This is a genomic window from Microbacterium sp., from assembly GCF_017305435.1.
Classification (GTDB): domain Bacteria; phylum Actinomycetota; class Actinomycetes; order Actinomycetales; family Microbacteriaceae; genus Microbacterium.
Genome location: NZ_JAFKIP010000008.1, coordinates 1 through 115,343 on the forward strand (window position 1 = coordinate 1; position 115,343 = coordinate 115,343).

The 115,343-nt window shown below is 71.6% G+C and carries 76 protein-coding genes, 1 tRNA gene and 1 pseudogene (1 of these 78 running past the window's edge); 55 read left to right on the forward strand and 23 right to left on the reverse strand.

Annotated elements, in window-relative coordinates:
• The first annotated feature begins 230 nt into the window (after positions 1-230).
• The 21 genes from J0I43_RS14410 to J0I43_RS14510 all read left to right on the forward strand — a co-directional run bounded on the left by J0I43_RS14410 (position 231) and on the right by J0I43_RS14510 (position 19,894).
• Entirely contained in the window at positions 231-1,214 is a 984-nt protein-coding gene (locus J0I43_RS14410) for a bile acid:sodium symporter (protein WP_204947467.1), read from the forward strand.
• A 7-nt stretch (positions 1,215-1,221) separates the two neighbouring features.
• Positions 1,222-1,557 carry a helix-turn-helix transcriptional regulator gene (locus J0I43_RS14415; RefSeq protein WP_067165134.1) on the forward strand — a complete coding sequence of 112 codons (336 nt, stop codon included), beginning with the start codon at positions 1,222-1,224 and terminating at the stop codon, positions 1,555-1,557.
• The gene (locus tag J0I43_RS14420) at positions 1,554-1,898 is read left to right on the forward strand and encodes a hypothetical protein (protein ID WP_048809235.1); all 345 of its coding nucleotides are present in this window, start codon (positions 1,554-1,556) and stop codon (positions 1,896-1,898) included. The genes J0I43_RS14415 and J0I43_RS14420 overlap by 4 nt, the downstream gene beginning before the upstream one ends.
• A 254-nt stretch (positions 1,899-2,152) precedes the next feature.
• Entirely contained in the window at positions 2,153-4,000 is a 1,848-nt protein-coding gene (locus tag J0I43_RS14425) for a cation-translocating P-type ATPase (protein ID WP_231902775.1), read from the forward strand.
• Between the two features lie 215 nt (positions 4,001-4,215).
• Positions 4,216-4,668, forward strand: coding sequence for a hypothetical protein (locus tag J0I43_RS14430; RefSeq protein ID WP_045246905.1), 453 nt, complete (start codon positions 4,216-4,218; stop codon positions 4,666-4,668).
• Positions 4,669-4,759: 91 nt separating this feature from the next.
• On the forward strand, positions 4,760-5,428 hold the full coding sequence (locus J0I43_RS14435; RefSeq protein ID WP_045246904.1) for a thioredoxin domain-containing protein: 669 nt from the start codon (positions 4,760-4,762) through the stop codon (positions 5,426-5,428).
• Positions 5,428-6,447 (forward strand): NAD(P)-binding domain-containing protein, encoded by a 1,020-nt coding sequence (locus J0I43_RS14440; RefSeq protein WP_045246903.1) that lies wholly within the window; start codon positions 5,428-5,430, stop codon positions 6,445-6,447. The genes J0I43_RS14435 and J0I43_RS14440 overlap by 1 nt, the downstream gene beginning before the upstream one ends.
• Positions 6,448-6,460: 13 nt before the next feature.
• A complete protein-coding gene (locus J0I43_RS14445) occupies positions 6,461-7,177 on the forward strand; it encodes a copper resistance CopC family protein (RefSeq protein ID WP_048809232.1) in 717 nt (238 codons plus the stop codon).
• Positions 7,174-7,449, forward strand: coding sequence for a zf-TFIIB domain-containing protein (locus tag J0I43_RS14450; protein ID WP_045246902.1), 276 nt, complete (start codon positions 7,174-7,176; stop codon positions 7,447-7,449). The genes J0I43_RS14445 and J0I43_RS14450 overlap by 4 nt, the downstream gene beginning before the upstream one ends.
• Before the next feature lie 77 nt (positions 7,450-7,526).
• On the forward strand, positions 7,527-8,060 hold the full coding sequence (locus tag J0I43_RS14455; protein ID WP_045246901.1) for a signal peptidase II: 534 nt from the start codon (positions 7,527-7,529) through the stop codon (positions 8,058-8,060).
• Positions 8,057-8,392: a DUF6804 family protein gene (locus J0I43_RS14460; RefSeq protein WP_045246900.1), complete on the forward strand. Its 336-nt coding sequence runs from the start codon at positions 8,057-8,059 to the stop codon at positions 8,390-8,392. Before J0I43_RS14455 ends, J0I43_RS14460 begins: the two co-directional genes overlap by 4 nt.
• Positions 8,389-8,988, forward strand: a complete 600-nt coding sequence (locus tag J0I43_RS14465) for a TlpA disulfide reductase family protein (protein ID WP_045246899.1) — start codon at positions 8,389-8,391, stop codon at positions 8,986-8,988. Before J0I43_RS14460 ends, J0I43_RS14465 begins: the two co-directional genes overlap by 4 nt.
• Positions 8,985-9,752 carry a cytochrome c biogenesis CcdA family protein gene (locus J0I43_RS14470; RefSeq protein ID WP_045246898.1) on the forward strand — a complete coding sequence of 256 codons (768 nt, stop codon included), beginning with the start codon at positions 8,985-8,987 and terminating at the stop codon, positions 9,750-9,752. The genes J0I43_RS14465 and J0I43_RS14470 overlap by 4 nt, the downstream gene beginning before the upstream one ends.
• Entirely contained in the window at positions 9,733-11,421 is a 1,689-nt protein-coding gene (locus J0I43_RS14475; protein ID WP_045246897.1) for a cytochrome c biogenesis protein ResB, read from the forward strand. The genes J0I43_RS14470 and J0I43_RS14475 overlap by 20 nt, the downstream gene beginning before the upstream one ends.
• The gene (locus J0I43_RS14480; RefSeq protein WP_045246896.1) at positions 11,418-12,359 is read left to right on the forward strand and encodes a cytochrome c oxidase assembly protein; all 942 of its coding nucleotides are present in this window, start codon (positions 11,418-11,420) and stop codon (positions 12,357-12,359) included. The genes J0I43_RS14475 and J0I43_RS14480 overlap by 4 nt, the downstream gene beginning before the upstream one ends.
• Positions 12,360-12,362: 3 nt before the next feature.
• A complete protein-coding gene (gene lnt / locus J0I43_RS14485) occupies positions 12,363-13,982 on the forward strand; it encodes an apolipoprotein N-acyltransferase (protein ID WP_048809231.1) in 1,620 nt (539 codons plus the stop codon).
• On the forward strand, positions 13,979-15,385 hold the full coding sequence (locus tag J0I43_RS14490) for a M23 family metallopeptidase (RefSeq protein WP_292865368.1): 1,407 nt from the start codon (positions 13,979-13,981) through the stop codon (positions 15,383-15,385). The genes lnt and J0I43_RS14490 overlap by 4 nt, the downstream gene beginning before the upstream one ends.
• A gap of 21 nt (positions 15,386-15,406) precedes the next feature.
• Positions 15,407-16,285: a M23 family metallopeptidase gene (locus tag J0I43_RS14495; RefSeq protein ID WP_236966997.1), complete on the forward strand. Its 879-nt coding sequence runs from the start codon at positions 15,407-15,409 to the stop codon at positions 16,283-16,285.
• Between the two features lie 77 nt (positions 16,286-16,362).
• Positions 16,363-17,379 carry a c-type cytochrome biogenesis protein CcsB gene (ccsB, locus tag J0I43_RS14500; protein ID WP_045246027.1) on the forward strand — a complete coding sequence of 339 codons (1,017 nt, stop codon included), beginning with the start codon at positions 16,363-16,365 and terminating at the stop codon, positions 17,377-17,379.
• A 129-nt stretch (positions 17,380-17,508) separates the two neighbouring features.
• On the forward strand, positions 17,509-19,488 hold the full coding sequence (locus J0I43_RS14505) for a cytochrome c oxidase assembly protein (protein ID WP_236966998.1): 1,980 nt from the start codon (positions 17,509-17,511) through the stop codon (positions 19,486-19,488).
• Positions 19,489-19,498: 10 nt separating this feature from the next.
• Positions 19,499-19,894, forward strand: a complete 396-nt coding sequence (locus J0I43_RS14510; protein ID WP_045246023.1) for a DUF4307 domain-containing protein — start codon at positions 19,499-19,501, stop codon at positions 19,892-19,894.
• Between the two features lie 39 nt (positions 19,895-19,933).
• Here the strand turns inward: J0I43_RS14510 and J0I43_RS14515 are convergent, their stop codons facing one another.
• Positions 19,934-21,970 carry a heavy metal translocating P-type ATPase gene (locus J0I43_RS14515; protein ID WP_048809453.1) on the reverse strand — a complete coding sequence of 679 codons (2,037 nt, stop codon included), beginning with the start codon at positions 21,968-21,970 and terminating at the stop codon, positions 19,934-19,936.
• A 69-nt stretch (positions 21,971-22,039) separates the two neighbouring features.
• Here J0I43_RS14515 and J0I43_RS14520 point away from each other — a divergent pair, with 69 nt between their 5' ends.
• A complete protein-coding gene (locus tag J0I43_RS14520) occupies positions 22,040-22,381 on the forward strand; it encodes a helix-turn-helix transcriptional regulator (RefSeq protein ID WP_048809452.1) in 342 nt (113 codons plus the stop codon).
• Between the two features lie 356 nt (positions 22,382-22,737).
• Here J0I43_RS14520 and J0I43_RS14525 read toward each other — a convergent pair whose 3' ends face one another.
• The 4 genes from J0I43_RS14525 to J0I43_RS14540 all read right to left on the reverse strand — a co-directional run bounded on the left by J0I43_RS14525 (position 22,738) and on the right by J0I43_RS14540 (position 26,810).
• A complete protein-coding gene (locus tag J0I43_RS14525) occupies positions 22,738-23,475 on the reverse strand; it encodes an ABC transporter ATP-binding protein (protein ID WP_292865376.1) in 738 nt (245 codons plus the stop codon).
• On the reverse strand, positions 23,472-24,347 hold the full coding sequence (locus J0I43_RS14530) for an ABC transporter ATP-binding protein (RefSeq protein ID WP_292865945.1): 876 nt from the start codon (positions 24,345-24,347) through the stop codon (positions 23,472-23,474). The genes J0I43_RS14525 and J0I43_RS14530 overlap by 4 nt, the downstream gene beginning before the upstream one ends.
• A 115-nt stretch (positions 24,348-24,462) precedes the next feature.
• Positions 24,463-25,452 (reverse strand): branched-chain amino acid ABC transporter permease, encoded by a 990-nt coding sequence (locus tag J0I43_RS14535; protein ID WP_292865948.1) that lies wholly within the window; start codon positions 25,450-25,452, stop codon positions 24,463-24,465.
• 5 nt (positions 25,453-25,457) lie between these two features.
• The gene (locus J0I43_RS14540; RefSeq protein WP_292865379.1) at positions 25,458-26,810 is read right to left on the reverse strand and encodes a branched-chain amino acid ABC transporter permease; all 1,353 of its coding nucleotides are present in this window, start codon (positions 26,808-26,810) and stop codon (positions 25,458-25,460) included.
• Positions 26,811-27,063: 253 nt separating this feature from the next.
• Between J0I43_RS14540 and guaB the strand changes: the two genes are divergently transcribed.
• Positions 27,064-28,566, forward strand: a complete 1,503-nt coding sequence (guaB, locus tag J0I43_RS14545; protein ID WP_292865381.1) for an IMP dehydrogenase — start codon at positions 27,064-27,066, stop codon at positions 28,564-28,566.
• A gap of 221 nt (positions 28,567-28,787) precedes the next feature.
• On the forward strand, positions 28,788-29,651 hold the full coding sequence (locus tag J0I43_RS14550) for an endonuclease domain-containing protein (RefSeq protein WP_292865384.1): 864 nt from the start codon (positions 28,788-28,790) through the stop codon (positions 29,649-29,651).
• A gap of 149 nt (positions 29,652-29,800) precedes the next feature.
• Here the strand turns inward: J0I43_RS14550 and J0I43_RS14555 are convergent, their stop codons facing one another.
• Positions 29,801-30,967 (reverse strand): FAD-dependent oxidoreductase, encoded by a 1,167-nt coding sequence (locus tag J0I43_RS14555; RefSeq protein WP_292865387.1) that lies wholly within the window; start codon positions 30,965-30,967, stop codon positions 29,801-29,803.
• Positions 30,968-31,013: 46 nt separating this feature from the next.
• On the opposite strand from J0I43_RS14555, the gene J0I43_RS14560 reads away from it, so the two are divergent.
• The 5 genes from J0I43_RS14560 to guaA all read left to right on the forward strand — a co-directional run bounded on the left by J0I43_RS14560 (position 31,014) and on the right by guaA (position 35,823).
• Positions 31,014-31,721: a TMEM175 family protein gene (locus J0I43_RS14560; protein WP_292865391.1), complete on the forward strand. Its 708-nt coding sequence runs from the start codon at positions 31,014-31,016 to the stop codon at positions 31,719-31,721.
• A 2-nt stretch (positions 31,722-31,723) separates the two neighbouring features.
• The gene (locus J0I43_RS14565) at positions 31,724-32,842 is read left to right on the forward strand and encodes a GuaB3 family IMP dehydrogenase-related protein (RefSeq protein WP_292865950.1); all 1,119 of its coding nucleotides are present in this window, start codon (positions 31,724-31,726) and stop codon (positions 32,840-32,842) included.
• Between the two features lie 74 nt (positions 32,843-32,916).
• On the forward strand, positions 32,917-33,738 hold the full coding sequence (locus tag J0I43_RS14570; protein WP_292865953.1) for an SURF1 family protein: 822 nt from the start codon (positions 32,917-32,919) through the stop codon (positions 33,736-33,738).
• 10 nt (positions 33,739-33,748) lie between these two features.
• Complete coding sequence (locus tag J0I43_RS14575) at positions 33,749-34,243, forward strand: DUF3817 domain-containing protein (RefSeq protein ID WP_292865394.1); 495 nt, start codon at positions 33,749-33,751, stop codon at positions 34,241-34,243.
• Complete coding sequence (gene guaA / locus J0I43_RS14580) at positions 34,240-35,823, forward strand: glutamine-hydrolyzing GMP synthase (protein ID WP_292865397.1); 1,584 nt, start codon at positions 34,240-34,242, stop codon at positions 35,821-35,823. Before J0I43_RS14575 ends, guaA begins: the two co-directional genes overlap by 4 nt.
• Positions 35,824-36,034: 211 nt before the next feature.
• Here the strand turns inward: guaA and J0I43_RS14585 are convergent, their stop codons facing one another.
• Positions 36,035-36,943: a Bax inhibitor-1/YccA family protein gene (locus J0I43_RS14585; RefSeq protein ID WP_292865400.1), complete on the reverse strand. Its 909-nt coding sequence runs from the start codon at positions 36,941-36,943 to the stop codon at positions 36,035-36,037.
• 156 nt (positions 36,944-37,099) lie between these two features.
• On the opposite strand from J0I43_RS14585, the gene J0I43_RS14590 reads away from it, so the two are divergent.
• From J0I43_RS14590 to J0I43_RS14605, 4 genes and pseudogenes are all read left to right on the forward strand, one after another.
• A complete protein-coding gene (locus J0I43_RS14590; protein ID WP_292865403.1) occupies positions 37,100-38,107 on the forward strand; it encodes a glycerophosphodiester phosphodiesterase family protein in 1,008 nt (335 codons plus the stop codon).
• 195 nt (positions 38,108-38,302) lie between these two features.
• Positions 38,303-39,228, forward strand: a pseudogene (locus J0I43_RS14595) (ABC transporter ATP-binding protein).
• Complete coding sequence (locus J0I43_RS14600; RefSeq protein WP_292865406.1) at positions 39,225-40,316, forward strand: ABC transporter permease; 1,092 nt, start codon at positions 39,225-39,227, stop codon at positions 40,314-40,316. Before J0I43_RS14595 ends, J0I43_RS14600 begins: the two are co-directional and overlap by 4 nt.
• Before the next feature lie 152 nt (positions 40,317-40,468).
• A complete protein-coding gene (locus tag J0I43_RS14605; protein ID WP_292865409.1) occupies positions 40,469-43,591 on the forward strand; it encodes a S8 family serine peptidase in 3,123 nt (1,040 codons plus the stop codon).
• 64 nt (positions 43,592-43,655) lie between these two features.
• Here J0I43_RS14605 and J0I43_RS14610 read toward each other — a convergent pair whose 3' ends face one another.
• A complete protein-coding gene (locus tag J0I43_RS14610; RefSeq protein WP_292865412.1) occupies positions 43,656-44,120 on the reverse strand; it encodes a hypothetical protein in 465 nt (154 codons plus the stop codon).
• Positions 44,121-44,217: 97 nt separating this feature from the next.
• Here J0I43_RS14610 and J0I43_RS14615 point away from each other — a divergent pair, with 97 nt between their 5' ends.
• Entirely contained in the window at positions 44,218-44,943 is a 726-nt protein-coding gene (locus J0I43_RS14615; protein WP_292865415.1) for a DUF1361 domain-containing protein, read from the forward strand.
• Positions 44,944-44,967: 24 nt separating this feature from the next.
• Here J0I43_RS14615 and J0I43_RS14620 read toward each other — a convergent pair whose 3' ends face one another.
• On the reverse strand, positions 44,968-45,531 hold the full coding sequence (locus J0I43_RS14620; protein ID WP_292865417.1) for an alpha/beta fold hydrolase: 564 nt from the start codon (positions 45,529-45,531) through the stop codon (positions 44,968-44,970).
• A 58-nt stretch (positions 45,532-45,589) separates the two neighbouring features.
• The gene (locus J0I43_RS14625) at positions 45,590-46,273 is read right to left on the reverse strand and encodes a DUF1345 domain-containing protein (RefSeq protein WP_292865419.1); all 684 of its coding nucleotides are present in this window, start codon (positions 46,271-46,273) and stop codon (positions 45,590-45,592) included.
• A 264-nt stretch (positions 46,274-46,537) separates the two neighbouring features.
• Here J0I43_RS14625 and J0I43_RS14630 point away from each other — a divergent pair, with 264 nt between their 5' ends.
• Positions 46,538-47,137: a hypothetical protein gene (locus tag J0I43_RS14630; RefSeq protein WP_292865422.1), complete on the forward strand. Its 600-nt coding sequence runs from the start codon at positions 46,538-46,540 to the stop codon at positions 47,135-47,137.
• Positions 47,134-47,610, forward strand: coding sequence for a hypothetical protein (locus J0I43_RS14635; protein WP_292865425.1), 477 nt, complete (start codon positions 47,134-47,136; stop codon positions 47,608-47,610). Before J0I43_RS14630 ends, J0I43_RS14635 begins: the two co-directional genes overlap by 4 nt.
• A 49-nt stretch (positions 47,611-47,659) precedes the next feature.
• On the opposite strand, the gene J0I43_RS14640 is transcribed toward J0I43_RS14635, so the two are convergent.
• The 4 genes from J0I43_RS14640 to J0I43_RS14655 form a co-directional block, all read right to left on the reverse strand.
• Positions 47,660-47,735: transfer RNA gene (locus tag J0I43_RS14640), tRNA-Met, on the reverse strand.
• Between the two features lie 129 nt (positions 47,736-47,864).
• Positions 47,865-48,263: a YccF domain-containing protein gene (locus tag J0I43_RS14645; RefSeq protein WP_292865428.1), complete on the reverse strand. Its 399-nt coding sequence runs from the start codon at positions 48,261-48,263 to the stop codon at positions 47,865-47,867.
• A gap of 35 nt (positions 48,264-48,298) precedes the next feature.
• Positions 48,299-48,640, reverse strand: a complete 342-nt coding sequence (locus J0I43_RS14650) for a hypothetical protein (protein ID WP_292865431.1) — start codon at positions 48,638-48,640, stop codon at positions 48,299-48,301.
• A complete protein-coding gene (locus J0I43_RS14655; protein WP_292865434.1) occupies positions 48,637-50,235 on the reverse strand; it encodes a PspC domain-containing protein in 1,599 nt (532 codons plus the stop codon). Before J0I43_RS14655 ends, J0I43_RS14650 begins: the two co-directional genes overlap by 4 nt.
• Positions 50,236-50,351: 116 nt before the next feature.
• On the opposite strand from J0I43_RS14655, the gene J0I43_RS14660 reads away from it, so the two are divergent.
• From J0I43_RS14660 to J0I43_RS14685, 6 genes are all read left to right on the forward strand, one after another.
• Positions 50,352-51,617 (forward strand): ATP-binding protein, encoded by a 1,266-nt coding sequence (locus tag J0I43_RS14660; RefSeq protein ID WP_292865437.1) that lies wholly within the window; start codon positions 50,352-50,354, stop codon positions 51,615-51,617.
• Positions 51,610-52,269, forward strand: coding sequence for a response regulator transcription factor (locus J0I43_RS14665; protein ID WP_292865440.1), 660 nt, complete (start codon positions 51,610-51,612; stop codon positions 52,267-52,269). The genes J0I43_RS14660 and J0I43_RS14665 overlap by 8 nt, the downstream gene beginning before the upstream one ends.
• Positions 52,270-52,490: 221 nt before the next feature.
• Entirely contained in the window at positions 52,491-54,923 is a 2,433-nt protein-coding gene (locus J0I43_RS14670) for an ATP-dependent helicase (RefSeq protein WP_292865443.1), read from the forward strand.
• Between the two features lie 38 nt (positions 54,924-54,961).
• Complete coding sequence (locus J0I43_RS14675) at positions 54,962-56,002, forward strand: SseB family protein (protein WP_292865446.1); 1,041 nt, start codon at positions 54,962-54,964, stop codon at positions 56,000-56,002.
• A gap of 153 nt (positions 56,003-56,155) precedes the next feature.
• Positions 56,156-57,181: a non-homologous end-joining DNA ligase gene (ligD, locus tag J0I43_RS14680; RefSeq protein WP_292865448.1), complete on the forward strand. Its 1,026-nt coding sequence runs from the start codon at positions 56,156-56,158 to the stop codon at positions 57,179-57,181.
• 97 nt (positions 57,182-57,278) lie between these two features.
• On the forward strand, positions 57,279-57,647 hold the full coding sequence (locus J0I43_RS14685; RefSeq protein WP_292865451.1) for a hypothetical protein: 369 nt from the start codon (positions 57,279-57,281) through the stop codon (positions 57,645-57,647).
• Positions 57,648-57,687: 40 nt separating this feature from the next.
• On the opposite strand, the gene J0I43_RS14690 is transcribed toward J0I43_RS14685, so the two are convergent.
• The 3 genes from J0I43_RS14690 to J0I43_RS14700 all read right to left on the reverse strand — a co-directional run bounded on the left by J0I43_RS14690 (position 57,688) and on the right by J0I43_RS14700 (position 62,323).
• On the reverse strand, positions 57,688-58,845 hold the full coding sequence (locus J0I43_RS14690; RefSeq protein WP_292865454.1) for a DUF916 domain-containing protein: 1,158 nt from the start codon (positions 58,843-58,845) through the stop codon (positions 57,688-57,690).
• Between the two features lie 108 nt (positions 58,846-58,953).
• A complete protein-coding gene (locus J0I43_RS14695; RefSeq protein ID WP_292865457.1) occupies positions 58,954-60,954 on the reverse strand; it encodes a metallophosphoesterase family protein in 2,001 nt (666 codons plus the stop codon).
• A 148-nt stretch (positions 60,955-61,102) separates the two neighbouring features.
• On the reverse strand, positions 61,103-62,323 hold the full coding sequence (locus J0I43_RS14700; RefSeq protein WP_292865460.1) for a HupE/UreJ family protein: 1,221 nt from the start codon (positions 62,321-62,323) through the stop codon (positions 61,103-61,105).
• A gap of 3 nt (positions 62,324-62,326) precedes the next feature.
• Between J0I43_RS14700 and J0I43_RS14705 the strand changes: the two genes are divergently transcribed.
• A complete protein-coding gene (locus tag J0I43_RS14705; RefSeq protein ID WP_292865463.1) occupies positions 62,327-63,091 on the forward strand; it encodes a hypothetical protein in 765 nt (254 codons plus the stop codon).
• Here the strand turns inward: J0I43_RS14705 and J0I43_RS14710 are convergent, their stop codons facing one another.
• The 3 genes from J0I43_RS14710 to J0I43_RS14720 form a co-directional block, all read right to left on the reverse strand.
• Positions 63,092-64,300, reverse strand: a complete 1,209-nt coding sequence (locus J0I43_RS14710; protein ID WP_292865466.1) for an AI-2E family transporter — start codon at positions 64,298-64,300, stop codon at positions 63,092-63,094.
• Positions 64,301-64,362: 62 nt separating this feature from the next.
• A complete protein-coding gene (locus J0I43_RS14715) occupies positions 64,363-65,649 on the reverse strand; it encodes a threonine/serine exporter ThrE family protein (RefSeq protein WP_292865469.1) in 1,287 nt (428 codons plus the stop codon).
• Positions 65,650-65,879: 230 nt separating this feature from the next.
• The gene (locus tag J0I43_RS14720) at positions 65,880-66,929 is read right to left on the reverse strand and encodes an ATP-dependent DNA ligase (protein WP_292865471.1); all 1,050 of its coding nucleotides are present in this window, start codon (positions 66,927-66,929) and stop codon (positions 65,880-65,882) included.
• 205 nt (positions 66,930-67,134) lie between these two features.
• Here J0I43_RS14720 and J0I43_RS14725 point away from each other — a divergent pair, with 205 nt between their 5' ends.
• Positions 67,135-68,889, forward strand: a complete 1,755-nt coding sequence (locus tag J0I43_RS14725; RefSeq protein WP_292865474.1) for an acyl-CoA dehydrogenase — start codon at positions 67,135-67,137, stop codon at positions 68,887-68,889.
• Between the two features lie 35 nt (positions 68,890-68,924).
• On the opposite strand, the gene J0I43_RS14730 is transcribed toward J0I43_RS14725, so the two are convergent.
• Positions 68,925-69,602: a TetR/AcrR family transcriptional regulator gene (locus tag J0I43_RS14730; RefSeq protein ID WP_292865476.1), complete on the reverse strand. Its 678-nt coding sequence runs from the start codon at positions 69,600-69,602 to the stop codon at positions 68,925-68,927.
• 181 nt (positions 69,603-69,783) lie between these two features.
• Between J0I43_RS14730 and sucC the strand changes: the two genes are divergently transcribed.
• The 4 genes from sucC to J0I43_RS14750 all read left to right on the forward strand — a co-directional run bounded on the left by sucC (position 69,784) and on the right by J0I43_RS14750 (position 103,372).
• On the forward strand, positions 69,784-70,950 hold the full coding sequence (gene sucC / locus J0I43_RS14735; RefSeq protein ID WP_292865477.1) for an ADP-forming succinate--CoA ligase subunit beta: 1,167 nt from the start codon (positions 69,784-69,786) through the stop codon (positions 70,948-70,950).
• Between the two features lie 64 nt (positions 70,951-71,014).
• Complete coding sequence (gene sucD / locus J0I43_RS14740) at positions 71,015-71,917, forward strand: succinate--CoA ligase subunit alpha (protein WP_292865479.1); 903 nt, start codon at positions 71,015-71,017, stop codon at positions 71,915-71,917.
• A 302-nt stretch (positions 71,918-72,219) separates the two neighbouring features.
• Positions 72,220-81,852 carry a hypothetical protein gene (locus tag J0I43_RS14745; protein WP_292865482.1) on the forward strand — a complete coding sequence of 3,211 codons (9,633 nt, stop codon included), beginning with the start codon at positions 72,220-72,222 and terminating at the stop codon, positions 81,850-81,852.
• 2,068 nt (positions 81,853-83,920) lie between these two features.
• A complete protein-coding gene (locus tag J0I43_RS14750) occupies positions 83,921-103,372 on the forward strand; it encodes a hypothetical protein (protein ID WP_292865485.1) in 19,452 nt (6,483 codons plus the stop codon).
• A gap of 30 nt (positions 103,373-103,402) precedes the next feature.
• On the opposite strand, the gene J0I43_RS14755 is transcribed toward J0I43_RS14750, so the two are convergent.
• Entirely contained in the window at positions 103,403-104,830 is a 1,428-nt protein-coding gene (locus tag J0I43_RS14755) for an NCS2 family permease (RefSeq protein WP_292865488.1), read from the reverse strand.
• 79 nt (positions 104,831-104,909) lie between these two features.
• Between J0I43_RS14755 and J0I43_RS14760 the strand changes: the two genes are divergently transcribed.
• From J0I43_RS14760 to J0I43_RS14790, 7 genes are all read left to right on the forward strand, one after another.
• Positions 104,910-106,349, forward strand: coding sequence for a DUF6350 family protein (locus tag J0I43_RS14760; RefSeq protein WP_292865491.1), 1,440 nt, complete (start codon positions 104,910-104,912; stop codon positions 106,347-106,349).
• A gap of 31 nt (positions 106,350-106,380) precedes the next feature.
• Positions 106,381-106,986 carry a phosphoribosylglycinamide formyltransferase gene (gene purN / locus J0I43_RS14765; RefSeq protein ID WP_292865494.1) on the forward strand — a complete coding sequence of 202 codons (606 nt, stop codon included), beginning with the start codon at positions 106,381-106,383 and terminating at the stop codon, positions 106,984-106,986.
• 62 nt (positions 106,987-107,048) lie between these two features.
• Positions 107,049-108,656 (forward strand): bifunctional phosphoribosylaminoimidazolecarboxamide formyltransferase/IMP cyclohydrolase, encoded by a 1,608-nt coding sequence (purH, locus tag J0I43_RS14770; RefSeq protein WP_292865497.1) that lies wholly within the window; start codon positions 107,049-107,051, stop codon positions 108,654-108,656.
• Positions 108,657-108,874: 218 nt separating this feature from the next.
• Entirely contained in the window at positions 108,875-110,497 is a 1,623-nt protein-coding gene (locus tag J0I43_RS14775) for an Ada metal-binding domain-containing protein (RefSeq protein ID WP_292865500.1), read from the forward strand.
• Complete coding sequence (locus J0I43_RS14780) at positions 110,494-110,991, forward strand: methylated-DNA--[protein]-cysteine S-methyltransferase (RefSeq protein ID WP_292865503.1); 498 nt, start codon at positions 110,494-110,496, stop codon at positions 110,989-110,991. Before J0I43_RS14775 ends, J0I43_RS14780 begins: the two co-directional genes overlap by 4 nt.
• A gap of 443 nt (positions 110,992-111,434) precedes the next feature.
• Positions 111,435-113,279 carry an ABC transporter ATP-binding protein gene (locus J0I43_RS14785; RefSeq protein WP_292865506.1) on the forward strand — a complete coding sequence of 615 codons (1,845 nt, stop codon included), beginning with the start codon at positions 111,435-111,437 and terminating at the stop codon, positions 113,277-113,279.
• The gene (locus tag J0I43_RS14790; RefSeq protein WP_292865509.1) at positions 113,276-115,093 is read left to right on the forward strand and encodes an ABC transporter ATP-binding protein; all 1,818 of its coding nucleotides are present in this window, start codon (positions 113,276-113,278) and stop codon (positions 115,091-115,093) included. Before J0I43_RS14785 ends, J0I43_RS14790 begins: the two co-directional genes overlap by 4 nt.
• Before the next feature lie 154 nt (positions 115,094-115,247).
• Here the strand turns inward: J0I43_RS14790 and J0I43_RS14795 are convergent, their stop codons facing one another.
• On the reverse strand, positions 115,248-115,343 hold the 3' end of the coding sequence (locus J0I43_RS14795; RefSeq protein WP_292865511.1) for a GNAT family N-acetyltransferase. 357 nt of this gene lie beyond the right edge of the window; only the last 96 of its 453 coding nucleotides appear in the window; its start codon lies off the right edge, out of view — the gene reads right to left on this strand; the stop codon is at positions 115,248-115,250.

The following is a 115,343-nucleotide window of genomic DNA, read 5'->3' on the forward strand; positions in this document are numbered from 1 at the left end:
TGTAGGTTCTCGGCGAAGATGGCGGATTCTTAGATGAAGTGGCGGACAAGTGGCGGATCCGAAAGATTGGTGAGAACGATGCGTGTAAGTGCCGTGTCGGTTCCTATCCGAAATGACAGATTCCGCGGGTAGTTGGCATGCACCTAGCAGTCCTGCCATTGGCTGGGGGTGAAGGGTTACTCGCTCACTCGATTAGGGGCGAACCGGCTACATTCGACAGGCTTGTGCTCGTGTGCACAGCTGTGGAGTGGTGGGAGCGGCATCAGGTAGTGCTCTACCTCGCAGCGATCGCCGTGGGTGCGGTGGTCGGTCTACTCGTGCCGGCGGTGGCGGATCCGCTCGAGTCGGCGATCAATCCCGTGCTCGGGTTGTTGCTGTACGCGACGTTCCTGGGGGTGCCGTTCACGGCGATCGGCCGGGCCTTCACGGATTGGCGGTTCCTGGGCGTCGTGCTCGTCCTGAACTTCGTCGTCGTGCCGGTGGTCGTGTTCGGGTTGAGTCGCGCCGTGGCGGCTGATCAGGCGGTGCTCGTTGGGGTGTTGTTCGTGCTGCTGACGCCGTGTGTGGATTACGTGATTGTGTTCACTGGCCTGGCTGGCGGTGCACGTGCGCGGCTGCTTGCTGCCACGCCCCTGCTGATGCTTCTGCAGATCGTGTTGCTGCCGGTGTACCTGTGGCTGATGGCCGGCGCCGAGGTGGTGGGTGCGTTCGACCCGCATCCGTTCGTGGAGGCATTTCTGTTGTTGATCGTGCTGCCGCTCGTTCTCGCCGCCGCCACGCAGCTGCTGGCGAAACGGTTCCGTGCCGGCCGCGCGATCGAGGGCGTGGTGCTGGCGGCAATGGTGCCGCTGATGATGCTGACTCTCGCCGTGGTGATCGGCTCGCAGGTCTTCGGCGTGAGCAGCGCTCTCGGCCAGCTGCTAATCGCGGTTCCCGTGTTCGTCGTGTTCGTCCTAATCGTGGCACCACTCGGTGCGCTCCTCGGGAGCGCGGCACGCTTGGATGTTCCCAGCCGCCGGGCGGCCACGTTCAGCGGGGTCACCCGCAACTCGCTGGTCGTGCTCCCGCTCGCTCTCGCGCTGCCGGCATCTTTCGCTCTGACGCCGTTGGTTGTAGTGACTCAGACCTTGGTGGAGCTCGTCGCAATGGTGGTCATGGTCGCCGGGGTACCGCGACTCATCCGCCCTCGCATTAGTACAGCGGAGAATGTATAGTCAGCCTGTGCTGACTCTTACTTCTCGCCTCGATGTGATGAACCGGCTGGGTCGGGCGATGGCCGACCCGACCCGTTCCCGGATCCTCCTCACACTGCTGGACGCTCCCGGCTACCCGGCTGAGCTGGCACGAGATCTCGAGCTGACCCGCACGAACGTCTCGAATCATCTGACGTGCCTGCGGGGCTGCGGGTTGATCGTCGCCACACCGGAAGGTCGGCGCACCCGGTATGAGATCGCCGACCCGCATCTGACCCAGGGGTTGCGACAGCTGCTCGAGGCGGTCGTCGCCGTCGACGAGGGCGCCCCGTGCATGGACGATCAGTGCGAGTGCTGCGCATGAGCCTCATCGACCGTGACCTGCTGCCGGTGGCCTGCACGCTGACGCCCGGCGCTGGTGCTGCACAGCTAGCCGCGTGGCAGGAATTCAACGACGACTACCTCCTCGACATCGACAGGACGGCCGCCCAGATCACCGTCCACTACCCAAAGATCGACGACGCGACCGCCCGGCTGACGGAGCTGGTCCGCACCGAGCAGTCCTGCTGCGCGTTCGCGACTTGGGCGATCGACACGACCCACCCCGACCTGCGCCTTTCCGTTACCGGCACCGATGACGCACTGGCCGCGCTCACGTTCCTAGAGCAGACGCCCGCCCCCGCAACGAAGGAGAGCGTGCAGTGAGCGAAGAGTGTTGCGGCCCCAACGAGCCGCGCAAGCCCGGTACGGTCCGGCGCATCGAACTGTCCCGGCCGCTCTCGACCGGTGACGCCTGCTGCGCCGCGGAACCCTCCTCCAAGACCGCGGCGCCAAGCGCGGTGCACGATGCGGGCGATGCCTGCTGCGGCCCCGACCTCGCCACCACCCCCACCGAGGCGGACGAGGAGCCGGAGGTCCGCCCGCCCTGGTGGCGCGACTTCGCGTTGCTTCCCTCCGCGCTGTCCGGGCTGTTCCTCCTCGCCGGATACACGTTCGAGTGGACTGGTCTGCACATCCCGGCGCTGGTGCTGCAGTGGGCGGCGCTGCTCGCCGGCGCCTACACCTTCGTCCCCGGCGCGATCCGCCGCCTCATCCGCGGTCGCCTCGGGGTCGGGCTGCTGATGACCATCGCCGCGATCGGCGCGGTCCTGCTCGGCCACGTTGGCGAGGCCGCGACCCTGGCGTTCCTGTTCTCCCTGGCCGAGGCGCTTGAAGACCGGGCGATGGACCGCGCCAAGGAAGGCTTGCGCGCCCTTCTGTCCCTCATCCCCGACACTGTCCGCGTCTCCCGCCTAACCAGCGACGTCACGATCCCCGCCGCGGACGTGCGTGAGCTGGACATCCTCGTCATCGGTGCCGGCGATCGCATCGCCACAGACGGCGTGGTCGTGGAGGGTAGGTCGAGCCTGGACACGTCGGCGATCACGGGCGAGTCGATCCCGGTCGAGGTCGGCCCCGGCGATCCGGTCGCCGCCGGTTCGGTCAACGGGGCGGCGACGTTGCGGATCGAGGCAACTGCGGACGGCCGCGACAACTCCCTCACCCAGATCGTCGCCCTCGTGGAGCAGGCCCACGCCCGCAAGGGCAACCGGGCACGCCTCGCCGACCGGATCGCGAAGCCGCTCGTTCCCGTCGTCCTGATCGCCGCTGCCGTGGTCGCCCTGTTCGGGCTGCTGGTCGGCGACCCGTGGACCTGGATCGAACGCGCCCTCGTCGTCCTGGTTGCGGCATCCCCGTGCGCGCTGGCCATCGCGGTGCCCGTGACGGTGATCAGCGCGATCGGAGCGGCGTCAAAGTTCGGCGTCGTCATCAAGTCAGGTGAAGCGTTCGAGCAGCTCGGCACGATCCGCGCCGTCGCCCTCGACAAGACCGGCACCCTCACCCGCAACGAGCCCACCGTCGTCGACGTCCAGCCCGCACCCGGTATCACCCGCGACGACCTGCTCGCCTGGGCCGCCGCCGTGGAGGCCACCAGCACCCACCCCCTCGCCGCGGCCATCATCGCGGCCGCACCCGTCGCCAGCCCCGCAACGGAGGTGGTCGAGGAGGCCGGGCATGGCATCACCGGGACCGTCGACGGCCGGGCGATCCGGGTCGGCAATGTCCGCTGGCTCCATCCCGCCGGCCAGCAGTTGAACGCGGAGGCGATTGCCGCGCAGGGCATGACCGTCGTCGTGGTCGAGGCGGACGGGCAGATCGCCGGCCTGATCGGCGTGCGGGACGAGCTGCGCCCGGAGTCGGCCGAGACGGTCCGGATGCTGCAGTCGCAGGGCATTGAGACCATCATGCTCACCGGCGACAACACCCGCACCGCCCACGCCATCGCCGCCGAGGCGGGCGTAACCGACGTTCGCGCCGAGCAGCTGCCCGCCGACAAGGCCGCCGCGATTGAGGCGCTCGTCACGCAGCAACCGACCGCGATGGTCGGCGACGGCATCAACGACGCCCCGGCACTGGCGACGGCGACGGTCGGGATCGCGATGGGTGTGAAAGGCTCCGCGGCGGCGATCGAGTCCGCCGACGTCGCCTTCATCGGCCACGACCTCCGCCTCATCCCCGGCGCCCTCGCCCACGCCCGCCGCGGCCGACGCATCATGACCGCCAACATCGGTCTGGCTCTGGCGATCATCGTCGCGCTGTTCCCGCTCGCCCTGTTCGGCATCCTCGGGCTCGCCGGCGTCGTGCTGGTGCATGAGATCGCCGAGGTCGTCGTCATCCTCAATGGCGTCCGCGCCGCCCGTCGCCCCGCTGCGCTACGGCAACTCGCCACGGTGCCCGCTCGCCAGCCCGAACCCGCCCACGCCTGACCACCGACCCCTCGCCCCGCGGTGGCAGAACACCGCCCGACTTGGAACCGGCCCTTGTGAAGACCCCCATCAAAGCCACCTTCGCCACCGTTGCCGTCGTCATCGTCCTGGTTGACCGGCTAGCCGCGCCGGACCCGGCCGGCGCTGCCGGCGCTCCCGTGCTCGGGTGAACCGGGCTCCGAATGGGTTTAGGTGCGCACGGTAGGCTGTGGGCGATGGTCTCTTCGGCCCGGACTCCGCGCTCCACGACGCTGAATGAGCAATTGTTGATAATGAGGCTCATTACCAGCGTCGGTTTGGCGCTGCTGCTGATGTTGGGTCTGGCAGCGACGGGTCACACAGAGGCGGACGGTTCGACTCCTGTTCCGCTGGTGATTTCTGGGTTCATGGACCCCCACGTCGAGCCCGTGGCAGACGCCCCAGTCGAGCATGAGGCGGTCGCCGGTGGCGTCGTTTCTGGGCCGAACGCGTTGGTGGGCGCTGCGCTGTGCATGTTGGGCGTGTTGTGCGGGCTGACGTTCATGGTGGTGCTGCGGGGGTTGTGGCGTCGGCGGATGCCTCCGGTTCTCGGTGACGGGCCACGGATGCCTTCGCTGCTTCCGGCGCCGGCTGCCCGTGCTCACCCGATTGTCTTTTCGTTGACGCAGTTGGGTCTTTCCCGAACCTGACATTTGGCACGCCACCCTTTCCGGGTGGCGCTTCGTCCCGGGCTGCGTGCCCGGGTTCTGTCCTGTGCCGTGTCTTGGTTTGGAGTACCCGATGAAAACCCCTGTGAAGGCGACGCTCGTCACCATTGCCGTTGTGGTGGTGATGGTGATCGCCGCGTTGATCTATGTCCTTGTCAATCAGAGCCAGTCCGCTCCACCTTCATCTGGGGGCGGTGACGCATCCCCGCAGGTGGTGCGGGAGAGCTCGCATGTCCTCGACGACGGCGGGGAGGGCGCTGTCACCCTGGTGGAGTTCCTCGACTTCGAGTGCGAGGCGTGTGGCGCGTTCTTCCCGATCGTGGAGGATATGCGGGAGCAGTTCGCTGGGGAGATCACGTATGTGGTCCGCTACTTCCCGCTGCCCGGTCACTTCAATTCGAAGAACGCGGCGGTCGCGGCGGAAGCGGCCGCGCAGCAGGACCGGTTCGAGGACATGTATGTCCGGTTGTTCGAGACGCAGGCGGAGTGGGGTGAGGCGCAGGAGTCTCGCGCCGACCTGTTCCGTGGCTTCGCGGAGGAGATCGGTCTGGACATGGCCGCCTATGACGCCGCCGTGGCGGACCCGGCTACGGCGGAGCGGGTGGAGCTGGATTTCGAGGAGGGCCAGGCGCTCGGGGTGAGCAGCACGCCGACGTTCTTCCTCGACGGTGAGCTGCTCGAGCTGCAGGAGTGGGACGACCTCGAGAACGCCATCCAGGCTGCGGTGAACGGTGGCCGGTGATGCGGGCGGGTTTGACGCATCGGCGGGCGATCATCGTCGGCGCCGGGCAGTCTGGGCTCGCGGTTGCCGCGGCTCTGGCCGCGGAAGGGCTGCGGCCGCAGCACGAGTTTGTGGTGATCGACGCCGCCAGCACGGGGCAGCGTTCCTGGTCCTCACGGTGGCATTCGATGGAGCTTCTCAGCGACGCCCGGCATAGCGCGCTGTCTCCGCGGCGGCTGCTGGGTGACCAGCGCCGGCATCCGCGAGTGGACGAGATGGCGGACTACCTCACCTTCGTGGAAGCCGGGCTGGGCGTGGAGACGGTCTGGGGCATCCAGGCGACCGGGGTGGAGCATCGCGGGAACGGCTCGACTCTGCTGCTGTCGACGACGGCAGGGGAGGTGCAGACCCGCAACGTGATCTGCGCGACGGGCGCGGCCGCGCACCCGCGGATTCCGGAGTGGGCGTCTCTGCTGACGATGCCCGGGGTGGTGCTGCACAGCAGCGAGTACCTGTACCCGAAGCAGATCCCCGTCGGCGACGTGCTCATCGTGGGCGGCGGGAACAGCGGTGTGCAGCTGGCCCGCGAACTGTCCGCGTCGCACACCGTGACGCTGTCCGTGCGAACCCGGCGGCAGCATCGCCCCGCGATGAGCTATCCCGCCGCGGCGGGGGAGAGGGTGCCGCTGTTCTCGCGGGAGCGTCGCCCCGAGCCGATCTTCGGCGACAGCTATGAGCAGCTGCGCCGCGTCGGGGTCACGATCGCAGCTGCGGTGCAGGACGCGGCCGGCGCCGGGGTGACCTTCGCCGATGGCACGCAGGCATCCCCCCGCTCGGTGATCCTCGCCACCGGCTACACCCCTGGCGACGACTGGCTCCCGGAACCGGCCCGCGTCGACCGGCCGCGGCGCACCCTGACCGGCCTGCCCGGGCTGTTCGTGGCGGGGATGCCGCAGTACGGCGGCCGCGGCTCCGACACCCTCGCCGGGGTCTGGAAAGACGCGACGACGATCGCCCAGCACATCATCAACCGGCCCTGAAAGGACCACCGCCTTGACCACCGTCACCGACCACGAACACCCGCACCGATCCGGCTCACGGAGACGCATCCTCCTCCTGTCCACTCTGACGACGCTGCTGCTGGCCGCCGGGCTCCTGTTCGCCACCGCGGCGCCCGCAGCCGCGCACGATGAGATCGTCTCCTCCTCCCCGGAAGCCGGATCCACGGTCAGCGTGGTCCCGGAGGAGATTTCGCTGACGTTCAGCGGCGAGATCCTCACCGATTTCAGCGCCGTGATCATTGAGGTGGTCGCCCCGGACGGGCAGAACATCGCATCGGGGGATCCGGTCATCGACGGGACCACGGTCACCCAGGCGGTGACGCCTGGTCAGGCGGGCGTGTACACGGTGCGGTGGCGGGTCGTGTCCAGCGACGGGCACCCGATCAGCAACGAGTACCAGTACACCGTCGAAGCGGTCACCGTCCCCACCAGCGCCCCTACCCCCGAAGCGACCGAGGAGCAGACACCCGACCCGTCTCCCACATCTGCCGCCAATACGTCCGGAGAGGTTCACAACGGGCCATCCGGAGGTGGGGAACTCCTCCCCGTCCTTGCGGTCCTGAGTGGCGTAATCGTGCTGGGCGGCGCGCTGGTGGTCGTGCTCATGGTGGCCAGAGAGCGTCGTCGCCGCGACCGAGCAGCCGCGGCCGCGGCCGCCGCGGATGGTGGAACCGCCGACGACCAGCAACAGAAGGAGAACCCCTCATGAAATGTCCGGTCGACGGGACCGCCCTGCTGATCACGGAACGCTCCGGGGTCGAGATCGACTACTGCCCGCAGTGCCGGGGCGTCTGGCTGGACCGTGGCGAGCTCGACAAGATCATCGACCGCGCCGCCGACCTTGCCGGCGGCGGCCGGCAAACCAGCACCGCCCCCTATCCGCGCGAGGGCGACCACCGTTCTGACCGCGACAGGGATCATCACGGTCGCTCCGGGCGTCGGCGGAAGGAAGGGTTCCTCGGTGACCTCTTCGACTTCTGACACCAAAAACCTCTTCCTGATAGCCGGTCTGATGACCGGGTTATCAGCGGCCCTCGCGAACGCAGGAGGAGCCGCTGATGGTTCGTGAGCAGACCCGGCGGTTCGCGGTCGCGTGCCTGGCCGCCGCTGTGGTGGTCCTGGTCGACCAGGCGACGAAGGCGGCCGCACTGGGAGGGTTGAGTCAGGAGGAGCGGATCCCGCTGCTGGGGGATCTGCTTGGGCTGCAGCTCGCGTTCAACCCCGGCGCGATCCTCTCCCTCGGAGCCGGGGTCACCGGGCTGCTCACTCTCCTCGGGGTCGGTGCCGTGGTGCTGCTGGTCGTCGCCGCCGCGCGGGCGCGGACCGGATGGTGGGCGATGGGGATCGGCCTGATCCTCGGGGGCGCGATCGGGAACCTGATCGACCGGCTGTTCTCCCCCCCTGGGTTCGGGGTCGGGCACGTCACCGACTTCCTCGCCTACGGGAACCTGTTCATCGGCAACCTCGCCGACGTCGCCCTCGGTGCCGGCGTCATCGTCCTCGGCCTGAGCCTGTGGACCCGACACCGCCGCTCCCGCGTCAGCGCGGACAGCGCGGCGCCTGCGACGGGCTCCGTGGTGAGCGGGTCATGATGGCGAAGCAGCGGACCTCGTCCGTATACCAGCGCAACGCGTTCGCGCCGGGGCTGCTCGCGGCGGCGGTGTTGTTCCTCGCGCCGGTACTGATGGGCGGGGACTGGTTCACCGTTGTGCTGTTCGTCGCCGCGATCTTCGCGGTCATCGTGGGGTGGTTCGCGATCCAGGCGCGGCAGTGGTGGTGGTTGCCTGTGTTCGTCGTGATCGCCGTGATTTGGAACCCGGTGTTCCCGTTCCCGTTCACCGGCCCGGTGTGGACTGCGGCGCAGCCGGTCGCCGCGGTCGTGTTCCTGGTCGCCGGCGCCCTGATCAAGGTCAAGCGCGCATGATCCGCCGCCGCGTCCTTGCCGCCATGACGCTGGTCGCGGCGCTGCTGCTGGCCGGGTGCACGTCCAGCGACTCGCTCGCGCAGCAGTACCGGGACGGAAGCGAGAAGGGCTACATCGCCGGTGACTTCCAGATCGTCGAGATCCCGGATGCCGACCGCGGGGAGCCGGTGGTGTTCGAGGGCGTCACCGAGACCGGGGAGACGGTGTCCAGTGACGACTACCGCGGCGGGGTGCTGGTGGTGAACTTCTGGTACGCCGCGTGCGGGCCGTGCATCGTCGAAGCCCCGATGCTCGAGGAGGTCTGGCAGGAGTATCAGGACCAGGGCGTCGCGTTCCTCGGGGTGAACACCTACGACCAGCCAGCCACCGCACTGTCGTTCGCCCGTGACAACAACGTCACCTACCCGAGCGTGATCGACGTGAACGACGGACGGGTCAAGCTCGCGTTCGCGCAGGTCACTCCGATCCAGGCCACCCCCACCACCTTGGTCATCGACCAGGAGGGGCGGGTCGCGGCGCGGATCATCGGGCAGTTGGCCAGCGCGTCGATCCTGTCCACCCTGGTCGCCGACACCCTCGCCGAGGACACCTCATGAATCCGGGAGCGGTGATCGTCGACGGCGCCCTGTGGGTCGCGATCCCGGTCGCGATCCTCGCCGGGCTGGTGTCGTTCGTGTCCCCGTGCGTGCTGCCGCTGGTGCCTGGCTACCTCGGCTACCTCGGCAGCACCACCACGACGACCGCGGCCCCCACGCTGGACGGGGGGCGCACGGTGACGGCGGAGCGCGCGCGGCTGCTGCTGGGCGTGACATTGTTCATCGCCGGGTTCACCGTGGTGTTCGTCGCCGTCACGATCCTCGGCGGCACCTTCGGGTACCTGCTGCTGCAATACGCCAATGTGCTCACTCGCGTCTTCGGGGTCGTCATCATCGCCCTCGGCCTGGTGTTCCTCGGCTTCTTCGGCATTGCCCAGCGCACCCTCCGCCCTCGCGCCCAGGGTAGGACCGGGCTGATCGGGGCGCCGCTTCTCGGGTTCGCGCTCGGCGTCGGCTGGACCCCCTGTATCGGCCCGACGCTCGCAGCGATCATCTCTATGTCGTGGAACCTCGGTGACCCCGCCCGCGCGGGCCTGCTCGGGCTCGCGTACTCGCTGGGCCTGGGCATCCCGTTCCTGATCCTCGCGGCCGGATGGGGGTGGGCGTCCCGATCGGTGACGTTCCTGCGCCGCCACATCCGCGCCCTGAACATCATCGGCGGGGCCATGCTCATCGCCCTCGGCCTGCTGATGGTGACCGGGCTGTGGACGGCACTGATGTCGCAGCTGCAACAGGTGGTGATCAATGTCCCCCTCCCGCTCTGACACCGGCATCGACGTCACCGCCGACCCGCTACGCCCCGGCGACCACGCCGACAGCGAATCCGCGACGGAGATCACCCAGCCGGCGCTGGGCATCACCGGGTGGTTGCGGTGGGCATGGCGGCAGCTGACCAGCATGCGCACCGCATTGGTCCTGCTGCTGTTCCTCGCGATCGCCGCCGTCCCCGGGTCCCTGTTCCCGCAGCGCAGCGCCGACCCCAACGGTGTCATCCAGTGGGAGCGGGACAACCCTGACGTGTTCCCCCTCGCCGATGCGGTCGGCCTGTTCGACGTGTACCTGTCGCCGTGGTTCTCCGCGATCTATCTGCTGCTGTTCACCTCCCTGATCGGCTGCGTGATCCCGCGCGCCAAGCACCACTACAAGGCGCTCCGCTCCCGCCCCCCTCGCACCCCGGCCCGGCTGTCGCGGCTCTCGGAGTACCGGGAACTGACCTTGCCGAGAGAGGAAGGGAGGACCGACCCGGCCGCGCACGCGATCGACGTCGCGGCAGAGCAGCTGCGCAAGGCCGGATACCGGGTGGAGCGATACGACGCCCGCGGAGCCGCGTCGGTGTCGGCCGAGCGCGGCTACCTGCGCGAGACCGGCAACCTGATCTTCCACGTCGCCCTCGTCGGCGTGCTGGTCTCGGTCGCGATCGGCGGGTCGTTCGCGTATACCGGGCAGCGGGTGGTGGTGGAGGGCACCACGTTCGTGAACGCGCTCAGCGACTACTCCTCGTTCAACCCCGGCCGTTTCGTCGACGGCACGGGCCTTGCCCCCTACTCGCTCACCCTCGACGACTTCCAGGTCTCCTACCGGCTGCCCGGCACCCCCGGCGCAGGCCAGGCCGGAGACTTCTCCGCCGACATCACCATCCGCCAACCCGGGCAGGACGATCGGGCGCAGAGCGTGATCGTGAACTACCCGATCACCGTCGACGGCGATCGCATCTACCTGCTCGGCAACGGCTACGCCCCCACCCTCACGATCCGCGACGCCGCCGGCGAGGTGGTGTACAGCGAGTCGCAGCCGTTCCTGCCGCAGGACTCCAACATGACCTCGCTGGGCATCATCAAGATCCCGGACGGGCTGCCCGAACAGGTCGGGCTGGTCGGGTTCTTCTACCCCACCCAGGGGGTGTTGCCCTCCGGCGCGTTCACCTCCGTCTACCCGGACGTGGTCAATCCGGTGCTGACTCTCAACGTGTTCAGCGGGGATCTCGGCATCGACGACGGCACTCCGAGGTCGGTGTACACGCTCGAGGTCGACGGGCTCACCCAGCACACCGGCGGCGACACCGCCGCCGACTCCCTTGAGCTCACCCCCGGCGCCACCGTCGACCTGCCGAACGGGTGGGGCACGATCACCTGGGAGGAGGTCACGGCGGAGGAGCCGGTGAAGCGGTTCGCGTCGCTGCAGATCCAACGCGACCCCAGCAGCGGCTGGGTGCTCGCGTTCTCCGTGCTCGCCACCCTCGGCCTGTTCGCCGGCCTGTTCGTGCCCCGCCGCCGGCTCTGGGTGAAAGCCCGCACCACCCCGGATGGTGTGCACGTCGAGTACGCGGGACTGGCCCGCGGCGAAGACCCCGCTTTGGCGCGCGCCGTCGACGAGTTCGCGACCCGCCACGCGCACGCCCTCGGCGTAGACCAGCCTGCGAAGGACACACCGTGACGACCGTGTGGATCCCGGACGCCCCGCCGACCCTCGGCGGGTTCCTCACCCCGGCCCCGCTTCCGGCTCCGGTGCTACCGCTCCTCGCGGGACTCCTCGCGGTCGCCTACCTGGCCGGTGCGATCCGGATGTGGGTCCGCGGCCGCGGCTGGCCGGTGTGGCGGACGGTCAGCTTCCTGCTCGGCTGCGTCGCCCTCGCCGCGGTCACCGGCCTGGCGGTGGAGAACTTCGGGTACGCCCTGTTCTCGGTGTTCATGTTCCAGCAGCTCACCCTGATGATGGCGATCCCGCCGCTGCTGGTCCTCGGCTCTCCCGGCACCCTGCTGCTGCGCGCCACCCCGCACCACGGCCCAGGTCTCCTGGTGCTCCGCGCCGCGCACGCCGGGCTACGCAGTCGCACCGCACGGTGGCTGCTCAGCCCGTGGCTGGCGGTGCCGCTATACCTGGCCGCGTTTTACGGTCTGTACCTGGCGAACTTCGCCGATCCGATCCTGTCCACCGTCACCGGCCATACCCTCCTCGAGGTCGGGTTCCTGGTCGCCGGGATGCTGTTCACCATCCCGATCCTGTCGTCGGACCCGCTGCCGGTGCGGATGAGCCACGGCGGCCGCGCCCTGGACGTGTTCGCCGAGGCCGCCCTGCACGCCTTCTTCGGCGTCTTCCTGATGATGGCCACCACTACCCTCATCGACGGGTTCGCCGGCCCGACGAGCGCGCTGGGCATCGACCCGATCGAAGACCAGCGCCTCGCCGGCGGGCTGGCCTGGTCCTACGGCGAGGCCCCCACCTTGCTGATGCTCATCTACGTCATGCACCGCTGGTTCCGCGACGACACCGCCCAAGCGGTCGCCGCCGACCGTCGCGCCGACGCACACGGCGACCCTGAGCTCGACGCGTACAACGACTACCTCACCCGACTCCACCAGAAAGACACCTGACCGATGCGCACGCCTTTGCCGACACCCGCCCCGGCCGCCGCGCCGGAGCAGGAGACGCCGCGCCGCACCGTGGCGGCATGGTCGCTGCCGGTGTGGGCGGCGGTGCTGGCATCCGCGGCCGCCGGCCTGCTGCTGGATCTCGCCTCCGCACCGGTGGGGTGGTGGCCGTTGACGTTCGTGAGTGTCACGGTCGCCCTGGTGGCCCTGATCGGCCGCAGCATCGGCGGGGCGCTGCTGGTCGGCACTGTGTTCGGCGCCGTGTTCTACACGACCCATCTGGTGTGGGTGGGGGAGTTCCTCGGCCCGGTGCCGTGGCTTGCCCTCGCCGGGCTGGAAGCGGTCCTGTTCGGCGCGGGCGCGGTGCCGATCGCGCTCGCCTACCGGTGGACCGCCCGCTATCCGGCCCGCGGCCTCGTGCAGCTGCTCGCGGTACCGCCGCTGATCGGGGTTCTGTGGACGGCCCGTGAGGTGGTGATGGGTGCGTGGCCGTACTCCGGGTTCCCGTGGGCGCGCCTCGGGATGACCCAGGTGGGCGGCCCGCTCGCGGAGGCCGTGTCGTGGACGAGCGTGACCGGCCTGTCCCTGCTGATCGTCATTCTGTGCGCCTCTGTGGTGCAGTGGATCCGCGCCGGCGGCATCCGCTTCATGCTCGGGTTGCACCCTGCTGTGAGCGTCGCCGCTCTCCTGGTGATAGCGCCGCAGTTCCCCACCGCGCCGGCCGGGGAGTTCCGCGTGGGATGGGTGCAGGGCAACGGCCCCACCGGGTACTTCGACGACAAGGTGCCCGGCGACGTCCTGGCCGCGCAGACCGCCGCCACGGTGCCGCTGTACGGGCAGCCGATGGATCTGCTGGCCTGGCCGGAGGGCGGCGTCGACGCCGACCCGCTCAGTGATCCCGCCGCCGCCGAGGCGTTGGACCGGGTCGTGCGCTCGGCCGGGGCGCCGTTGCTGATGAACGCCGCCACCACCCGCGGCGACGATGTCTTCAACACGTCCCTGCTGTGGACCGCGGATCCCACGGGCCGGCAGTGGCACGACAAGGTCAACCCGGTCCCGTTCGGCGAGTACGTGCCGGACCGGTGGTTCTACGAGCTGATCGTCCCCGACCTGGTGGGCTTGATCCAACGCGAATACACCCCCGGCAGCAGCCCGCCGCTCGTGCAGGTCGGCGACGTCGGGGTGGGGTTGGCGATCTGCTTCGACGTGATCTACGACGCCGTGATCTGGGACGGTGCCCGCGCCGGCGCAGAGGTGTTCGTGTTCCAGACCAACAACGCCGACTTCCGCGGCACCGACGAGAACCTGCAGCAGCTCGCGTTCGCCCGGATGCGCGCCATCGAAACCGGCCGCGCGGTCGTCAACGTCTCCACGGTGGGCACCAGCCAGGTCATCACCCCGGACGGCACCACCGTCGACAGCATCGGCGTCGACACCGTTGACGCGTCGATCACCACCGTCCCGCTGCGCACCGGACTCACCCCGGCGGTGATCCTCGGTCCCTGGCTCACCGCTCTCATCGTCCTCGCTGCCGCCGGCGCTCTCACCGCGGCGGGGTTCTCCCACCGTGCCCGCACGCGTGCGGCCGCCGCAGATCGTTCGACTGATCCGGGGAGGCACCCATGAACACGCCACGGATGAGGCCTGCCGGAGGTCGACTGGCCTGGTCGCTGCGAACGCTGGCGACGGGCAGCGATCTCACCCTTCCTGGTGACCTGACGGCGGAGGAGTGTGGGTGCGCGCCCACGCCCGCGGAGAGCCGCGCATTCCGGGCCGGGGTGAGCCGGCGCACTCTGCTGACGGCGGGAACATTGAGCGCGGCAGCCGTCCTGGTCGCCGGCCCGCTGTTGCCGGCAGCGTTCGCGGCGACCTATCCGTCCTGGGAGGACGTGCAGGCCGCGAAAGCGAACGAGGCCACCAAAGCTGCCGAGGTGCAGCGGATCCAGGGCCTCATCCAAAGCCTGACCGGCGAGGTGGCGCGCACCCGCACCGCCGCCGAGCAGGCCGCCGGCGCGTTCTACACCGCCCAGCAGGAGTACTTCGACGCATCCATCCGCGCCGACACGTTGCAGTCCCAAGCCGACCTGGAAGCGCAGAACGCGACCGACGCGGCGAACAAGGCCGGCCGCATCGCCGCGCAGCTGTACCGCGACGGGGGCGACACCACCTCCCTCGAGCTGTTCCTCTCCGGGTCGGCCGCGACCGCGGACGATCTCCTGTCCCGGCTGGGCGTGATGGACAAGCTGCTGGAACGCAACCAGGCCGTCTACGCTGCGGCGCTCACCGCCCGCGATGCCGCGCAGAGCCTGACCGATCAGGCGGTGGTGGCCCGGGATGAGCGCGACCGGCTGCAGCAGGTCGCCGAGCAGAAGATGCTCGAGTCGCAGCAGGCCGCCGATGCTGCGCAGGCCGCGCTGGACGCGCAGACCCTCCACCTCGGCGAGCTGCAGGCCCAGCTCGCCGCCCTCGAGGACACCACCGCGAAGACCATCGCCGACTATCAGGCCGGGGTGGAGGCTGCCCGCATCGCCGAGGAGCAGCGGCGAGCGGCGGAGCGCGCCGAAGCGGAACGGCTCGCCGCCTCGGGAGGTGCTGGTGGGGGTGTGGTCAGCTCCGGGTGGGCACGGCCGACCTCCGGGCACCGCACCTCGGGGTTCGGGCCGCGCAGCTCCCAGTGTGGCAACGGGTACTGCTCGACCAGCTACCACTACGGCGTCGACCTCAGCGGCGGATGCGGCGCGGGGATCTACGCCGCCGCGGCCGGCACCATCGTCTACGCCGGGTACAACGGCGGCTACGGCAACTACATCAAGATCGACCACGGCGGCGGGATCGGCACCGGATACGCCCACATCCGCCCCGGCGGCTTCTACGTCGGATACGGCCAACGCGTGAACGCCGGCGACCTGATCGGCAGCGAAGGCAACACCGGCAACGCGTTCGGCTGCAACCTGCACTTCGAGGCCTACGTGAACGGCTCCCCGGTCAACCCCATCCCCTTCCTCGCCGACCGCGGCGTGTCCATCTGATCCGAAACGAACCAGGACATCATGACTGACCAGACCACCCCACCCGGCGGCGGCGACCAGCCCCAGACGCCCCCCACGCGCCGCAGCCTCCGCCGCGCCGCAACCCCGCCAGTCACCAGCATCACCACCCGCCCCCCACGGCGCCCGCCCGCAGAAACGTCCGCCCGTGGTCGGGTAATCGCGCTGCGCCCAGTGCGCTCCCTGGCGGTCCTGACGGTGGTCACCGGCCTGATCGCCACCTTCGCCCTCCCCGCGTATGCCGCCTGGCAGCCGGCGGACCTCGAGATCCCGACACTGCAGCAAGTCGCGTCCGAGGACGCGCAATCCTTGATCGTCGCCTCCGACGCGACTGGGACGCAGCTCACACGGGAGAGCTACTCGGCCACCACCCAGGCGGAGATCGACCAGAAGAAGGCGGCAGAAGCAGCCGCAGAACGTGCCCGCGCCTCCGCACAAGTCGCCTCGGTGCCCTTCGACTACAGCATCGTGCCCCAAGGCAGTGGAGCCGTGCGGTGGCCGGTGGGCGGTCCGTTCACCGTGACCGACCGCTTCGGTGCTCGAGGCGGCGCGCATATGGGCACCGACATGGTCGCTGCCGGCGGAACCCCCGTCTACGCGTCCGTCGACGGCGTCGTGCGGATCTCGCAGGACAGCTACGGCGGATACGGGGTGACCGTGGTGGTGGAGTCCGTGCTGAACGGGCAACAGGTGAGCACGGTGTACCCGCACATGCAGACCGGAAGCCGGCAGGTCGCCGCCGGGCAGACCGTCACGGCCGGGCAGCTGGTCGGACTCGTCGGCAGCACGGGACGCTCCACCGCGAACCATCTGCACTTCGAGGTCTACCTCGACGGAACCGCCGTGGACTCGCTGGCCTGGCTGGAAGCGAACGCGGGCTGACCGATGTGCACGGATCTACCGCGCCACCCCGCTCGCGGGCACCCCCTGACCGCAACGACGAAGAGGACGACCCTGCCATGACCGGAACCGACGCGCTCTCCCTCGACGGCATCTCACTGCTGCTGGTGTGGACGGCGATCGCCACCTACCTGCTCGCGTTCATCGCGTACACCATCGACCTGGCCGGGCGCTCCGTCCCCGCCAGCGTCCCGCAGCGGGAGCCGGTCCTGGCCGGCGCTACCGCACGGGCGGGCCAGCAGACGGACAACGCCCAGAGTGGGTCGGTGGACAGTGTTCGCACGCCGCCCGCGCAGCGTCAACGGCTGCTGTGGGCGCGGATCGGGACGTCGCTGACGGTCCTCGCGTTCCTGTTCCACCTGGCCGGCACCATCCTGCGCGGCATCGCCGCGGAGCGGGTGCCGTGGGCGAACATGTACGAGTTCGCGCTGACCGGCACGGTCTTGATCGTGGCCGTCTACCTGCTGGTGCTGCGCCGCTACGACCTCCGCTTCCTCGGTGCGTTCCTGATCGGCATGGTGGTGCTGCTGCTGGGTGGCGCGACGGTCTCGTTCTACGTCGAGGTCGTTCCGCTGATGGATCCGCTCAAGAGCGTGTGGCTGGTCATCCACGTCTTCGTCGCGTCCCTGGCCACCGCCCTGTTCGCGATCGCCTGCGGCATCTCCATCACCCAGCTCCTGCAGGCCCGCCGGGAGCGCCGCACCCGAGCATCCTCGGACACTGCCCGCGCCGACGGTCTTGGGTTTCTGCGCACTCTGCCCGCCGCCGACGTGCTCGAGTCCCTCGCGTACCGGTTCGCGATCGTGGGGTTCGTGTTCTGGACGTTCACCCTGATCGCCGGCGCGATCTGGGCCAACGACTCCTGGGGTCGCTACTGGGGCTTCGATGTCAAGGAGGTGTGGACGTTCGTGATCTGGGTGCTCTACGCCGGCTACATCCACGCCCGCGCGACCCGCGGCTGGCGCGGCACCCGCTCCGCCTGGCTGTCCATCATCGGGTTCGTCGCGGTGCTGTTCAACTTCACGATCGTGAACATGTTCTTCCAGGGCCTCCACTCCTACTCCGGGCTCACATGACCCCGCACCCCTGCCCCGCCCTCTTGCCCGAGCCGAAAGCACGCACATGACCCCGATACTCTCGATTCCCGCCACCACGGGTGCGGATGCCACTGAACGCGGACAGCGGTCACTCCGACCGCGACAGGAATGACTCCTCGCGTCTTGCGGGTCGCAGGGCCTGCGATCCTCGGCGGGGTCGCACTCATCGCCTTGGTCGGGGCGTTGTGGTTCGGTGGGGGTGCTGCGCAGATCCCACTCGGCGACGCCGGCCCTGTTGTGCGCTGGGGGCTTCCGGTCACGAAACTGGTCGTGAATCTCGCCGCCGCGGGCATGGCCGGTGTGCTCGTGACCGCCTTGTTCACGCTGCGGGCCGGTGAGCGCGAGTTCGACGTCGCCCTCGATACCGCGTCGATCTCTGCAGCCCTGTTCACCGTGGCCGCGGGCGCGACCGGGTTCCTCACGCTTCTCAGCGTGTTCAACCCGGCCATCGACGCAGGCCCCCAGTTCGGTGCCCAGCTCGGCCGGTTCCTCGTCGAGCTCGAGGTCGGCAGGACATGGCTGATCACGACGGTCGCCGGCGCCGCCCTCACCGTCCTGACATTCGCCGTGCGGTCCTGGGTCGGGACGCTTCTGGTCGCCCTGGTGGCGGTGGCCTCGCTCGTGCCGATGGGCACGCAGGGGCACTCCGGCGATGACGCCTTCCACCACGAGGCGATGATGGCGCTCATCCTGCACATCATCGGCGCCGCGGTGTGGCTCGGCGGGCTCCTGCTGCTCATCGCCGTCCGTCCAGCCCTCGACCGTCGCCGCATCCCCGATCTCGTCGCCCGCTACTCGAGCATCGCTCTGGCCGCGTTCGTGCTCGTCGCCGTGTCCGGCACGGTGCGCGCCGCCATCGGCCTGCAGGAGTGGTCCGATCTGCTCTCGCCCTATGGCGCGATCTTGGGCATCAAGGTCGTCGCGCTCGTCGGCCTCGGCCTCTTCGGGGCGTGGTACCGCACCCGCCTGATCGGCAGGATGCGCAGCTCCGACGCGGCATCCCGCCCTTTCTGGATGCTCATCGCGTTCGAGCTGGCACTGATGGGTGTGGCCAGCGGCGCCGCCGCAGCGCTGGCCCGCACTCCGCCACCGAACCCGGCCCCGCTTCCCGAGATCCCCTCGCCGGCAGAACGCCTCACCGGTGCCCCGCTGCCCCCGGAGCTCACGATCGAACGGTGGGTCACCGCGTGGAACGTGGACATGTTGTGGGCGGTGCTCGCCGGGTTCGCGATCTTCTTCTATCTCGCCGGGGTGTGGCGGCTGCGCCGGCGCGGCGACGCGTGGCCTGTGTATCGCACGATCATGTGGGTCGCCGGCATGGTGCTGCTGGTCTGGGTCACCGGCGGCGTCGTCAACGTCTACCAGGACTACCTGTTCAGCATGCACATGGTGGGGCACATGCTGCTCACGATGGCGATCCCGGTGCTGCTGGTCGCCGGCGCCCCGGTGACCCTCGCCGCCCGGGCGATCCGCAAACGCGACGACGGCACCCGCGGCGGGCGGGAGTGGATCCTGTGGGCGGTGCATTCGCCCGTCGCCCGCATCCTGACGAACCCGTTCGTCGCGGCCGCCCTGTTCATCGGCTCACTGTGGGTGTTCTATTACACCGACCTGTTCCGCTGGTCGCTGTACGACCACCTCGGCCACCAGTGGATGATCGCGCACTTCCTCATCACCGGCTACCTGTTCGCGCTCTCCCTGATCGGCATCGACCCGGTGCCGTGGCGGCTTCCCTACGCCGGCAGGCTGCTGCTGCTCATCGGTGTGATGGCGATGCACGCGTTCTTCGGCATCGCCATCATGATGCAGTCGGGGCTGATGGTCGCCGACTGGTTCGGGTCGATGGGTCGCACCTGGGGTGTCACACCGCTCGAGGATCAGTACACCGGCGGCGGTATCGCGTGGTCGATCGGTGAGATCCCCACCCTGATCCTCGCGATCACGGTCGCGATTCAGTGGAGTCGCAGCGACGACCGCGAGACCAAGCGGCGAGACCGGCACGCCGACCGCACCGGCGAAGCCGAGCTCGAGGCCTACAACGCACGCCTCACCGAGCTCGCCGACCGCGATGCTCGCAGCCGCAGATAGGGCGCACTACGTGACGACGAAAGAGGAGCTCGCCGACCGCTACGGTCGGGGACCGCGGCCCATCCGCCGCCGCGTGTTCTGGGTCACCGTCGCGACGGCGGCAATCCTGTCTGTCGCCGGGCTTTCGTGGCTGACTGTCTCGAACTCGCTCGACGACGTCGGATTCGACGAGACCGGATACGAGCTGGTCGATGCGCGCACCGTGACCGTATCCTTCCAAGCCACGCCACCCGCTGGGACGTCGTTCGCATGCGCGGTGCAGGCATTGGATGAGGACTTCGGCATCGTCGGTTGGCGGGTCATCGAGTACCCCGCGTCCGAGGAGATCACACGAGCACTCGTGGAGACCATCCCGACCGTCGCGCAGGCAACGACCGGCACCGTGCAATCCTGCTGGGCCACATAGCCGCGCAAGGGAGGCCGTCGCCTGCGCCGGCTGAGTCTCTCAAGCGGTGGGCCTGTCTTCGTGGTCGATGCCGTGGTGCTCTTTGCCGCGCTCGAAGTTGAGCAGGCGGAGTGCGTTGCCGACGACGATCAGGGTGGAGCCTTCGTGGATGAGTACGACCGCGCCGATGTTCAGGCCGAGGAAGGTGGCGAGGATGAGGAACGCGACGATCGCGAGGCTGGCGATGAGGTTCTGCCGGATGATGCGGCTGGTGGCGCGGCTGAGCCGCACGGCGAACGGGACGCGGCCGAGGTCGTCGCTCATCAGCGCGATGTCGCAGGTTTCCAACGCGACGGTGGAGCCGGCGGCGCCCATCGCGATGCCGACGTCGGCGCGGGCCATCGCGGGGGCGTCGTTGACGCCGTCGCCGACCATCGCGATCGGTCGGTGGGTTTCGGCGAGGCGGGTGATCTGAGCGACTTTGTCCTCGGGGAGCAGTTCGCCGATCGCGGTGTCGACGCCGACTTCCCGGCCGACCGCGTCGGCGACGCGCTGGTTGTCGCCGGAGATCATCACGAGCTGCCCCACGTTCGCGCCCCGGAGCGCGCTGAGCACCTGGGCGGACTCCGCGCGGGACGCATCCATCACGCCGACGATGCCGAGGAACCGGTCGCCACGGCGGATGATCATCAGCGTCTGCCCGGAGTCCCGCGCCTGCGTGTACGCGTCGGCGAGCGTGCCGGTCAGCGCGAGTTGCTGCTCGTCGAACATGCGCAGGTTGCCGACGTCGACCCGCTCGCCGTCGATCGTCGCCGTGACGCCACGCCCGACGACCGCGTTCAGGTCTGTCGCGGTGAGGCGCTCGGCCTGGGGGACGCGGGGCTCGAGGTCGCGGACGATCGCCTCGGCCAGCGGGTGATCGCTGAGCGCTTCGACAGCGACCAGAGTGCGGATCAGCTCGGACTCGGGCACGTCGGCGGCGGGGGTGACGGACGTCACCCGGGGGGCACCCCAGGTCAGGGTGCCGGTCTTGTCGAACGCCATCGCCTTGACCCGCCCGAGCGTCTCGAGCGGGGCGCCGCCCTTGACGAGCACCCCGGCACGCGCAGCACGGGCGACCCCTGCCAGCACCGCGGCCGGGGTTGCGATCGCGAGCGCGCAGGGGCTGGCGGCGACGAGCACGGTCATGGCGAGGTAGAACGCGTCGGGGAACGGTTGCGCGAACGCGAGCCAGGAGATCAGGAGGGTGACGGCGACCCCGAGGATCACGGCGGGCACGTACCAACGCTGGAACCGGTCGATGAACTGCTGTGTGGGGGAGGCGGCCTGGTCGGCGGAGCGGACGAGCTCGACGACCTTGCTGAGCGTCGAGTCCGCGGAGGTCGCGGTGACCTCGACCTCGAGCACGCCGGACCCGTTCACGGTGCCGGCGAACACACGGTTGGCGGCGGGCAGGGTGTCGACGGTGCGCATCGCCCGCTCCGGGTCGGCCACCGGCTCCTTCTCCACCGGAATCGACTCCCCGGTGACCGCGGACTGATCCACCGCGGACACCCCGGAGATCACGAACCCGTCTGAGGGAATGCGGGAGTTCGGGCGGATGACGACGATGTCCCCGACGACGATCTCCTCCACCGGCACCTCCACCGGCTCGTCCCCGCCGCGGCGCACCAGGGCGCTGCGGGGAGCGAGCTCGGCCAGGGACTCGATGGACTTGCTGGCACGGCTGAGGGCGTATTCCTCGAGCGCGTGGCCGAGGCTGAACAGGAACAGCAGCACCGCCCCTTCCGCCCACCGGCCGATGAGGGCGGCGCCGATCGCGGCCACCAGCATGAGGAAGTCGACCTCGAACTTCCCTCGCATCGTCGAGGCGATCGCGGTGCGGAACGTGAAGAACCCACCGAAGAAGTAGGTGGCGAGGAAGAACACCAACGGCCACCCGACCATCGGCAGCCCCAACGCGAACTCGGCGATCATCCCGCCGGCGTAGGTCACGCCCGCGGCGATCGCGAACCACAGCTCCCACCGGGCCGAACCGTGGGAATGGTCGTGCGTCTCCGCAGCGGGCGCGGTAGTCGTCGGGGAAGAAGCAGTCATGCGACCAGGATACATCACAAGATCATGATATATTGTAGTTGTGAATGATTATCGTGATCGGAGGGCACAATGGTGAGCATGGCCGGTACTGAGACGCGTCGGGAAGCAGGCACCCTGTCCGTAGCGGATGCTGAGCGTCTCGCCGAGATCATGCAGGCACTGGCGTCACCTGTGCGGCTGCGCATTCTGAGCGCGCTGAGTGTTCAGCCGAGCACCGTGACCGACCTCAGCGAACAGCTGCACATCGGACAGACGACCACATCGAACCATTTGCGGCTGCTGCGGCATCTGAGCCTGGTCCTTGGCACGCGCGACGGCCGGCACATCCACTACTCGCTCTTCGACGACCACGTCTCCGAACTGCTCGAGGAGGCCATCGGGCACCTCGAGCATCTGCCCGGCGGAGGATGACGCCTGCCGGAGCTCCCCGATTGACGAGAGTATTCCCGTTCACGTCGGGGGGCGCTGCTGCGGCCGGGGAGAGCGCGTCGCTGCCGGTTCGGACACGCTGCATGGTGTGTAGCCGATCGCCGCGACGGCCATGAGCTCTTGTAAGAATCCGCCACTACTCGCGGAATCCTGAACCCGAAACCCCAGCCAACTACCGTGGAATCGCGGCATTCCTCGCCATCTCGAGCGGGAACCTACACACCCCGCCCTCGTCCCCGTCCGCGGACGGGGGACGGCGGGCGGGGGCGGCGGGCGGGACGTGAGAGAGGGGGTGGATGCCGTGGCATCCACCCCCTCGTGCGTGACGCGCGTGCGGGTCAGGCGGCGTCGTCGACGCCGAGCGTGCCCAGGTACAGGCCGATGACCTGCGGGTCGTTCAGGAGCTCCCGGCCGGTGCCCTCGTGGGCGTCACGGCCCTGGTCGAGGACGTAGCCGCGGTCGCAGATCTGCAGGCACCGGCGGGCGTTCTGCTCGACCATGATCGTCGTGACGCCGGCCTTGTTGATGTCGGAGACGCGGATGAAGGCGTCGTCCTGACGGACGGGGGAGAGCCCGGCGGACGGCTCGTCGAGCAGCAGCACCGACGGGTCCATCATGAGGGCGCGGCTCATCGCGACCATCTGACGCTCACCGCCCGAGAGCGATCCGGCGCGCTGCTTGAGGCGCTTGCCCAGCTCCGCGAAGATCCCGGTGACGAACTCGAGCCGCTCGGCGTAGATCTTGGGGTTCTGGAAGAGCCCCATCTGCAGGTTCTCCTCGATCGAGAGCGACGGGAAGACGTTGTTCGTCTGCGGGACGAACGCGACCCCGCGCTGGACGAGCTTGTCGGCCTTCAGGCCCACGATCGACTCGCCGTTCACCGTGATGTCGCCGCCCCGCACCTTCACGAGACCGAAGATCGACTTCAGCAGCGTCGACTTGCCGGCGCCGTTGGGCCCGATGATGCCGATCAGCTCGCCTTTGCGTGCAACGAGGTTGGCGGAGTTGATGATGTTGATCCCGGGAAGGTAGCCCGCGGTGAGGTCCTTGACCTCGACGACGATCTCGTCGCTCACTTGTTCTCCTCCTCGGCCTCGGCGACGGCGGCCGCCTCGTCTTCCTTGATCTCCTCGAGCAGCGCGATCGCGGAGGTGTCGAGCTCGCCCGCGACCCGGCCCGTCACGACGCCGAGGTCGACGTCCTGGTGGCTGCCGAGGTAGGCGTCGATGACGGCCTTGTCCTCCATGACGGTGTCCGGCGGGCCCTCCGCGACGACCTTGCCCTCGGCCATGACCACGACCCAGTCGGCGATGTGGCGCACCATGTGCATGTCGTGCTCGACGAACAGCACCGTCACGCCGAGATCCTTGAGGTCGAGGATGTGGTCGAGGAGCGACTGCGTGAGGGCCGGGTTGACACCGGCCATGGGCTCGTCGAGCATGACGAGGTTCGGGTCGCTCATGAGGGCGCGCGCCATCTCGAGGAGCTTGCGCTGACCGCCCGAGAGCGACGCGGCGAAGTCCTTCTCCTTGGCATCCAGCTTGAAGCGCGCGAGCAGGCCACGGGCCTTCTCCTCGTTCGCCTCCTCCTGACCTCGCCACATGGAGGGGATGAAGGACGCCCAGAACTTCTCGCCCTTCTGCCGGGGAGCGCCGAGCTTCATGTTCTCGAGGACCGTCAGGAGGGAGAGGGCCTTCGTGAGCTGGAACGTGCGCACCTGCCCCATCCGCGCGACCTTGAAGGCGGGGATGCCGGCGAGGCTCTTGCCGTCGTAGGACCACGTGCCCGAGTTGGGCTTGTCGAAGCCGCACAGCAGGTTGAACAGGGTCGTCTTGCCGGCGCCGTTCGGGCCGATGAGGGCCGTGATGGCGTTCCGCGGGATCTCGAGGTGCTCGACATCCACCGCGGTGAGGCCCCCGAAACGGCGCGTGACGCCGTCGATCACCATGATCGGGTCGTTCTTGGCGACGCCGGGCGTGGGATCGCCCTTCGCGAGGCCCTGCGCCTTGGGACGGCGGATCGAGCCCGTCGCGGTGGTCACCGGGACGGCATCCGGGTTCTGGTCACTTGACAAAGGTCATCTCCCTCTTGTCGCCGAGGATGCCCTGCGGCCTGAAGATCACGAGGAGCATGAGCGAGACGCCCACGAGGATGTAGCGGAGCGTTCCCGCCTGGATGTCGGTCATCGGCAGCCACCCGGCCTTGGCCATCTCGGGCAGGAGGTTGCCGAGGAGCGCCATGACCATCCAGAAGAGCACGGCGCCGAGCGACGGCCCGAAGATCGTCGAGGCGCCGCCCAGGAGCAGGATCGTCCACAGGAAGAAGGTCAGTGCCGTCGTGTAGCTCGACGGGATGACCGCCGACGGCAGCACGTAGACGATGCCGCCGAGCGCGCCGATGACACCACCGACGACGAGCGCCTGCATCTTGTACGCGAAGACGTTCTTGCCGAGCGAGCGCACGGCGTCCTCGTCCTCGCGGATGCCCTTCAGCACGCGGCCCCAGGGGCTGCGCATGAGGGACCACACGACGACGACCGACAGCGCCAGCATGATGAGGCCGAAGACGACCACCCACAGCTGCTGCTGGGTGAACTGCCACGGGCCGAAGCCGTACCGCTCACCCGTCGGAAGCGCGGGGAACGGGTTCGACGACTGGAAGCTGCCGTTGTAGTTGCCGAGGCCGTCGGCCGAGTTGGTCCACTCGTCGAACACCTGCGTCGTGAACAGCAGGCGCACGATCTCGGCGGCCGCGATCGTCACGATGGCGAGATAGTCGGCGCGCAGACGCAGGGTCGGGATGCCGAGGATCACGGCGAACACGGCCGCGAGCAGGAGGCCCACCAGCATCGCGAGGTACCACGGCAGCCCGAACGTGAGGATCGAGATGGCGTAGCCGTAGGCGCCCAGGGCCATGAAGCCCGCCATGCCGAAGTTCAGGAGGCCCGCGTAGCCGAAGTGCACGGCGAGGCCGGTCGCCGCGAGCGCGTAGGCGATCGTGACGGGGCTCAGCAGGTAGCTGAGCGTGTTGGAGAGGATGGAACCCCAATCCATGGCGGTCACCCGAGCCTTTCTTTACGACCCAGCAGGCCCTGTGGTCTCACCAGCAGGATGATGATCAGGACGACGAGCGCGCCCGCGTACTTGAGGTCGGACGGGATCCACATCGTCGAGGTCTCCACCACGATGCCGACGATGAGCGAGCCCAGGAGAGCGCCGAACGCCGTGCCGAGGCCGCCGAGGGTGATCGCCGCGAAGATCAGCAGCAGCATCTGCGTGCCCATGTCCCACCGCACGCCGGGGCGGAAGTACGCCCACAGCACGCCGGAGATCGCCGCCAGCACGCCCGCGATGATCCACACGATCCGGATGACGCGGTCGACGTTGATGCCGGATGCCGAGGCGAGCTGCGGGTTGTCGCTGATCGCACGGGTGGCCTTGCCGATCCGGGTGCGCAGGAGGAAGTACGCGACGCCGAGGATGACGACGATGCTCACGCCCATCGAGATGAGGTCGATGTAGGAGAGCGAGATCGGGCCGAACTCGATCGGCGTCGGGCTCGAGCCGGGCAGTTGCGATGTCGCGCCGCCGGCGAAGAACTGGAACGTGTAGCGCAGGGCAAGGGAGAGGCCGATGCTCACGATCATGAGCTGCACGACCCCGAGGCCGCGTCTGCGCAGCGGGCGCCAGAGTGCGGCATCCAAGGCGAGGCCCAGCGCCGCGCCGCCCAGGACGGCGGCCAGGATGCCGGCCCACAGCGGCAGCTGCCACACCGTGGAGAAGAGGAGGGTGAGCAGTGCCCCCCACGTCACCATCTCGCCGTGCGCGAAGTTCGACAGGCCCGTCGTGCCGTAGATGAGCGCCGCACCCATCGCCGCGAGGGCGAGAAGGAGGCCGAAGTTCAGCCCGTTGACGAGTCGCACGAGCAGCTGATCGCCGAACGACTGCGTCACGCGTTCCCCGGCACCGAGGAAGAGGTTCACGATCTTCGTCTTCGTGAGGCCGAACTCGACCTCGAACGAGCCCGTCGTGCCCTGCACCGGCTGCAGGCCCTCGGGCAGCTGCGACGGGTCGACGATGACGCCGTCGGGGAGGGTGTCCTCATCGATCGTGAGGGTGTAGGTGTCCTTGTCGGGCACGTACAGACGCCACTTGCCTTCGGCATCCGTCACCGTCTCGGCGTCGAAGCCGCCGCCCTTCACCGACACCGTGACGTCGGGTACCGGCTTCTCTTCGAAGGTGATCACGCCGCCGAAGTAGTAGTCGGTCGCTTCCTGGTCGCCGCCGGGGGTGTCCGGGGCGGAGGCGGCGAACGCGGCGGTGCCGCTGGTGAGCAGCAGAGCGGCCGCGGCGGTGAAGGCCACGAGGGCCAGCACGATCCACCGCAGTGGGTTTCGCGCGGTGAGGGTCATGGGTCTCAAGAGATCCTCCAGTCCAGCGCACCAATCGGGTGATGCGGTCGCATCGACGTTGATGAGACGGTACGAGCGTAATGTGTCGGTCTTGTTTCCGCCTCTCCCTTGCGTGTTTCGGGAAGTCCCCGTAGGGAGGCGGGCGCGGCGGGGAGACGGGCGGGTGCTGGGCGGGCGCTGGGCGGGAATGAACCTCCGCGCGCGCGACTTAGACTTGTGCATACGCACACCGCCCGGCCCGCAGGGAGAACACGTGGAGCACAACGACCCGTTCGGTTTCGTCGGACTGACCTATGACGACGTCCTGCTCCTGCCGGGGCACACCGACGTCATCCCGTCCGAGGCCGACACGTCCTCGCGCGTCACGCGCCGCATCACGGTCGCGACGCCGCTGCTGTCGGCCGCGATGGACACGGTCAGCGAGACCCGGATGGCGATCGCGATGGCGCGAGAGGGGGGGCTCGGCATTCTGCACCGAAACCTCTCCATCGCCGACCAGGCCGCCATGGTCGACCAGGTCAAGCGCAGCGAGTCGGGCATGATCACCGACCCGATCACCACGACGCCGGACGCGACGATCGAAGAGGTCGACGCGCTGTGCGCGCAGTATCGCATCTCGGGTCTGCCGGTCGTGGACGAGGACGGGCGTCTCGTCGGCATCATCACCAACCGCGACATGCGCTTCGTCTCGGGCTTCGAGCGCCAGACGACGAAGGTGCGCGACGTCATGACCCGCGAAGGGCTCGTCACCGGCCGCGTCGGCATCGCCGCGGGCGAGGTCATCGCGCTGTTCGCGCAGCACCGCGTCGAGAAGCTCCCGCTCATCGACGACGACGGCAGGCTCGCGGGACTCATCACGATCAAGGACTTCGACAAGAGCGAGAAGTACCCGCTCGCCACGAAGGACGAGCAGGGGCGACTGCGTGTCGGCGCCGCGATCGGCTTCTTCGGCGACGCGTGGGAGCGCGCCGAGGCGCTGCGGGATGCCGGTGTCGACGTCATCGTCGTCGACACCGCCAACGGGCAGTCGCAGGGCGTCATCGACATGGTCCGCCGCCTGAAGGCCGATCCGTCGTTCGCGCACATCGACGTGATCGGCGGCAACGTGGCGACGCGCGAGGGCGCGCAGGCCCTCGTCGACGCGGGCGTCGACGCCGTGAAGGTCGGTGTCGGGCCGGGCTCGATCTGCACGACGCGCATCGTCGCGGGCGTGGGTGTGCCGCAGGTCACCGCGATCTGGGAGGCCTTCCAGGCGGCCCGCGACGCCGGCATCCCGGTCATCGCCGACGGCGGCCTGCAGTACTCCGGCGACATCGCGAAGGCGCTCGTCGCGGGAGCGGACACGGTCATGCTCGGGTCGCTCCTCGCCGGCACCGACGAGTCGCCGGGCGAGATCGTCTTCCAGGGCGGCAAGCAGTTCAAGCTCTACCGCGGCATGGGTTCGCTCGGAGCGATGCAGACGCGCGGCAAGAAGACCTCCTATTCGAAGGACCGCTACTTCCAGGCCGACATCCCCTCCGACGACAAGCTGATCCCCGAGGGCATCGAGGGGCAGGTCGCGTACCGCGGCCCCGTCTCCGCGGTCGCGTATCAGCTCGTCGGGGGCCTGCGCCAGTCGATGTTCTACGTCGGCGCGCGCACGATCGAGGAGCTGAAGGCCCGCGGCAAGTTCGTGCGGATCACGGCGGCGGGCCTCAAGGAGAGCCACCCGCACGACGTGCAGATCGTCGTCGAGGCGCCCAACTACAAGCGCTGACCCGCGGGACTCGTGCCGGCGCGGGCTTGCGCTGGCGCGGGCGTGCGCGCACGGACTCCGCAGATTGTCGCGAACTCCGCGGGGAGACCGGCGTCCCGCTGCGGAGTTCGTCGCATTCTGCGGAGTTCATCGGCTTCTCCCCAAGCGCGCTTTCGGCGGAACCGTCCACAGATCGCGCGATCTGCGGCATCCGTCGCCGCCGCGCGAGGAGGATGCCGCGCATGCGACTCCTCTCCGAACGACTGCGCGGTGGAGCCTTCCACCGCGAACAGCTCCATTCCTCGGGATACTCCGATCGCGATCTGCGGGCGCTCGTGCGTGCAGGCGAGCTCGAAGTCTGCCGACGCTCGTGGTTCGTCACCCGCGACGCGGACGACGAGATACGCGCCGCGGCGCGGCTCGGGGGCAGGCTCACCTGCACGACCCTTGCGCGGCGACGCGGGTGGTGGATGCCGGACGGTGTCGGCGAGGAGCTCCATCTGCACTATCCACCCGGCAGCAGCGGGCCGCGGGGCGGCGGTGGAGGCCTTGACGGGGCGAAGCCTGCAGTCGCCCACTGGACGCGTCCGATCGTCCCCGTCGGTCGTGCGCTCATCGCCGGCGTCGAGGATGCCCTCGCGCACATCGCGCACTGTCATCCACCCGAGACCGCGCTCGTGATCTGGGAGTCGGCGTGCTCGGTGGAGAAGATCGCACCCGAGGCCGTGCGTCGCGTGCAGTGGTCCTCGACAGGGGCGTTCGCGCTCGCGCACGAGGTGAACGGGCTCGCGGACTCGGGGCTCGAAGTGCTCGTCTGCGCGCCCCTGCGCCGGCTCGGCGTACAGGTGCGTCAGCAGGTCGTGCTCGCGGGCAAGCCGGTCGACGCGCTCGTGGGGCGCCGACTCGTCCTGCAGATCGACGGGTGGGCGCATCACTCGAGTTCCACGCAGCGATCCAAGGACATCGCGCACGACGCCGAGCTGCGCCTGCGCGGGTACACGGTGCTGCGGTTCTCGTACGCGCAGGTCGTGCATGACCGTGCGGCTGTGGAGCGCCTCATCCGGCGCGCGCTCGCGGCGGGGCTCCACACGAACTCCGCAGGATGACGCGTGCTCTGCAGCGGGAACCGCGTGCGGCTGCGGAACACGTGACAATCTGCGGAGTACGTGCGCGGGCGGATGCCGTGGCGCGGGCGGATGCCGCAGCGCGGGCGGATGCCGTGGCGCGAGCGGATGCCGCAGCGCGGGCGGATGCCTCAGCGCAGGCGGAAGGCGGGCGCGGCGCGTGCCGCGGGGTCGATCACGAGCGCAGCGAGCGTCGCCCCCACCCCGGGCGCGAACTTGAAGCCCTGTCCCGAGAAGCCCGCACCGACGACAACGGGGCCGACGCGGTCGAGGACGAACGCCTCGTCGGGCGTACTCGTGTAGGTGCACGAGATGGGCACGGCGCTGTCGGGATCGAGGCCTGGGAACCACTCCCGCACGTACTCGCGCAGCTCGCGCTGTCGCACGGGCAGATGCGGACGGGCATCGGGGTCGACCTCGTCGCCGATGCCGTGGAACCCGACCTTCACCCCCTCGCCCGGCGTCGGCATGCCGTACACGTTCGCGGGCTGCGTGCCGGGGGCGACGAAGTGGTTGAACGACGGCCAGGGCCCCGGCATCCTGGTGGCGAAGTGCGCGGGCGTCTCCTCCGTCACGCGCAGGGGCGGCAGAGGGATGCCGAGGTCCCTGCCCGCGCCGAGCACCCCGGCGGTCCACGCCCCCGCCGTGACGACGGCGACGTCGGCGCGGACCGCACCGGCATCCGTCACGATGTCTACCCCGTCGGCGACGGGGGAGAGCCCGCGCACGCGCGTGTGCCAGCGCACGTCGCCGCCCGCGGACACGATGCGGCGCTCGAGCTCGCGCAGTGTCGCCGCCGCGCGGGCGACGCCGGCGTCGGGGGAGTGCAGCACGACGTCGTCGAACCGCATGCCCGGCCAGCGCCGCGACGCCTCCGCCCCGCTCAGCAGCTCGGCGGGGATGCCGCGCTCCGCCAGCCGCTCTCCGATGGCGGCCAGCGCGGAGCCGGCGCCGACTCCCGCGCCGACTCCGGGGCCGGCGCCGGCTCCCGGGACGGCGCCGAGCGATGGCCTTGGGTCATGGGATACAGGGCCGTGCGACACGAGTCCGTGGCGGCGCAGCAGAGGCTCGCCGTCCACGTCGCCGAGCGCGTCCCAGCCCTCGCGGGCGAGAGCGAGCAGGTCGAGATAATGCGCGTCGGTGTACGCGTTGTTGTAGTTGCGGGTCTCGCCGTGCGAGGCCCCCTCATGGTGGCCCCGTCCGAAGCGCTCGAGGACGACCGGGCGCTCGCCGCGCCGGGTCAGCTGCCACGCCGTCGCGAGGCCCATGACGCCACCGCCGATGATCACGATCCGCATCCCTCCATCCTCCCGCCGCGCGGGCGCCCCGCGATATTGTGACGTTGTGAGGCGCGCAGACAGTCACGGCACGGGCGGCGAGAACGCCGGCCACGATCCGAGCGTCACACGCACGGAGGCCTACACCGACGCGGTCTTCGCGATCGCCGCCACCCTCCTCGTCCTCGATCTCACGACGACGTCGCTCGGTGAGGTCGGCTCCGACGGCGAGATGTGGGCGGCGCTCGGGGGAATGTGGCCGAACCTGATGGCGTTCGGCATCAGCTTCGTGCTGCTCAGCGGCATGTGGATGATCCACCTTCGGCAGTTCCGGGACATCCGGACGGTGGACTCGACGCTCCTGTGGCTCAACAACGCGCGGCTGCTGTTCGTCGTCCTGATCCCGTTCACGACGGCTCTCACCTCGGAGTACAACGACTACTACGCCGGTCGCATGCTGCTGCCGATCGACTTCTTCCTCGTCGCGCTGTTCGGGCACCTGTCGTGGCGATGGGCGGCCGCGCGCGGCGGCCATCTCATGACCCCGGATGCCTACGCGCAGCGTTCTTCGGCCGCCGCGGGGGGCCTCGCCGCCGTCACCTGCGGCGCGATCGCCGTGGCCCTGTCGCCGTGGTTCGGGTCGGCCGCCTTCTTCGCGTTCCTGCTGAACGGGCCGCTCACGGCGATCCTCCTGCGTGTTGGCCGCAAGGGTCGACGTGGGGACCGTTCGCCCCGCGGGGGCTCCGCGGGCGCGGCGGGTAGGCTGAACCCGTGACCATGGAGATCGAGCTCGGCCGCGCCAAGCGCGCCCGCCGGGCGTACGCGTTCGACGACATCGCGGTCGTGCCCTCCCGGCGCACGCGCAACCCCGAGGATGTCTCGACGGCCTGGTCGATCGACGCCTTCGGCTTCGACATCCCCGTCCTCGGCGCACCGATGGACTCCGTCATGAGCCCCGCCGCGGCGATCATGCTCGGCCAGCTCGGAGGCCTGGGTGTCCTCGACCTCGAAGGCGTCTGGACGCGGTACGAGAACCCGGCGCCGCTCCTCTCCGAGATCGCCTCACTGCCGGATGCCGAGGCGACGCGCCGCATGCAGGAGCTCTATGCGGAGCCCATCAAGCCCGAGCTCGTGCGCGACCGCCTCGCCGAGATCCGCGCGGGCGGAGTGACGGTCGCGGGCGCCCTGACGCCGCAGCGCACGCAGGAGCTCTATGAGACCGTCGTCGCCGCCGGCGTCGACCTCTTCGTCATCCGCGGCACGACCGTCTCGGCCGAGCACGTCTCGAGCGACGCCGAGCCGCTCAACCTCAAGAAGTTCATCTACGACCTGGACGTCCCGGTCATCGTCGGCGGCGCCTCCACCTACACGGCGGCGCTGCACCTCATGCGCACGGGAGCGGCGGGCGTGCTCGTCGGGTTCGGCGGGGGCGCGGCCTCCACGACCCGGGCGACCCTCGGCATCCACGCGCCGATGGCGACGGCGGTCGCCGACGTCGCCGGAGCGCGTCGTGACTACCTCGACGAGTCGGGCGGCCGGTACGTGCACGTCATCGCCGACGGCGGCGTGGGGACGTCGGGCGACATCGTGAAGGCGCTCGCCATGGGGGCGGATGCCGTCATGCTGGGCGTCGCGCTCGCTCGCTCGACCGATGCGCCTGGCCAGGGCTTCCACTGGGGCCCGGAGGCGCACCACGCGAAGCTGCCGCGCGGCCGGCGCGTCGAGGTGGGCCAGGTCGGCCCGCTCGAGCAGATCCTGTACGGCCCGGCGCCTGTCGCCGACGGCACCGCCAACCTCATCGGTGCGCTCCGCAAGTCGATGGCGACGACCGGCTACTCGGACCTCAAGGAGTTCCAGCGCGTCGAGGTCGTCGTCGCGCCGTACTCCGCGAACTGATGGCCGACGCCGTGCCCGACGTCGCGGAGAGCGCACCCACTCCCGACGTCTTCCCGCCCACTCTGCGCGAGGTCATGCTGCGCCCGTGGTGGATCGGGATGCTCCTGTTCGCGCTCCTCGTCGCGGCCGTGTTCGCATGGCTCGGGCAGTGGCAGCTCGGCCGCGCGATCGACACGAACCCCCCGCCGCCCGGAGCGACCGAGCAGGTGCAGCCCATCGCCGACGTCACCGCGCCGGGGGAGTACCTGCCGGAACCCCTCGTCGGGCAGAAGGTCGCGGTCGCGGGAGCGTTCGTCCCGGGCGACTTCCTCATCGTCTCGTCGCGGTTCAACGACGGCCAGGAGGGCTACTGGGTCACCGGTCAGCTGCGCGTCGACCCGGCCGCAGCCGGGGGCGTGGAACCCGCGTCGCTCGCGGTCGCGATCGGCTGGGCCGCGACGCGCGAGGCGGCGGATGCCGCGGCATCCGCCCTCGACGACGCTGCGGGAGCCGACGTCGAGCTCACCGGCCGCCTCATCTCCGACGAGGGTCCCGTCCGGCCCGGCACGGGGGCGCCGGCGACCGAGATGACCCGGATGTCGCCCGCCGCGCTCCTCGGCCGGTGGCACGACGCAGCCGGGCTCAACGTTTACCGTCCGTACCTCGTCGCGGACGGCCTCGTCGCGGATGGCCTCGGGGCGGATGAGCTCGTTGCCGACGGGCTCGTCGCGATCGACTCCCCTGCGCCGACCGAGGGCTCGAACGTCAACTGGCTGAACATCTTCTACGCCGTCGAGTGGGCGATCTTCGCCGGCTTCGCGTTCTACATGTGGTACCGCTTGGCCAAGGATGCCTGGGAGAAGGAGGTCGAGGCGCTCGAGGAGTCCTCGGCCGAGGGCGGAGCGCCCGGCGACTAGACTTGGGCGCATGCCTCAGCCCAAGCTCGCCACCTTCCCGGCGATCCGCGGAGCGCTGCGTTTCTACCAGATCGCGTCGGTGATCACCGGTGTCATGCTGCTGCTGCTGTGCGCCGAGATGATCATCAAGTACGCGCTCGGCTACGAGCTGTTCGCGGGCGGGTCCGGCGGGCTCCTCTGGTTCGCGCCCGTCGTCGAGACCGCGACGGGGCACGAGTCGACCGGCGACGGGACGAACCTCAGTCTCGGCATCCTCATCGCGCACGGCTGGTTCTACGTCGTCTACCTCTTCGCGTGCTTCCGCGTGTGGAGCCTCATGCGCTGGGGCTTCGTGCGGTTCGTGACGCTGGCTCTCGGCGGCATCGTGCCGCTGCTGTCGTTCTTCATGGAGGCGCGCGTCGGCCGCGAGGTCAAGGCCTACCTCGCCGAGCGCGAGGCCTCTGAGGCATCCATCACTCCGGTTCCCGCGCCTGCCGAGGGACCCGCCACGGAAGGCATCCGGTGACCACTCAGACCGAGACCGCTCAGCGTCCCGTCCTCGTCGTCGACTTCGGCGCGCAGTACGCCCAGCTCATCGCGCGCCGCGTCCGCGAAGCGGGCGTCTACAGCGAGATCGTGCCGCACACGGCGACGGCCGACGAGGTCGCCGCGAAGGAGCCCGTCGCGCTCATCCTCTCCGGCGGGCCGTCGTCGGTGTACGAGGACGGCGCGCCGTCCCTCGACCCCGGCATCCTTCAGCTCGGCGTTCCGACGCTCGGCATCTGCTACGGCTTCCAGGTGATGGCGCAGCAGCTCGGCGGCACGGTCGCCAACACGGGCTTGCGCGAGTACGGTGCGACGGATGCCGCGGTGACGGGCTCCGGCGGCGTGCTGCTGGAGGGTCAGCCGGCCGAGCAGAACGTCTGGATGAGCCACGGCGATCAGGTGTCGGCGGCTCCCGAGGGCTTCGAGGTGCTCGCTTCGACGGCGGCGACGCCGGTCGCCGCCTTCGGCAACGCGGAGAAGTGCTTCTACGGCGTGCAGTGGCACCCCGAGGTGAAGCACTCCGACTACGGCCAGCAGGTCATCGTCAACTTCCTGCACAAGGCGGCGGGGCTGGCATCCGACTGGAACAGCGGCAACGTGATCGCCGAGCAGGTCGCGCGCATCCGCGCGCAGGTCGGCACGGGCCGCGTGCTGTCGGCACTCTCGGGAGGCGTCGACTCCGCCGTCTCGACCGCGCTCGTGCACGAGGCCGTCGGCGACCAGCTCGTCGCGGTCTTCATCGACCACGGGCTGCTGCGCAAGGGCGAGCGCGAGCAGGTGGAGAACGACTACGTGGCATCCACCGGCGTCCGCCTCATCACGGTCGACGCGCGCGAGACGTTCCTGACCGCGCTCGCCGGCGTCAGCGACCCGGAACAGAAGCGCAAGATCATCGGCCGCGAGTTCATCCGCGCGTTCGAGAAGGTGCAGCAGGAACTCATCGCGGAGGCGGCGGCGGAGGGCGACCCGATCCGCTTCCTCGTGCAGGGCACGCTCTACCCCGACGTCGTCGAGTCCGGCGGCGGCACGGGCACGGCGAACATCAAGAGCCACCACAACGTGGGCGGCCTGCCCGAGGACCTGCAGTTCGAGCTCGTCGAGCCGCTGCGGACGCTCTTCAAGGACGAGGTTCGCGCGATCGGTCGCGAGCTGGGACTTCCGGCCGAGATCGTGGGGCGCCAGCCGTTTCCGGGCCCCGGCCTCGGCATCCGGATCGTGGGTGAGGTCACCGCTGACCGCCTCGAGATCCTGCGTGACGCCGACGCCATCGCTCGTGAGGAGCTGACACGCGCCGGGTTGGACGGTGAGATCTGGCAGTGCCCCGTCGTGCTGCTGGCCGACGTCCGCTCCGTCGGCGTGCAGGGCGACGGCCGCACCTACGGGCATCCGATCGTGCTGCGTCCCGTGTCGTCTGAGGACGCGATGACCGCCGACTGGACGCGCCTGCCCTACGACGTGCTGTCGAAGATCTCGAACCGCATCACCAACGAGGTGCGCGAGGTCAACCGGGTCGTGCTCGACGTCACGTCGAAGCCGCCGGGGACCATCGAGTGGGAGTGAGTCGCGTGCGGGTCAGTGCTGCGCAGCAGCGTTGACCCGATGGACCGTGTCCCACTTGTGGTTGTTTCCGCGCCCGGAAACCGACCATAAGTGGGACACGGTCTGCTGCAAGTGGGACAACTCCTGCCGTAAGTGGGACGAGGCGCGGGGGATGCGGAAGGCCCGCCCGGCGGGTGCCGAGCGGGCCTTCTGAGCAGGGGATGCCTTCGGCTCAGTTGTTGCCGCGGAGGATCGCGATGAGGCGCAGGATCTCGATGTACAGCCAGACGACCGTCACCATGATGCCGAAGGCGCCGAGCCAGCCGTACTGACGGGGGGCGCCGTTGCGGACGCCCTGCTGGATCGAGTCGAAGTCGAGGACGAGCGAGTACGCCGCCATGATGACCACGAGCACACCGATGATCACACCGAGCGGGATGCCGGCGATCGAGTAGTTCGACAGCATGCCGAACGGGCCGCCCGAGCCGGCCGGGAACGCGCCGAACATCATCATGACGACGTTGATGAGCGAGAAGACGAGGTAGCCGACCATCGCGATCATGAAGACCTTGGTCGCCTTCGCCGACGCCCGGATCTTGCCGCTCGCGAAGAGGGCGAGCGTCACGCCGACGACGGAGAGGGTCGCGAGGGTCGCCTGCACGACGATGCCGGGCCACATGTACTCGAAGAACGCCGAGATGCCGCCGATGAAGAGACCCTCGAAGGCCGCGTACGCGAAGATCAGCGCGGGGCGCACCTTCTTGCGCGACGTGAAGCTGATGACCATCGCGAGGACGAACCCGCCGAGCGCACCGATCATCCACGGCAGGATGCTGACGTTGCTGGGGCTGTCGGGAGTGACGCCGGCCATCGTCCAGATCCAGCCGACGGCGGCCGTGACGAGGAGGATCGCGAACAGGCCGACCGTCTTGAGGACAGTGTCCTCGACCGTCATGCGGCCGGTGTCGACGGCGCCCGCGGCGGGGGCGGCGAACGCGCCCTCCAGCTGTGCCTGCGCGGCGAGGTCGGCGGCCTGGTGCGACGAGGCTCCGAACGAGGTCTGGGCAGCCGGCGGGGTCAGCCCGGGGCGCTGTTCTTGGAACGCGGGGTTGGCGAATGCGGGGTTGCTGCTCGAGGCCATGGTGGTCTCACTCCAATGCGAAGGTTGCCGCGGGGTTTCCTGCGGTATTACAGCCTATCGCGCGGGCCGAGAGGGCGGCAGGGCGGCCGCTGTGAGCACGCTATGAAGGGGTGGCTGCGGTGCGGTCGGAGCTCCCCCGATGGCTAGCCTGGGGGGATGCCGCGACGTCGTCCCCTCGTGATCGGTCACCGCGGCGCGCCGGGGTACCGGCCCGAGCACACGCGTTCCTCCTACGACCTCGCGCTCGCCCTCGGCGTCGATGCGGTCGAGCCCGATGTCGTGTTCTCGCGCGACGGCGTGCTCGTCGTGCGGCACGAGAACGAGATCAGCACGACGACGGATGTCGCCACGCGGCCGGAGTTCGCCGACCGGCGCACCACGAAGACCGTCGACGGCACCGCACACGAGGGCTGGTTCACCGAGGACTTCACGTGGGACGAGCTGCAGACCCTGCGGTGCCGGGAGCGGCTGCCTGCGCTCCGGCCGGGCAGCGCGAGCTTCGACGACACCCAGCCGCCGCTGCGGCTGGCCGACGTCCTCGCGCTCGTGCGCGCGGCATCCCTCGACCAGGGGCGCGAGATCGGCGTCGTCCTCGAGATCAAGCACGCGACGGCATTCGGCGCGCTCGGTTTCGACGTCGCCGGCGCGATCGCGGCGGAGCTGCGTGCGGCGGATTGGGCCGACGGTGCGCTGCCGCTCGTCATCGAGTCGTTCGAGTCGACCGTGCTCACCCAGGTGCGCGCGCACGGCATCCGCGGCTCGTACGTGTACCTGCTCGAGGCGTCCGGGCGGCCGTACGACCTCGTGGCGGAGCGGGGTCATCGGGCTCCGACCTACGCCGAGCAGGCGGCACCCGCTGGTCTCGACGCGCTCGCGGGCGCCGTGGACGGCATCAGCGTCGACAAACGCATGATCCTCGCGCCCGACCGGCTCGGGCGGGCGACCGGTCCCTCCCGCGTCGTCGACGACGCCCACTCGCGGGGCCTCCGCGTCTTCACCTGGACCTGCCGCCCGGAGAACGCGTTCCTCACCCCGCAGTTCCGATCCGGCCGCGACAAGGCCGCGTTCGGCGACTACGCCGCGGAGTGGCAGATCATCGCGGATGCCGGGGTCGACGGCGTCTTCGCCGACCACCCCGACCTCGCCCTCGCCTTCTTCCGCTGAGGGTGCCCTCGTTTCGCCTGAGGGTGTCTTCGTTTGACGTGAGGGTGCTCTCCATCAGTGCACCCTCGGCGGGAACGAGTGCACCTTCGGCGGGAGCGAGTGCACCTTCGGCGGGAACGAGTGCACCCTCGGCGGGAACGAGTGCACGGGACAGGTGGATGGGCGGTGCGGGAGGGTGAGCCATAGGGTGGGGCCATGGAGTCCCCCGGAATCGTCGCCTCGGGCGTCCGCCGCTCGTTCGGCGCGGTCCACGCCGTCCGCGATGTGAACCTGGCTGCGCGGGCCGGCGCCGTCACGGGACTCGTCGGCCCGAACGGCTCGGGCAAGACGACGCTGCTGCTGATGCTGGCATCCCTTCTCGCGCCGGATGCCGGCACCGTGCGCATCGGCGGCATCGACCCGGTGGCCGATGCCGCCGGGGTGCGCGCGATCACGGGATGGATGCCCGACGCGCTGGGCGCGTGGCCGTCGCTCACGGCGCGCGAGACCCTCGTGACCACCGGCCGCCTGTACGGCTTCGACCGCCCGCGCGCCGAGCACGGTGCGGCGCGCCTGCTCGACGAGCTCGGGCTGCGCGAACTCGCCGACACCCCCGCCCGCGTCTTCTCGCGCGGACAGAAGCAGCGTCTGGGGCTCGCCCGCGCCCTCGTCCACGATCCGCGCGTGCTGCTCCTCGACGAGCCGGCCTCGATCCGCAGGCGCGGGTCGAGCTGCGCACGCTCCTGCGCCGCCTCGCGGCGGAGGGGCGCACGATCCTCATCTCGAGCCACATCCTGTCCGAGCTCGACGAGGTCGTCGACGACGCCGTCTTCATCGTCGAGGGGGCCACCGTCTCGTCCGACCGGGTCGCCGCGGCGGCGACGCGCCTGCGCACGTGGCGCATCCGCCTCGCAGACCGCGACGCCGCGGACGCCGTCGCCCCCGTCGCGCAGGCGCTCGGCCTGGATGCCGCGACCATCCCCGTCGATCGCCGCGATCTGCTCGTGTCGATCGACTCGGACGCCTCCGCGGCATCCGCGCTCGCCGCCCTCGTCGGTGCGGGCCTGCCCGTCGCGGAGTTCGCGGCGGCGACCGGCCTGCTCGAGCACACGTTCCTCGACCTCGAAGGAGGCCGCCCGTGAACGTCGCACGGATGTGGACCATCGCCCGCCTGGAGCTCGTCCAGCGGCTGCGCGCCGTCTCGTGGTACGTCCTGCTGGGCGTGTTCGGGCTGATCCTGCTCGGTGTCACGGCGCTGTCCCTGCTCGCCTTCGGCGGGTGGGCGGGCGGCGGTCCCGGCATCTTCTCGGTCGTCGTCTGCGTCACGCTCCTGCTGGTGCTGCTCGTCTCGCCGACCCTCAGCGGCAACAGCATCAACGGCGATCGGGATGCCGCGACCCTCGCCCCCGTTCAGGTGACGCTCGCCACGACGGGAGAGATCCTCATCGGCAAGTTCGTCGCCGCGTGGATCACGGGGCTTGCGTTCGTCGCCGTCGCGGCGCCGTTCCTCCTCGTCACGATGATCGTGGGCGACACGAATCTCGCCGCGGTGGCGGTCTCGCTCGTCATCGTGGTCGTCGAGATCGGCGTCGTGTCCGCGATCGGGGTCGCGCTCTCCGGCATCCTCGCGCGCCCCCTCTTCTCCGTCGCCGTGACCTACCTCGTCGTCGCGGCGCTCGCCGTCGGCACGCTCATCGGATTCGGCCTGATCGGATCGGCGGTCTCCAGCGAGGCGGTGTCGAAGAGCCGCTCGTTCACCTACGACCTGCGGGGTTACCCCGAGTGCACGGATGGCGGCGACGACTGCGAGGGCGAGCTCGACCGGATGGCCTGCGGCGAGTGGGAGACCTCGACCTACCGGGTGCCGCGCTTCGATCGGGTGTGGTGGATGCTCTCGTCCAACCCGTTCGTGATCCTCGCCGATGCGACGCCCACGACGTTCGACGACAGCGGCAACCCCGACGACGTGTTCGGGTGGATCAAGGCCTCGGTGCGGTCCGCGCAGATCCCGCCCGACCTGGCGCCGGTCTGGGACGGCTGCGACCCCGCCGTGTACGACGGGGGAGGCTCGGACTACCGCACCCCCGAGGAGACGATCGCGCAGACGGTGCCGAGCTGGTTCGTCGGCCTCGCCGTCCAGATCGCCTTCGCCGCGCTGCTGCTGTGGTGGGCATGGGCGCGTACGCGCACGCCCTCGCGGACGCTGCCGCCCGGGACGCGGATCGCCTGAACCGGCCCCGCCCGCACCTGCCGCGGCTCGGATGAGGATCCTCTCATCCTGATGCGTGAGGGTTTCGCGGGCATGCAGGGGATGCATAGCCTCCTTTCAGCCACTTCCTACCCCCGGAGTGCGCTCTCCCCTGCACGAAAGGCGGACCCCTCTTGCAACGACGCATCCTGGCGGTGATCGGAGCCACCCTCCTCACCCTCCCCGCATCCGCGGCCCTCGCGGCGACGCCCGACGACGATTCGGGGGCGCGGTTCGCCGCGTCCTCGTCGCGCGGCGCGATCGACTCTTCCTTCACGGCGGGCGCGATCGGCCCCGACGGCCACGTCACCGTCGTCATCGAGATGGAGGGCGACCCCGTCGCAGTCGTCGAGGCCGAGAGCGGCCGCGAGCTCAGCGAGGGCGAGCGCGACGACGTCAAGTCGACGCTCACCGACGCGCAGAGCGAGGTCGTCGAGACGGTGGAGAGCGCGGGCGGCGAGGTCCAGGCGCAGATGGCGTCGGCGTACAACGGAGTCCAGGCATCCGTTCCGGCGGACCAACTGGATGCCGTGGCCGAGCTCCCCGGCGTCGTCGCCGTGCACCCCGTGCGCCGCTACTCGATCGACAACGCGGTCTCGGTGCCGTTCCTCGGCGTGCCCGAGGTCTGGCAGAACACCGGCTACACGGGTCAGAACGTCAAGGTCGGCATCATCGACACGGGCATCGACTACACCCACGCGACGTTCGGCGGCCCCGGCACCCCCGAGGCCTACGAGGCCGCGCACGCGGCGAGCGATCAGCCCGCCGACCCGGCCCTGTACGGCCCCGACGCCCCGCGGGTGAAGGGCGGCGTCGATCTCGTCGGCGACGACTACAACGCCGACCCCGCGAGCGCGAGCTACCAGCCCGTGCCGCACCCCGACGCGAACCCGCTCGACTGCCAGGGCCACGGCTCGCACGTCGCCGGGACGGCAGGCGGCTCCGGCGTCCTCGCCGACGGCGCGGGGTACACGGGTCCGTACGACGCCTCGACACCGTCGAACGCGTTCCGCGTCGGCCCCGGCGTCGCGCCGCAGGCCGACCTGTACGCCATCCGCGTCTTCGGCTGCGACGGCTCCACCGACGTCGTCGTGCCCGCCCTGGACTGGGCGGTCGACAACGGCATGGACGTCGTGAACCTCTCCCTCGGCTCGTCCTTCGGTCGCGGAGACGACCCGGATGCCGTCGCGGCGGCCAACGCCGTCGGCGCGGGCGTCGTGGTCGTGGCATCCGCCGGCAACGCCGGGCACAACCCGTACCTGACCGGGTCGCCCGGGTCGGGCGACGGCGTCATCGCGGTGTCGGCGGTCGACAGCGCCGAGGGCTTTCCCGGGGCGACCGTGACGGTCGACGGTCAGGCGGTCGAGGCGATCAACGCCAACGGCGCGTCCCTCGAGGGCATCGGCGATCTCGCCATCGTGCGTCTGGTCGACGACCCCGCCACGCCGGAGAACGAGGCCATCGGCTGCTCGGTGGAGGCGTACACGAAGGCCGGCGTGACCGCGGGCGCGGGCCAGCTGGCCGTCTCCGAGCGCGGTTCCTGTGCGCGCGTCGCGAAGGCGATCTACGCGCAGCAGGCGGGGGCTGCCGCCGCACTCATGGTCAACTCGACCGACGACCTGCCCCCGTACGAGGGTCAGATCACCGAGAACGCCGACACGGGCGAGGCGTATCTCGTCACGATCCCGTTCCTCGGGGTGCGCTCCTCGAACGGCGCGCTGTTCACCACCGGCGCCACCGCGTCGTTCGCGGCGGCGCAGATCGCCAATCCCGGGTTCCGCGCGTACGCGTCGTTCACCTCGTCCGGACCTCGTTCGGGCGACAGCGCGGTGAGCCCCGACGTCGCGGCGCCGGGCGTCTCCATCTCGTCGGCCGCGGTCGGCTCGGGGAACGGCGCGGCGATCCTCTCCGGCACGTCGATGGCGTCGCCGCACGTCGCGGGCGTGGCGGCCCTGTCGGCGCAGGCGCATCCGGAGTGGAGTGCGCCGCAGCTCGCGGCATCCGTCGTCTCCACCGCCGACCCCGACAAGGTCGTCGGCGAGAGCATCACGATCGGCGGGCTCGGACTCGTGGACGCCGCGCAGGCCGTCGCGACGACGGTCACCGCGACCGGCGACGCGTTCCGCACCGAGAGCGGCTGGGCGCGCGAGGCCGCGCTGAGCTTCGGCTTCCAGGAGTCGCCGCTCGGCTTCGGCGGCATCAAGACGGTGACGGTCCGCAACGACGGCCCCGCCCCGGTGACCTACGACGTCTCCACCACGCCGTCGGCGCAGTCGCTGAAGGCGAGGGTGTTCCTCTCCTCGTCGTCGGTCACCGTCGCGCCGGGAAGCTCCTCGAAGGTCCTCCTCACGGTGGGCGCCGCGGCGAAGGACGTGCCGAGCTCGGTCGGGGGAGCCGACCAGTTCGCCTACTACGAGATCTCGGGCGACATCACGTTGACGTCGGCCGACTCGACCCTCCGCGTGCCGTACCTGCTCGTGCCGCGCTCGTCGAGCACGGTCTCGAGCGCGACGTCGGCGCTCTTCACGAAGAAGCAGAAGGTCGCCGACGGGGCGAAGAAGATCTCGCTGTGGAACCTGTTCGGGGCGCAGCCGAGCGCCGGCGCCGACGTCTACACGTGGGGGCTGTCGGACGACAAGGATGCCTCGGCATCCCTCGCCGATACCGGCTACGACCTGCGTGCCGCCGGCGTGCAGTCGTTCGGCAGCGGTGATGATGCGCTCGCCGTGTTCGCCCTGAACATGCACAAGCGCTGGTCGAACGCGGCGAGCAACGAGTACGACGTCGTGATCGACGCCGACCGCGATGGCACGGCGGACTGGATCGTGCTGTCGGCGGACTCGGGCGCGGTGCGGGCGGGAGACACGAACGGGCTCGCCGAGGTGTTCGTCGTGAACGCTAAGACGGGCGCGCTCGGCGCGAGCGGCTTCCTCACGCAGGCGCCGACCGACTCGTCGACGATGCTCCTGCCGGTCCACCTCGCCGATCTCGGCATCACCGGGGCATTCGACTACACCGTGCAGACCTACGGCGTGAACGGCGGAACGGATGCCGCGTCGGGCTGGGCCACCTACGACCCGTCCGCTCCGGCGATCTCCAACGGTCAGTACGTCGATGTGGCGCAGCACCGCACTGCATCGGTCGAGGTCGCGGTGAACGCGGCTCAGGTCGAGGCGCAGAAGCCGCTCGGGTCGATGGTCGTCGTCATGGACAACCCGTCGGGCGCGGGCGAGGCGCTCCTGGTCAAGCTCAAGTAGCCCCGGCCCCGCCGGACGCCGACGGCGGCGCCCCCGGCGTCCGGCGGGTGCGGCGCCCCCGGGCTCAGCGCGTGCAGAGCTTGGGGGCGTCGCCCGATCCGAACCGGTAATCGTAGGTCTGTCCACCCGCGGTCACGACGACACGCAGGCCTTCGACGAGGGCCTGCGTGTACGACTGGCCGGGCGACGCGCAGCCGAGCGAGGAGTCGCTGAAGGTCACGGCCTCGGCGGAGACGAGGGTGGGAGTCTCGGTCACGCCGCGCCCGGCGAGGTCGGCGACGAGGGCGTCCCACTTGGCCGCCGGCACATCGGTGGCGGTGCCGGTCGGCGCCGTGGAGCCCACGGGACCCGGCGTCGTCGTCTGGAACGGCGGGCGGGTGCTCGGGGTGGATGTGTCCGGCGTCGATGCGCCCGGGGTGGATGTGCTCATGGCGCCTCCCGACGGGTTCGTGGACGGCGCGCATGCCGCGAGGGCGAGGCCGGACGCGGCGATCGCGGCGAGAGCCAGCGGGATCACGCGGGTGCGCACGGCGGCCTCCTCGACTCGGATGCCCCGATGGTAGGCGCGCGACCTGCGAAACGGCGGGGAATGAGGGAGAGTATGCGAGACAGCGGAGGGGGAGCGGATGCCGAGTGTGATCACGGCCGTCGTGTGCGTCGTGCTTCTGAACGTGGCGGCCGCGACGCTCATCCTGCTGCGCTCGCGGGTATACGGCGTGCGTCTCTATCGGCCGATGCTCCTCAACGTCGTGCTGTCGTTCCTGCCCGTGCTCCTTGCGATCATCGGCGTCGCCGGGCTTCTGCTGCTCGTGCCGGCGATTCAGCTCGCCGGGGCATCCGCGCCGGTCCTCCTCTGGACGTATGTCGGCCTCGCGACGCTCGCGTGGCTGCTCTTCTTCCCGAATTCGGTGTACCTCATCACGGAGCTGAACCTCAGCCACCGGGAGGACGGGCCGACACCCGTCCCGCTCTGGTACGACATCGTGCAGACCCTGACGCTGACCGTCTCGGGAATAGCGAACGCGGTCCTCAGCCTCGCGATCGTCCAGACCGTTCTGATCGCCCTCTTCATCGATCCGGCGCGCCCGACGGTGCCCGCGTCGAGCTGGGTGTTCGCCGCGACCGTCATCGTGCTGGGCGCGGTGGGCGTGTACCTCGGGCGCTACCTGCGGTTCAACAGCTGGGACGTGCGGCATCCGGTCGGCATGCTCCGCAAGCTCGGAGCGCATTTCCGCGTGCGCGGGAAGGCCCTCGAGGCGTTCGCGTTCGTCCTCACGCACGCGCTCCTGATCACGCTCATCTACGTGCCGGTGTATGCGCTGGCGGCCGCCGCGCTGTTCCCCGCAGGGTGATCGCCGCGCGCGGCGCGGGCGGAGTCAGTCCCAGTCGAGGTAGTCCTCGATGAACCATGACGTCTCGCCCGGATGCGTCGCGGGGAAGAGGTGTCCGGCGCCCTCGACCTGCTTGAGGCTCGCGATGGCGGGGGCGGATGCCACGAGCCGCTCGCTCACGGAGAGAGGGGTCACCTCGTCGTCGGTGCCGTGGATGACGAGCACCGGGATGTCGTCCACGAGCTCGCCGTCGACGTCTTCGGGGGCCATCAAGAGGACACCGTTGACGCGGTCGTGGTGCCCGCGGGCGACGGCGCGGGCGACCGTGCTGCCGAAGCCGTGGCCGCCGATCCACGAGTGGTCGAGGCCCACGGCATCCATGACGTCGACGACGGTCTGTGCGAGGGCGTCGACGCTGTCGGCCGTGTCGAGCGGGGCGAGGCGCAGGACGCGGAAATCCTCTTCGACGAGGATCGAGGCGAGCGTGCCGAGGGAGGCGATGTCCTGCCCCGTTTCGGGGATCAGGACGAGGGCGGGCCCGGCGCCCTCATCGATGTAGGCGATGGCGCGGCCATCGGGCTCGAACGTCGAGATCGTCGCGGTCGTCATGGCATCCAGTCTCCCATGCGGCCGCCGGAGCGACGCGACGGCGACTCGTGCGGAGGGGTCAGTTGCTGAGGAAGAGCACGCTGATCAGCATGGCGATGATGAACGTGCTGAAGGCGTAAGCGATGTAGGTCTGGCCCGTGACGACCGAGCGTGCCCGCGTGGTCAGGATGTTGACGTCCGAAGAGGAGAACGTCGTCGCGAGCTGCGCGGCGAGGTAGTAGTAGTCGGCGAACACGGGGTGATCGCTCTCCATGCCGGGGAACTCCAGCGCCTTCTCCTGCGTGTTCAGCCGGGCATAGTGCACCGCGTACGCGGTGACGGTGACCAACCACGCGGTGACGACGACGGCGAAGCTCAGGGCGTTGGCCAGGGCGCTGTCCAGCAGGCCGGGGAGGATCAGGACCAGGGCGACGGCGAGCACGGCCAGCACCGCCCACTGCGCCGCCATCGCGGGGATCGACAGGCGCCGGCCCGGTGCGTTCGTCGCGGCCAGCCACGCTCGGAGCGTCTCTGCGTCGGCTCTGCCGAAGGTGGCCTGACTGAGGATGAGAAAGCTCAGCGAGTAGGCGATCCAGAAGACGAAGGTCGTGAGCGCGACGGTGTCGGGCGTGAACGGAGCGGGCGCGAGCGAGGCGTAGGTGAGGAGCGCGACGGCGGCCACGACCGCAGCAATGGCGAGGGAGACGAGATTGCGGGCGCCTTCCCGAGCCAGGCGAGGTGTGGATCGCGCATCCGTCGGCATGACCGAATCGTACGACCGGGGTGAGCCGACAGGAGGTGGACGCGACGGCGGGAGTCGAATTCCCGGATGCCCTCAGTGCACCTTTGAGCAGCTCGCTACGTGCATCGTCCGAAGTAGTGGCAGGTGGTCTGTTCGTGAGCTGACGAGAGCAGCTCGGCATCGGCGTGCTGTGTTGGAGGGGGGTATCGGTGTGCTCTTGTATCTGGCATATTCCTGGGGGCAGGGATTCACATACGGAACGGACGAATGATGCGAAACGTAAAGATGCTCGGACTCGCCGCCATGTCGGCGTTTGTCATGATGTTGGCGGTCCCGGCGAGCGCCAGCGCGGCGCAGGTTGAACCGTCGCCACCGGACGACGTTGCTGCGCAAATCGCGAGTGATCCCGGGCTGCGATACGTCTCCGTGGCAGAAGCGGAAGAACAGTATGGTTTCGACACGAACGCTCAAGATGCCGACGAGCCAGCTGCGGCCGAGCCCGCCATAACGCCTCTGTGGTCGTGGTGGGGATGTGACTGGCACGGACAAGCCGACTACCCGCACGTGACTAACAACGAGGCCTCCGTGCACGGGTACTGGGTCAAGGATGGGGGCGACTGTCCAGAGACAGGAACCGTCACCGTCGAACTGCAGGCTCTGGGGTGCAGCAATCTTGGCTGCGCGTGGATCACGCAGGAGACTGACTCCGTCACGGGCGTCAAGCCAGGATCAGGAACGGGGCGATGGGCGACGCCGCACAAGGCGTGTGCGAACAACAACGCCACTGGTTGGCGCGGCCGTGTTGACACCGCGCTGACAGACTTTTACGACCCGTTTGGCTGGGACGATGGACCTGCCATGGACCGGAACTGCTCTCCGGCATGAGTGGAGAACACGGGCAGGTGCGGTACGTCGCTCTGCATCCATCCCTTGAGCATCGTGATGATGTGCAGCGGCGGACCTTCGAACTGTCGGACCTTTCGGTCGCAGGGTTGGTCATTGTCTGCGAGCTTGACGACCCTCTTATCGGCCGCTCCCGCCCCACCATGAGCATGAAGATCACGCAGTACTTGCGGATGTCAGATGATTCGATGGTGCGCCTCGACATGGATCGCGGCGTGAGCTCGTTCAAACACGGGCACGTCAGACCTGTGAGCTGGAAGCGCGATGCGCAGGACGTCATCAACGAGGTTCTGACTCTCGTTCGGGCAGATGGGATCGGCGGGGACTCCTTTCCTTGGGAGGAGTATGTCGAAGCGGGACGACTGCGCGGCATCGAGGTGGACCTGGAAACGATGAAGGGGCTCCCGCACACCGTGCTCATCTCGGACGAATTGACGGAGATCTTTGAGTTCTGATCTTTCGCGAAGGAGGATTCCTCGCCTCCAGCGGCGGGCCGACAGGAGGTGGACGCGACGGCGGGAGTCGAACCCGCAACGCAACCGGGTATGAACCGGTGCCCGGGACCACCCGGATCGCCGCGATGCGTTCCCGCCGGCTCATCCGCGGGGGATGCCGGTGGGGACTCTGCCACGCTAAGCGGCCCCGCCCACATCCGCCAGGACTGTGTCGGGCCGTTGCGACATGAGACGCCGTGTGACGGGGCGGCCCGTCACAGGGTGCGGTCGAAGGCGCCCTGGCGCGTCAAGACGATGTCCTTGCCGAGCGGCATGAGGGAGATCGGGATCATCTTGAAGTCCGCGATCGCCATCGGGATGCCGATGATCGTGAGGCACAGTGCGATGCCGCTCGCGAGGTGGCCGAGCGCGAGCCACCAGCCCGCGAGAATCACCCACACGACGTTGCCGAGGAACGAGCCGACGCCGGCCGTCGGCTTCGGCACGATCGTCCGCCCGAACGGCCAGATGACGTAGCCCGCCGTGCGGAACGATGCGATCGCCCACGGGATCGTGATGATCGGGATGCACAGGACGACCCCCGCGACGACGTAGCCGACGAAGAGCCAGAACCCCGCGAAGAGGATCCAGATGATGTTGAGGATCGTGCGCATGGCATCCATTCTCGCGTGAACAGGTCGCGGCGGAGCTATGCGGATCGGTGGGCGGCGACTGCGCGCTGCGCGCGGCGCAGCAGGCCGACGAGCCCCGTGACGAGCAGCATGCCGCCCACGGCCAGCACGCCGTAGCCGATCGCGGTGGCGGGCGTGAGCGCTTGCGCCCAGGCCATGAGCTCGTCGACGCGGTCGGTGCCTGACGCGATCCAGATGCCGGCACCGGCGAGGGCCGCGAGCACGAGCCCCCACACGATCCCGGCCCAGCGGGTGCGGGGGCGCAGTGCGGGAGCGGCGGGCGTCCCGAGTGGCTCGAGGGTGGTCTCGTCCGCGCCGACGAGGTCGTCGAGGGGCAGAGTCTGGTCGTCGTCGGTCATCGTGCGTCCTCCGCTGTATCCCACCGCATGATCTGGATCCACCCCGACTGCTGATCGAGCACAAGGCTCTGGTCGGTGACGGTCTCGCCCTCGCCGACGGAGGCTTGGAGGGTCGCGACGATGCGTCGGCCGCCGTCGGGAGTGGTGCTGCTCACGGCGCTGGGGAGGTCGATCACGTCCTGCGACTCACCGACGGTCGTGTTCGTGTAGGTCGTCCACGCGGCCCCCCGGATGTCCAGGTGCACCGTGACATCCGGGTCCAGCCAGATCGTCGTCCCGCCGGAACCCTTCTGGACGTAGATCGCCTCTGTGGGGGCGTCGGCGGCTCTGAGCGTGATGTCGAGGTCGCCCCACGGCTGGACGAAGGGCGCGGATGCCGGCCAGCGCTCGGGCCCGGCGTTGGAGATGCCGTAGCTCCCGAGGTGCATCGCGTGCAGCGTCGGTGCCGCGGTCGCCGCGACTCCGCCGGCGAGCAGCACGAGGGTCATGAACGCGAGGAAGCCGCTGCGGCGCCGCACGATGCCGGCGACGACCATCCCGAGCGCCACGAGGAGCGCCGCGACGAACAGGCCCAGCGCCCCGCCGAGCTCCGTTTCCGAGGTCACGGCGACGAGAGCGCCCGCGACCACCGCGATGCCGAGCACCGTTGCGACGTAGGCGAACGGCGTGCGCGGCGCGGTGAGACGACGGAGGCGGCGGCGCTCCGCGGCCTCCGCCGTGAAGGCCGCGGCGTGGGCGTGCCGCTCGCGGCGCGCCTGGTCGCGGGCGGCACGTGCGGCATCCTGCTGCTGGCGACGCCAGGCGTCATCCTGCGCCTTCCAGGCGGCGTGCTGCTCACGCCACGCGGCGTACTCGTCGGTGTCGGGGCCAGGGCCAGGGCCGGGGACGGGAGTGGGAGTGGAGGGGACGGATGCCGCGAAGCCGGCGACATCCGCCCCCTCATCGTCCGCGGGCGCGGCATCCGGACCCGAACCGGAAGCGGCGGCGGACGAGTCCGGGGTCGCGGAGTCAGCGGAAGCCGTTCGCTGCTCCGGCGCGACGGCCGGGTCGGTGGCGCGCGGCGCGGAGCGGGCAGCACGCACGATGAGGAAGACGAGTCCGCCGACCACGGCGAGGCCGACGATGAAGGCGAGTGCCAGCACGGCGGCGAGGCCGCCGTTGGACCCGGCGACGGTCCACATCGTCGGCAGTCCGAGGAGGAACGGTACCGGCGCCGGGACGAGCCCGAGCACGGCGAACGCCACGATCCCGAGCTGCGCCGGCAGGAGGACGCCGCGCAGCGCGTATTGCAGCGGGATGTCGCCGTCGAGATCGGGCAGCAGCGCCCACGCGATCGCGTAGAGGAACAGCACGGGGAAGCCGAACAGCCCGATCACGACCAGGATGCCTCGGACGATCAGCGGGTCGATGCGCAGTCGCGCGGCGATCCCCGCCGCGACGCCGCCGATCCACCCGTCGCCGCGGACGACGCCGAGCCCTGCCGTCCACTCGAAGAACCGGTCGCCGAACGGAGCGCGTGCCGGGGCGGCGGATGTCGGAGCGGCGGATGCCGGCGGGGCGGGTGGGGGCCCGGGATCGGCCAGGGGGGTGGTCATGCATCGATCCTCGCCCGGCCCGCGCGCCGTTCGCCATCGGGTGAACCCCTGAGCGCACCCTGATTCCTCGTGCCGGGTCTGGGGGTCTGCGCCCCCGGTGTGGTGTGATGGGCGGCATGTCCACCTCCGCCGCGTCGCCGGCCGCGCCGCGGCCCGCCCGCCCTGCTCGGCCGGCCCGCCCACCCCGCCCGCCGCGCGCGGCACCCGCGGTGCGCCCGGCGCTGCAGCGCGCCCGGGAGTGCGCCGTCTCCGGCGTCTCGGTGGGAATCGCGCGGCACCTGGGGGCGCCGGTCTGGGCAGTGCGCGCGCTGTTCGTCGTGCTGGCCCCGTTCGGAGGTGCCGGCATCCTGCTCTACCTGTGGTGCTGGGCGTTCATGCCGGGGGAGGCGGGCGAGAGCGCTCCGACGCGGTCGTGGCCCGTCGCATGGATCCTGCTCGCGGTGGCAGCCGTGGCGTTCGCCGTCGCGCTGCAGACGCTCGGCGAGCTCGCGAACTGGGGTTCGGCGCCGGCCCTCCGGGCGCGCGTCCTCGGCGCCGTCGTCGTCGCCGCCGCATCCGCGACCGCCGCGGGGCTGTGGGCGGGGTTCGTCGACCGCGCCGACACGGCGCGCGGCCCGCGTCATGCGGTGTGGACGCGCGCGAGCGCGATCGTGCTCCTGGTCGGCTGCCTCATCGCCGGGGTCTCGGTGGGAGGCGAACCGCTCGCCACGCTGATCGGCACCCTCGTCCCGACCGCCGGCATCCTTCTCGTGCTCTCGTCGACGCTCGTGGAGCGGTTCCGCGAGTTGTCCGGCGAACGCGTCAAGCGCATCCGCGAAGAGCAGCGCGCCGAGATGGCCGCGCACCTGCACGACTCCGTGCTGCAGACGCTCGCCCTCATCCAGAACCGTGCCGGAGCGTCGAGCGAGGCCGCGCGGCTGGCCCGCGCTCAGGAGCGGGAGCTCCGTGCGTGGCTCTACGACGGCGATCAGCCGGCGGACAGTGACCTGGCCACCGACCTGCGCGACTACGCCGGTGCGCTCGAACTCGACTATCCCGCGCGCATCGACGTCGTCTCGGCAGGGCTCTCGACCGAGCGCGCGAGCGGCGAGCTCGCCGCCGCCGCCCGTGAGGCGATGCTGAACGCCGCACGCCACGCCGGCGGCGAGGTCTCGGTCTACATCGAAGGCGGCCCGCAGGGCGTCGACGTGTTCATCCGCGACCGCGGCGCCGGGTTCGACGTCGACGCCGTGCCGGAGGATCGCCTCGGCATCCGCCAGTCCATCGCGGGACGTATGCGGCGTGTCGGCGGCGCGGCGACCGTCAGCTCGACGCCGGCGGGCACCGAGGTGCACCTCCACTACGCGACCCCCGCACCGAGCTACGGAGCCGATCGTGGCTGAACCTGTCCGGGTCGTGATCGTCGACGACCACTCGATCTTCCGCTCGGGGCTGCGCAGCGACCTCGATGAGACCGTCGCGGTGGTCGGCGAAGCCGCCGACGTCCCCGCGGCGGTGGTCGTCATCGCCGAGACCCGGCCCGACGTGGTGCTGCTCGACGTGCATCTGCCGGGCGGCTCCGGCCACGACGCGACGGGCGGCGAGGAGGTCATCCGCGCGTCGGCGGGGGTGACGACGCGGTTCCTCGCGCTGAGTGTGTCGGATGCCGCGGAAGACGTCGTCCGCGTCATCCGCGCGGGCGCCCGCGGCTACATCACGAAGGGGTCATCCGGTATCGAGGTGAGCAGGGCCGTGCACGCGGTCGCCGGCGGTGACGCGGTGTTCTCTCCGCGTCTCGCGGGATTCGTGCTCGACGCGTTCGGCGCCGTCGCGGGGGAGACGGCGGCGGCCGGAGACGAGCTCGATCGCCTCTCCGCGCGTGAGCAGGAGGTCATGCGCCTCATCGCGCGCGGCTACGCCTACAAAGAGGTCGCCGCCGCGCTGTTCATCTCGATCAAGACGGTCGAGACGCACGTCTCGGCGGTGCTGCGAAAGCTCCAGTTGTCGTCGCGGCACGAGCTGACGGCCTGGGCGAGCGAGCGCCGGCTGCTGTAGCGCCGGCTGCTGTAGCGCCGCCGGTTGTGACCCGCCTGGCGGCATCCGTCTCGCTGGAGTCCGTCGCGCCCACCGGGCATGTCCCACTTATGGCTGTTTCGGCGGCGCTGAGCCAGCCACTTATGGGACAACGCCCGCCCCAAGTGGGACGACGCCTGCCCGGAGTGGGACAAGGCCGGCGGGGCGGGGGTGTCGGGGGTCGCGCCTAGAATTGAGGGGCCATGCCTGACCCCATCACCCCCGTCGTCGTCGGAGCCTCCACCTCGGGTCGACCCGACGACGACCTGCTCGCGGGACTCAACGAGCCGCAGCGCGAAGCCGTCATCTATCGGGGCCCCGCGCTCCTCATCGTCGCAGGCGCCGGGTCGGGAAAGACGAGCGTCCTCACCCGCCGCATCGCGTCGCTGCTGCGGGGCCGCGAGGCGTGGCCGAGCCAGATCCTCGCGATCACCTTCACGAACAAGGCCGCGGGCGAGATGCGCGAGCGCGTCCAGGGCCTCATCGGCGACGTCGCGCAGGGCATGTGGATCTCGACCTTCCACTCCGCGTGCGTGCGCATCCTCCGGCGCGAGGCCGAGCAGTTCGGCTTCACGAAGAACTTCACGATCTACGACTCCGCCGACTCCCGCGCGCTCATCAAGCGCCTCGTCAAGGAGCACGAGGCCGACGCGTTCGGTCTTACCCCGGCATCCGTGCAGGGTCGCATCTCCAAGCTCAAGAACGAGCTCGCGGATGCCGAGTCCTTCGCTCGCACGGCGAACCTGAGCGATCCCGCCGAGCGCATCTTCGTGGAGATCTTCGCCGACTACCAGCGCGCTCTGCAGCGTGCGAACGCCTTCGACTTCGACGACCTCATCGGGCAGACGGTGTACCTCTTCCGCGCGTTCCCCCACGTCGCCGACGTGTATCGCAAGCGGTTCCGGCACATCCTCGTCGACGAGTATCAGGACACCAACCACGCCCAGTACGCGCTCATCCACGAGCTCACGCGTGCGCCCGGTTCCGACGGCGCCGCGCACGACTCGGGGATGATGATCTTCGACGCGCCGAGCGAGGAACCCGCCTCGCTCACGGTCGTCGGCGACTCGGACCAGTCGATCTATGCCTTCCGAGGCGCGGACATCCGCAACATCACCGAGTTCGAGCGCGACTATCCGGGCGCGAAGGTGGTGCTCCTCGAGCAGAACTACCGGTCGACGCAGACGATCCTGGACGCCGCGAACGCCGTCATCGGCAACAACTTCGACCGTAAGGACAAGAAGCTGTGGACCGACGTCGGTCTCGGCGATCCCATCATCGGCTTCACCGGGTACTCGCAGCACGACGAGGCGCAGTTCGTCGCCGACGAGGTCGAGGCGCTCCGCCGCGGCGGCATCGCGTACAGCGAGATGGCCGTCTTCTATCGCACGAACTCGCAGTCGCGTGCGCTGGAGGAGATCTTCATCCGCTCCGCCGTCCCTTACAAGATCATGGGCGGCACGAAGTTCTACGAGCGCGCTGAGATCAAGGACGCCCTCGCTTACCTCATCGCGGTCGCGAACCCCGCTGACGAGCTGAGCGTCCGGCGCATCCTGAACCGTCCGCGGCGCGGCATCGGCGACGTCACGGAGACCTCGATCGCCCGCTACGCGGCGGAGGAGGGCATCACGTTCCGCGACGCGCTCGCGAACGCGTCGGCGTTGGGTGTCGGACCGAAGATCCAGCAGGCCATCGTGCACCTGGATGCCGTGCTCGCCGAGGCATCCGCCATCATGCTGCCGCCCTCGGGAGAGGTCGCGCCCCCGACCGCGGTGACCGAGGGGCTGCACATCCTGCTGAACAAGTCGGGCTACCTCGATGCGCTCCGCCGCTCGAAGGACCCGCAGGACGAGGCCCGCGTCGAGAACCTCGACGAGCTCATCGCGGTCACGCGGGAGTTCGCGCGGAACAACCCCGAGGGGACGGTGCTGGACTTCCTCACGGAGGTCGCGCTCGTGTCGGATGCCGATGACCTCGACGACGCGACCGGATCTGTCTCGCTCATGACGATGCACACGGCGAAGGGCCTCGAATACGATGCCGTGTTCGTCACGGGCGTCGAAGAAGACCTGATCCCGCACCGGATCTCGGCGGGCGAGCCGGGTGGTCCGCAGGAGGAGCGGCGCCTCTTCTACGTCGCGCTGACGCGCGCGCGCAAGAAGCTGCACCTCTCGCTCGCGATGACCCGCGCGCAGTTCGGCGAGGTGTCGGCGGCGATGCCGAGCCGGTTCCTGCAGGAGATCCCGCACGAGCTGATCGACTGGCGCCAGTCTCCTGGTGACGTCAACTCGCGCGGCGGCATGCAGTCGCGGGCGCTGAACGCACGACCGGGCGCGCGGGGCGGATTCGGCGGCTCCGGGGGAGGGCCCCGCTACGGCGACGACCTCGTGCCGCTGCCGCGACGGGAGCGACCCGCGGGCGACGTGACGAAGTTCGCCAACCGCATCCCCGCGAAGGTCCGCGACAACGGCGACCTCGAGCTCGCGCCCGGTGACCGCATCCGCCACGACGACTTCGGCGAGGGCCGCGTCGACATGGTGACGGGCGACGGCGCGAAGCGCATCGCGCACGTGCGCTTCGACTCCGCCGGCCCGAAGAAGCTCCTCATCAAGATCGCGCCGATCGCCAAGCTGTAGCGGCCGAGCCGGGCAGCATGGGCGGTTACGCTCGAGGCATGGCACTGTTCTCGCGTCGCGGCACACGCGGCGATTCCGCCGCGCCCGTTCCCGTCGCGCCCGTTCCCGCCGTCGCCGATGAGGTCGCCGACGAGGCGAGGGATGCCGAGGCATCCGACGCTCCCGTCGCACCGATCACTCCCGAAGCCGTCCCCCAGGTCGGCATCTCGGTCAGCACGTTCGGCAAGGGGCCCGAGAGCGCGCGCCCGGTGACGGACGAGGCGGCGCGGCCCGCGGAGGCTGCTCCGGCGGCGACGCCGTCGGTCCCGGGCCTGCCCGACAACGCGCTCGTGCAGCAGGCGCTGCGAGCGCTCCCCGAGGACCCGCAGCCGGCGCACATCATGAACGTCATGCGCCAGGTGCTGCAGGGGCAGCTGTACGTGCGGGCGCAGGGCGACGCGAAGGAGCTGCTCGAGGCCGGCCGGGGCCTCAACCTCGCGATCACGACGCACGAGGACAAGCGCTTCCTCCTCGTCTTCAGCGGGGGCGCGCCGGTGCAGGCGAGCGCGCAGGCTGAGAACGCGGGTCCGACCTCGGCGCTCGGTCAGGCGGCGTACAACGTCCTGCGGACAGCGATCGACTCGGGCTACGACGGGATCTACCTCGACCACGCGAACCCGGGCGCGCGGCTCGTGCTGCCGATCGAGCTCATCACGAAGGCGATCGAGGAGGGCGCGCCGGCGCCGTTCGACGTGAAGTCGCTGCTCGCCGGCCCGCGCACCGACGGCACCGCGGCGGAGGTCGCGGATGCCCTCACACGCGTTCCGGTCTGGGCCGCCGGCCGGAAGGCGGAGGACGGTCGCATCGGTCTCGCCGAGGCACGCGGCACCGACGGCGTGCGGCGCCTGGAGGTCTATTCGCATCCGCTCGAAGTCATCGCGATGGGTCGCGGCGACGGTCCGCTGCGCCTCGAGCCCGAGCAGCTCGCCCGCGCCGTGGCATCCGAGCCCGCACTCACCGGTGTCGTCGTCGACCCCGCCGGCCCCTGGATCGAGCTCGACCGCGATCACCTCGCCTCCCTCCTCGCGCTCGCGGGCTGACCGCGCGCGGCGCGCGGCGCCCGGCCTGCCGAGTGTCCAAGACACGCGGAGGGCCGCGGCCCCGCGTCCGCGTGTCTTGGACACTCGGCGGAGCCCCGCGCGGCGCGCGGAGCGGGGGTGTCGCGCGGTGGGGCGCAGGCCTAGGGTGGGCGCATGGCCTCGGAGCGCATCACCCTGACCGTCGCGGGGCCGGATGGCGACCGCGACGTGTCGCTGTCGAGCCCGAACCGGGTGATCTGGCCCGAACCGGGCATCACGAAACACGAGCTCGCCGAGTACGTCATCGCCGTCGCCGCGCCGTTCCTGCGGGCCAACGGGCACCGGCCCGTGTCCCTCGAGCGGTTCCCCGACACGGTCGACGGCGAGAGCTTCTTCTCGAAGAACCCGCCCAAGGGGGCGCCCGACTACGTGCACGAGGTCATGTGCACGTACAACAGCGGGCGGCGGCATCCCCAGGTCGTCCTCGACGAGGCCGCCGCGATCGTCTGGGCGGTGCAGATGAACACGGTCGTCTTCCACCCGTGGGCCTCGCTCGCGGCGGACACCGACAATCCGGTCGAGCTCCGCATCGACCTCGACCCGCAGCCCGGGACCGATTTCGCGGATGCCGCGGCCGTCGCCCCCGCGCTCCGCGACGTTCTGCGCGAGGCGGGGCTGGAGGCGTGGGTGAAGACGAGTGGGAACCGCGGCATCCACGTGTTCTGCCCGATCGAACCCAGCCACGAGTTCCTCGACGTGCGGCACGCCGTCATCGCCGCGGGCCGTGAGCTCGAACGGCGGATGCCGGACCGGGTCACCACCGCCTGGTGGAAGGAGGAGCGTGGGGAGCGCATCTTCGTCGACTTCAACCAGGCGAACCGCGACCGCACGATGGCGGGCGCCTACAGCCCGCGAGCCCTCGCACGCGCGAGCGTGGCGACGCCGATCACGTGGGACGAGCTCGCGGGCGGCGTCGACCCGGCATCCTTCACCGTCCGCACGGTCCCGGAGCGGCTCGCCGCGACGGGCGACCCGTGGGCGGAGTTCGCCGCGCGTCCGGGACGCATCGACACGCTGCTCGAGTGGTGGCAGCGTGACCTCGACGCGGGCCTCGGTGAGCTGCCGTTCCCGCCGGAGTTCCCGAAGATGCCCGGCGAGCCGCCGCGCGTGCAGCCGAGCCGCGCGAAGAAGACCGACTGAGCCGGTTCACCGCCCGGTCGCTCACCGGCATCCATCGGGACACCCGCACTGCCTAGCATGGGGCGGTGCCGCCGTTGAGCGGCGGACGGAGCAGCGCGTGAGCACGAGGGATGCCGTCGCCAAAGTCCTCGCCGCCCTGGTACTGGCGGTGGCGGTCTCAGCGGGGCCTGCGACGCTCGCGCACGCCCTCGACGACGACGCCTCGTCCCCCGATGACGATGCGTCCATGGTGATCGTCGTCGTCGTGCCCCCGCACGACCGGAACGTGTCGCCGACGCCGACGCCGACGCCGACGCTGACGCCGGGCACCCCGGAGCCCCCGGAGCACGGAGGCTCGTCCGGTTCCCGCGGATCTCTCGCGCAGTCCGGCGACCAGCCGACGGGGATCCTCACCTTCGCCGCCATCGGCGCGCTGCTCCTCGCCACCGGTGCGGTGCTGCGCGGCCGCGCAGCGCGCAACCGCTGAAGACCGCCTGGCCCGGACCCCCGGGTATGACCGTGCGCGGTCAGTCCGGGACGGACGTTCGCGCCGGCCCGGAGACACCGGTGGGGGCGACCGGCTCCGGTGCGGGCGAGGCCGACTCGATCGCCGGTCCGTGCGCGTCAGCGAGGGCCGCGGCGACAGCGACGGCCACGCGCTCGTCCTCCCTGCGTCGCCGCACCGCGGACGCGCGGCGACGCAGCCACACGATGACGAGGGCGAGACCCGCGACGACCAGCACGATGACGAGCAGCAGCACCGGCACGGCGAGCCCCGTCGCCTGCGCCGTCAGGGGGTCGAGCGCCGTCGTCGAACCCGACGCATCCACGACGATCGGGGTCGCTGTCACCGAACCGACGAGCGCGAGCATGCCGGCGATTCCGGGGACGGCGATCTGAACATCGCGCGTCTCCCCGGGGAGGATCTGCACCTCGGGCGGAACATCTCCGGCATCGGTGGCGAACCAGCCGAATGGTCCGGAGATCGACGCGCTCTGCTGCGCGCCCATCGTCGTGTTGCCCGTGTTGTGAAGAGTGAAGGTGAGGGTCGCGGTACCGGTGCCGAGCGACCAGGCGCCGCCCCACCCGACCTCGGGGTGCTCGATCGCGAGCGACGGGGCGAGCGTGCCCGAGACACGCAGACCGATGCGGATGCCGAGACGACGGTCGACCGAGATGCCCTGATCGGCGGAAGAGCCGAGTGAAGTGACGATGCCGCCGACGTAGTCGCCGGGAGTCGCATCGCCGGGCACAGCGAGCACGAAGGGCACCGTCGCTGAATCCCCGGCCGCCACCGTCACTGTCGAGGCGGAAGGCCGCGTCCAGGCGCCGACCCCGATCGAGCCCTCGCCGACGGTGAGCAGATCGAGTTGACCGCCCGCGCCCGTGTAGCCGTCGGCCGCGTACACCTCGAGCTGCAGCGGCGCCGTTCCGTGATTGCTGACCACGAGCGCATCGCTGATGCTCTGGCCGGGATCGACCGCGTAGACGTAGGACGTGCGGTCCTTGCCGAATCCGTTCGACTCGGTGCGCACCGTCCAGGTGACGTCGTCCGCGCCGGGCGAGGCGTCGTCGGCGTGGACGGAGGCTGCGGGGAGGAGCACGCCGAACAGGGCGGTCGCGGCGAGGACGGCGGCGGACAGCCGCACGGCGGACTGAAGGCGGGAGCGGCGGAAGCGGGGCATGGCGGTCTTTCGGGACGGTGGAACGAGTGCGTCCCGGGGCGTGCCGACCGTGGGATGGTCGGTACGCCCCGGGCCGCGTGTGGACTGTTCAGTCGTGCTGGCGTGCGATCAGTTGCTGATCGCGGTGAGGGTGAGGGTGCTGCGGTAGCTTCCCTTGTCGACCTCGACCGGGATCTTCAGATCCAGGTCGGAGCCGAGCGTCGCAGTGCCACGTTCGTGACCCTGCGCCGCGGAGCCGAGCACCCGCGAGTCGGACAGCCCGGTGCCGCCGTCGTATCCGGAGCCGACGGCGGCGCCGGCGACCGCGCCGCCGCCGGCGGTCACGACCTTCGGGGCCCAGCCGAGGTGCTTTCCGGAGAAGGACTTGCTGCCGTCGGTGAAGTCGCCGACCTTGGCCGCGATCGACCAGGGGGCGACGGCACGGCGGGTGTCAGTGACCACGATCGGGTTGATCTGACCGGTCGCCTCGAAGTAGGTGTCGCCCTTCTGCGTGGCGGTGCCGAGGTCGACGAGACCGTTGTGGCCGTCGATCGTCCAGCCGAACTCACCCGGCGCGGCCTCGGGGACGTCGACCTGGATGTCCTGGCCGTCACCGTGGTTCGGGTGGATCGTGACCTCGTCCTGCACCGAGCCGACCGGCTGCGCGGCCTGCGTGCCGTTGGCCGGGCCGCACCAGAGCACCCGCTTGATCTCGACGGCCGCATTGGGGGCGTCGCACGTGCCGGAGCGGATGTTCTGGACGACGAGCGCGTCCTTCTGCACCTGCACCTTGACGAACGTGCGCACGTGCTCCTGGTTCTCCACCGAGTTGTACCAGTAGTTCGACGGGTTGAGCGCGTCGGCGCCGTTTCCTTCGTCCGAGGTCTTGTCGCCGGGGACCGGGGTGGTGAGGTCGTAGTACTTCGAGCCCGACGCGGAGTTCGCCGTCACGTACACGACGCCGCCGGGACCTTCGAACACCTCCTGCTGTCCGGGCTGCTCGCTCGCGTTCGCCTTCTGGCCGTTCTTGATCTCGTACGAGCGCGAGTAGCTGTGGTCGTGACCCTGCAGGACCAGGTCAACGCCCAGCTTCGAGAACGTCGTCGGGAAGTCGACGCGGCGCACCTTGTTGTCGGCATCCTGTGCGTGGTCGGCCGGGGAGTAGATGGCGTGGTGGTAGACGAGCACGGTGTACTTCGCCTGGGCGCCGTGGGTGTTGATGACGTCGGTGACGTACTGAATGTGCGCCGCGTCGCCGCCGCCGCCAGTGGAGGTCTTGTAGCTGTTCGAGTTGAGGTCGATGAACAGCACGTCCTTGTGGATGAACCAGTAGTCGCCGCCCGACGAGTTGGAGCTCGGATTGCCGTTCACGTAGTACTGGCCCGAACGGTCGGTGTTCGGCGTGTAGAAGTGCTGCTCGTAGGCCTTGCCGCCGACATCGTGGTTGCCGATCGTCGCGACCCACGGGTAGTTGCGCAGCTGCGTGGGAGCGAGGAAGCCGTTCCACTGCGCCTCGGTGTTGGCGGCGTCGACCTGGTCGCCGCCCGAGACGAGGAGCTCCGCGTCGGGGTTCGACTGCAGGGACACGTTGACCGTGTCGACCCAGCCCGCGGTGTCCTTCGCGACGTCGCCCGACGAGCCGATCTGCGGGTCGCCGTAGAAGAGGAAGTCGTAGTCGCCCTCGAACGAGCGGGTCTGGAACGTCGTGGTCGTCGACCAGCTGCCCTCGGCGCCCACGCGGTACGAGTACTGCGTGTCCTCCTGCAGACCGGTGATGGTCGCGTGCCGGTTGAAGCCGCCGCTGGTGGCGATGTTCGCCGTCCCGGTGGCGGCGAAGGTCACCGCGGATGCCGGGAAGTCGCCGGCCACGAGCGATGCCGTGGGAGCGACCTGCACGACCTGGGCGGTGTCGGCGGAGGAGTACCAGCTCACGATGCGCTGGGTCTCATCGGCGCCGACTCCCAGGATGACGCCGGTGAGCGTCGCCGGGGCATCGGCGAAAGCGGGAGCGGCGACGGCGCCCGCGAAAGCCGTCGCGCACAGCGTGGCGGCGGTGATCCAGGCGATCGACCGACGCGGGAGGCGCGGCGTTCGCGGTTCGGCGAAGTGCGGCATGTTGTGTCCGTTCATGGGTTGGGAGATGCGCGGCGAGGTGCCGGTCGCAGGCGCGGCGTTGGCGTCATCTGGACGATTCGCCTGCGCGGTGACAGGACGGTGAACACTTCGCCCAGGAGCGGTGACGGCTGGGCGAAACTCTGAGGATTCGCCCAGAGTCGCCTCATTCCCAGCCGAAGACTCGCTGGACGAACCAGATGAGGCCGGCGAGGGTGACGGCGACCGCCAACGCCCCGCTGGCCCACATCGCCACTTTCGGCGCTCGTCGCCGCAGCAGCACGAGCACGGGGAACACGAGGGCGATGAGACCGATCTGCACCGCCTCGATACCGAGGTTGAACACGAGCAGTGACCACAGGAGCGTCCACGACCAGGGCTCATCGATGCCGAGCGCCGAGGCGAAGCCCAGACCGTGGATCAGGCCGAAGCAGAAGACGACGAGCAGCCGCAGCCAGCCTGCGCGGTCGAGGCCGAGAGGTCCGGAGTCGCGCGCCAGCTCCGTTGCGGCCTCGCCCTTGGCCCACAGGCGGAAGAGGTACCAGGCCGCGACGATCGAGATCGACAGGGCGATCGCCGGCTCGACGATGCTGCTGGGCAGGCTCACCACTTTGGTCGCGGCGAGGATGAACGTCACGGAGTGCGCGAGGGTGAACACCGTCGCGGCGAGCACGATCTCGCGGAGTTTGCGTGACCCGGCGATGAGCGCGAGCAGGAACAGGATGTGGTCGATGCCGGTGAGCAGGTGCTCCGCGCCGAGGCGGAAGAACTCCCAGAATCGCTCCCACGTGCTCTGCGCGGTCGAGAACTCGGGCGTCGCGGCGTCGAGCGCCGCCGAGCCGGTGTGGAGGTCGATGTCGTACGTGAGGATCGTCTTCGTTCCCGTGACGTAGCCCTCCTCGTCCGGGAACAGAGTGCTGCGGACGACGTGCGCCTCGCCGGGCGGGCAGTCGACCCGCCGGGAGAGCACGACATAAGGGACGCCTTCCTGCACCGTCATCGCCGCCGGGGCGGGCGCGCCCTGGTCGCAGACGTCGCCCCCGTTCGTGCGGATGGTGAAGCGCTCGTCGAGGTAGCGGACGACGGTGTCGCGATAGTCGTCGACGGCCGCCGCCATCGCGGCGTCGTCGCGGGCATCGAATGCGGCGGTACCGTCGCGGTAGAAGGCGTCGTCGCGCTGCGTGTCGGCCGCGGAGACGACGAGCAGGTCGTATTCGAGCTGGAGCGTCGCAACCGTTCGGCCCTCGTCGTCGCGCGACAGATCGGCGAACGCCACCGAGCTGAATCCGTGTGCGTCGGCGGTGGATGCCGTCAGGAGCGGCGCTCCGACGGCGAGCAGGGTTGCGAGCAGGAGGAAGAGCCTGAGGGGGAGGCGGCGAAGGGTCACGGCGTGAGCGTGCGCCTCGTCGGTGAACGGACGTTGACTCGCGCCCCAATCTTCGACGAACGGCGGCGCGCGGACGTGACGGCGGCGACGGACGACGGCGATGCTGGAGGCGTGCGTCCCGTTTCCTCCTGCATCGCCCTCGCGGTGCTCCTCACCGGCGTGGCGCTCCTGACGGGTTGCGCGTCGGACTGGAGCGCGCCGCATCCGTCTCCGACCCTGATCGCTGCGGCGCAGCCGGGCTTCCTCCCGGCCACGCCGCTGCCGCCCGCGGCCACGATGACGCCGACCGCGGGCTCATGGCAGGATGCGTCTCCCTCGGAGGGGTACCGGGTCGCGCTGTTGACGATGGGTGATGAGCCGGCGACCGTCACGATGATCGACGCCGTGCGGACGTGGGCGCGCGACGTCGGCGCCGACCTGCGGGAGGTGCGCGCCGGCGCCGATCCGATCCCCGCGATCTCGGAGGCGATCGGCATGCGCGCCGACGTCGTGATGTCGGCGGGGGACGGACTCGTCGATCCACTGGCGATCGTCACCGCGAGTCACCTCGATCAGCCTTTCCTCGTGCTGGGCGGTGAGCTCGCCGAGCCGACCGCGAACGTGCTCGCGGTCGACTGGGCCGGGGCGGGCTTCCGCGGGGAGGACCTCGGGCAGGCCGCGCACCACGATCCCGCCAGCTTCACCCCGGAGCGTTGCCGCAACGCGGTCTCGGCCGGTGTCGCGGCGCTGCTCAGCGGTCAGAGCGGCGTCGTCGTCTGGCTCCCCTGATCAGTCGGCCGGCGCCGCGGTCACGGGTCCGCGCCCGGCGACGAGCGCCCGCTCGTCCGCGCGATGCTTGCGCCGTGCCCAACGGGCGGGCGTCGCCTCACCGTCCCACACCTGGATGATGCCCCACGCCGTCGCCGTGAGCGGAACGGCCAGCACGGCGCCGACGATCCCGCCCAGGACGGTGCCGGCCGTCAGCGCGATCAGGACGACGAAGGCGTGCAGCTTCATGGACCGGCCCATGAGCACGGGCTGCAGGAAATTGCCCTCGAGCTGGTTCACGAGCACGACGACGCCGACGACGAGGAGCGCGACGACCCATCCGTTGGCGACGAGCGCGACGAGCGCGGCGAGGATCCCGGCGAGGGTCGCGCCGACGAACGGGATGAACGCGAGGAGGAACACGAGCACCGCGAGCGGGACGGCGAGCGGCACCTGGAGGATGAGGAGACCGATGAGGATGCCGAGGGCATCCACCGCCGCGACCGAGGCCGTCCCCCGCACGTACGAGCCGAAGACGCTGACCGTCTTCGAGCCGATGCGGACGGCGCGGGCGTACTTCTCGCCCTCGAAAGGCCGCAGCACGAACGCCCACATCTGCGGCCCGTCCTTCAGGAAGAAGAAGAGCACGACGACGAGCAGGATGAACCCCGTCACGAACGAGGCGACGGCGCTCACCCCCGCGAGCGCCCCCGAGCCGAACTGTGCCGACGTGAGGAAGTCGGTCGCCGAATCGACCCACTGATCGATCTGCGCCTGGTCGATCGAGAACGGCAGCGTCGAGATCCAGTCCATGAGCTGCTGGAATCCCTGCTGCGCCTTCGTCGAGAGCTCCTCCCACTGGCCGCGCACCGCTGCGACGATGAGCCAGCCGATCCCGGCGAGGATCGCGACGACGACCAGCAGCACGAGGAGGGTCGCGCCGAGCGGCGGCACGCCGCGGCGGCGCAGCCACGCCATGACGGGCGCGAACGCGCACGCGAGGATGAGCGCGAGCAGGAGCGGGATGACGACGACGGTGAGCTCCCGGAGCGCGACGATGAGCCCCGCGGCCACCGCGACGACGAGGATGATCTGCAGCGACCGGATGGCGAGGCTGCCGAACCCGTCCTGCCAGAGCGACGCGGGCTTTCCGGCGGGCTCGACCCGCACGGGGTCGGAGGCGGCGGAACCGCGGACGGTGACGGGGCTGGAGGCGCGGAAGAGTCCCATCCTCCGACGCTAACCGGTCGCGGCGACGCGCGCCGAGGGTTGACACGGCGGCATCCGACCCGTCAGGTGCCCGGCCGCGCCCACTCCCGCTCGGTGAGGACGCGCGCCACCGTGAGGCCGATCGCGAGGGCGACGACGATGAACACCGCGGTGAAGCCGCTCTGGATCGCCGTCAGCGTGTCGCCCGAGATGACCCCGGTGATCGCCCGGTACGCCGCCGCACCCGGCACCATGATGAGCACCGCGGGAACGGTCAGCGTCACGCGCGCCGCGCGCAGACGGTCGCCCACGAGGAATGCGCCGATGCCGACCGCGAGCGCCGCGGCGGCCGCGGCGAGGGGCGCCGTCGCCCCGGCATCCACGAGTGCGAGGCGACCGACGTTCGCGACCGCGCCGAGCGCCGCCGCCGTGAACGCGATCGCAGGCGGGGTGTCGAACAGCAGGGCGAAGCCGAGGACGCCGACGAATCCGGCGACGAGCCGCACGAACGACAGCACGGGCTCGTCGAACACGGGAGACGCGGTCTGCGCGACCGTCGTCTGGAAGACGGCGGCGACGCCCCACACCGCCGTCGCGGTCGCCAGGAGGATCAGCGAGGCGTACACGACGCGGGCGATGCCGGCGTTCAGATCGAGGCGCGCGAGGTCGAGGGCGCCGGTGACGAGAGGGAATCCGGGGACGAGGTAGAGGACGGCGCTCGTCATCGCGGCGTCGTGCTGCCCCCCGGCGGCTCCCAGCGCAGCGAGCGCCGCCGCGACACCGAGGTAGAGGAGCAGCGACGTCGTCGCCGCGGCGAAGACGACGAGGAACTCGTTCGTGCGAAGCCGCCCGAGCCGCATGCGGACGAACTGGCCCGCGCCCGCTGCGAGGGCGACCGCGACGAACTCCTGCCACCCGCCGTTCCCCAGCAGCGCGAACGCGCCGCACGCGAACGCCGCTCCCAGGAGGCGCAGGAGGTCGGGGTAGCGGCGCGGCCGCGCGGCGATCTCGTCGAGCGCCCGCTGGAGCTCGACCGCGGTCGTCCCGGGGCGCAGGTCGTTCGTCAGGCGCTTGATCTCGGTGAGTCGGTCAGCGTCGACGGCCGGTCGTCGGATCTCCGCGACGCGCGTACGGAACAGCGGGCCGCGGCTCGTCGTCGCGACGATGTCGGTCATACCGACCCGCGTGTGCAGCTGATCGATCCCGACCGCGTGCGCCGCCCGCTCCATGCTGTCGCGCACGCGCGCCGACGAGCCGCCCGCTCCGAGCATCATCGCGCCGAGGCGCATGACGGCATCCGTCCGGGCGATGAACTGCACCGGTTCCAGGCGCAGTTCGCCGGTCGCTGACGCGTCGGATGCCTCGGCCATGCCTCGATCCTGGCACCCGCCGACCGGTCGTGCACACCCGCGTTAAACACGGCCCGACCGGGCGTGTCGCGCGGCGCCGGCGCGCTAGCGTCGGTGTCATGAAGGGCGGCGTGAAGCCCCCTTCGCACCTCGGGCCCGCATGGCCGGCCGCCGGAGTCCGGCGCCGATGCGGGCCCGCGGCGCGCCCGGGCGTGGGGGGTGCCCGGGCGCGGATGTCCGAGCGTGCCGCGTCAGTCCAGGACGTCGGCGAGATCGTACGCGGCGACCGTCTCCAACTGCGCGTAGGTGCACGAACGGGGATCGCGGTCGGGCCGCCAGCGGTCGAACTGCACCGTGTGGCGGAAGCGGCGGCCCTCGAGCTGGTCGTAGCGGACCTCCAGCACCCGCTCGGGGCGCAGGCGCACGTACGAGGTGTCCTTGTCCGCCGCGGTGAAGCGGGAGCGCTCGCCGTCGCCGCGCAGCTCACGGCCGGCGGCATCCGTCTCGACGAGCGGTGCGAGCTCGTCGACCAGTTCGCGGCGGCGCGCATCGCTGAAGGCGGAGGCGCCGCCGACCTGGTGCAGCTCGCCGTCCTCGTCGTAGAGGCCGAGGAGGAGGGAGCCGACGCCCGCGCCGCTCTTGTGGATCCGGTAGCCGAGGAGCACGACGTCCGCCGTGCGGGCGTGCTTGATCTTGAGCATCGTGCGCTTGCCCGGGGCATAGGGCTGAGCGAGCGGCTTGGCCACCACGCCGTCGAGCCCGGCTCCCTCGAACTGCGCCAGCCAGCGTTCGGCGAGTTCGCGGTAATGAGTCGTCCGCGTGATGTGCAGGGGAGCCGGCACATCGGCGAGCAGCTCCTCGAGCTGCGCGCGCCGGGTCGAGAACGGCTCGTCCATCAGGTTCCGGTCGCCGCCGGCGAGCAGGTCGAAAGCGACGAACATCGCCGGGGTCTCGGCGCTCAGCAGCGTGACGCGTGAGGCGGCGGGGTGGATGCGCTGCGACAGAGCCTCCCATGACAGGCGGCGTGGTCCGTCGGGGGTGGGAAGGGCGACGATGATCTCCCCGTCGAGCAGACACGGTCCGGGAAGGAGTTCGGCGCACGCCGCGACGAGCTCGGGGAAGTACCGCGTGAGTGGCTTCGCTCCGCGCGAGCCGATCTCCACCTCGGTGCCGTCCCAGGAGATGAGCGCACGGAACCCGTCCCACTTGGGCTCGAACGCCAGCCCACCAGGCACAGTCGCTGGGTCGGGAATGGCCGCGACGGCCTTCGCGAGCATCGGGGACGGGATGTCGTACACCATGGCGTCCATCCTGTCGCCGCTCGCCCCAGAGGAACAGGGGGCAGACGCCCCTCAGTGAGCCTTCGGCTGGCGCTTGCGCCGGGAATCACTGTGTCGTTTCCCGCAGGAGCGTCAACTGAGGGCGCGTGCGGGCAGGGTGACATCAACATGCTGAGACTGAGTGTCAGCTATAGTGGTGCGCAGTCTCAGACGCGAGGAGTTCACCATGGCCACCGACTACCAGGCCCCCGTCGCCGATTACGCCTTCCTGTACGCCGAGGCGTTCGGAACCGACATCGTCGCGCGGGCGACCGGAGGTGAGCTCTCCGCCTCCGACGCGGTCGACGTCATCGCCGGCGCGGGTGAGTTCGCGGCATCCGTCCTCGCGCCGCTGGAGCAGATCGGCGATCGCGAAGGAGCACGCCTCGAGGGCGGCCAGGTGCACCTGCCGGAGGGTTTCGCCGCGGCCTATCGCGCGTTCGTCGAGGCCGGGTGGGTCAGTGCGGAGGCGCCCGTCTCCGCGGGTGGAGACGGGCTCCCCGGGTCGATCCGCGCGGGGCTCGGTGAGATCTGGAACGCCTCCAACGCCGCCTTCGCGCTCTGCTGGCTGTTGACGGCCGGGCAGATCCACGCGCTGGATGCCGCGGCATCCGACGAGCTGCGCGAGACCTATCTCGCCAAGCTCGTGAGTGGCGAGTGGACCGGCACGATGAACCTCACCGAGCCGGGGGCGGGAACCGACCTCGGCGCCATCCGCACGATCGCGACGCCGCGGGGCGACGGCAGCTGGTCGATCGCGGGTCAGAAGATCTTCATCACGTGGGGCGACCACGACGTCGCGGACAACATCGTCCACCTCGTCCTCGCCCGCACGCCCGACGCCCCCGCGGGCGCGAAGGGACTGTCGCTGTTCGTCGCGCCGAAGTTCCTCGTGAACGCCGACGGCTCGCTCGGCGACCGCAACGGCGTGGAGACCGTCGCGCTCGAGCACAAGCTCGGCATCCACGGGTCGCCGACGTGCGTTCTCAGCTACGAGGACGCGACGGGCTATCTCGTCGGCGAGGTCGGCGGCGGCCTCGCGGGCATGTTCGTCATGATGAACTCCGCGCGCATCGGCATGGGCTTCCAGGCGACCGGGATCGCCGACCGGGCGCTGCAGCAGGCCGAGGCATATGCCGCGGGGCGCATGCAGGGCCGCGTGCTCGAGCGCGGCGCCGACGCCCCGATCGCGGAGCACCCCGACGTACGGCGACTGCTCCTCTCCATGCGCAGCGACGTCTTCGCGATGCGCGCGCTCGGCGTCTACGTCGGCGACCTGTTCGACCGCGCCGAAGGGGCGGAGGATGCCGCGACGCTCGCCCTCGCGGAGTTCTTCGTCCCGATCCTCAAGGGCTGGGCGACGGAGGACGCCGTCGCACTCACGAGCGACGGCATCCAGGTGCACGGCGGCATGGGCTTCATCGAGGAGACGGGCGCCGCGCAGCACTACCGCGACGCGCGCATCATGCCGATCTACGAGGGGACGACGGCGATCCAGTCGAACGATCTCATCGGACGCAAGGTGATCCGTGACGGCGGAGCGACGGCCGAGCGGCTCTTCGCCCTGATCGACGAGACGATCGCCGCCCTCCGTTCTGCCGGCGAGGGGGGCACGGGCGAAGTCGCGCGGCGCGCCGCCGACCGGCTCGAGCGCGCCGTGGCATCCGCCCGCCGCGCGACCGCCGACATCGTGGGCTTCGGCGCCTCGCCGCGCGACGCGCACGCGGTCAGCGTGCCGTACCTCATGCTCCTCGGCGTGCTCGCGGGCGGGTGGATGCACGGCCTCGCGGTCGTCGCCGTCGGCGCGCACGGCCCGTCGGAAGGCGGAGAGGCGCAGGATGCCGATGCGGCGCGCCTCACCCTCGCGGACTTCTACGGGGCGCACCACCTTCCGCGCGTGCACGCGCTCGCCGAGACGGTCGCCTCGGGCGAGACGGTCTGACCGGCCCGCTCAGAGAGCGCCGCGATCGGCACTGCTCAGAGCGCGTCGCGCACGCGCCGGGCGACCTCCGCCGTCGGCATCCGGCGTGGGAAGGTCGCGACGACCACGTCGTCATCGCGGGAATCCTCACCGTCGGGGTGCACGCCGAAGCGGTGCAGCAGCGCGTCGTAGGCATCCCACAGCACCTGCTCGGGCACGTCCTCCGTGCCGCGCAGCAGCCGCCGCAGGACGTGGTTGTGCACGGCGGTGACGGCCGCGGCGAACGCGACCGCGTCGATCGGGTCGAGACCGGGGAGCTCCGCGCGCAGGTACTCGTCGAAGAGGCGCTCGTACTGGAAGACGGTCACGATCTCGCGCTCGCGCAGCGCGGGCACCTGGCGCACGACCGCGTACCGGCGGCGGGCGAGGTCGGGCTCGGCCGCGAAATGACGGAACACCTCGACGGATGCCGCGCACGCCGCGTACCAGGGATTGTCGCTCGGGTCCCGGCGCGCGTCGGCGAGGAACGTGCGCAGCTGCATGAGGAGCACGTCGTGGTCGCTGAACACGACGTCGTCCTTGCCGCCGAACTGGCGGAAGAAGGTCGAGCGGGACACCCCGGCGGCCTGCGCGATCTGCTCGACGCTCGTCGCCTCGAATCCCTGCGCGACGAACAGGTCGAGCGCGGCGGCGACGACGGCGTTGCGGGATGAGGTCGGAGCGGCATCGGTCATGACCGAGAGCCTAACGCGCGGCCCCGCGCCCGCCCTCGCGCGAGGCTCTGCCGCGCTCAGCGCACGGTCAGATCCACCCAGGTGCACGTATTAGGCTGGGGGATTGGTCGATATCTCGACATCGAGATATCTTCGGCATCGGACGCCCCGAAAACCACAGACGCCCAGCGGAGGATTGCGCGTGGATCTCTACGAATACCAGGCACGTGACCTGTTCGAGAAGTACGAGGTGCCGGTGCTCCCCGGCATCATCGCCGATACTCCTGAGGAGGCGAAGGCGGCCGCGGAGAAGCTCGGCGGCGTCGTGGTCGTCAAGGCTCAGGTCAAGACCGGCGGACGCGGCAAGGCCGGCGGCGTCAAGGTCGCCAAGACCCCCGACGAGGCGTACGAGGCCGCGAAGGCGATCCTCGGCCTCGACATCAAGGGCCATGTCGTCAAGCGCGTCATGATCGCCGGCGGGGCGCAGATCGACAAGGAGTACTACTTCTCGGTGCTGCTCGACCGCGCCAACCGCTCCTACCTGTCGCTCTGCTCGGTCGAGGGCGGCATGGAGATCGAGCAGCTCGCGGTGGAGAAGCCCGAAGCGCTCGCCAAGGTCGAGGTCGACCCGCTGACGGGCATCGACGAGGCGAAGGCGCTCGAGATCGCCAAGGCCGGCGGCTTCGACGACGAGACGGCTGCGAAGGTCGCCCCCGTCTTCGTGAAGCTCTACGACGTGTACCGGGGCGAGGGCGCGACCCTCGTCGAGGTGAACCCGCTGATCCAGGATGCCTCCGGCAACATCATCGCCCTGGACGGCAAGGTCACCCTCGACGACAACGCGTCGGAGGTGCGCCACCCCGAGCACGAGGAGCTCGAGGACAAGGACGCCGCCGACCCGCTCGAGGCGAAGGCCAAGGCATCGGGCCTCAACTACGTCAAGCTCGACGGCCAGGTCGGCATCATCGGCAACGGCGCGGGCCTCGTCATGTCGACGCTCGACGTCGTCGCGTACGCCGGTGAGAACCACGGCGGCGTCACCCCCGCGAACTTCCTCGACATCGGCGGCGGCGCCTCGGCGACCCTCATGGCCGCGGGCCTGGATGTCATCCTCGGCGACCCGCAGGTCAAGAGCGTCTTCGTCAACGTCTTCGGCGGCATCACGTCGTGCGTCGCCGTCGCGGAGGGCATCGTCAAGGCGCTCGAGATCCTCGGCGACACGGCGACCAAGCCCCTCGTCGTCCGCCTCGACGGCAACCAGGTCGAGGAGGGCCGCGCGATCCTCGCCGCGGCGAACAACCCCCTCGTGACCCTCGCCGCCGGCATGGACGAGGGCGCCGACAAGGCCGCCGAGCTGGCGAACGCCTGACCCTATTCGGTGATCGAGTGCCGCGCGCAGCGCGGTGCATCGAGATCAAAGGACTGAGAACAGAATGTCTATCTACCTCAACAACGACTCCAAGGTCATCGTCCAGGGCATCACCGGCGGCGAAGGCACGAAGCACACGGCGCTCATGCTGAAGGCGGGCACGAATGTCGTCGGCGGCGTCAACGCGCGCAAGGCGGGGACGACCGTCTCGCACACCGACAAGGACGGCAACGCCGTCGAGCTGCCCGTGTTCGCGTCGGTCGCCGAGGCGATCGCCGCCACGGGCGCCGACGTGTCGATCGCGTTCGTGCCGCCGGCGTTCACGAAGGACGCGATGGTCGAGGCCATCGACACCGACATCCCGCTCCTCGTCGTCATCACCGAGGGCGTCCCGGTCGGCGACACCGCCGAGGCGTGGGCGTACGCGAAGAGCCGCGGCAACAAGACCCGCATCATCGGGCCGAACTGCCCCGGCATCATCACGCCGGGTGAGGCGCTCGTGGGCATCACTCCGGCGAACATCACCGGAAAGGGCCCGATCGGCCTGGTCTCGAAGTCGGGCACCCTGACCTACCAGATGATGTTCGAGCTGCGCGACCTCGGCTTCTCGACCGCGATCGGCATCGGCGGCGACCCGATCATCGGCACGACGCACATCGACGCGCTCGAGGCGTTCGAGGCCGACCCCGAGACGAAGGCGATCGTCATGATCGGCGAGATCGGCGGCGACGCCGAAGAGCGTGCGGCCGACTACATCAAGGCCCACGTGACGAAGCCGGTCGTCGGCTACGTCGCAGGGTTCACGGCCCCCGAGGGCAAGACGATGGGCCACGCGGGCGCCATCGTCTCGGGCTCGGCCGGCACCGCGCAGGCGAAGAAGGAGGCCCTCGAGGCCGCCGGCGTCAAGGTCGGGAAGACCCCGTCCGAGACCGCCGCGCTCATGCGCGAGATCATCGAGACGCTGTAACGCCGTCTCCACGACGAAGGGTCCGGATGCCTCGGCATCCGGACCCTTCGTCGTTTGCTCCTTTAGTCTATGAAGCGGCTCAGGGTATTGCGACACGCCGAGAGCGGGTCTACAGTGCGGCTCGAACGTGGTCTGCGTCGACCTTCGGGGAGATGCCGACCACGCGGGGGTCGGGTAGGTCAGCACACACCGGGACGAAGGGTCTTCCCGTGGGTCGCAGCAACCTCGAATTCGGGGACACTGAGGGGCGTCGCGCATCGCGTACGTCGACCTCGACTGCGCGCCTGGGCACCGTCCTCACGATGCGGACACGGCGGTCCCCGATCGCCGCCGTCGCCGCGATCGTCAGCGCCGTCCTCGTGCTCGGCCAACTCGCGCTCGGCGTCCCCATCGCGCTCGCGGCACCCGAATCCCGCGTGAACACGCGGATCTCGGAGAGCATGCCGGGATCGGAATGGACCCGGTCCGCCCCGTCGCACTCGTTCGGGGAGGGGTCGCCGACGCACCTCGGAGACGCCCCCACCGCCCCCGCGTCGCCCACCGAGCCGCAAGGATCCACGGCGCCGAACGGGCAGGACGCCGGCTCCTCCGACGACCCGATCACGGTGATCGTCACGGTACCGATCCCCCTGCCGACGACGTCGTCGCCGTTCGGGTCGAACTGCGTCCAGACCTCCCAGGGCCAGACGCCCGCGGCGGGAGGATCGTCGACGAGCTCGACCACGACGAGCACCTCGTCGACGAGCCTGACCTGCGGCCCCGGCACCGTGAACCCCGGATCCGTCGGGTCGAGCACCGACCCCGCGCCGCAGCCGAACATCCCCGGCCTGCCGACCCCGACGCCCACGCCGACCGCGCCTCCCGCGCCCGAGCCGACGACGCCTCCCGCGCCGTCGCCGAGCCCGTCGGTGCCCGTGCCGTCGCCCACCACGCCGATCCCCGAGCCGACGTCGAGCGACGCTCCGCCGGCTCAGGCGTCCGGCGAGGCCATCGTCGGCTCGCCCGCGATGCTGTCCGTCCGCCCGTTCGACGACACTGCAGCCGCGCCGTCGAGCGACACGGCCGAGGTGCCGGCGACGTCGACCACGGCGGACGAGGCCACGACGTCCGCAGACGGCGAGGCGGGCAGCTCCGCCGAGCCGGATGCCGCCGCCGACGCCGAGCCGTCGCCCGCACCCGCCGACGAGACCTCCTCTCCGTCGAACGGGTCCGAGGGCGCGGCGGCTGAATCCGGCCCGGCCGACTCCGGCACGGCCGCGCCCAGCGAGCCGGCCGACGGGACGCCGGCCGCGACCGCGACATCCGCGCCGGCGGTCTGGACGATCACCGCCGCGGGCGACGTCCAGGTGAGCGTCGACGGCACCGACCTCGTGGTCGTGCACGACGGCGGCACCGAGCGTCGTGCGGTCGCCTCGGTGAGCGCGCTCGAGATCACCGCCGGCGGCACCGTCACGACCCCGGCCGACCTTCCCGTCCCGACCCACGTCCATGACGCCGCGGCACTCGCCGTCGACGGATCGGGCGTCGCCTGGCAGGTCGACGGCAGCGGATCGGGCATCGTCGGCGGCATCCGCTTCGACGGCATCGGCACGCTCGTCGCCCTCGGCACCGGGCAGTCGCTCGCCGGCCCCGCCACGGACACGACGTGGCAGGTCACCGGCGCCGGTGCCGGCGAGGTCGGCGGTCAGGGCTTCTCGGGCTTCTCGACTCTGCAGGGTGCCGCGGGCAACCGCGACGAGTTCGTCATCGCCCCGGGCGCATCGATCGACGCGGTCGACGGCGGGGCCGGCGGCTATGACCTCATCCGCTTCAGCGGCACGCACGGGTCGATTCACTCGACCCCGTCCGGCCCGCAGTCGGGCACGCTCGTCGTCGACGGCCGCACGATCGCCTACACCGGCCTCGAGCCGGTCGGCCCCGCGACGGAGAACGACTTCGCGCTCGACGTCGCCGACGACGCCGACACGATCGACGTCGCGCCCGACGTCGCCAACCCCGGTCACATCCTCGTCTCGAGCGCAGGCGCGAAGTTCGAGTCGCACTCGGTGCAGCCCACCGTGTCGTTCCGGGTGACCACGACCGGCGTCGGGGCCGTCATCCGCATCACCGGCACCCTGACCTATCTCGGGGTCACGTTCACGTTCCAGGCGACGCGCATCCTCCTGGCATCCGGCGCGGTGCTCGACGCCGGCACGGGCGACGTCACTCTCACCGCCGTCGCGACGCGCACCGACGGCACGCCCGCCTCGGCGGAGGTGCGGCTCACGAGTGCGACGGTCCGCGCCGCGAACATCACGGCGACCGCGACGGCGACCAGCACGGTCGACACGGGAGCGACGCTCGGCGTGGCGCTCGGGGAAGCGGCCTCCGACGCGGCGGTCGTCGTCGAAGGCGCGTCGGCGCTGCAGGCGACCGGCGCGGTCGCGCTGACCTCGGCGGCGACGACGACGCTCACGACGACGTCGACGGGCACCGGAACGGATGCCTCGGTCGACGCCGCTCTCGCGCGGAGCGCCGCGTCGACGTCGGCCCGCACCGCCGTGTCGGGATCGTCGACGCTCGCCGCGGGAGGCGCCGCCGACCTCGTGGCCCGCACGGTCACCACGGTGACGACGACCGCCGACGGGGCCGCGGCGACGGCAGGCGCGGGTATCGCGTTGACGAAGGCCACGACGACGACCGCCGCGCTCCTCGACACGATCGGAACGGTCACCGCCGCGACGGTCGGAGTCCGCGCCGACTCGACCCACACGCTCGTCACGCGGGCGACGGCGAGCCCCGGTGGATCGACGGCCAACGGCGCCTCACCGAGCGCGAGCACGGCGACCGCCGCGCAGCCCGGCGGCTTCGCCTCGGCGCCCGGCGGCACGCTCGGTGTCGCCGGCGCGCTCGCCTTCTCCGACCTCACGCAATCGACGCGCGCTGCGATCGGCGGCGCCGGTCCGGTCGCGGTGGCCGGGGCATCCATCACGGCGGAGGCCGTCTCGTCGGGCTCGGCATCGACCGACGCCGATGCGAGCGGGGTCACCGCCGGAGCCGCGGGCGTCGGGGTCGGCATCGCGGTGAATGTCGCGGATGCCCGGACGGAGGCATCCATCGGCAGCGGCGCCTACGCGGCACCGCAGCTGTTCGCACGCGCGACCTCCGCACCGCGCACGACGGCCGACGCCAACGACTACCACGCGCAGTCGATCTCGGGTGCCGGCGGTGCCGCCTCGGTCGGCGCGGCCGGAGCGCTCGCGGTCACGGTGGCGGGCTTCCGCACGCGCGCCGCGATCGAGCCCGGCGCGAGCGTGACCCTGCCGGGCGGCGATCTGACCCTCGATGCGACGGCGCAGCACGACACGCGCACCGATGCCCGACCGGGCAGCGGCGGGGCGGGTGCGACCGGGATCGGGGCATCCGTCGCCCTCACGGTCGCGAACGACGGCGCACTCGCTGAGATCGGCGACGGGTCGTCGGTCGGCGGCGCGCGGAACGCCCAGCTCGCCGCGTCGAGCATCGCGCCCGCCACGACGACCGCGATCGGAGGCGCCTCGGGCGGCACCGCCGTCTCCGGCGTCGTCGCGGTGACGATCTCGAACGTCTCCACCGTCGCGCGGCTCGGCAGCGGCACGCCGCTCGTCCTCACGGGCGCGTACACGTCGACCGCGACGCAGCGGGCGCCGATCGCCACGGCGGCGACCGGCAACGTCGACGCGGGCGACGGCGCCGGGGTCGGCGTCGTGATCGCGCTCTCGTTCGCCGACCACACCGTCGCCTCGCAACTCGCGCGCAGTCTCGTCGCACCGGGTGGGGTCACCCTCCGCGCGACGGGCGCCTCCGCCGCCGCGACCTCCGCCGCCTCGTCTGCGACCGGGGCGCCCGCGCAGGGCACCGGCGGGTCCGGTGCGCCGACACCCGCCACGCAAGCGGGCGACGCGCGCACGTGGGCCGATGGCGCCGCGCCTTCCGCCGGCGCGGGCGACGGGGGAGCGGGCGGCAGCGGCAACACGCCGATCCCGCAGCCGAGCACGCCGCAGGGAGAGATCACGGTGACCGCCGCGTTCGCTCTGACGATCCACCACTTCAGCTCCGACGTCTCGGTCGACGGCATCTCGATCACCGCGGGCGCCGTCGCCCTCCGCGCCGAGGGCAACGCGCAGGTCTCCGCGGCCGCGACGGGCTCGGCGTCGGACCGCGCGCCCCCGAGCGGCACCACGATCGCAGCGGCCGCAGCGATCACGGTCGCGGACGTCACCGTCCGCGCGGAGGTCGGCCCCTCCACGCTCATCACGGCATCCTCCCTCTCCCTCTCCGCCGGCGTCACGCCGACGAACGCGGCGGGCGTCGCAGACCCGATCCACCGGGTCTCCGCCACCGCGACCGGCGGCCCCGGCTCGGGCGGCGATCTCGGTATCGCCGGGTCCCTCGCCCTCGCCTTCGCGGCTCTCCATACGAGCGCGGGTCTCGCCGCCGGTCCGAATGCCCCGGCGGTCGGCCTCTCCGGAGCGCTGTCGATCGACGCGGCATCCGCGGTCCGCACGTCGGCCGAGGCGCTCCTCTCCAGCGGCAGCGGTGGCGGACCGACGACCGGCGTCGGCGCCGCGTTCGCCCTCGCGAGCATCGATCACGAGACGGATGCCGCGATCGGCGCCGGTGCGCAGGTCTCCGGCGTGACCGATGCGACCGTGCGCGCCGACGCGAGCGACGACACGACGGCCCGGGCACAGGGCGAGGCGCGCGGCGGCAGCACCGCCGTCGCACCGTTCGCCGCCGTCGTGCTCACGCAGGTGAGCGCGCGCGCCGCGATCGATGCCGGCCCCGCGTTCGCCGTGTCGGGTGCGCTCACGCTGTCGGCAGCCCTTCGCGCGACCGCCGATGCGCAGGCGCAGTCCGCGACCGGAACCGCGGGCGGCACCGCCGTCGGGGTCGCGCTCGCACTGACGATCACCGCCGACACCGTCACCGCTGCGCTCGGACGTGCCGTCACCGTCGGCGGCGCCGCCGCCCTCTCCGCGACGGCCCGCACGGCCGCGACGAGCACGGCGACCGCGTCGGCCGCCGGTGCGCCCGAGAACGGCGGCGCGGGCGGCTCGGCGGGCACGGGCGTCGACGACCAGGTGCAGGCGACGCGCGCTCACGCGGGCGCCGCCGGTGCCGCGGCGGGCGCCGCGGGCGCGGGCTCGACCGGGACGCCGAGCGCGGCGACCTCTCAGGGCGGCATCAGCGCGGCCGCCGCGATCGCGGTGACACTCGCGACGGTGCGTGTCACGGCTTCGGTCGCCGCGCCGCTGGCCGCGGGCGGCGCCGTCACGATCGATGCCGCGGAGAACGCCGACGCGTCGACATCGGCGAACGGGTCCGCTTCACAGGGCGCGGATGCCACGATCGGCGCCGCCGTCGCGATCACCCGCGCCGACACCGTCGTCCGGGCCGAGGTCGCCACGGCGGGGTCCGTCGCGGCGCCGTCGCTGCGCGTCCGCGCCGCCACGGCGGCGGATGGCGCCGACACGCGCTCCGACTCCGCCGCGCGCGCCGTGTCGGGTGCCGGGGGCGGGTCGGTCTCCGTCGCGGGGTCGTTCGCGCTCGCCGTCGTGACCCACCGCACCACCGCGGAGCTCGCGGGGGCCGTCTCGCTCGCCGATGCGCAGGTGAGCGCCACGTCGATCGTGGGGACGATCGTCGAGGCGCTCCCTGCGGGCGCGGGCGTCACGACCTCGGGCGACCTCGGGCTCGGCGCCTCGGTCGGCCTCGCGCTCGTCACGGTGGAGACCACGGCATCCGTCGCGCCCTCCGCGACGCTCACGAACCCGGCCGCGCTCGCCGTCGCCGCCGTGACGGACAGCATGGCGTCGGCGACCGCGCGCATGGGGGCGGCCGGCGGCGACGTCGCGCTCAGCCCCGTCGTCGCGCTCGTCCTCTCGTCGATCACGACGACCGCAGCCGTCGCGGCGGGCGCCGCGGCGCCCGTCGGCGGTGCGCTCACGATCACGGCGGATCAGACCGCCGCCGCGCGCGCCACGGCCGGCGCGCTCGTCGTCGGCGCGGGCAGCGCGGGTGTGGGCGCCGCGCTCGCCCTCACCTTCGCGCAGCACCGCAGCACGGCAGCCCTCGGCCGCACCGTGACCGCCGCATCGGCACGACTGGCCGCGACGGCGGCGTCCACGGCGTCCGCGGACGCCGCCGCATCCGCCGCGGGCGCACCGGAGAACAGCGGCACCGGCGGCGCAGGCGGCTCCGGCGTGGACGCAGCCGTCGCAGCCGAACGCGGGCACGCCGACGGCGCGGCGGCGGCGGCCGGCGGCGCCGGGAGCGGCAGCGCCGTGACGCCGAGTGCCGCGACCTCGCAGGGCGGGGTGAACGCGGCCGCCGCGGTCGGCATCGTGCTCGCCGACGTCACGGCGGAAGCCCGGCTCGCCGCTCCGGAAACCCTCACCGTGACGGGAGCCGCCACGATCTCGGCCCTCCTCAACGCGGATGCCGCGGCGACCGCCGACGGCTCGGCGTCGCAGGGGGCCGACGCGACGATCGGCGCGGCCGTCGCGCTCGCATCGGCGACGAACAGCGCTCACGCGCTCGTCGCGGCCGGAGCCGTCGTGCGCGCCGCGAGCCTCACGCTGACGGCGGGCACGCTGAGCATCGGCGGCGACAGCACCTCCCGGACGGAGGCACGTTCGGTCGCCGGTGCCGGCGGCGGCAAGGTCTCGGTCGCCGGGTCCGTCGCGATCGCGATCGCGGACGGCGGCACCGTCGCGCGCCTCGCGGGCACCACTCAGGCCGCGGCCGTCACGATCGCTGCCTCTGCCGACGGGCGCACGGAGGCACGCGCGCTGCCCGCGGGCCGCGGAGTGACCAGCGAGGGGGATCTCGGTCTCGGGGCATCCGTCGCCCTCGCCCTCACGACGACGGCAGTCACCGCCGAGGTCGCCGACGGTGCTCAGCTCCTCGGCGCGGCGACGCTCGACCTCGCTGCGGCGAGCGTCGTGCAGACGAATGCGGAGGCACGGATGGGCGCCGCCGGCGGCAAGGTCGCCGTGACGCCCGCCGTCGCGATCGCCCTTTCGAGCCCGGTCACGCTCGCGCGGGTGGGTTCTGGCGTGGCGCTCGTGGTGACCGGCGCGTTCACGTTGGCGGCCCAGAGTCGCACCTCGGCGTCCTCGACCGCCGGGGCGATCGTCATCGGAGCCGGGACCGCGGGCGTCGGCCTCGGCCTCGCGCTCACCCTCGTGAGCGAGAAGACGTCGGCGGCCCTCGCACGTGATCTCACCGCGCAGACCGCCGACATCTCGGCATCCGCCACGTCGGCGTCGGCCTCGACCGCCACCGCGTCGACCTCCGGAGCGCCGGAGAACGGCGGCGCGGGCGGCGCCGGCGGGGCCGGCGTCGACAGCACCGTCGCGGGGGAACGCGGACACGCCGACGCGGTCGCGGCGCCGCACGGCGGGGGCTCGGGTGCCACGGCGACCCCGAGCGCCTCGACGTCGCAGGGCGGCGTGAACGTCGCCGCCGCCGTCGCGCTCGCCCTCGTGACGGTGGATGCCGGTGTCGCGCTCGCTCCCGGCATCCACCTCGTCGCGACGGGCACGATCACGCTCGCCGCGCACGGCGACGTCGACGGCGCGAGCTCGGCGGACGGGTCGGCGTCGCAGGGCGCGGATGCCACGATCGGCGCCGCGGTCGCACTCACCGCCGCCACGGTGCGCACCCTCGCGGTCGTTCCCGCGGACGTCAGCGTCGCGGCGCAGGGGCTGGTGCTGCGAGCGGACACGACGGCGGCGGGCGACGGCACGTCGACCTTCGGCGCACGCTCGGTCGCCGGCGCGGGCGGCGGCAAGGTCTCCGTCGCCGGGTCCGTCGCGATCGCCGCGATCACGCACACCGTCCAGGCGGCGATCGCGGGCTCGGTGACGCTCGGCGGCCTGTCGGGTGCGGGCGATGCGACGATCGCCGCCGCATCGCGCGTCGCCTCGACGGTGTCGGCCCTCCCGGCGGGCGCGGGGGTCACCTCGACAGGCGACCTCGGGTTCGGGGCCTCGGTCGCGCTCACCCTCATCACGGACAAGACCCTCGCCGAGATCGGCGACGGCGGCGCGGTCACCGGAGCCCGCGACCTGACGGTGACCGCCACGGCGACGGATGCCGCGACGACGGAAGCCCGGATGGGCGCCGCGGGTGGCAAGGTCGCGCTGACCCCGGCCGTCGCGGTGACGCTCTCGAACGTGACGACGCGGGCGCGGATCGGCACCGGATCGCTGGCGCTCTCCGGCGCCCTCGTCGCGACGGCGACGCAGAAGGCGTCGGCCGCAACGTCCGCGACGGCGGGGGCCTACGGGGCGACGTCAGCGGGCATCGGTGTCGCGCTCGCGCTGACGATCGCGAACCACACGGTCGCGACGGAACTCGCCCGTTCGACCACCGCAGCCTCTGCCGCCCTCTCGGCGTCGAGCGTCTCGGGTTCGTCGTCGACCGCTGCCGCGTCGGCGGCGGGCGCTCCCGAGGAGACCGGCAGCGGCGCGGGGTCGGGCCCGTCGGGCGTCACGAGCCAGGTCGAAGGGGAGCGGACGCACGCAGACGCCGCATCGATCGCCGCGGGCGGCGACGGCGCGGGCAGCGCGACGACCCCCGAGCCGGAGTCGTCGTCCGGCAAGGTGAACGTCGCCGCCGCGGTCGCGATCACGCTGTCGACGGTGCGGGCCGAGACGGTCCTCGCTGCGGGCATAGCGGTCACGGCGACCGGGACGGTGTCCCTCGCATCCGCCGAGAACACGGATGCCGCGACGTCGGCGAACGGCGCCGCGTCGCAAGGGACGGATGCCACGATCGGCGCCGCGGTGGCGATCACCCTGGCCAATGTGACGAACCGGGCGGTCGTGCCCGCGGGTGTGACGATCGCGGCGCACGATTTCTCCGCAGCGGCGACCGTGGCGACGGATGGCGCGGATCACACCGCGACGTTCGGAGCCCAGTCGGTCGCGGGGGCGGGTGGGGGCAAGGTGTCCGTCGCGGGCTCGTTCGCGATGACGATCCTGAACCACGCGACACGTGCTGCGATCGACGGCACCGTGCAGCTGACCGGCGGTGACGCGACGATCACTGCGGCATCCGACACCTCATCGACGGCGAAGGCTCTGCCCGCGGGCGCGGGCGTCACGAGCACCGGGGATCTCGGGTTCGGAGCCTCCGTGGCCCTGAACCTCATCACGGATAAGTCGTCGGCCGAGATCGGCGATGCCGGCACGCTCATCGGGGCGCGGAACCTCACGCTCGCCGCGACGGCGGCGGATGCCGCGACGACCGAGGCGCGCATGGGCGCGGCCGGCGGCAAGGTCGCGCTGACCCCGGCGGTCGCGGTCACGCTCTCGAATGTGACGACCCGCGCCCGGATCGGCACCGGAGCGCTGTCGCTCTCGGGCGCCCTCATCGCGTCGGCGACGCAGAAGGCGTCGGCGGCCACCGCCGCGACCGCGGGCGCCTATGGTGCCACCTCGGCCGGGATCGGTGTCGCGCTCGCTCTCACGATTGCCAATCACACGGTCACGACGGAGCTCGCCCGTTCGGTATCGGCCGCGTCGGTCTCCCTGGCCGCGTCGAGCATCTCGGGCTCGTCGTCGATCGCCGCAGCGTCGGCGGCCGGGGCGCCGGAGGAGACGGGCAGCGGCGCGGGATCCGGCCCGTCCGCCGTCACGAGCCAGGTCGAGGGTGAGCGCACTCATGCCGGAGCGACGTCGGCCGCGCACGGCGGCGACGGTGCGGGCAGTGCCACGACCCCCGAGCCGGAGTCGTCGTCCGGCAAGCGTCGGGGCTCGTGTCGCTGGCATCCGCGGCGAATACGGATGCGTCGACGTCGGCGAGCGGCGCGGCCTCGCAGGGCAGCGACGCGACGATCGGTGCCGCCGTCGCGATCACACTCGCGAACGTCACGAACCGCGCGGTCGTGCCCGTCGGCGTCATGATTTCGGCGCGAGACTTCTCCGCCGCGGCGATCGTGGCGACAGACGGTGCGGATCACACCGCGACGTTCGGGGCGCAGTCGGTCGCCGGTGCCGGCGGGGGCAAGGTGTCGGTCGCGGGGTCGTTCGCGATGGTGATCCTGAACCACACGACCCGCGCCGCGATCGACGGGACGGTCGCGCTCGGCGGAGGCGACGGCACGCTGACCGCGGCATCCGACACCTCATCGACCGTGAAGGCGCTGCCGGCCGGGGCCGGCGTCACCTCGACCGGCGACCTCGGGTTCGGCGCTTCCGTCGCCCTCAACCTGATCACCGACAAGACGTCCGCGGAGCTCGGCGATGCCGGCACGCTCATCGGGGCGCGGAACCTCACGCTCGCCGCGACGGCGGCGGATGCCGCGACCACGGAAGGCCGCATGGGCGCGGCCGGCGGCAAGGTCGCGTTGACCCCCGCGGTCGCGGTCACGCTCTCGAATGTGACGACCCGCACGCGGATCGGCACCGGAGCGTTGAGCCTCACCGGGGCTCTCGCGGCAACGGCGACGCAGAAGGCCTCGGCGACGACCGCCGCGACCGCGGGGGCCTACGGGGCGACCTCGGCCGGCATCGGCGTCGCTCTCGCGCTGACGATCGCGAATCACACGGTCACGACGGAGCTCGCCCGTTCGGTGTCGGGTGCGTCGGTCTCCCTGGCCGCGTCGAGCGTCTCGGGATCCTCCTCGACGGCTGCCGCGTCGGCGGCAGGCGCTCCCGAGGAGACCGGCAGCGGCGCGGGATCCGGCACGTCCGCAGTCACGAGCCAGGTCGAGGGTGAGCGCGCCCACGCCGGAGCCACGTCGGCCGCGCACGGCGGCGACGGTGCCGGCAGCGCGACGACCCCCGAGCCGGAGTCGTCTTCGGGCAAGGTCAACGTCGCCGCGGCGGTCGCGATCACTCTCGCAACTGTGCGGGCCGAGACGGTCCTCGCGGCGGGCATCGCCGTCACGGCGACCGGCACCGTGTCGCTGGCATCCGGGGCGAACACGGATGCCGCGACCTCAGCCAACGGCGCGGCTTCGCAGGGTTCCGACGCGACGATCGGCGCGGCCGTTGCCATCACACTCGCGAACGTCACGAACCGCGCCGTCGTCCCCGCCACCGTCACGATCACGGCGCGCGACTTCTCGGCGGCGGCCGCCGTGGCGACCGACGGCGCGGACCACACCGCCACGTTCGGCGCTCAATCCGTGGCGGGAGCGGGCGGCGGCAAGGTGTCGGTCGCGGGCTCGTTCGCGATGACGATCGCGAACCACACGACCCGTGCCGCGATCGACGGCACCGTGCAGCTGACCGGCGGTGACGCGACGATCGCCGCGGCATCCGACACCTCATCGACGGTGAAGGCCCTGCCCGCGGGCGCGGGCGTCACATCGACCGGGGATCTCGGGTTCGGCGCCTCCGTCGCGCTCAACCTCATCACGGACAAGGCGTCGGCCGAGATCGGCGACGCCGGCACCCTCACGGGCGCACGGAACCTCACGCTCGCCGCGACGGCGACGGATGCCGCGACGACGGAAGCTCGCATGGGCGCGGCCGGCGGCAAGGTCGCGTTGACCCCCGCGGTCGCGGTCACGCTCTCGAATGTGACGACCCGCACGCGGATCGGCACCGGAGCGTTGAGCCTCACCGGGGCTCTCGCGGCAACGGCGACGCAGAAGGCCTCGGCGGCCACCGCCGCGACCGCGGGGGCCTACGGGGCGACCTCCGCGGGCATCGGCGTCGCCCTCGGTCTCACGATCGCGAACCACACGGTCACGTCCGAGCTCGCCCGCAGCGTCGCCGCAGCGGCATCCGCCGCGCTCTCCGCGTCGAGCATCTCCGCTTCCTCCTCGTCGGCCGCCGCGTCGGCCGCGGGCGCTCCCGAAGAGACGGGCAGCGGCGCGGGATCCGGCCCGTCCGCCGTCACGAGCCAGGTCGAGGGTGAGCGCACTCATGCCGGAGCGACGTCGGCCGCGCACGGCGGCGACGGTGCGGGCAGTGCCACGACCCCCGAGCCGGAGTCGTCGTCCGGCAAGCCGCGTCGGGGCTCGTGTCGCTGGCATCCGCGGCGAACACCGATGCGTCCACCTCGGCGAGCGGCGCGGCCTCGCAGGGCAGCGACGCGACGATCGGTGCCGCCGTCGCGATCACACTCGCGAACGTCACGAACCGGGCCGTCGTCCCGGCGACCGTCACGATCACGGCGCGCGACTTCTCCGCCGCGGCGACCGTCGCGACCGAAGGCGCGGATCACACGGCGACGTTCGGGGCGCGGTCGGTCGCCGGTGCCGGTGGGGGCAAGGTATCGGTCGCGGGCTCGTTCGCGATGGTGATCCTGAACCACACGACCCGCGCCGGTGTCGACGGCACGGTCGCACTGACCGGCGGCGACGGCACCCTCACCGCGGCATCCGACACCTCATCGACCGTGAAGGCGCTCCCCGCCGGGGCCGGCGTCACCTCGACCGGCGACCTCGGGTTCGGGGCCTCCGTCGCGCTGAACCTCATCACCGACCGGACGACCGCCGACCTCGCCGACGGCGTCGCATTCACCGGCGCGCGAAACCTCACCCTCGCCGCGACGGCAGTGGATGCCGCGACGACCGAGGCGCGGATGGGCGCGGCCGGCGGCAAGGTCGCGCTGGCCCCGGCCGTCGCGGTGACGCTGTCGAACGTGCGCACGCTCGCGCGCATCGGGGTCGGCGTGGCCGCACTCGCCCTCGCCGGCTCGCTCACCGCGACCGCGACGCAGAAGGCCGCGCTCGCCACGACGGCGTCGGCCGCCGTCCTCGGGGCGACGGATGCCGCGATCGGCGTCGGCTTCGCCCTGTCGATCGCTAACCACAGCGTGCTCACCGAACTCGCCCGCAACACGACGGCCGGTCGCGACGTCACCCTGCGGGCGTTCGGGGTCTCGTCGGCATCCGCCTCGGCGGCGGCCTCGGCGGCCGGAGCGCCCGAGAACGACGAGGACTCCGGAGACGCCGCGAACCCGGGCGGCGCGGGTGGCACGGGCGTGAACCAGCTCGCCGAGGGCGAGCGGACGCACGCGTCACAGGTCTCCTCCGCGCACGGCGGCGAGGGCGCCGGCGACCAGCAGGCCCCCGAGGCCTCGTCGAGCAGCGGGTCGGTGAACGTCGCCGCGGCCGTCGGCATCACGATCGCCAGCGTCCGCGCCGAGACGATCGTCACCGCTCCCGTCACGAGCATCGTCGCGGGCGGCACCGTGGTGTTCGCGGCATCCGCGAACACCGATGCGTCGTCCGCCGCCGACGGATCGGCCGCCGCCGGAGGCGGTGCGAGCGACGCGACGATCGGCGCGGCCGTCGCGCTCACGCTCGCGAACGTCACGAACCGCGCGACCGTGCCGGCGACCCTCACCGTGACGGCGCACGACCTGGCTGTGTCGGCCACCGTGACGACGGATGGTGCCGACGTCACGTCGACGTTCGGCGCCGCGGCGATCTCCGGAGCAGGCGGCGGCGGCAAGATCTCCGTCGCGGGGTCGTTCGCGATGACGATCCTGAACCACACGACCCGCGCCGGCGTCGACGGCACCGTCGCCCTCACCGGCGGCGACGCGGGCCTCACCGCGGCGTCGAACGTGAAGACGACCGTCACGGCCCTGCCGCACGGCGACGGCGCCGTCGCGACGGGCGATGCCGGTGTCGGGGCGTCCGTCGCCCTGCACATCATCACCGACCGCACGACGGCCGAGGTCTCCGACGGCGTGGTGCTCACCGGCGCCCGCGACGTGACCCTCTCGGCCACCGCCGTCGACCTCGCGGTCACCGAGGCGCGGATGGGCGCCAAGGGCGGTGACGTCGCCATCTCGCCCGCCGTCGCGCTGACCTTCACGAACATCACGACCCGCACCCGCATCGGCACGGGCCTGCTCGTGACGACGCGCACGGTCTCGATGACGGCGACGCAGAAGGCCGCGGCGGACACGACGGCCTCGGCTGCGGCGCTCGGAGCCGCCGACGCCGCGATCGGTGTCGGCTTCGCCCTCACGATCGCGAACCACACCGTGACCTCGACGCTCGCGCGACGCATCGCCGCCGGTGGAGACGTCATCCTCCGCGCGTTCAGCATCTCGGGGGCGAGCGCCCTCGCGGCCGCGTCGGCGGCGGGCGCGCCGGAGAACGAGGACTCCGGCGATGCGGCGAACCCCGGCGGCAAGCCGGGAACGGGCGTCGACCAGCTCGCGCAGGGGGAGCGCGACCACGGCGACCAGGTCGCGACCCAGAACGGCGGCGAAGGATCGGGCACGACGAAGAACCCGGATGCCAAGACGAGCGACGGCCCCGTGAGCGTCGCCGCGGCGATCGGCATCGTCGTCTCGACGGTCCACGCCGAGACGATCGTCACGGTCGACGTCCCGACGATCGCGGCGACTGGCGCCGTGCGCCTCGAGACGAGCGCCAACACCGACGCCCGCACGGGAGCCGACGGCTCGGCGGCGGGCACGGGCGACGCGACGATCGGCGCCGGTGTCGCGCTCACCTTCGCGCACACGATCAACGCGGCGATCCTGCCCGGCACGGTCGTCGTCACCGCGCACGACGTCGCGCTCTCGTCGATCGTCACGGTCGACGGCGCCGATCACACCGGCACCTTCGGCGCGGCGGCGTCATCCGGTGCGGCCGGCGGCAACGTCTCGGTCGCGGGATCGGTGGCCATCGCGCTCGTCACGACCGACACCCTCGCGGCGCTCTACGCCACCGTCCACCTCACCGGCGGCGACCTCGAGATCACCGCCGCGAGCGACGTCGCCGGCGCCGTCACGGCGCTGCCGGTCGGCGACGGCGCGAGCGGCACCGGTGACGCCGGCGTCGGCGTCTCGTTCGTCCTCGTGATCGACACGCACCGCACGTCGGCGCTCCTCGTCGACGGCGTGATCGTCACGGGCGCGCGGAACGTCTCCCTGTCGGCGGACGCCCGCGACGCCGTCACCGCCGAGGCCCGCATGGGCGCGAAGGGCGGCGGTGTCGCCGTCGCGCCCGCGATCTCGATCGTGCTGTCGAACGTCACGACCCTCGCCCGGATCGGGACCGGCGCCCTCGCCGCGACGGGCGACGTGACGATGCACGCGGCGCAGCATGCGTCGGCGGAGGGCACCGCGACCGCGGCGGCGATCGCGTCGGACGACGCGGCGATCGGCATCGCCTTCGCTCTGACGATCGCGAACCACACCGTGACGGCCGTGCTCGGCCGGCCCGTGACGGCGGGCGGCGACCTCACCCTCGAGGCGTTCAGCTGGTCGAACTCGAGCGCCCGCACGACGGCGTCCGCCGCGGGCGCGCCCGAGAACGACAAGGACTCCGGTTCGGGCGACCCCGCCACGGAGGGCGGGGCGTCGGGCACGGGCGTCACCGACACCGCCGACACGCAGCGCAGCTTCCTCGACGACACGGCATCCGACAACGGCGTCGCGGGCTCCGGCGACGCGGAGACCCCGAGTGCTGAGACGAGCGACGGCCCCGTCAACGTCGCCGCGGCGATCGGCATCGTCATCGCGACGGTGCGGGCGCTCACGATCGTCGAGCCCCAGGTCGCGCTCGTGACAGCCGGTGGCGCCGTGACCCTCGCGTCGTCGCAGAACACGGATGCCGCGTCGGCGGGCGACGGCTCGTCGTCGCACGGCGGCGACGCCGCCATCGGCGCGGGTGTCGCGATCACCTACGTCGACGTGCAGAACCACAGCCTCGTGCCGGCGACGCTCGCCGTCCACGCGCACGCGCTCGCCGTGCGGGCCACGCAGACGATCGACGGCGCCGACGACACCTCGACCGTCAGCGCGATCGCCTCCTCCGGCGCGGGCGGAGGCAAGGTGTCGGTCGCCGGCTCCGTCGCCCTCGGTCTCGTCTGGTTCGACACGCTCGCGGCCGTGCGCGGCGCGGTCGTCCTCACGGGCGGCGACGCGGTGATCGCCGCGGGGAGCGCGCTCGCCACGACGGTGAGCGCCCTCGCGACCGGCGGCGGCGTCACGGCGACGGGCGATGCGGGTGTCGGCGTCTCGTTCGCCCTCGCGCTCGTCACGCACGACACGCACGCGCTCCTCGCCGACCAGATCGCCCTCGTCGGTGCGCGCGACCTGACCCTCGCCGCCGCGGGCGTCAGCAGGACGGCGGTGCGCGCGCAGATGGGCGCGAAGGGCGGTGACGTCACGGTGACGCCGTCGATCGCGATCATCGTCTCGAACGTCCGCACGACGGCCGTCGTCGGCGCCCTCGCCTCCGGACCGATCGCGGTGAGCCGCAACGTCACGATCTCGGCGACCCAGACGACCGAGGCGCGCACGACGGCGGATGCCTCGGCGACGGGCGGCTCCGACGCCGCGATCGGTGTCGCCGTCGCCCTCACGTTCGCCTTCGACACCGTCACGGCCACCACCCGCCGCAACATCGTCGCGGGCGGCTGGGTGTCGCTCTCGGCGCTGGGCTCATCGCGGAACGGGGCCGACGCGAAGGCATCCGCCGCCGGCGCGCCGGGCGAGGACAGCGCCGATGCCCCGAGTGGCGATGTCGACCAGCAGATCGGAAAGCAGCGCACCTACGCCGACTCGACCTCGAAGAACCAGGGCGGCGACGGCGTGCAGAACGGCGCGAGCCCCTCGGCGTCGACGAGCGACGGGGGCGTCTCCGTCGCCGGGGCCATCGCGCTCGCGCTCACCGAGTTCCACGCCACCGCGACGCTTCCCGACACCCTCTCGATCATCGCGGGCGGGTTCGTCTGGCTCACCTCGTCCGCCCAGGTCGACAGCCTCACGAAAGCCGACGGCACGGCCCTCGCGAAGGACGACGCGGGTGTCGGCGTCGCCGTCGCGCTGAGCTTCGCCTTCATCGAGAACCGCGCCGCCGTCGGCGAGGGAGCCCGGGTGTCGGGCAACGGCTTCCGCGCGGCGGCGCTCATGACGACCGTCGGCGCCGACACGACGCACGACTTCGCCGCCGAGGCGCACGCCGGTGCCGGGTCGAAGGACGTCGGTGTCGCGGGGGCGTTCGCGCTCAACCTCGTCGTCATCGACACCGAGGCCCTCATCCCCTCCACCGCCCGCGTCGACTTCGGCACGGGAGACGTCGAGCTCGCCGCCGAGAACCGCCGCACCGACACCGCGAAGGCGCTCGCGAAGGCCGAGGCGGGCGGATCGGATGCCGGGGTCGGTGCGTCCGTCGCCCTGAACGTCATCGCGCACGACCTCACCCGCGCCGAGATCGCGGCGGGGGCGGACGTCGCGGGCGGCGCGAACGTGACGGTGCGCGCCGATCACGCCGACGTCGTGACCAACGAGGTCGCCGCCGGCGCGAAGGGCGGCACCGCGATCGCGCCCGCCGTGGGCATCAACGTCGTCCTGCCGGTCGTCCTGGCATCCATCGGCACCGCCGGTCCGCGCCCCTTCGTCGCGACCGGCACCGTGCTCGTCCGCGCGACGCACACCGGCTCGGTGACCGTGTCGGGCGCGGCCGAGGCGACCGGGAGCGACGACGCGGCGGTCGGCGCGATCATCGTCATCAACGTCGTCGACCTCGCCGTCACGGCGAGCGTCCTGCGGAATGTGACGGCCGGGGCGCTGTGGCTCGTGGCATCCAACGCCCTGCACACGAGTGCGATCGGCGCCGCGAGCGCGGGCGGCGCCGAGAAGCCGACGGACGGGAGCCAGCCGCAGAACTCGGATCAGCAGGCGCAGCGGCAGCTCGACTCGACACCCGCGACGTCGTCCACGAGCGCCTCGACCGGTTCACTGCCCTCGGCGAAGTCGAACACCGACAGCGCGAACGGCACTGCGAGCTCGGAAGGCGGCCAGGGCAGCGACACCGTCGGCGTCGCGGCCGCCGTGACGGTGAACTGGGTCACGATCCGCACGCTCGCGCGCACCGCCGACGGACTCACGATCGACGTCGGCGGCGTCTTCGCGGTGCTCGCCTCGAACGAAGTGGATGCCACGGCCCGCGCGACGGGGTCGGCCGTGAAGCTCCAGGACGGCAGCAACATCGGCGCCGCCGTCGCGCTGAACGTCGTGAACTCGACGAACCGCGGGAGCGTCGGCGCCGCGTCGCGCGTGACGGCGGGTCAGATCGCCGTGACGGGTCTCACGCCGGCGGGCGCCCGCAACGACGTCCAGGGCTGGGCGATCGCCGCCGCGGGCGGCACGAGCGACACCTCCGTCGCCGGCGCGGTCGTCGTGCAGGTGCTCCTCCTCACGAACGAGGCGATCATCGGCGCAGGGTCGACGCTGACGGTCACGGGCGGCATCTCGCTGGATGCCTCGAACCCGATGGCCCTCTCGGGCATCGCCGCCTCGGGTGCGATCACGCTCGACGGCAACGGAGTGGGCGCCGCGATCGTCGTGCAGTACGTCACATCCACGACACGCGCGGTCATCGAGAGCTCGTTCGCCGCGCCCACCGTGATCATCGCCGGCGGCGCGGTCATCGGGCGCGCGACGGCGTCGCTCGACCCGCTTGCGGCCCCCGAGATCCCGCTCCTCGGGAGCCTCGGCGACTTCACCGGCGTCGCGGTCGCCGGTGCGGCCGCGAACGGCGACGCCGCCGTCGGCGGCTCCGTCATCGTCAACGTCGTGAACCGCACGACCGAGGCGGGCCTCGGTGACGCGGCATCCGTCAACGAGGGCGTCGCGGACGCCGCCCTCGCGGCGGGCGGCGACCTCTCGTTCACGGCGACCGACCAGACGCGCTTCATCGACGTCGCGGGAGCGCTCGGCCTGTCGACCGGCTCCGCCGGCATCGGCTTCGCGCTCGCGCTGAACGTGCAGAACAAGACCGTTCGCGCGTTCATCGGCCGCGGCGTCACCGCCGACCTCGGCGGCTCGGTCTGGCTCGTCGCGACGGCGGGGGAGCGATTCACCGAGTTCGCGATCTCGGGGGGTGCGGCCGACGACGTCGGCATCGGCGGATCCTTCGTCGTGCTCGTGCTGAACCAGGGCGCGTCCGCGCCCGGCACCCGGGCGTACATCGACAGCTCCGCGGCGCAGCCGACCGCGGTGCGGGCGCGCGGAGCGATGACCCTCTCGGCGACCGATCCGATCACCGTCATGGCGATCGCGGGCGGCGTGGGCGGCGCCGGCACGGCGGGCATCGGGCTCTCGTCGGTGGTGTTCGTGCGCACCGGCATCGTGGATGCCGGTGTCGGCGAACGCGCCGAGCTGTGGGCCCGCGGCGGCGTCGGCTTCTCGGCGGCCGCGACGCAGAGCGAAGACCTCTGGTTCGTCGCGATCGGCGGCGGGGTGGGCGGCACGGCGGCCGTCACGGGAGCGGCGACCGTCGGCGTACAGCACAACACGACGCACGCGCACCTGGATCGGGGCGTCACGCTCGACGGCGTCGCGGCAGGATCGTGGGCGGGTGCGCGACTCGCCGCCTCCGACACGACGACCCTCCGGGGCATCGCCGGCCAGCTCGCGATCGGTGGCACCGCCGGCGTCGGCATCGGCGCCGACGTCCAGGTCGTCGACAAGTCCACCCGCGCCTGGATCGCGCCCGAGGCCCTCGTCTCGGTCGCCGGAGACGTGTCGATCACGGCGACGTCGTCCGAGGATGTGACGTCGGTCGCCGCCGGTGCGAGCGTCGGCGGCACGGCGGCGGTCTCGGCCAACGGTGCCGTCTCGGTGTACACGATCGTGACGCAGGCGGGGGTCGGCGGGCAGTGCGCGGCATCCGTCGCCACCGAATCGGCGTGCGGCGCGGGCCGCGCCGTCGTCGTGGCGGGCGGCAGCGCCAACATCGCCGCGAACGAGACCCTCTCGATGGACATCGTCTCGGGCTCGGTCGCGGGCTCCGGCACCGCGTCGGTCGGGCTCACCGCTGCCGTCCCGGTCATCACCAAGACGACGACGGCGTTCATCGGCGACCTGTCGCGGGTGACCGCGCTCGGCTGGGGCGCGGGCGTCGCCGCGGCGGGCGCCATCGGCATCCAGTACATCGACACGCGCTTCGACCCGCGCAGCGCGATCATCGGCGGCGACACCCTCGAGCTCGGCTATGCGCACGGACTGCGGGACGGTGAGGCGGTCGTCTACGACACGGGCGGCGGTCAGCCGATCGCGGGGCTCGTCTCGGGCGGCACGTACTACGCGATCGTCGATGCGTCGACGCCGACGCGCGTGCGTCTCGCGCTGACGCCGGGCGGCGCCGCCGTCGCGCTCGTCGCGCCCGCGCGGCCGGGCGAGTCGCAGCGCATCTTCGCCACCGATCAGGCGACGACCCCCGCGACCAAGCCCACCGGCGCCGCCTACCTGCCCTACCTTGCGCCGAGCGACATCGATGGGGCGACCGACATCGTCGACCTGCCCTACGACCTCGACGGCGCCCCGCTCGTGACGGGCGACGCCGTCGTGTACAGCGCAGGCGGCGGCACGCCCGTCGGCGGGCTCGTCGACGGCGGCACGTACTACGTCGTCATGACGGGTCCGCACAGCTTCCGCCTCGCCGCGACGAAGTGCCAGGCGGCGCCGGCGACCGGCGGATGCCCCGGAGCGGTGCTCCAGACCATCGACCTCACGCCCGCCGCGGCGACGGGTCGTGGTCACAGCTTCGTGCGGCAGGGCACGCAGCCTCCCGGTGACCCGGCGCGCTCCCTCGGCATCCGCGTGCTGACGCAGGCCCCCGGCACGGTCTACGGAGTCGCCGTGGTCGCGAACAACAGCGACGAGATCCTCGCGGTGGGCGCTTCGGTCGCCGTCGCCGCGACGGCCGGCGTCGGCGTCGCGGGCAATGTCAACGTCGTGACCGCGAACACGGACGCGTTCATCGGACGCGCGGCCCTCGTGAACGCCGACAACGCGGGGGCGGCACCCTGGCAGTCGGTGACGGTGGCCGCCGGCGGCCGGTTCCGCCAGCTCATGATCGGCGCCGCGGTCGGCGGCGGTATGGCGGGCGTCGCGGTCAACGCCGCGGTCGACGTCGTGACCCTGCACACGCGGGCGACGATCGGCGACGGCGCGACCGTGCGGGCGGCCGACAGCGTGGTGCTGAACGCCCAGGGCGCCGAAGACATCACCGCCGTCTCCGCTTCGGCGGGCGCCGGGGTCGTCGGCGTCGCCGCCGCCGTCGCCGCGATCGTCGTGCACACGCAGGCGCACGCCGTCGTCGGGTCCAACGTCGTGATCGACGCAGGCGGCAACGTGCTCGTGCGCGCCGACGACGACACCGCCCTCGCGACCTTCGCGGGCGGCCTCGGAGCCGGGTTCGTCGGGGTCGGCATGGGCGTTGCCGTCGTGTCGTACACGAAGGACACCCGGGCATCCATCGGCCAGGGCAGCACGGTGGACGCGCGGGCGACGGGGTTCGGCGACCTCACCGGCATCCCGCTCGGCAGCGTGACCGACACGGCGTTCCCGACGGGCGCCCAGCGCGGTCTCGCCGTCGTCGCGACGAGCGCGCAGGACGTGTTCGGCATGGCCGTCTCGGGCGGCGGCGGATTCGTCGGAGCGGCGGGCGCCGTCAACGTCACGCTCCTGACGGGCGACACCGTCGCGACGATCGAGCCGGGCGTGCGCGTCAACCCCGACCGCGCCGGCGCGGGCGTGCTGCAGAGCGTCAGCGTCTCCGCCGCCGACCGCACGACGAGCTTCACCCTCGGCGGCGGGCTCGGCGTCGGCTTCGTCGGCGTCGCGGGCGGCGTCGACATCGGCGTCGTCGACATCGCGGTCGCCGCCGGCATCGGCGCGGGCGCGCAGGTCGCCGCGAGCCGGGACGTTACCGTGCAGGCGATGTCGGCGCGCCGGATCACCACCTTCGCGGTGAGCGTCGGCGCCGGTGTCGTCGGCGTCGCCGGATCGGTCTCGGTGTGGAGCGCGGGCACCGACCCGTCGAGCACCTTCGACGACGGCAGCGGATCGCGCGACGCCCTGCACATGAGCGGCGGCTCGACCCCGCAGCAGGATGCCGACGGTTTCGCCTCCGGGTCGGGGTCGAACGGGTACGCGTCCATCCTGAACGGGGCGCAGGACTCGTCCGGTTCGAAGACGGCACAGCGCAAGCAGGCCGGTCTCGCCGCGGCCACCGCGGGCGTCGTCGCCCCCGGCGCGGGCCTCGTGACCGGACGTCTGTCGGTGCCCGCCGTCCGCGGCACGACGTCGTCGATCGGCGTCGGTGCGACCATCACCGCGGGGCGCGACATCGCCGTCACGGGCGTCGCCCGCGACGCGTTCTTCGGCCTCGCGGGCGCCGTCTCGGGCGGGCTCGGCGCCGTGGGCGTGTCGCTCGTCGTGGCGAACCTGCGCACGAACGTGGATGCCGGGGTCGGCGCGTTTGCGACGCTGCGCGCCGGGGGAGGCGTGACCGTCTCCGCCGCCGCGCGCGAACGCACCGAGACGTGGACCTTCTCGGGCGGCATCGGCGTCATCTCGATCCAGGGCCAGATCAGCCTCCTGAACACCGACTCCCGCCAGAGCGCCCACCTCGACGACGGCGCCGCGGTGCTCTCTTCGGGCGGCACGGTCACGGTCGCAGCGAACGCCGACCGGCGGGTCGCCCCTACCGTGTTCGGCGTCGGTGTCGGCCTCGTCGCGGCGGGAGCGGCGATCTCGCTCAACGACGTCACCGGCGACACCGTCGCCCGCATCGGCGCCGTGCAGCTGGGCGGCACCGGGGCCACCGTCGGCGGCATCTCCGTCCTGGCGTCGTCGTCGATCGTCGTCCCGGTGTTCGTCCTGTCGGTCTCGGGTGGGGCGGTCGGCATCAACGGCGCCGTCGCCGTCGCGACGGTGTCCGGCCGCACACAGGCCGACTACTCGGGCACGGCGTGGGTCGCCGGATCCGTCTCGATCACCGCCGACGCGACGAACACGGTCTCGACGGACACGTACAACGCGCAGGTGAGCGCCGTCTCGGTCGGGCTCACGTTCTCGAGGTCGACCGTCTCGCGGGACACCCGGGCGCGCGCGACGGGCGGGTCGTGGTTCTCGGCCGGCGGCGCGATCACGATGCGGGCCACGTCGCGCAACACGGCCGACGCCGACATGATGGGCGGCGCGATCGGCGCGATCTCCGCCCTCGTCATGAACCCGAGGGCCATCGTCAGCGGCGCCACTGAAGCGCTCTTCTCCGCGGGCGTCGCCGCCTCCGGCGCGCTCGTCGTCGATGCGCAGGGGCAGAACCGCGCGCTCGCCCACGCCCTCACCGCGAGCATCGGCGGGCTCGGCACGATCCAGGGTGTGGACGTCGAGGCCCGCGTCACGGGAGCGGCCGTCATCCGGGCATCCATCGACTCGTCGACCGTCGTCAGCTCCGGGCTCGTCGGTGTGCACGCCGTGACGCTCGGCACCGGCAACGAGGCGACGGCGAAGGCCGAGGGCGTCGCCGGCGGACTCATCTCCGGCGGTGTCTACTTCGCCACGGCGCGCCTCGAGGCCCCGATCACGGCGACCCTCTCGAGCACCGTCGCGGCGTCGGGGTCGGTCGAGGCGATCGCCGACACGCGGCAGAGCGCCGCCGGGCAGACGAAGGTCGCGGGGATCGGCCTGTTCACCGTGACCGGGTCGATCGTCGACGGCGAGGTGACGGCGGCTGCCCTCACGCGTGCATCGGTCCTCGCACCGGTCTGGTCCTCGGGGGCCACGACGGTGCGGGCGCACGCCGCGAACGACGCGCGGGCGACGACGGATGCCGTGGCGGTCGGCCTTCTCGCCGGCGCGCTGAGCCTTCCGACCGCTCTCGTCGAGGCGGCGACGACCGCAGAGCTGCGCGCGAGCCTCGTCGGTGTCGGGCTCACCGTCGACGCCCTCGCGTACAACTCCGCGACGACGACCGTCGCCTTCGTCGGCGTCGGATTCATCACGGGCGGCATCGGCGGCGCGACGAGCAAGGTCACCGCGAACGCCGCGGTGCGGGCGATCGTCGACGCCGGCACGGCGCCGGTGTACGCGAGCGGCGGCGCGGTCGCGGTGAGCGCCTGGTCGCAGAACGGCGCGAGCGCCACGATGGACTCGACGAGCGTCAGCGCGTTCGCGATCAACGGTCTGCTGCCGGTCGCCGAGGTCGCCGCCGCCACCGCGGCATCCTTCGCGAGCGGATCGGCCTCGTCGGGGTCGTTCGCGGTGACGGCCTCGTCGCGCAACACGGCCGACGCCGACGCCTCCCTCATCGGGCTGTCGATCTTCGGTCTGAACGGCACGGTCTCTACGGCGACCCTCACCACGACGGCAGCGACGACCGCGACGGTGGGATCGGGCGTCGCGCTCGCCGCCACCGGCGCCGTGACGGTGCGCGCCGAGAACCGCGCCGGCTCCCACGCGACCGCGCACGCGAAGGGCGGCACGGGCGGCCTCATCAACGCGGGGCTCTTCGCGACCGTCGCGACCACCGCGGCGGGCGTCACGGCGGCGTTCGACGGCGCGATCACGAACTCCACCGGCGTCACGGTGGCCGCCGCCGGCGGGACGGCGGTCAGCTCGACGATCGAAGCGCTCTCGATCGGTCTCGGCGCGATCTCGGGCAGCATCGCCGTCGCCACGATCTCGGGGCAGGCGGCGACCGTCGCCCGGTACGGCGCGGGCTTCCTCGTGACGAACGGCCCGGCGCTCGTGACGGCGACGACGACCGACACCGCGACGGCGACCACCGACATGGCCTCGGGCGGCCTCGTCGCCTTCGGCATGAGCGTTCCCACGGCGCGGATCTCCGCCGCCGTCACGGCCGACAGCGCCGCGCGTCAGTTCGGCGGCACGAGCGCCGGCATCGTCGCCGACGCGCACCGCACGGCGAACGCCTCGTCGGGGGCCATCTCGTTCTCGGGCATCGGCGTCGCGGCCTCGTCCGCGCAGGCGGTCATCGACGGCAGCGCCCTGACGCGGGCGAGCCTCGGCTCGGGTGCCACGATCGCGGCCCCCGCAGCGGCTGTCACCGTCACCGCGACGGCGACCAACACCGTGAAGGCGACCGGCGGATCGGTCAACGTGGGCCTTCTCATGGCCGACACCGACACGAACCCGTTCGCGCAGGTCGCCGCCGCGACGAGCGCCGCGATGCGCGCCCGCATCGAGGGCGGGGCCGCCGGCAGCGTCGGCGCCGCCTCGCTGACGGTCGCGGCGAACGGATTCGATCGCGCCGACGCCGCCCTGTCGAACGCGTCCGGCAGCGCGTTCTCGTTCTCGAGCGGCGCGGCGACCGCGATGGTGTCGCCCACCGTCGAGACCGTCGTCGGCGACGGCCTGCCGATCATCGTCTCCGGGAACGTCGCGATCGGCGCGCAGGAGCAGCCCGTCGCGCGCTCCTACGCGCAGTCGCTCGACGTCGGGATCGCGCTCACGGTGAGCTCGAACCGCGCCTCGGTCACGACGAACCCCACGGTGCGCCTGTCGCTCGCGCCCGGCACCGACCTGCGCGCGGGCGGCACCGTGACCCTGCAGGCGAACCAGAACTCGCAGACGCCGCCGCCGCTGCCGACCTACGCCTTCGACGCCGTCACGGGGGTCGACCCCGGCAGCAACACGATCACCCTCACCGGTGCGCACACGCTCGACGACAGCGCGACGGTCACCTACAGCCGGAACGGCGGCACGGCCGTCGGCGGGCTCGTGGACGGGGCGAAGTACGGCGTGCTCGTCGTCTCGCCGACGCAGATCCAGCTCGGCGCGGCGTTCGACGCGTCCACCGTCGACCCCGACAACGACATCATCACCTTCACGCGGCAGCACGGGTTCACCACCGGGCAGCGCGTCTTCTACACGCCGACCGGCTTCGGCGTCGCGGGGCTCACCGCCGGCCACGCATACTATGTGCGCGTCGTCGACGAGTTCCGCATCCAGCTGGTGGATGCCGATACGCCGCAGGGCACCGTGTCGTTCAGCGGCGCGAACATCGACGCCGGCACCGGCGCGATCGTCGTCGGGAACTCCTACAGCGACGGCCAGCGCATCCAGTACCTCGCGCCCGACGCGCTCGCCTCGTTCTACTCCAGCCGCGTCGACATCGTGGTGGATGCCGACGGCAAGCCCGTGCAGGTCGGCTCGCCCCCCACCTTCCAGGGCGAGGACAACAACGTCATCGCGATCCACGCCCACGGGCTGTCGAACGGGGCGAAGATCGTCTACCGCTCGACCGGCGGCGCACTCGGCGGGCTCACGCAGGACACGACCTACTGGGTGCGCGTCATCGACGCGAACCGCATCCAGCTCGCCGACAGCTACTGCCACGCGGTCGGCGGCTGCGACGACGGTGGGGGCGGCACGATCCCGCAGGTCTCGCTGGCGCTCGCGGCCGACACGTCCACCGACGGGCTCAAGGTCATCCATCAGCTGTTCGCGCCGGGCCAGCAGCCCGTCAAGGGGCTCGAGAACGGGCGCGTGTACACCGTCTGCAACGCGACGGCGACCTCGTTCCAGCTGCAGCTCGTGAACATCCTCGGCACGTGCTTCCCCTACGCCGTGACGGCGAACGGCAGCGTCGGCGTGAGCCGCTTCGTCCCGGCCGTCGTCGATCTCGGCCCCGCGCTCGGCGGCGGCTCGGGCGGCCGGATCGTCGTCGACCTCACGGCCGACGGCACCGGCACGGGCCTCCTGCAGGTGAGCACGATGGCGCCGAGCCTGCCGGCCGGCGTCGCCAGCGAATCGCGCGTCTCGGGCGAGGGCGGGGGCTTCATCCAGGTCGGCAAGGTCCGCCCCACCACGACCGTCAGCGGCGACCTCGCGCTCACGATCGGCACGGGCGCGGCGATCACGGCGGGCGGGGACATCGCCGTGCACGCCCTGAACACCGCTGCGGGACTCGCCGACGGCACGTCGTCGGGCCTCGGCTTCATCTCGGTGGGGGCGGCGCGCTCGGTCGTCTCGGCGACGGCGACGACGAACGTCGCCGTGCGGTCGGGCACGCGCCTCGTCTCGACCGGCGGCGGCGTCGTCATCGACCCGTTCACGGTCGCGAGCGGCAACGCCTACGCCTATTCGAGTGCGGGCGGCTTCGGCCACGGCACCGAGTCGAACACCCGCGCCGACCTCACCACGACATCGCACGTCACCCTCGACGGCCTCGTCCAGGCGTGGAACGACATCGCGGCATCCTCGACCACCGGGCAGCAGTCCGACCTGCAGTCCGGCGCGACGGGCGGCTCGTTCGCGGGCAGCTCCTCCGCCGGCGACGGCTGCGACGAGCCGTGCCATCTCGTCGCGACCGACACGGCCGACCTCACCGTCGGCGGCGGCGCGTACATCGAGGCCGACAACGTCGCCCTCACGGCCCAGATGGTCTCGACGAACCTCAAGGACTACAACCGCTCCAACGGCGACGGCGCGTTCGAGGACTCCGACGCGACGAGCGACGTCGCCCTCACCTCGACCGTGCACGTGCAGCTGAACGCCCCCGCGAAGATCGTCGGGCATCAGAGCGTCACGATCACCGCGCAGCACCAGAAGCTCGACGTGTTCGCTCAGGCGCGCGCGACGTGCGGGTGCTTCGGCGGCGACAGCGACGCCCACGCCCGCAGCCACTTCACGGCGACGACCTCCGTGACGGCGCAGCAGGGGGTGCGCATCCGCACCGCGATCCTCCGCGTCGAGGCGCAGTACCTCACGACGAACATCCACGCCGCGGCATCCACCGGCGGCGGCTTCATCGACTTCGGCGGCTCCGGCGACGGCGCGGATGTCGTGATGAACCGCGGGATCGACTGGAACGCCGACGTCTACCTGCACGCGCCCGATCCGACGCTCGTCGTCGATGCCGGCGGCCGCATCGTGAAGCTCTACGGCCTGACCGTCCGCGACGACCTGGGCACGACCTACATCCTCGGGCAGACGATCCCGGCGGGGCGCACGATCGTCGTCGATCCGATCGAGAACACCGGCGGCGGCCGCGCGACCTACTTCGTGAACAACCCCGGCGGCGGCCAGGACGGCGTCATCACCGGCACCGAGGGCACCCTGCACGTGCAGAACACGTTCGACGTCGTACGCCTCTACAACTACTCCGGCCTCGATCTCGAGGTGAACGGCATCAGCGTCGTGAACCTCGACCACATCGGCGCGACCGTCGACGTGCAGGCCGAGCAGTCCGGAGCCTTCCGCTTCCACATCGGAAATCCGATCTTCACCCCCACGTTCGTCGACATCGCGAACTGGGCGGGGCCGAGCACCGCCGACCTCATCCTGAACGGCGCGATCGACAACCCCATCGGCACGACGAGCGTCATCGACGAGCACGGCGACATCACGGCGACCGGCACCGGCAGCATCCGCACGAACATCGCGCGCCTGCACGCCGAGCAGGGGTCGATCGGCGCCGTGTTCACGGTCTTCGGCGTCACGCTGCGCTTCCCCGTGCGGATCACGCTCGTCCAGAGCGACTTCCTCGTCGACGACGTCGATCCCACGCGGCCCGTCGCGCTCACGGCCGACGCATCGGGCGATGCCGTCCTGGACCTCACCTACAGCGCGCGGATGCCGGTCGGCTCGCCGTACGCCGGGACGGCCTTCCGTCCCGTCCTCGGCCCGATCCACGCCGGTCGCGACGTCGACATCGTCGTGCACGACTCGCTCTCCGGGTCGGATGCCCCTGCCTTCAGCTCCTACCTCGTGCAGGTGAACGTGTCGGTGCCGCCGAACCTGTCGGTCCTCGTCGGCGCGACCGGCCAGTACCACACCTACTTCCACCCCGACCCCGGGCCGTGGGCAGGCTTCACCGACCCCGTGCTCGTCGCATGGGGCACCACCAACACGGTGCACGACGCCGCGTACACCTTCAGCGATGTCGCCGCGGGCGACGACATCCGCATCGTGCACAGCGAGACGGCTTCGACGATCACGTTCGACGTGACCTCCGACGTCGACGCGCGCCTCTCCAGCCTGCGGCGGCCGACTCAGCTGAACAGCGTCTCCGACGGAGACGGCGAGATCACGCTCTTCACGAACGGGTGGATCGAGGATCGCGAGACGATCGGCGACCTGCGGGTCGGCACGATCACCTCGACGCAGGGCGACGTGACGCTGACGGCGCTGCAGAACTCGGCTTCCATCCTCGACGACGGCACGATCGACGACGGATCGGCGCGGGTCATCGGTCGCGACATCGTCCTCGTCGCGGGCCTGCTCAGCGGTCGCATCGGCGGTCCGGGCCTCTTCGGCACCGGCCTCGGCGGCGACCCGCTCGAGATCGACAGCTCCTTCTCCGCGCGCGGGCGGGTCTTCGCGCTCGCCGGCGGCGACATCCGCCTCGTGGAGACGCAGGGCGACTACTACGGCCTCTACGCCGGATCGCTCACGGGCGACCTCGGCATCCAGACGCTCGACGGATCGATCCGCAACGACGTCGACGACCGCTCTACCCGGTTCGTCGCGCGCAGCATCGACCTCGTGGCGTCGGGTTCGGTCGGATCGCGCACCGTCGACTTCAGCGGCGACCTCTTCATCGACACGGCCGAGAGCGGTCGCCTCGTCGCCTTCTCGGCCGCGCCGCGCCTCGCCGGGGTGTTCGTGACGGAGGCGACGGGCAGCCTCTCGGTGCTCTTCGCGGTCGCGCTCGGCGGCGACGTGCGGCTGCGCACGCTCTACGACCCCGACGTCGACCGGGAGTCGGTCTTCGTGCTGCCGGGCGGAGTGACCCTGGGCGCCCTTCCGGTGCCGTTCGGCGCGGTGGCCGCGTCGGGTGCCGTCGAGATCCTCTCCGCGATGGATGTCTGGGCGCCGGCGGGCACGGTCATCATCGGCGATCGCGTCACGATCCGCGCCGCCTCCGGGCAGAACCCCGCCGCCCCCGAGGGCGTGTACGTGTACCTCGGCGGCATCGTCACGGGGCACCCCACGGAGATCTACGGCGGGGCCGGCGACGACGCGTTCCTGTTCGACGAGACGCGGCTCGGCGGGCACACGCTCGTCTACGGCAGCGCGAGCGCCGCCGCGGGAGCACCGGACGGCGACGACTCGTTCTGGGTGAACCGGCTGCAGACGATGACCGGCACGCACACGGCCGCGGCCGGCGACGACTTCGCGGGCGCCGAGGTGCGCGACGCGCTCGTGCTCTTCGGTCAGGGCGGCGACAACACGTTCTTCGTGCAGACCTGGGGCTCGGGTGACCCCGACGGGCACGACTACCGCATCATCGTGCGCGGTGGTGGGGTACGCGAAGGCCTGAACTTCCTGACGATCGACGGCACGGATGCCGCGGACCGGTTCCTGTTCCGCCCGGTCGCCGCCATCGCGGAGCAGCCCGACGCCCGCCGGCCCGCCTTCGTCGCGGTGCTCGGTCAGGGCGACGCGGTCGAGCGGATCACGTACGACGAGGGCATCAACGCGCGGCTGACCGTCAACGGCTACGACGGCGACGACGAGTTCGTCTTCGACGGGACGACGGTGCTCACCACCGTCAACGGCGGCGACGGCGACGACACCTTCACGGTCGGCCAGTTCTTCGCCACGCCCCGGGTGGAGCCGGACGTCGAACCCGGCGACGGCTTCGTGACGGTGCAGACCGAGCTCGGCTGGGCGTCGCCCGGCATCCTCGCCCCGACGACCCTCTACGGCGGGGCCGGAGCCGACCGCTTCATCGTGAACGGCAACGGCGCGGAGCTCCGCCTCGAGGCCGGCACGGGCGCCGACGCGTTCGACCTGCGTGCCGTACGCCTCGTGAGCGCGGGCACGCCGTACCGGCAGAACGCGCTCGTCTCGCTCGACGGGGGCGCGGATGCCTCGACCCTCACCGTGCGGACGGCGGGCGCCGCGACGGACATCACCTTCGCCGCCCCCGTCGCACCCTCGACCGCATCGCGCCTGAGCGGCGGCGGCCTTCTCGTCGACGTCCGGCACGCACCGGCTCCCGTCGTCGTCGCGGCTCCGTTCGCGGCGTCCGCCCCCGTGGGCCTTCCGGGTGACACGGTCGCGTCGCCCGTCCCGCTCGTCATCCCGCTGCCGGTCGCCGACCCGCTCGCGGGCACCGGCACGGTCATCATCGTCGAGACGGACGGCACGACGACGCTGAAGACCGGCGTCAAGGAGACCGACTCGTACACGATCGCGCTGTCGACCCCGCCCACCTCGCGCGTCTACATCACGATCTCGTCGGCGTTCGGCGGCGGACTGCCGTACGCCGAGATCTCGATCGACGGCGGCGTGACCTTCTCCGACACCGTGATCCTCGTCTTCGAGGCCGGCGAGACGGGGCCCAAGACCGTGATCGTGCGGCTGATCCCCGCGGCGGGCCCGCACGGCGTGCTGCTGCGCACGACGCCCGCGCCGAGCGCCGAGGAGCTGCCCGGCATGATCGTGCAGACCCTCAGCCACGCCGTCACGAGCGACGACCCGGCCTACGACGATGCGGCCGCCCGGAACGTCTACATCAACGCCGACCAGCCGGCGCCCGTCACGCCGACGGAGCCCACCGGCCCCACGGGACCCGCCGGACCGACCGGCGACGCCGGCGCCGCGGGCGCGGTGACCGCGCTCGCCCGCACCGGCGGCCACGACCTCAGCGCCTGGGCGCTCTGGGCGCTCGTCCTCACGGCGCTCGGCGTCGCGCTGACCTCGGCATCCCGTCGCCGTCGGCACCTCCCGTAAGCGCCTCCCGGAGACGCCGGAGCGGCTGCGTCAGACGCCGAGCAGCGCTTCGATGGGGCCGCGGGCGAAGAACAGCACGAAGCCCACGCCGACGATCCACAGCAGCGGGTGGATCTCCTTCGCCTTGCCGGAGAAGGCGTGCAGCACGATCCACGAGACGAAGCCCGCGCCGATGCCGTTCGCGATCGAGTAGGTCATCGGCATGACCGTCGCCGTGAGGAAGACCGGCAGGAGCACACGGAAGTCGGTGAAGTCGATGTTCTTGATCTGCGAGAGCATCATCGCGCCGACGAGCACGAGCGCGGCCGCGGCGACCGCACCCGGCACGAGCGAGGTGAGCGGCGTGAAGAACATCGCCAGCAGGAACAGGCCGCCTGTCACGACGGATGCGAGGCCCGTGCGTGCGCCCTCGCCGATGCCCGACCCCGACTCGACGAACACCGTCGCCGAGGATGACGAGGTGCCACCGCCGACGATCGCGCCGACGCCTTCGACGATGAGGGCGGAGCGGATGCGGGGGAAGTCGCCCTTCTCGTCGGCGAGACCCGCCTCGCGGGCGAGTCCCGTCATCGTCCCCATCGCGTCGAAGAAGTTCGAGAAGAGCAGGGTGAACAGGAACATGATGAGCGCGACGACACTCACGCGCTGCAGGTCGAAGCCGAAGTCCACCGCGCCGATGAGGCTGAAGTCGGGCAGGGCGACGATGCCGCCCGCGAACCCGAAGTCGAGGCCGAACGGCCAGATCGCATTGGCGATCGCGGCGAGCACCGTGCCGCCCACGAGCGCGATGAGGATCGCGCCCTTCACGCGGAGCGAGATGAGGACGCCGCCGATCAGCAGGGTGAGGACGAACAGCAGCGTCGGCAGCGACGCGACCGAACCGCCCACACCGAGATCGACGGGCGGCGATGCGTTGCCGGTCGCCGTGACGAAGCCGGCGTTGACGAAGCCGATGAACGCGATGAAGAGGCCGATGCCGACCGTGATGGCGAGCTTCAGCTGCACCGGCACGGCGTCGAAGATCATCTTCCGCAGGCCGGTCGCTGCGAGGAGCACGATGATGACACCGTTGATGACGACGAGGGCCATCGCCTCGGGCCAGCTGATCGAGCCGACGATCGAGAACGCGAGGAAGGCGTTGATCCCGAGGCCCGCCGCGAAGGCGAACGGCAGGCGCGTCACGAGACCGAACAGGACGGTCATCACACCCGCTGTGAGCGCGGTCGCGGCGGCGACGGCGCTGCCGCCGAGGACCGTGCCCTCGACATCCGGTGTCGACAGGATCAGCGGATTGAGGATGACGATGTAGGCCATCGTCACGAAGGTGACGAGACCTCCGCGCAGTTCGGTGCCGACGGTGGATCCGCGTTTCGAGATCTCGAAGAAGCGATCGAGGGCGCCCTCGGGGGTGGCGCCGGGGGCGGCGGTGCGCGCGGGCGCCTCGGGTGTGCTCGACATGATTCCTCCTGTGAGAAAACGTAGTGGCTCTGCGTGCCCCGGGAGCGCGCGCACCTGCCGTGGGTAGGGTCGAAGCCGCATGAATCGCCTCCTCGTCGCCCTCCTCGCCGCCTTCGATGCTCTGATCGCGGCGGCCGTCGGCGTCGCCGCGGCGCTCGCTCCGCTCACCGTGCTGTGGGTGCTGGGCCTCGGAGGCACAGCGGACTGGGGGGCGCTGTGGCCGGTGTCGGTCCGCCTGTGGCAGTTCGGGCAGCTCGTGCCGCTGTCGATCACGCTGCCTCCGGAGTACCTCACGGCGACGGGCATCCCGGCGGATGCCGCGACCTTCTGGATCTCGCTCGCGCCGCTCGCGTTCGCGGCGTTCACGGCGCTGTTCGCGGCGCGTTCGGGCGCGCGCGCGGCGCGATCGGGGGCGTGGCTCGTCGGAGTCGCCTCCGGCGCACTCGTCACGCTCGTCGTCGCGTGGGTGGCCTGGCGGACGTCGGCGAACCCCGTCGCGGCGGTGTACGGATGGCAGGCCCTGCTCGTGCCGACCGCCGTGTTCGCGCTGCCTGCCCTGGTCGGCGCGATCGTCGGCGCCTGGCGGCACGGCGACGACGGTGTCGTCGACGCCGTGCGTGCCCGTCTGGAGCGCTCCCCGCTCCTGCGCGCCGTGCCGGAGGCGGCGGCGCGCGGGCTCGGCATCGCCGTCACCGGGTTCCTCGCGGCCGGCGCCGCGGTCGTCGCGGTCGCGACCGTCGTGCGCGGGGGCGAGGTGGTGGCGCTCTTCGAGTCCGCGCACGTCGATGCGCTCGGGGTCGTCATGCTCGGCCTCGTGCAGCTGGCCTACCTTCCCACGCTCGCCGTCTGGGGCGGTGCGTTCGCCGCCGGGCCGGGCTTCGCCGTGGGCTCCGGCACCGCCGTCTCGCCGGCGGGTGTCGAGCTGGGCGTGCTCCCCGGCATCCCTGCGCTCGGGCTCGTGCCGGACGCCCTCTCGCCGTGGGCGCTCGTCATCGTGCTGCTGATCGTCGCGGTCGGCTTCCTGGCCGGCGCCGCCGCACGCCGGCGGCTCGCGGACGCGGATGCCGAGGCGGCGCCCCGGACGCGCGCCGTCGTGCTCGCGATCATTGTCCTGGGCGGCGCGGGCGCCTGCGCCGGACTCGCCGCGCTCGCGGCCGGGTCGATCGGCCCGGGCCGCCTCGGCGACGTCGGGCCCGCTGCCGGGCCCGTCGCGATCGCCGTCGGCGCGGAGCTGCTCGTCGGTGCGGCGATCGCCCTGTTCGGGCCGGTGCGGCGTGGACCGGCGGCGCTGGCGGCGCCGTCGTCCTGGGCTGCCGACGGCTTCGTGCCTCCGGCCGAGGACGCCGAGCCCCCGGCCGACGATGCCGTGCCGCTGTCCCGCCGAACCGCGCGGTTCTCCGTCGACGCCGCTCCCTCTCCCGTGCTCACTCCCGACGAGACCGAGACCGCGCCGCTGCAGCCGACCGATCTCGACCCGCTCGCGACGCTCGGGGATCCGGACGGCGACCGGCGGGCCTGACGCCCCCTCCACCCGCCGGTAGACTGTGCGGGTGCTCACGGTCGCCGTCCTCATCTCGGGCACGGGCTCGAACCTGCGGGCGCTCCTCGACGCCGCAGCCGTTCCCGGATTCCCCGCGCGTGTCGTCGTCGTCGGCGCCGACCGGGAGGCCGACGGTTTCGCGCACGCGGAGGAATTCGGCATCCCGACCGTCCTGGTGCCGTTCCGCGAGTTCGAGACGCGCGAGCACTGGGGCGCGGAGCTCCGTCGCCAGATCGACGTGTGGACGCCCGACCTCATCGTTCTGAGCGGGCTCATGCGCCTCCTTCCCGCGGACCTCGTGGATGCCTGGGCCCCCGCCCTCATCAACACGCACCCTGCGTTCCTGCCCGAGTTCCCCGGTGCGCACGGTGTGCGCGACGCGCTCGCCGCGGGCGTCACCGAGACGGGCGCGAGCGTCATCATCGTCGATGGCGGCGTCGACACGGGGCCGATCCTCGCCCAGGAGCGCATCCCGATCCTCCCGGGCGACACCGAGCACACGCTGCACGAGCGCATCAAGCCCGTCGAGCGGCGGCTTCTGATCGAGGTCGTCCGCGCCATCGCGACGGGCGAGATCGATCTCGCGTCCTCCGCCGCGCGCACCGACGCGCCCTGATCCGTCCCTCCCTTCCCGACCCGTCCCCGATCCACCTGACACCCCGAGCACTGGAGTTCCGCATGGCCGGCCCGACCATCGATCCCGCCCTCTACCGCGACCGCGACCTCGTCCCGATCCGCCGGGCACTCCTGTCCGTCAGCGACAAGACCGATCTGCTCCCGCTCGCGCAGGCGCTCGCCGGAGCCGGGGTCGAACTCGTCTCGACGGGCGGATCGGCGGCGCTCCTGCGCGAGGCCGGGCTGACCGTCACCGACGTCGCGGAGATCACCGGCTTCCCCGAGTCGCTCGGCGGGCGTGTGAAGACGCTGCACCCGAGCGTGCACGCGGGCCTCCTCGCCGACCTGCGCCTCGAGGACCACGAGAATCAGCTCGCCGAGCTCGGCATCCTGCCCTTCGAGCTCGTCGTCGTGAACCTCTACCCGTTCGTCGAGACCGTGAACTCCGGTGCGACGGGCGACGCGGTCGTCGAGCAGATCGACATCGGCGGCCCCGCGATGGTGCGCGCGTCGGCGAAGAACTTCGCGAACGTCGCGATCGCCGTCTCGCCCGAGTCGTACCCCGCGATCGTCGAGTCGCTCGGGCAGGGCGGCACCACGCTGTCGCAGCGTCGCGAGCTCGCCGCGCGCGCCTTCGCGCACACGGCCGCCTACGACCGTGCCGTCGCGACGTGGTTCGCCGAGGAGACGCTCGAGTCCGAGGGCGACCTGCCGCAGCACCTCACGATCCAGGCCGAGCGTTTGGAGACGCTTCGCTACGGCGAGAACTCGCACCAGCGCGCGGCGCTCTACTCGCGCGTCGGCGGGCACGGCATCGCGCAGGCGACGCAGCTGCAGGGCAAGGAGATGAGCTACAACAACTACGTCGACGCGGATGCCGCGCTCCGCGCCGCGTTCGACATGGTCAAGCCCGCCGTCGCGATCATCAAGCACGCGAACCCGTGCGGCATCGCGATCGCCGCGCCCCAGGCGCTCGACCCGATCGCCTCGGCGCACCTGCGTGCGCACGAGTGCGACCCGGTCTCGGCCTTCGGCGGCGTGATCGCGGCGAACCGCACCGTGACCCTCAAGATGGCCGAGAACCTCCGCGACATCTTCACCGAGGTCATCGTCGCGCCCGACTTCGAGCCCGAGGCGCTCGAGGTCTTCCGCCTCAAGAAGAACCTGCGCGTGCTGCGCCTGCCCGACGACTGGCGCCAGGAGCCGATGGACGTGCGCCTCCTCTCCGGCGGGCTGCTGCTGCAGGATGCCGACCGCTTCCCCGCCGAGATCGAGACGCTCGTCGACGGCTGGGAGCTCGTCACGGGCGAGATGCCCTCCGACGACGAGAAGGCCAACCTCGCGTTCGCCTGGAAGGCGTGCCGCGCCGTGAAGTCCAACGCGATCGTCCTCGCGCAGGCATCCGCGACCGTCGGCATCGGCATGGGGCAGGTCAACCGCGTGGACTCGTGCCGCCTGGCAGTGGAGCGCGCGGGCGACCGCGCCGCCGGGTCGGTCGCGGCATCCGACGCGTTCTTCCCGTTCGCGGACGGACCACAGGTGCTCATCGACGCCGGCATCCGCACGATCGTGCAGCCCGGCGGATCGGTGCGCGACCAGGAGGTCATCGACGCCGCGCGCGCCGCGGGCGTCACGATGTTCTTCACGGGCGAGCGGCACTTCTTCCACTGATCGCGCGGCTGCGCGGACAGCCGATCCCGTCTGCGGAGCACCCCCCCTCTGCCGAGTGTCCAGAACACGCGGTGCGGCACGTGGTCCCGACCGCGTTTCTTGGACACTCGGCGGGGTGGGCGGCGGCGGCGGGGCGGGCGGGTCGGGGCGGCGGGATGCCGAGGTGTCGTGTCCGAAAACCGCGAGCGGCGACGCCTTCGGCGTGCGAGGCTGGGGTCGTGACCGTGGCATCCCTGACCTTCGACGAGCGCTATCGTGCGATCGACGCGCGCGATGCGCGGTTCGACGGCCAGTTCGTCACGGCCGTGCGGTCGACGGGCATCTACTGCCGGCCGAGCTGTCCCGCGCGGACGCCGAAGCCCGAGAACGTGACGTTCTACCCGACGTCGGCCGCGGCCCACGAGGCGGGTTACCGGGCCTGCAAGCGGTGCCTGCCGGAGGCGGCACCCGGATCGCCGGCGTGGAATCTGCGCGGCGATGTCGCGGGGCGAGCGATGCGGCTGATCGCCGACGGCGTCGTCGAGCGTGAGGGCGTGCCCGGCCTCGCCGCACGGCTCGGCTACTCGCCGCGGCACCTCACGCGCCTTCTCACGGAGGAACTCGGCGCGGGCCCCCTCGCCCTCGCCCGCGCGCAGCGCGCGCACACGGCGCGCATGCTCCTCGTGGCGACCGACCTGCCGGCATCCGATGTCGCGTTCTCCGCCGGGTTCGCGAGCGTGCGCCAGTTCAACGACACGATCAGCGAGGTCTTCGGGATGCCGCCGCTCGCGCTACGTGCACGGCGCCGGGCGGATGCCGCCGTGCACGCCCCGCTGCACACCCCCGGGGCGATCGACCTCGTCCTGCCGCACCGCGGTCCGCTCGACGTGGACGGGCTCTACGCGTGGATGGCCGCGCGCGCCGTCGCCGGCGCCGAGGTCGGGACGGCCTCGACCTTCGCCCGCACGGTGCGCCTGCCGGGAGGCCCGGCATGGTTCGAGCTGCACAGCGACGACGTCGGCCGCGTCCGGCTGCGCGCGAAGCTCACCCACCTGGGCGACCTGCCCGTCCTCGTCGCGCGGGCGCGACGCCTGTTCGACCTCGATGCGGATCCGGTGGCGGTGGATGCCGCGCTCAGCGCGCACCCGGAGCTCGCCCCGCTCGTGGCCCGGGTTCCCGGCATCCGCGTACCCGGCGCCGTCGACCCGCACGAGATGCTCATCCGGGCGATGGTCGGCCAGCAGATCACCGTCGCCGCCGCGACGACGGCGCTGTCGGCCCTCACCGACGCGCTGGGGGAGCGGGTCGCGGGCTTCGACGGCGACGGACACTCCTTCGACCGCCTCTTTCCGACGATGGCGGCGATCGCCGAGCACGGACACGAGGTGCTGCGCGGGCCCGGGGCGCGCATCCGCGCCATCACGGGCGCCGCGGCGGCGCTCGCCGACGGCTCGCTGACGCTGACGGCGGGGGACGAGGCGCGCGAGCAGCGCGCCGCGCTGCTCGCGCTGCCGGGCGTGGGCCCGTGGACGGCCGACTACGTGCGCATGCGCGTGCTGGGGGACCCCGACATCACCCTGCCGGGTGATGTCGCGGTGCGGGCGGGCGCCGGGTCCGCCGGGATCCCGGCGGACCCGCGGGGGTTCGAGCAGTGGGCGACGCGCACAGCCCCGTGGCGCAGCTATCTCACGGCGCACCTCTGGCGCGCCGTGCCGCCCGCCGGTCGTCGGAGTAGCGGCCGTCCGGGCGCCGGCCTCCGAACCGCCGGTCGTCGGAGCGCCGCGGCGGACGTTGCCTCGCCGACCTCTCCGCACGACACCCGCACCACCGATCCGACGACGAGAGACGAGAAGAGCGCATGACCGCCACGATCCAGACCCTCGAAACCCCCGACGGCGCCTTCACCGTGCTCGTCGACGAGCGGCAGCGCGTCCTCGCGAGTGGATGGACGGCCGACCCGGCCGCGATCCTCGCCCGGCTGCGGACGCCTCCGACCGAGGTGCGGGAGGGGGAGACGGCCGCCGCGGCGGCGGCCGTCGTCGCCTACTACGAGGGCGACCTCGCGGCGATCGACGACGTCGAGGTGCTGCAGAGCGGGACCGCACTGCAGCGCGCCGGCTGGGATGCGCTCCGGCGGATCGCCCCCGGCCGCCCCCTCACCTACGCCGAGTTCGCGACGGCGCTCGGCTCGCCGAGCGCCGTGCGCGCCGCTGCGTCGATCTGCGCCCGCAACGCCCCCGCCCTGTTCGTGCCGTGCCACCGAGTGCTCCGCACCGGCGGAGCACTCGGTGGGTTCGCGTGGGGCCTTCCCGTGAAGCAGGCGCTGCTCGAGCGCGAGGCGGCCCGCGCGCGCTGACACCCCGTCGGCCGCCCTCACCCCGGAACGTCGGCGCAGATGGTCGCTTTCCGTGCCGGAAGCGACCATCTGCGCCGACGAAACGCCCCGGCATCCACCATCAGGCCAGCAGTCTGGATCCCGTGCTTGCGCACAGCTGACTCCCAGGGATACTCTGGAGGGCTGTCGCCGCGACCCGGCGCCGCGCCCCCGCTCACCGAACCTGGAGGAACTCATGTCCACGGCCATCGTCTACACGAAGCCCGCCGTCCTCCGTCCGTTCGCGGCCGGGGCGCACCGGGGATAACGCCCGCCCACCTCTTCTCGGCGGCATGAGCCCGCCTCGCATCGCGTTCTCCCCCTCACGGCTTCACCCGTTCCGAGGCGTCCGCGCGCGCCATCGACTCCGCCGACCCCGTGACCTCGGCATCCGTTTTCGCACCACTGCACCACCCCCAAGGATCATGACTTCACCGTCCGAAAAGCCCTCGACCATCCGGGCCCTCGCCCGCCTCTACCCGTTCGCGAAACCCGTCCTCGGGCGCCTCGTGCTGGGCGCCGTCAGCGCGCTCGGCGCGAGCCTGCTCGCCCTCTCGATCCCCCTCGTGCTCGAGAGCCTCGTGCAGGGCCCGATCGCGACGGGCGACGTCAGCGCGCTCGCGTGGGGCGCCGGCCTCATCCTCCTGCTGGGGCTGCTGGAAGCGCTCATGGTGTGGCTGCGGCGCTGGTTCGTGCTGGCGCCGTCTACCAGCGTCGAGTACGACATGCGCACGAGCTTCTACGAGCGCCTGCAGCGCCTGCCCGTCGCCTTCCACGACCGCTGGCAGTCGGGGCAGCTGCTCAGCCGCATGATGCAGGACATCTCGATGCTGCGCCGCTGGCTCGCCTTCGGCCTCGTCCTGCTGGTCGTCAACATCCTGACGATCCTGGTCGGAATGGCGCTGCTGTTCCGCTGGCACTGGGCGCTGGGCGTGACCTTCCTCATCGTCTGCGCGCCGCTCTGGTATGCCGGATACCGCTTCGAGAAGACGTACGGCACGCTCGCGCGCCGCAGTCAGGACCAGGCCGGCGACCTCGCGACCGCCGTCGAGGAGTCGGTGCACGGCATCCGCGTGCTGAAGGCGTTCGGCCGCGGCAAGCACGCCCTCGTCAAGTTCGCGCGGCAGGCCGAATCGCTCCGCGAGACCGAGATCGACAAGGCGAAGGCCGTCGGCTGGATCTGGTTCTGGCTCGTGCTGCTGCCCGACATCGCCTTCGCGCTGTGCCTCGGCGTCGGCATCGTCCTCACCCAGGCCGGGCAGCTGCAGGTCGCCGAGCTCGTCGCGTTCTTCGCGATGGCCACCGTGCTGCGCTGGCCGATGGAGTCGATCGGGTTCCTGTTCTCGTTCCTCCTGGATGCCAGGACCGCCAGCGATCGCATCTTCGAGGTATTCGACGAGCAGAACACCATCACCGATCCCACCGATCCCGTGACGGTCGCCGCCTCGCGCGGAGCGCTGACCTTCGAGGGCGTGCACTTCCGCTACCAGGACGCGCCCGCCTCCGAGCGGGACCTCCTCGACGGCATCGACCTCTCCCTCGAGCCCGGCGAGACGATGGCGCTCGTGGGACTCACGGGGTCGGGCAAGACGACGCTCACGACGCTCCCCGCGCGCCTCTACGACGTGACGGGCGGTCGCGTGACGATCGACGGCGTCGACGTGCGCGACCTCACCCTGCACGATCTGCGCACGCACGTCGGCATGGCCTTCGAGGACTCGACGCTGTTCTCGCAGACCGTCCGGGAGAACGTGCTCCTCGGGCGCGAGGACCTCGTCCCCGGTTCGCCCGAGGCCGAGCGCGTGCTGCGCGAAGCGCTCGCCGTCGCACAGGCCGGCTTCGTCGACGAGCTGCCGGACGGCGTCGACACGGTCATCGGCGAGGAGGGCCTGTCGCTGTCCGGCGGTCAGCGTCAGCGCCTCGCCCTCGCGCGCGCCGTCGCTGCGCGGCCCGCCGTCCTCGTCCTCGACGATCCGCTGTCGGCGCTGGACGTCGACACCGAGGCGCTCGTCGAAGACGCCCTCCGGGAGGTCATGTCGGACACGACGACGCTCGTGATCGCCCACCGGCCCTCCACCGTCATGCTCGCCGACCGCGTCGCGCTGCTCGAGGCGGGCCGCGTCACGGCGGTCGGCACGCACAGCGAGCTCCTGCGCACGAGCGAGCACTACCGCTATGTGATCTCGAGCCTCGAAGACGCCGCGGAGCGGCGTGACGAGGCATCCCCCCGCACGAGACCCGTGCCCACGACCGAGGAGGTGCCCCGATGACCACGGCATCCGTCGCCGGAACGACCGGCGAAGACCGCTCCGACTACACGCGCGAGGAGTCGCGCGCGATCCGCCGCCGCTCGCTGCGCCTGCTGGGCTCGCTCGTCGCGCCCCTGCGCCCGCAGCTCGCGCTTGCGGGGGCGGTGCTCGTCGTCTCGACCGCTCTGCAGGTCGCCGGCCCGGCGCTGATCGCGTACGGCATCAACCAGGCGCTCCCGCGCGTGCTCGAGGCGGGCGACTGGATGCCGACGATCATGATCGTCGCGGTGTACCTCACCGCCGGTGCCGGGGGAGCGGCGCTCATCGGCTGGTACGCGGTGGTCGCGGCGCGTCTCACGCAAGCCGTCATGCTGGATCTGCGCAAGCGGATCTTCGTGCACACGCAGCGGCTCAGCCTCGAGTTCCACGAGTCGTACACGTCGGGCCGGATCATCTCCCGTCAGACGAGCGACCTCGACTCGATCCGCGAGCTGCTCGACGGCGGACTCAACGAGCTCGTCTCCGGCATCCTCTACGGCGGGTTCACCCTCATCGCGATGCTGCTGCTGGACTGGCAGTCCGGCGTGATCCTCCTCGTCGGCGGCATCCCCCTGTACTTCCTCATGCGGTGGTTCTACCGGGGCTCGCAGCGGGCCTATCGCGAGTCGCGCGTCGTGTCGGCGAAGGTCATCGTAAAGTTCGTCGAGACGATGACGGGCATCCGCGCCGTGAAGGCCTTCCGCAAGGAGGGGCGGAACGACGAGGAGTTCGGCGACCTGTCGGGCCAGTACCGTGACGTCAACATGCGCTCGCTGCGCCTGTTCGGCACGTTCGAGCCGGGCATGATGGCCGTCTCGGCGTTCGTCGTCGCGGGAGTGCTGCTGTGGGGCGGCATCCGTGTGGGGACCGGCGAGCTGCTCGTCGGAACGCTCCTGGCCGCCGTCCTGTACGTGCGGAACTTCTTCTCCCCGCTGCAGGAGATCGCGATGTTCCTGAACTCGTACCAGTCGGCCGCGGCGGCGCTCGAGAAGGTGTCCGGCGTCCTCGACGAGGAGCCGACCGTCCCCGACCCCGAGAAGCCGGTCGACCTGTGGGCGGCCCGCGGGCACGTCGAGTTCCGGAACGTCGTGTTCGGCTATTCGGGCGACCGCACGATCCTGCCGCACTTCTCGCTCGACATCCCCGCGGGGCAGACGATCGCGCTCGTGGGCACGACGGGCGCCGGCAAGTCGACGCTCGCCAAGCTCGTGTCGCGCTTCTACGACCCGAGCCAGGGCCAGGTGACGCTCGACGGCGTCGACCTGCGGTCGCTCCATCCGAAGGATCTGCGGCGCGCGATCGTCATGGTCACGCAGGAGGCCTACCTGTTCAGCGGCACGGTCGCCGACAACATCGCGCTCGGCAAGCCCGATGCGACGCTCGACGAGATCAAGGCCGCGGCGCGGGCGGTGGGGGCGGATGCCTTCATCGAGCGCCTGCCCGACGGTTACGGCACGGACGTCAACAAGCGCGGCGGGCGCGTCTCGGCGGGGCAGCGGCAGCTGATCTCGTTCGCGCGGGCCTTCCTCGCGAACCCGGCGGTGCTGATCCTCGACGAGGCGACGGCGTCGCTCGACATCCCGAGCGAGCGTCAGATCCAGGAGGCGCTGCAGACGCTGCTCGCCGGTCGGACGGCGATCATCATCGCGCACCGGCTGTCGACGGTCGCGATCGCCGATCGCGTGCTCGTCATGGAGCACGGCGAGATCATCGAGGACGACGCCCCGGACGTGCTGATCGCCGGCACGGGCAAGTTCGCCCAGCTCCACGCCGCGTGGCGCGAGTCTCTCGTCTGAGTGGCGGATGCCGGGACGCACGCCCCGGCATCCGTCACCAACTCCGCAATAACGCGCGAACTCCGCACCGATCGCCCCGATCGCGTGCGGAGTTCGTCACTTTCTGCGGAGTTCGTGCGGTGCGCCGCGTGCCGCGTGAAAGCGGCGCGGTCGGCTAGAGCCGGATCTCGGCGACGACCTCGCCGTACTCCGTCTCGTCGACGGGCACGAAGCCCACGCGGCTGAAGAACGCCTCGGGGCCGCCCTGGCC

Coding starts and splice junctions, on each gene's coding strand:
- sucD (WP_292865479.1), top strand. CDS start 71,015: ATGTCTATCTACCTCAACAACGACTCCAAGGTCATCGTCCAGGGCATC.
- J0I43_RS14575 (WP_292865394.1), top strand. CDS start 33,749: ATGCCTCAGCCCAAGCTCGCCACCTTCCCGGCGATCCGCGGAGCGCTG.
- J0I43_RS14430 (WP_045246905.1), top strand. CDS start 4,216: ATGGTCTCTTCGGCCCGGACTCCGCGCTCCACGACGCTGAATGAGCAA.
- J0I43_RS14695 (WP_292865457.1), bottom strand. CDS start 60,954: ATGAACGGACACAACATGCCGCACTTCGCCGAACCGCGAACGCCGCGC.
- J0I43_RS14475 (WP_045246897.1), top strand. CDS start 9,733: ATGTCCCCCTCCCGCTCTGACACCGGCATCGACGTCACCGCCGACCCG.
- J0I43_RS14530 (WP_292865945.1), bottom strand. CDS start 24,347: ATGGTGATCGACGGCGTCACGCGCCGTTTCGGGGGCCTCACCGCGGTG.
- J0I43_RS14630 (WP_292865422.1), top strand. CDS start 46,538: ATGCTCGGACTCGCCGCCATGTCGGCGTTTGTCATGATGTTGGCGGTC.
- J0I43_RS14785 (WP_292865506.1), top strand. CDS start 111,435: ATGACTTCACCGTCCGAAAAGCCCTCGACCATCCGGGCCCTCGCCCGC.
- J0I43_RS14655 (WP_292865434.1), bottom strand. CDS start 50,235: ATGACCACCCCCCTGGCCGATCCCGGGCCCCCACCCGCCCCGCCGGCA.
- J0I43_RS14440 (WP_045246903.1), top strand. CDS start 5,428: ATGCGGGCGGGTTTGACGCATCGGCGGGCGATCATCGTCGGCGCCGGG.
- J0I43_RS14715 (WP_292865469.1), bottom strand. CDS start 65,649: ATGGCCGAGGCATCCGACGCGTCAGCGACCGGCGAACTGCGCCTGGAA.
- purH (WP_292865497.1), top strand. CDS start 107,049: ATGGCCGGCCCGACCATCGATCCCGCCCTCTACCGCGACCGCGACCTC.
- J0I43_RS14670 (WP_292865443.1), top strand. CDS start 52,491: ATGCCTGACCCCATCACCCCCGTCGTCGTCGGAGCCTCCACCTCGGGT.
- J0I43_RS14550 (WP_292865384.1), top strand. CDS start 28,788: ATGCGACTCCTCTCCGAACGACTGCGCGGTGGAGCCTTCCACCGCGAA.
- J0I43_RS14745 (WP_292865482.1), top strand. CDS start 72,220: ATGCGGACACGGCGGTCCCCGATCGCCGCCGTCGCCGCGATCGTCAGC.
- J0I43_RS14690 (WP_292865454.1), bottom strand. CDS start 58,845: ATGCCCCGCTTCCGCCGCTCCCGCCTTCAGTCCGCCGTGCGGCTGTCC.
- J0I43_RS14760 (WP_292865491.1), top strand. CDS start 104,910: ATGAATCGCCTCCTCGTCGCCCTCCTCGCCGCCTTCGATGCTCTGATC.
- J0I43_RS14730 (WP_292865476.1), bottom strand. CDS start 69,602: ATGACCGATGCCGCTCCGACCTCATCCCGCAACGCCGTCGTCGCCGCC.
- ligD (WP_292865448.1), top strand. CDS start 56,156: ATGGCCTCGGAGCGCATCACCCTGACCGTCGCGGGGCCGGATGGCGAC.
- J0I43_RS14450 (WP_045246902.1), top strand. CDS start 7,174: ATGAAATGTCCGGTCGACGGGACCGCCCTGCTGATCACGGAACGCTCC.
- J0I43_RS14460 (WP_045246900.1), top strand. CDS start 8,057: ATGATGGCGAAGCAGCGGACCTCGTCCGTATACCAGCGCAACGCGTTC.
- J0I43_RS14555 (WP_292865387.1), bottom strand. CDS start 30,967: ATGCGGATCGTGATCATCGGCGGTGGCGTCATGGGCCTCGCGACGGCG.
- J0I43_RS14790 (WP_292865509.1), top strand. CDS start 113,276: ATGACCACGGCATCCGTCGCCGGAACGACCGGCGAAGACCGCTCCGAC.
- J0I43_RS14635 (WP_292865425.1), top strand. CDS start 47,134: ATGAGTGGAGAACACGGGCAGGTGCGGTACGTCGCTCTGCATCCATCC.
- J0I43_RS14515 (WP_048809453.1), bottom strand. CDS start 21,970: ATGACTGCTTCTTCCCCGACGACTACCGCGCCCGCTGCGGAGACGCAC.
- J0I43_RS14590 (WP_292865403.1), top strand. CDS start 37,100: ATGCCGCGACGTCGTCCCCTCGTGATCGGTCACCGCGGCGCGCCGGGG.
- J0I43_RS14570 (WP_292865953.1), top strand. CDS start 32,917: ATGCTGCGCCCGTGGTGGATCGGGATGCTCCTGTTCGCGCTCCTCGTC.
- J0I43_RS14505 (WP_236966998.1), top strand. CDS start 17,509: ATGACTCCTCGCGTCTTGCGGGTCGCAGGGCCTGCGATCCTCGGCGGG.
- J0I43_RS14565 (WP_292865950.1), top strand. CDS start 31,724: ATGGAGATCGAGCTCGGCCGCGCCAAGCGCGCCCGCCGGGCGTACGCG.
- J0I43_RS14720 (WP_292865471.1), bottom strand. CDS start 66,929: ATGGTGTACGACATCCCGTCCCCGATGCTCGCGAAGGCCGTCGCGGCC.
- lnt (WP_048809231.1), top strand. CDS start 12,363: ATGCGCACGCCTTTGCCGACACCCGCCCCGGCCGCCGCGCCGGAGCAG.
- J0I43_RS14645 (WP_292865428.1), bottom strand. CDS start 48,263: ATGCGCACGATCCTCAACATCATCTGGATCCTCTTCGCGGGGTTCTGG.
- J0I43_RS14495 (WP_236966997.1), top strand. CDS start 15,407: ATGACTGACCAGACCACCCCACCCGGCGGCGGCGACCAGCCCCAGACG.
- J0I43_RS14520 (WP_048809452.1), top strand. CDS start 22,040: ATGGTGAGCATGGCCGGTACTGAGACGCGTCGGGAAGCAGGCACCCTG.
- J0I43_RS14465 (WP_045246899.1), top strand. CDS start 8,389: ATGATCCGCCGCCGCGTCCTTGCCGCCATGACGCTGGTCGCGGCGCTG.
- J0I43_RS14585 (WP_292865400.1), bottom strand. CDS start 36,943: ATGGCCTCGAGCAGCAACCCCGCATTCGCCAACCCCGCGTTCCAAGAA.
- J0I43_RS14435 (WP_045246904.1), top strand. CDS start 4,760: ATGAAAACCCCTGTGAAGGCGACGCTCGTCACCATTGCCGTTGTGGTG.
- J0I43_RS14455 (WP_045246901.1), top strand. CDS start 7,527: ATGGTTCGTGAGCAGACCCGGCGGTTCGCGGTCGCGTGCCTGGCCGCC.
- J0I43_RS14615 (WP_292865415.1), top strand. CDS start 44,218: ATGCCGAGTGTGATCACGGCCGTCGTGTGCGTCGTGCTTCTGAACGTG.
- J0I43_RS14540 (WP_292865379.1), bottom strand. CDS start 26,810: ATGACCCTCACCGCGCGAAACCCACTGCGGTGGATCGTGCTGGCCCTC.
- ccsB (WP_045246027.1), top strand. CDS start 16,363: ATGACCGGAACCGACGCGCTCTCCCTCGACGGCATCTCACTGCTGCTG.
- J0I43_RS14710 (WP_292865466.1), bottom strand. CDS start 64,300: ATGGGACTCTTCCGCGCCTCCAGCCCCGTCACCGTCCGCGGTTCCGCC.
- J0I43_RS14660 (WP_292865437.1), top strand. CDS start 50,352: ATGTCCACCTCCGCCGCGTCGCCGGCCGCGCCGCGGCCCGCCCGCCCT.
- J0I43_RS14675 (WP_292865446.1), top strand. CDS start 54,962: ATGGCACTGTTCTCGCGTCGCGGCACACGCGGCGATTCCGCCGCGCCC.
- J0I43_RS14620 (WP_292865417.1), bottom strand. CDS start 45,531: ATGACGACCGCGACGATCTCGACGTTCGAGCCCGATGGCCGCGCCATC.
- J0I43_RS14625 (WP_292865419.1), bottom strand. CDS start 46,273: ATGCCGACGGATGCGCGATCCACACCTCGCCTGGCTCGGGAAGGCGCC.
- J0I43_RS14780 (WP_292865503.1), top strand. CDS start 110,494: ATGACCGCCACGATCCAGACCCTCGAAACCCCCGACGGCGCCTTCACC.
- J0I43_RS14650 (WP_292865431.1), bottom strand. CDS start 48,640: ATGACCGACGACGACCAGACTCTGCCCCTCGACGACCTCGTCGGCGCG.
- J0I43_RS14490 (WP_292865368.1), top strand. CDS start 13,979: ATGAACACGCCACGGATGAGGCCTGCCGGAGGTCGACTGGCCTGGTCG.
- J0I43_RS14470 (WP_045246898.1), top strand. CDS start 8,985: ATGAATCCGGGAGCGGTGATCGTCGACGGCGCCCTGTGGGTCGCGATC.
- J0I43_RS14420 (WP_048809235.1), top strand. CDS start 1,554: ATGAGCCTCATCGACCGTGACCTGCTGCCGGTGGCCTGCACGCTGACG.
- J0I43_RS14755 (WP_292865488.1), bottom strand. CDS start 104,830: ATGTCGAGCACACCCGAGGCGCCCGCGCGCACCGCCGCCCCCGGCGCC.
- J0I43_RS14535 (WP_292865948.1), bottom strand. CDS start 25,452: ATGGATTGGGGTTCCATCCTCTCCAACACGCTCAGCTACCTGCTGAGC.
- J0I43_RS14725 (WP_292865474.1), top strand. CDS start 67,135: ATGGCCACCGACTACCAGGCCCCCGTCGCCGATTACGCCTTCCTGTAC.